Annotated in this window: 101 protein-coding genes, 4 pseudogenes and 1 riboswitch (2 of these 106 cut by a window edge); of the genes and pseudogenes, 52 read left to right on the top strand and 53 right to left on the bottom strand. The window is 71.8% G+C overall.

Annotation, left to right across the window (positions count from 1 at the left end; genetic code table 11):
* The 10 genes and pseudogenes from KUM40_RS21600 to KUM40_RS21555 all read left to right on the top strand — a co-directional run.
* Positions 1-93: the final stretch of an SRPBCC family protein gene (locus KUM40_RS21600; RefSeq protein WP_217167663.1), read on the top strand. The gene continues 387 nt to the left of window position 1, outside the view; the window shows 93 of its 480 coding nt (coding positions 388-480); its start codon lies off the left edge, out of view; its stop codon occupies positions 91-93.
* Positions 94-149: 56 nt separating this feature from the next.
* On the top strand, positions 150-485 hold the full coding sequence (locus tag KUM40_RS21595; protein WP_217167662.1) for a TcmI family type II polyketide cyclase: 336 nt from the start codon (positions 150-152) through the stop codon (positions 483-485).
* A 246-nt stretch (positions 486-731) separates the two neighbouring features.
* Positions 732-1,601: a DUF3152 domain-containing protein gene (locus tag KUM40_RS21590; protein WP_217167661.1), complete on the top strand. Its 870-nt coding sequence runs from the start codon at positions 732-734 to the stop codon at positions 1,599-1,601.
* Between the two features lie 70 nt (positions 1,602-1,671).
* A pseudogene (locus KUM40_RS42690) lies at positions 1,672-1,785 on the top strand (pyridoxamine 5'-phosphate oxidase family protein); the annotation flags it as partial.
* A gap of 165 nt (positions 1,786-1,950) precedes the next feature.
* Positions 1,951-2,271, top strand: a pseudogene (locus KUM40_RS21580) (PPOX class F420-dependent oxidoreductase); the annotation flags it as partial.
* Positions 2,272-2,418: 147 nt separating this feature from the next.
* On the top strand, positions 2,419-3,165 hold the full coding sequence (locus KUM40_RS21575) for a DUF4142 domain-containing protein (protein ID WP_217167660.1): 747 nt from the start codon (positions 2,419-2,421) through the stop codon (positions 3,163-3,165).
* A gap of 312 nt (positions 3,166-3,477) precedes the next feature.
* On the top strand, positions 3,478-4,110 hold the full coding sequence (locus KUM40_RS21570; RefSeq protein WP_217167659.1) for a hypothetical protein: 633 nt from the start codon (positions 3,478-3,480) through the stop codon (positions 4,108-4,110).
* Positions 4,111-4,132: 22 nt separating this feature from the next.
* Positions 4,133-4,777 (top strand): TetR/AcrR family transcriptional regulator, encoded by a 645-nt coding sequence (locus KUM40_RS21565; protein WP_217167658.1) that lies wholly within the window; start codon positions 4,133-4,135, stop codon positions 4,775-4,777.
* 56 nt (positions 4,778-4,833) lie between these two features.
* Complete coding sequence (locus KUM40_RS21560) at positions 4,834-5,502, top strand: ABC transporter ATP-binding protein (RefSeq protein ID WP_217167657.1); 669 nt, start codon at positions 4,834-4,836, stop codon at positions 5,500-5,502.
* Positions 5,489-6,283, top strand: coding sequence for a hypothetical protein (locus KUM40_RS21555; RefSeq protein ID WP_217167656.1), 795 nt, complete (start codon positions 5,489-5,491; stop codon positions 6,281-6,283). Before KUM40_RS21560 ends, KUM40_RS21555 begins: the two co-directional genes overlap by 14 nt.
* A gap of 19 nt (positions 6,284-6,302) precedes the next feature.
* On the opposite strand, the gene KUM40_RS21550 is transcribed toward KUM40_RS21555, so the two are convergent.
* Positions 6,303-7,436, bottom strand: coding sequence for a Ku protein (locus tag KUM40_RS21550; RefSeq protein WP_217167655.1), 1,134 nt, complete (start codon positions 7,434-7,436; stop codon positions 6,303-6,305).
* 55 nt (positions 7,437-7,491) lie between these two features.
* On the opposite strand from KUM40_RS21550, the gene ligD reads away from it, so the two are divergent.
* Complete coding sequence (gene ligD / locus KUM40_RS21545; protein ID WP_217167654.1) at positions 7,492-8,373, top strand: non-homologous end-joining DNA ligase; 882 nt, start codon at positions 7,492-7,494, stop codon at positions 8,371-8,373.
* Between the two features lie 47 nt (positions 8,374-8,420).
* Here ligD and KUM40_RS21540 read toward each other — a convergent pair whose 3' ends face one another.
* Positions 8,421-9,224, bottom strand: a complete 804-nt coding sequence (locus tag KUM40_RS21540; protein WP_217167653.1) for a nuclease-related domain-containing protein — start codon at positions 9,222-9,224, stop codon at positions 8,421-8,423.
* Between the two features lie 107 nt (positions 9,225-9,331).
* Here KUM40_RS21540 and KUM40_RS21535 point away from each other — a divergent pair, with 107 nt between their 5' ends.
* The 6 genes from KUM40_RS21535 (at position 9,332) to KUM40_RS21510 (ending at position 15,404) form a co-directional block, all read left to right on the top strand.
* On the top strand, positions 9,332-9,838 hold the full coding sequence (locus KUM40_RS21535; RefSeq protein WP_217167652.1) for a dual specificity protein phosphatase family protein: 507 nt from the start codon (positions 9,332-9,334) through the stop codon (positions 9,836-9,838).
* A gap of 109 nt (positions 9,839-9,947) precedes the next feature.
* Positions 9,948-10,757, top strand: coding sequence for a hypothetical protein (locus KUM40_RS21530; protein WP_217167651.1), 810 nt, complete (start codon positions 9,948-9,950; stop codon positions 10,755-10,757).
* Positions 10,754-11,998, top strand: coding sequence for an ATP-binding protein (locus KUM40_RS21525; RefSeq protein WP_217167650.1), 1,245 nt, complete (start codon positions 10,754-10,756; stop codon positions 11,996-11,998). Before KUM40_RS21530 ends, KUM40_RS21525 begins: the two co-directional genes overlap by 4 nt.
* A gap of 127 nt (positions 11,999-12,125) precedes the next feature.
* Positions 12,126-12,509: an SH3 domain-containing protein gene (locus KUM40_RS21520; RefSeq protein ID WP_217167682.1), complete on the top strand. Its 384-nt coding sequence runs from the start codon at positions 12,126-12,128 to the stop codon at positions 12,507-12,509.
* Positions 12,510-12,552: 43 nt separating this feature from the next.
* The gene (locus KUM40_RS21515) at positions 12,553-13,950 is read left to right on the top strand and encodes an FtsW/RodA/SpoVE family cell cycle protein (RefSeq protein ID WP_217167649.1); all 1,398 of its coding nucleotides are present in this window, start codon (positions 12,553-12,555) and stop codon (positions 13,948-13,950) included.
* Entirely contained in the window at positions 13,947-15,404 is a 1,458-nt protein-coding gene (locus tag KUM40_RS21510) for a penicillin-binding transpeptidase domain-containing protein (protein WP_217167648.1), read from the top strand. The genes KUM40_RS21515 and KUM40_RS21510 overlap by 4 nt, the downstream gene beginning before the upstream one ends.
* A 12-nt stretch (positions 15,405-15,416) precedes the next feature.
* On the opposite strand, the gene KUM40_RS21505 is transcribed toward KUM40_RS21510, so the two are convergent.
* Entirely contained in the window at positions 15,417-16,016 is a 600-nt protein-coding gene (locus KUM40_RS21505) for a Uma2 family endonuclease (RefSeq protein ID WP_217167681.1), read from the bottom strand.
* Positions 16,017-16,253: 237 nt separating this feature from the next.
* Between KUM40_RS21505 and KUM40_RS21500 the strand changes: the two genes are divergently transcribed.
* From KUM40_RS21500 to KUM40_RS21485, 4 genes are all read left to right on the top strand, one after another.
* Entirely contained in the window at positions 16,254-17,192 is a 939-nt protein-coding gene (locus tag KUM40_RS21500; protein ID WP_217167647.1) for a diiron oxygenase, read from the top strand.
* Positions 17,193-17,308: 116 nt separating this feature from the next.
* Complete coding sequence (locus KUM40_RS21495) at positions 17,309-17,962, top strand: TetR/AcrR family transcriptional regulator (protein ID WP_217167646.1); 654 nt, start codon at positions 17,309-17,311, stop codon at positions 17,960-17,962.
* 31 nt (positions 17,963-17,993) lie between these two features.
* Positions 17,994-18,293: a hypothetical protein gene (locus tag KUM40_RS21490; protein ID WP_217167645.1), complete on the top strand. Its 300-nt coding sequence runs from the start codon at positions 17,994-17,996 to the stop codon at positions 18,291-18,293.
* 103 nt (positions 18,294-18,396) lie between these two features.
* Complete coding sequence (locus KUM40_RS21485; RefSeq protein WP_217167644.1) at positions 18,397-19,572, top strand: C40 family peptidase; 1,176 nt, start codon at positions 18,397-18,399, stop codon at positions 19,570-19,572.
* Positions 19,573-19,642: 70 nt separating this feature from the next.
* Here KUM40_RS21485 and KUM40_RS21480 read toward each other — a convergent pair whose 3' ends face one another.
* Genes KUM40_RS21480 through KUM40_RS21460 form a run of 5 tightly spaced genes read right to left on the bottom strand, consistent with a single transcriptional unit; the run spans position 19,643 to position 25,475 of the window.
* A complete protein-coding gene (locus tag KUM40_RS21480) occupies positions 19,643-20,923 on the bottom strand; it encodes a styrene monooxygenase/indole monooxygenase family protein (protein ID WP_217167643.1) in 1,281 nt (426 codons plus the stop codon).
* Between the two features lie 14 nt (positions 20,924-20,937).
* Positions 20,938-21,579, bottom strand: a complete 642-nt coding sequence (locus KUM40_RS21475; protein ID WP_217167642.1) for an ATP/GTP-binding protein — start codon at positions 21,577-21,579, stop codon at positions 20,938-20,940.
* Positions 21,560-22,003: a DUF742 domain-containing protein gene (locus KUM40_RS21470; RefSeq protein ID WP_217167641.1), complete on the bottom strand. Its 444-nt coding sequence runs from the start codon at positions 22,001-22,003 to the stop codon at positions 21,560-21,562. The genes KUM40_RS21475 and KUM40_RS21470 overlap by 20 nt, the downstream gene beginning before the upstream one ends.
* On the bottom strand, positions 22,000-22,503 hold the full coding sequence (locus tag KUM40_RS21465; protein ID WP_217167640.1) for a roadblock/LC7 domain-containing protein: 504 nt from the start codon (positions 22,501-22,503) through the stop codon (positions 22,000-22,002). Before KUM40_RS21465 ends, KUM40_RS21470 begins: the two co-directional genes overlap by 4 nt.
* Positions 22,500-25,475: a nitrate- and nitrite sensing domain-containing protein gene (locus tag KUM40_RS21460; RefSeq protein ID WP_217167639.1), complete on the bottom strand. Its 2,976-nt coding sequence runs from the start codon at positions 25,473-25,475 to the stop codon at positions 22,500-22,502. The genes KUM40_RS21465 and KUM40_RS21460 overlap by 4 nt, the downstream gene beginning before the upstream one ends.
* Positions 25,476-25,918: 443 nt before the next feature.
* Here KUM40_RS21460 and KUM40_RS21455 point away from each other — a divergent pair, with 443 nt between their 5' ends.
* The gene (locus tag KUM40_RS21455) at positions 25,919-26,710 is read left to right on the top strand and encodes a protein phosphatase 2C domain-containing protein (protein WP_217167638.1); all 792 of its coding nucleotides are present in this window, start codon (positions 25,919-25,921) and stop codon (positions 26,708-26,710) included.
* A 57-nt stretch (positions 26,711-26,767) separates the two neighbouring features.
* Here KUM40_RS21455 and KUM40_RS21450 read toward each other — a convergent pair whose 3' ends face one another.
* The gene (locus KUM40_RS21450; RefSeq protein WP_217167637.1) at positions 26,768-27,274 is read right to left on the bottom strand and encodes a MarR family transcriptional regulator; all 507 of its coding nucleotides are present in this window, start codon (positions 27,272-27,274) and stop codon (positions 26,768-26,770) included.
* 248 nt (positions 27,275-27,522) lie between these two features.
* Here KUM40_RS21450 and KUM40_RS21445 point away from each other — a divergent pair, with 248 nt between their 5' ends.
* Positions 27,523-28,362, top strand: a complete 840-nt coding sequence (locus tag KUM40_RS21445; protein WP_217167636.1) for a lysozyme — start codon at positions 27,523-27,525, stop codon at positions 28,360-28,362.
* A gap of 90 nt (positions 28,363-28,452) precedes the next feature.
* On the opposite strand, the gene lon is transcribed toward KUM40_RS21445, so the two are convergent.
* The gene (gene lon, locus KUM40_RS21440) at positions 28,453-30,885 is read right to left on the bottom strand and encodes an endopeptidase La (RefSeq protein WP_217167635.1); all 2,433 of its coding nucleotides are present in this window, start codon (positions 30,883-30,885) and stop codon (positions 28,453-28,455) included.
* Positions 30,886-31,065: 180 nt separating this feature from the next.
* Here lon and KUM40_RS21435 point away from each other — a divergent pair, with 180 nt between their 5' ends.
* From KUM40_RS21435 to KUM40_RS21420, 4 genes are all read left to right on the top strand, one after another.
* Entirely contained in the window at positions 31,066-31,785 is a 720-nt protein-coding gene (locus KUM40_RS21435) for a spermidine synthase (RefSeq protein ID WP_217167634.1), read from the top strand.
* A gap of 113 nt (positions 31,786-31,898) precedes the next feature.
* On the top strand, positions 31,899-32,639 hold the full coding sequence (locus tag KUM40_RS21430) for a response regulator transcription factor (RefSeq protein ID WP_217167633.1): 741 nt from the start codon (positions 31,899-31,901) through the stop codon (positions 32,637-32,639).
* Positions 32,636-33,760: a cell wall metabolism sensor histidine kinase WalK gene (locus KUM40_RS21425; protein WP_217167632.1), complete on the top strand. Its 1,125-nt coding sequence runs from the start codon at positions 32,636-32,638 to the stop codon at positions 33,758-33,760. Before KUM40_RS21430 ends, KUM40_RS21425 begins: the two co-directional genes overlap by 4 nt.
* A gap of 294 nt (positions 33,761-34,054) precedes the next feature.
* Positions 34,055-37,861, top strand: a complete 3,807-nt coding sequence (locus KUM40_RS21420; RefSeq protein WP_217167631.1) for a multifunctional oxoglutarate decarboxylase/oxoglutarate dehydrogenase thiamine pyrophosphate-binding subunit/dihydrolipoyllysine-residue succinyltransferase subunit — start codon at positions 34,055-34,057, stop codon at positions 37,859-37,861.
* Positions 37,862-37,967: 106 nt separating this feature from the next.
* Here KUM40_RS21420 and fxsT (KUM40_RS21415) read toward each other — a convergent pair whose 3' ends face one another.
* The 13 genes and pseudogenes from fxsT (KUM40_RS21415) to KUM40_RS21355 all read right to left on the bottom strand — a co-directional run bounded on the left by fxsT (KUM40_RS21415) (position 37,968) and on the right by KUM40_RS21355 (position 60,146).
* Positions 37,968-41,396: an FxSxx-COOH system tetratricopeptide repeat protein gene (fxsT, locus tag KUM40_RS21415; protein ID WP_217167630.1), complete on the bottom strand. Its 3,429-nt coding sequence runs from the start codon at positions 41,394-41,396 to the stop codon at positions 37,968-37,970.
* Complete coding sequence (locus KUM40_RS21410) at positions 41,393-42,715, bottom strand: CHAT domain-containing protein (RefSeq protein ID WP_308401199.1); 1,323 nt, start codon at positions 42,713-42,715, stop codon at positions 41,393-41,395. The genes fxsT (KUM40_RS21415) and KUM40_RS21410 overlap by 4 nt, the downstream gene beginning before the upstream one ends.
* Complete coding sequence (locus KUM40_RS21405; protein ID WP_254395437.1) at positions 42,708-44,720, bottom strand: magnesium chelatase; 2,013 nt, start codon at positions 44,718-44,720, stop codon at positions 42,708-42,710. The genes KUM40_RS21410 and KUM40_RS21405 overlap by 8 nt, the downstream gene beginning before the upstream one ends.
* A 6-nt stretch (positions 44,721-44,726) precedes the next feature.
* On the bottom strand, positions 44,727-45,668 hold the full coding sequence (locus tag KUM40_RS21400; protein ID WP_217167629.1) for an AAA family ATPase: 942 nt from the start codon (positions 45,666-45,668) through the stop codon (positions 44,727-44,729).
* A complete protein-coding gene (locus KUM40_RS21395; RefSeq protein ID WP_217167628.1) occupies positions 45,665-46,096 on the bottom strand; it encodes a CU044_2847 family protein in 432 nt (143 codons plus the stop codon). The genes KUM40_RS21400 and KUM40_RS21395 overlap by 4 nt, the downstream gene beginning before the upstream one ends.
* Before the next feature lie 132 nt (positions 46,097-46,228).
* Positions 46,229-49,261, bottom strand: a complete 3,033-nt coding sequence (gene fxsT, locus KUM40_RS21390; protein ID WP_217167627.1) for an FxSxx-COOH system tetratricopeptide repeat protein — start codon at positions 49,259-49,261, stop codon at positions 46,229-46,231.
* 128 nt (positions 49,262-49,389) lie between these two features.
* Complete coding sequence (locus KUM40_RS21385; protein WP_217167678.1) at positions 49,390-51,018, bottom strand: HEXXH motif-containing putative peptide modification protein; 1,629 nt, start codon at positions 51,016-51,018, stop codon at positions 49,390-49,392.
* A gap of 314 nt (positions 51,019-51,332) precedes the next feature.
* A pseudogene (locus KUM40_RS21380) lies at positions 51,333-52,451 on the bottom strand (FxsB family cyclophane-forming radical SAM/SPASM peptide maturase); the annotation flags it as partial.
* A 245-nt stretch (positions 52,452-52,696) separates the two neighbouring features.
* A complete protein-coding gene (gene fxsA / locus KUM40_RS21375) occupies positions 52,697-52,891 on the bottom strand; it encodes an FxSxx-COOH cyclophane-containing RiPP peptide (RefSeq protein ID WP_217167626.1) in 195 nt (64 codons plus the stop codon).
* A gap of 60 nt (positions 52,892-52,951) precedes the next feature.
* A complete protein-coding gene (locus KUM40_RS21370) occupies positions 52,952-56,347 on the bottom strand; it encodes an SAV_2336 N-terminal domain-related protein (protein WP_374227404.1) in 3,396 nt (1,131 codons plus the stop codon).
* Positions 56,348-56,354: 7 nt separating this feature from the next.
* Positions 56,355-57,404: a MoxR family ATPase gene (locus KUM40_RS21365; RefSeq protein WP_217167625.1), complete on the bottom strand. Its 1,050-nt coding sequence runs from the start codon at positions 57,402-57,404 to the stop codon at positions 56,355-56,357.
* A gap of 133 nt (positions 57,405-57,537) precedes the next feature.
* Positions 57,538-59,679 carry a trypsin-like peptidase domain-containing protein gene (locus KUM40_RS21360; RefSeq protein WP_217167624.1) on the bottom strand — a complete coding sequence of 714 codons (2,142 nt, stop codon included), beginning with the start codon at positions 59,677-59,679 and terminating at the stop codon, positions 57,538-57,540.
* The gene (locus KUM40_RS21355) at positions 59,676-60,146 is read right to left on the bottom strand and encodes a CU044_2847 family protein (RefSeq protein ID WP_217167623.1); all 471 of its coding nucleotides are present in this window, start codon (positions 60,144-60,146) and stop codon (positions 59,676-59,678) included. The genes KUM40_RS21360 and KUM40_RS21355 overlap by 4 nt, the downstream gene beginning before the upstream one ends.
* 256 nt (positions 60,147-60,402) lie before the next feature.
* Here KUM40_RS21355 and KUM40_RS21350 point away from each other — a divergent pair, with 256 nt between their 5' ends.
* A complete protein-coding gene (locus tag KUM40_RS21350) occupies positions 60,403-60,585 on the top strand; it encodes a DUF6104 family protein (protein ID WP_217167622.1) in 183 nt (60 codons plus the stop codon).
* Between the two features lie 21 nt (positions 60,586-60,606).
* Here KUM40_RS21350 and KUM40_RS41510 read toward each other — a convergent pair.
* A pseudogene (locus KUM40_RS41510) lies at positions 60,607-61,214 on the bottom strand (hypothetical protein).
* Positions 61,215-61,351: 137 nt separating this feature from the next.
* On the opposite strand from KUM40_RS41510, the gene KUM40_RS21345 reads away from it, so the two are divergent.
* Positions 61,352-62,302 (top strand): DUF4097 family beta strand repeat-containing protein, encoded by a 951-nt coding sequence (locus tag KUM40_RS21345; RefSeq protein ID WP_217167676.1) that lies wholly within the window; start codon positions 61,352-61,354, stop codon positions 62,300-62,302.
* 1 nt (position 62,303) lies between these two features.
* Positions 62,304-63,389 carry a PadR family transcriptional regulator gene (locus tag KUM40_RS21340; protein ID WP_217167621.1) on the top strand — a complete coding sequence of 362 codons (1,086 nt, stop codon included), beginning with the start codon at positions 62,304-62,306 and terminating at the stop codon, positions 63,387-63,389.
* A gap of 157 nt (positions 63,390-63,546) precedes the next feature.
* Here KUM40_RS21340 and KUM40_RS21335 read toward each other — a convergent pair whose 3' ends face one another.
* The 4 genes from KUM40_RS21335 to KUM40_RS21320 form a co-directional block, all read right to left on the bottom strand.
* Positions 63,547-64,110 (bottom strand): Clp protease N-terminal domain-containing protein, encoded by a 564-nt coding sequence (locus KUM40_RS21335; RefSeq protein WP_217167620.1) that lies wholly within the window; start codon positions 64,108-64,110, stop codon positions 63,547-63,549.
* Positions 64,110-64,319, bottom strand: coding sequence for a helix-turn-helix domain-containing protein (locus KUM40_RS21330; protein WP_217167619.1), 210 nt, complete (start codon positions 64,317-64,319; stop codon positions 64,110-64,112). The genes KUM40_RS21335 and KUM40_RS21330 overlap by 1 nt, the downstream gene beginning before the upstream one ends.
* Before the next feature lie 121 nt (positions 64,320-64,440).
* Complete coding sequence (locus KUM40_RS21325) at positions 64,441-65,406, bottom strand: zinc-binding dehydrogenase (RefSeq protein ID WP_217167618.1); 966 nt, start codon at positions 65,404-65,406, stop codon at positions 64,441-64,443.
* Between the two features lie 162 nt (positions 65,407-65,568).
* Positions 65,569-66,798 carry an NADP-dependent malic enzyme gene (locus KUM40_RS21320; protein WP_217167617.1) on the bottom strand — a complete coding sequence of 410 codons (1,230 nt, stop codon included), beginning with the start codon at positions 66,796-66,798 and terminating at the stop codon, positions 65,569-65,571.
* 641 nt (positions 66,799-67,439) lie between these two features.
* Between KUM40_RS21320 and KUM40_RS21315 the strand changes: the two genes are divergently transcribed.
* The 3 genes from KUM40_RS21315 to KUM40_RS21305 are packed head-to-tail and all read left to right on the top strand — an operon-like array spanning position 67,440 to position 70,141.
* Positions 67,440-68,402, top strand: a complete 963-nt coding sequence (locus KUM40_RS21315) for an ABC transporter substrate-binding protein (protein WP_217167616.1) — start codon at positions 67,440-67,442, stop codon at positions 68,400-68,402.
* Positions 68,403-68,432: 30 nt separating this feature from the next.
* A complete protein-coding gene (locus tag KUM40_RS21310) occupies positions 68,433-69,383 on the top strand; it encodes an amino acid ABC transporter permease (protein WP_217167615.1) in 951 nt (316 codons plus the stop codon).
* Positions 69,380-70,141, top strand: a complete 762-nt coding sequence (locus tag KUM40_RS21305) for an amino acid ABC transporter ATP-binding protein (protein ID WP_302180884.1) — start codon at positions 69,380-69,382, stop codon at positions 70,139-70,141. The genes KUM40_RS21310 and KUM40_RS21305 overlap by 4 nt, the downstream gene beginning before the upstream one ends.
* Positions 70,142-70,234: 93 nt before the next feature.
* Here the strand turns inward: KUM40_RS21305 and KUM40_RS21300 are convergent, their stop codons facing one another.
* Positions 70,235-71,029, bottom strand: coding sequence for a trans-aconitate 2-methyltransferase (locus KUM40_RS21300; protein ID WP_217167614.1), 795 nt, complete (start codon positions 71,027-71,029; stop codon positions 70,235-70,237).
* A 98-nt stretch (positions 71,030-71,127) separates the two neighbouring features.
* On the opposite strand from KUM40_RS21300, the gene KUM40_RS21295 reads away from it, so the two are divergent.
* The gene (locus KUM40_RS21295; protein ID WP_217167613.1) at positions 71,128-71,757 is read left to right on the top strand and encodes an ABATE domain-containing protein; all 630 of its coding nucleotides are present in this window, start codon (positions 71,128-71,130) and stop codon (positions 71,755-71,757) included.
* On the opposite strand, the gene sodX is transcribed toward KUM40_RS21295, so the two are convergent.
* The gene (gene sodX / locus KUM40_RS21290) at positions 71,661-72,098 is read right to left on the bottom strand and encodes a nickel-type superoxide dismutase maturation protease (protein ID WP_217167612.1); all 438 of its coding nucleotides are present in this window, start codon (positions 72,096-72,098) and stop codon (positions 71,661-71,663) included. The genes KUM40_RS21295 and sodX overlap by 97 nt on opposite strands.
* A gap of 145 nt (positions 72,099-72,243) precedes the next feature.
* Here sodX and sodN point away from each other — a divergent pair, with 145 nt between their 5' ends.
* Positions 72,244-72,639: a superoxide dismutase, Ni gene (sodN, locus tag KUM40_RS21285; protein ID WP_217167611.1), complete on the top strand. Its 396-nt coding sequence runs from the start codon at positions 72,244-72,246 to the stop codon at positions 72,637-72,639.
* Between the two features lie 107 nt (positions 72,640-72,746).
* On the opposite strand, the gene KUM40_RS21280 is transcribed toward sodN, so the two are convergent.
* From KUM40_RS21280 to KUM40_RS21260, 5 genes are all read right to left on the bottom strand, one after another.
* Positions 72,747-72,968: a hypothetical protein gene (locus tag KUM40_RS21280; protein ID WP_217167610.1), complete on the bottom strand. Its 222-nt coding sequence runs from the start codon at positions 72,966-72,968 to the stop codon at positions 72,747-72,749.
* 26 nt (positions 72,969-72,994) lie between these two features.
* Positions 72,995-73,579, bottom strand: coding sequence for a dihydrofolate reductase family protein (locus KUM40_RS21275; protein WP_217167609.1), 585 nt, complete (start codon positions 73,577-73,579; stop codon positions 72,995-72,997).
* Positions 73,580-73,651: 72 nt separating this feature from the next.
* Complete coding sequence (locus tag KUM40_RS21270; protein ID WP_217167674.1) at positions 73,652-74,281, bottom strand: N-acetyltransferase; 630 nt, start codon at positions 74,279-74,281, stop codon at positions 73,652-73,654.
* A gap of 203 nt (positions 74,282-74,484) precedes the next feature.
* Positions 74,485-75,645 (bottom strand): family 2 encapsulin nanocompartment cargo protein polyprenyl transferase, encoded by a 1,161-nt coding sequence (locus KUM40_RS21265; protein WP_217167608.1) that lies wholly within the window; start codon positions 75,643-75,645, stop codon positions 74,485-74,487.
* Between the two features lie 85 nt (positions 75,646-75,730).
* A complete protein-coding gene (locus KUM40_RS21260; RefSeq protein WP_217167607.1) occupies positions 75,731-77,137 on the bottom strand; it encodes a family 2B encapsulin nanocompartment shell protein in 1,407 nt (468 codons plus the stop codon).
* 328 nt (positions 77,138-77,465) lie between these two features.
* On the opposite strand from KUM40_RS21260, the gene KUM40_RS21255 reads away from it, so the two are divergent.
* Both KUM40_RS21255 and KUM40_RS21250 read left to right on the top strand, forming a co-directional pair.
* Positions 77,466-78,044 (top strand): N-acetylmuramoyl-L-alanine amidase, encoded by a 579-nt coding sequence (locus tag KUM40_RS21255; protein ID WP_217167673.1) that lies wholly within the window; start codon positions 77,466-77,468, stop codon positions 78,042-78,044.
* A 36-nt stretch (positions 78,045-78,080) separates the two neighbouring features.
* Positions 78,081-79,025: a pyridoxal-phosphate dependent enzyme gene (locus KUM40_RS21250; protein WP_217167606.1), complete on the top strand. Its 945-nt coding sequence runs from the start codon at positions 78,081-78,083 to the stop codon at positions 79,023-79,025.
* 63 nt (positions 79,026-79,088) lie between these two features.
* Here KUM40_RS21250 and KUM40_RS21245 read toward each other — a convergent pair whose 3' ends face one another.
* Positions 79,089-80,681, bottom strand: a complete 1,593-nt coding sequence (locus tag KUM40_RS21245; protein ID WP_217167605.1) for a Na+/H+ antiporter — start codon at positions 80,679-80,681, stop codon at positions 79,089-79,091.
* A gap of 61 nt (positions 80,682-80,742) precedes the next feature.
* On the opposite strand from KUM40_RS21245, the gene KUM40_RS21240 reads away from it, so the two are divergent.
* The 3 genes from KUM40_RS21240 to KUM40_RS21230 all read left to right on the top strand — a co-directional run bounded on the left by KUM40_RS21240 (position 80,743) and on the right by KUM40_RS21230 (position 82,749).
* Entirely contained in the window at positions 80,743-81,003 is a 261-nt protein-coding gene (locus KUM40_RS21240; protein WP_217167604.1) for a UBP-type zinc finger domain-containing protein, read from the top strand.
* Between the two features lie 250 nt (positions 81,004-81,253).
* Complete coding sequence (locus KUM40_RS21235; RefSeq protein WP_217167603.1) at positions 81,254-81,667, top strand: anti-sigma regulatory factor; 414 nt, start codon at positions 81,254-81,256, stop codon at positions 81,665-81,667.
* A 17-nt stretch (positions 81,668-81,684) separates the two neighbouring features.
* Complete coding sequence (locus KUM40_RS21230; RefSeq protein ID WP_217167602.1) at positions 81,685-82,749, top strand: RNA polymerase sigma factor SigF; 1,065 nt, start codon at positions 81,685-81,687, stop codon at positions 82,747-82,749.
* A gap of 46 nt (positions 82,750-82,795) precedes the next feature.
* Here the strand turns inward: KUM40_RS21230 and KUM40_RS21225 are convergent, their stop codons facing one another.
* Positions 82,796-83,269, bottom strand: coding sequence for a hypothetical protein (locus tag KUM40_RS21225; RefSeq protein WP_217167601.1), 474 nt, complete (start codon positions 83,267-83,269; stop codon positions 82,796-82,798).
* A 127-nt stretch (positions 83,270-83,396) separates the two neighbouring features.
* Here KUM40_RS21225 and KUM40_RS21220 point away from each other — a divergent pair, with 127 nt between their 5' ends.
* The gene (locus tag KUM40_RS21220; RefSeq protein ID WP_217167600.1) at positions 83,397-84,365 is read left to right on the top strand and encodes a diacylglycerol kinase family protein; all 969 of its coding nucleotides are present in this window, start codon (positions 83,397-83,399) and stop codon (positions 84,363-84,365) included.
* Positions 84,366-84,685: 320 nt separating this feature from the next.
* The gene (locus KUM40_RS21215; RefSeq protein WP_003973730.1) at positions 84,686-84,943 is read left to right on the top strand and encodes a WhiB family transcriptional regulator; all 258 of its coding nucleotides are present in this window, start codon (positions 84,686-84,688) and stop codon (positions 84,941-84,943) included.
* Positions 84,944-85,112: 169 nt separating this feature from the next.
* On the opposite strand, the gene KUM40_RS21210 is transcribed toward KUM40_RS21215, so the two are convergent.
* Together KUM40_RS21210 and KUM40_RS21205 are read right to left on the bottom strand one after the other, a co-directional pair.
* Positions 85,113-86,588, bottom strand: a complete 1,476-nt coding sequence (locus tag KUM40_RS21210; RefSeq protein ID WP_217167599.1) for a sensor histidine kinase — start codon at positions 86,586-86,588, stop codon at positions 85,113-85,115.
* 427 nt (positions 86,589-87,015) lie between these two features.
* Positions 87,016-87,687, bottom strand: coding sequence for a TetR/AcrR family transcriptional regulator (locus KUM40_RS21205; RefSeq protein ID WP_217167598.1), 672 nt, complete (start codon positions 87,685-87,687; stop codon positions 87,016-87,018).
* A 96-nt stretch (positions 87,688-87,783) separates the two neighbouring features.
* Between KUM40_RS21205 and KUM40_RS21200 the strand changes: the two genes are divergently transcribed.
* Together KUM40_RS21200 and nagB are read left to right on the top strand one after the other, a co-directional pair.
* Positions 87,784-88,536 carry an SDR family oxidoreductase gene (locus KUM40_RS21200; RefSeq protein ID WP_217167597.1) on the top strand — a complete coding sequence of 251 codons (753 nt, stop codon included), beginning with the start codon at positions 87,784-87,786 and terminating at the stop codon, positions 88,534-88,536.
* Positions 88,537-88,682: 146 nt separating this feature from the next.
* Positions 88,683-89,468: a glucosamine-6-phosphate deaminase gene (gene nagB, locus KUM40_RS21195; protein ID WP_217167596.1), complete on the top strand. Its 786-nt coding sequence runs from the start codon at positions 88,683-88,685 to the stop codon at positions 89,466-89,468.
* 241 nt (positions 89,469-89,709) lie between these two features.
* Here nagB and KUM40_RS21190 read toward each other — a convergent pair whose 3' ends face one another.
* The 4 genes from KUM40_RS21190 to KUM40_RS21175 all read right to left on the bottom strand — a co-directional run bounded on the left by KUM40_RS21190 (position 89,710) and on the right by KUM40_RS21175 (position 94,424).
* A complete protein-coding gene (locus KUM40_RS21190; protein WP_217167595.1) occupies positions 89,710-91,227 on the bottom strand; it encodes a glycoside hydrolase family 3 protein in 1,518 nt (505 codons plus the stop codon).
* An 8-nt stretch (positions 91,228-91,235) separates the two neighbouring features.
* Complete coding sequence (locus KUM40_RS21185) at positions 91,236-92,066, bottom strand: carbohydrate ABC transporter permease (protein ID WP_217167594.1); 831 nt, start codon at positions 92,064-92,066, stop codon at positions 91,236-91,238.
* Positions 92,063-93,049: a carbohydrate ABC transporter permease gene (locus tag KUM40_RS21180; RefSeq protein ID WP_217167593.1), complete on the bottom strand. Its 987-nt coding sequence runs from the start codon at positions 93,047-93,049 to the stop codon at positions 92,063-92,065. The genes KUM40_RS21185 and KUM40_RS21180 overlap by 4 nt, the downstream gene beginning before the upstream one ends.
* Before the next feature lie 97 nt (positions 93,050-93,146).
* Positions 93,147-94,424 carry an extracellular solute-binding protein gene (locus tag KUM40_RS21175; protein WP_217167592.1) on the bottom strand — a complete coding sequence of 426 codons (1,278 nt, stop codon included), beginning with the start codon at positions 94,422-94,424 and terminating at the stop codon, positions 93,147-93,149.
* 461 nt (positions 94,425-94,885) lie between these two features.
* On the opposite strand from KUM40_RS21175, the gene KUM40_RS21170 reads away from it, so the two are divergent.
* The 7 genes from KUM40_RS21170 (at position 94,886) to KUM40_RS21140 (ending at position 103,291) form a co-directional block, all read left to right on the top strand.
* The gene (locus KUM40_RS21170) at positions 94,886-95,650 is read left to right on the top strand and encodes a GntR family transcriptional regulator (RefSeq protein WP_217167591.1); all 765 of its coding nucleotides are present in this window, start codon (positions 94,886-94,888) and stop codon (positions 95,648-95,650) included.
* Positions 95,651-95,841: 191 nt separating this feature from the next.
* Positions 95,842-96,132, top strand: coding sequence for a DUF3311 domain-containing protein (locus tag KUM40_RS21165; protein ID WP_217167590.1), 291 nt, complete (start codon positions 95,842-95,844; stop codon positions 96,130-96,132).
* On the top strand, positions 96,129-97,739 hold the full coding sequence (gene mctP / locus KUM40_RS21160) for a monocarboxylate uptake permease MctP (protein WP_217167589.1): 1,611 nt from the start codon (positions 96,129-96,131) through the stop codon (positions 97,737-97,739). The genes KUM40_RS21165 and mctP overlap by 4 nt, the downstream gene beginning before the upstream one ends.
* A gap of 79 nt (positions 97,740-97,818) precedes the next feature.
* Complete coding sequence (locus KUM40_RS21155) at positions 97,819-98,325, top strand: GNAT family N-acetyltransferase (RefSeq protein WP_217167588.1); 507 nt, start codon at positions 97,819-97,821, stop codon at positions 98,323-98,325.
* A gap of 114 nt (positions 98,326-98,439) precedes the next feature.
* Positions 98,440-98,543, top strand: a riboswitch (cobalamin riboswitch).
* A gap of 146 nt (positions 98,544-98,689) precedes the next feature.
* Positions 98,690-101,089 carry a ribonucleoside-diphosphate reductase subunit alpha gene (locus tag KUM40_RS21150; RefSeq protein ID WP_217167587.1) on the top strand — a complete coding sequence of 800 codons (2,400 nt, stop codon included), beginning with the start codon at positions 98,690-98,692 and terminating at the stop codon, positions 101,087-101,089.
* A complete protein-coding gene (locus KUM40_RS21145) occupies positions 101,089-102,102 on the top strand; it encodes a ribonucleotide-diphosphate reductase subunit beta (RefSeq protein ID WP_217167586.1) in 1,014 nt (337 codons plus the stop codon). Before KUM40_RS21150 ends, KUM40_RS21145 begins: the two co-directional genes overlap by 1 nt.
* 220 nt (positions 102,103-102,322) lie before the next feature.
* Positions 102,323-103,291, top strand: a complete 969-nt coding sequence (locus tag KUM40_RS21140; RefSeq protein ID WP_217167585.1) for a GlxA family transcriptional regulator — start codon at positions 102,323-102,325, stop codon at positions 103,289-103,291.
* Positions 103,292-103,294: 3 nt separating this feature from the next.
* Here the strand turns inward: KUM40_RS21140 and KUM40_RS21135 are convergent, their stop codons facing one another.
* From KUM40_RS21135 to KUM40_RS21090, 10 genes are all read right to left on the bottom strand, one after another.
* A complete protein-coding gene (locus KUM40_RS21135; protein ID WP_217167584.1) occupies positions 103,295-104,671 on the bottom strand; it encodes a cytochrome P450 in 1,377 nt (458 codons plus the stop codon).
* On the bottom strand, positions 104,668-105,753 hold the full coding sequence (cyc1, locus tag KUM40_RS21130; protein WP_217167583.1) for an epi-isozizaene synthase: 1,086 nt from the start codon (positions 105,751-105,753) through the stop codon (positions 104,668-104,670). The genes KUM40_RS21135 and cyc1 overlap by 4 nt, the downstream gene beginning before the upstream one ends.
* A 272-nt stretch (positions 105,754-106,025) precedes the next feature.
* Entirely contained in the window at positions 106,026-106,676 is a 651-nt protein-coding gene (gene def / locus KUM40_RS21125) for a peptide deformylase (RefSeq protein ID WP_217167582.1), read from the bottom strand.
* Between the two features lie 131 nt (positions 106,677-106,807).
* Entirely contained in the window at positions 106,808-107,788 is a 981-nt protein-coding gene (locus KUM40_RS21120) for a hypothetical protein (protein ID WP_217167581.1), read from the bottom strand.
* Positions 107,789-107,901: 113 nt separating this feature from the next.
* Positions 107,902-109,122 (bottom strand): metal-dependent phosphohydrolase, encoded by a 1,221-nt coding sequence (locus tag KUM40_RS21115; protein WP_217167672.1) that lies wholly within the window; start codon positions 109,120-109,122, stop codon positions 107,902-107,904.
* Between the two features lie 583 nt (positions 109,123-109,705).
* Entirely contained in the window at positions 109,706-111,034 is a 1,329-nt protein-coding gene (locus KUM40_RS21110) for an HD-GYP domain-containing protein (RefSeq protein ID WP_217167580.1), read from the bottom strand.
* Positions 111,035-111,161: 127 nt separating this feature from the next.
* Positions 111,162-111,473 carry a mycothiol system anti-sigma-R factor gene (gene rsrA / locus KUM40_RS21105; RefSeq protein ID WP_217167579.1) on the bottom strand — a complete coding sequence of 104 codons (312 nt, stop codon included), beginning with the start codon at positions 111,471-111,473 and terminating at the stop codon, positions 111,162-111,164.
* On the bottom strand, positions 111,470-112,153 hold the full coding sequence (sigR, locus tag KUM40_RS21100; RefSeq protein WP_087807317.1) for an RNA polymerase sigma factor SigR: 684 nt from the start codon (positions 112,151-112,153) through the stop codon (positions 111,470-111,472). The genes rsrA and sigR overlap by 4 nt, the downstream gene beginning before the upstream one ends.
* A gap of 291 nt (positions 112,154-112,444) precedes the next feature.
* Positions 112,445-113,083 carry an alpha/beta family hydrolase gene (locus tag KUM40_RS21095; RefSeq protein WP_217167671.1) on the bottom strand — a complete coding sequence of 213 codons (639 nt, stop codon included), beginning with the start codon at positions 113,081-113,083 and terminating at the stop codon, positions 112,445-112,447.
* A 67-nt stretch (positions 113,084-113,150) separates the two neighbouring features.
* A complete protein-coding gene (locus KUM40_RS21090; RefSeq protein WP_217167578.1) occupies positions 113,151-113,966 on the bottom strand; it encodes an SOS response-associated peptidase in 816 nt (271 codons plus the stop codon).
* Positions 113,967-114,016: 50 nt separating this feature from the next.
* Here KUM40_RS21090 and KUM40_RS21085 point away from each other — a divergent pair, with 50 nt between their 5' ends.
* Positions 114,017-114,285: the 5' portion of a M50 family metallopeptidase gene (locus tag KUM40_RS21085; RefSeq protein ID WP_217167577.1), read on the top strand. It continues 454 nt past the right edge of the window; 269 of the gene's 723 nt are visible here — the first part of the coding sequence; it begins with the start codon at positions 114,017-114,019; the stop codon falls past the right edge of the window.

The following is a 114,285-nucleotide window of genomic DNA, read 5'->3' as shown; positions in this document are numbered from 1 at the left end:
AACCGCAACTCCCGTACGCAGATGGCGCTGATCCGGGACCGGATCGAGCAGGCGGCGGGCGAGCGGCGGACCGCCTCGGTGCTCGCCGACTGACCCGGCCGACACTCATCACCCGTCAGCCGTCACCCGTAAGCGAAGGGCAGCACCCCATGCACCACACACTGATCGTCGCCCGGATGGCACCCGGCGCGGCACCGGACATCGCGAAGGTGTTCGCGGAGTCCGACGGCGGCGAGCTGCCGCACCTGGTGGGCGTCAACCGGCGCAGCCTCTTCGAGTTCGGTGACGGCGTGTACCTGCACCTCATCGAGAGCGACGAGGACCCGGCCCCCACCATCGGCAGGCTGACCGGGCACCCGGAGTTCCGCCAGGTCAGCGAGCGGCTCGAGCCGTACGTCTCGGCGTACGACCCGGCGACGTGGCGCGGTCCGAAGGACGCGATGGCGCGCTGCTTCTACCGCTGGGAGCGCACCGCGGCCGGCTGACGGCCGTCCACGCGCCACTTCGGGGTCGCCCGGCACCGGCCGGGCGGCCCCGAAGGCGTGCGGCATCGTTGTCCCCGATGCCCCCGGCCGCCGATCGGTTGCGCTCCGGGGGCCAACGCGGCTGTGAGAAGACCCACTTGGGGATCTGTGGGATTTCGCACAACTTTGCGCTTGGATCTTGCGGGGACAAGAGCACACGACACTCCGCTGTGCGCGCCCCGCCGACCAGCAGAGAGGACGCACGTCGTGGGCAGATCCCCCGCCCGCAGTACCCGCTCCCGCAGAGGCAGGCGCCGCGGACCCTCCCGCGTGCTCCTGGTCTGCGTCGCCCTCGGGGCGGTGCTGATCACGGCGGGCGCCGCCGTGGCGTACTGGCGGGACACCCGGCCCCCGGTGACGGACGACCAGGTGGCCGACGTGGCGGACGCCCTGGACGCCGCCGGGACGCGGTCGCCCTCGCCCTCCCCCTCGGCGTCACCGTCCACGAAGGCGTCCTCGTCGACCTCGCCCTCTGCCTCGGTCTCGTCCTCGGCCTCCACCATCGCCATTCCGGCGACCGGACCCGGCACCTTCGTCACCGCCCAGGCCGACGGCACGACCGTGGGCACCGGCAGCCGCGTACGCCGCTACAAGGTCCTGGTCGAGGAGGGCATCGACATCCGGCCGAGCGCCGCCGCCGCCGAGATATCCGACGTGCTCGCCGACAGCCGCGGCTGGACCCAGGACGGGACCAACTCCTTCCGGCTGGTCAGCACCGGCTCGTACGACTTCGTGGTGAAGATCGCCACACCGGGCACCGTCGACAAGATCTGCGGCGCGGCGGGCCTGCTCACCCGGGGGAAGGTGAACTGCAGCGTCGGCACGGACGTCGTGGTGAACCTCAAGCGCTGGGTGCTGGGCTCCCCGGAGTTCGACGGCCCGATCCACGAGTACCGGGCGCTGATCGTCAACCACGAGGTCGGCCACCGCATCGGCCACGGCCACGAGACCTGCCCCGGCGCCGGCCGGCCCGCCCCGGCGATGATGCAGCAGATCAAGGGCCTCAAGGGCTGCGTCGCCAACGCCTGGCCCTACGACGAGGACGGCGACTACCTGGGCGGCCCCTCGGTCCCCTGAGTCACCCCGCGGGAGCGTTCGGCGGGCGGTCCGCGGGACAGGCGGCGGGGCCCGGGGTGATGATCGGTCCATGACCACCACACCGCGTTTCGACCCCCGTGCCCTGCTGGCCGGGAGCCGGCTCGGCGTACTCGCGACGATCAAGTCCGACGGCCGCCCGCAGCTCTCGCCCGTCATGCCCGCCCAGTGCCCCGGCAGGCAACGTTTGCCCGTCAAGGAGCGGCGTCCGGTGCGTGCTCTCGGCGTGCTGGCCGGAAGTCCTCGTACTGGATGTACTTGGGCTTTCGGCCGGTGCGGCGAGAGTGCGTGCCGGGCGTCGCGACGGGGCGAACGTTGCCTGTTGGGGCGCTGAGACCCGGAGGCCGACGTCGTCCGGGTCTCGACCCGCGAGGGGCTGGCCAAGACGGCGAACCTGCGCCGGGACCCGCGGGCCACGCTGGAGGTGACCGCCCCGGACGGCAGGTCCTGGGCCACCGCCGAGGGCGTCGCCACCCTCACCGGGCCGGGCACCGACCCGCACGGACCGGAGGTCGAGGCGCTGGTGGAGTACTACCGCGCCGCCACCGGGGAGCACCCGGACTGGGACGAGTACCGCGCGACGATGGTGTCCGACCGCCGGGTGCTGCTCACCATCGCCGTCGAGCGCGTGTACGGGGCCGACATCGGGTGAACGGCTGAACCGGCCCGGGACCGGGGCCCTTTCAAGATTTGTGCCGGAACGGTGATAGATCCGCCCGCCGTTTGCGTACCTCCTGGCGTCACGAGCACGAGTGCGGCGAGTACGCGTGCGAGTCCCTCGCGTCGCCCTGGAGGCATCATGCGCCTGTCCCGCAGCAGGATCGGGGTCGTTGTCCTGTTCGGTGCGATGACCCTGACCCTCACCGCGCTGGCCTTCCCGGCCGTGCTCGGTCTGGACAAGCCCGACGGCAACCAGAGCCGGGTGGTGGCCAGCACGAAGTACGGGCCGCTCACCGAGGCCGACCGCAACTTCGTGGTCAAGGTCCGGGCCGCCGGGCTGTGGGAGTACCCGCTGGGCGAGATGGTGATGGAGCGCGGTACGACGAAGGCGATGAAGACGGCCGGCGAGCATCTGGTCGTCGGGCACGCCGGTCTTGACGCGATGTGCCGCGAGATCTCCCCCGAGCTGGGCGTCACGCTGCCCAACCGGGCCTCGCCGCAGCAGGAGGGCTTCGTGGAGACGGTGGGCGCCAAGACCGGCAAGGAGTTCGACTCGGCGGCGGTCAACGTCATGCGGGTGACCCACGGTCAGATCTTCCCGGCCATCGCCAAGATCCGGGCCTCCACCAAGAACACCCTCGTGCGGCAGTTGGCCGACCTGGCCAACGACACGGTCCTGGACCACATCACGGTGCTGGAGAAGACCGGCCTGGTCCAGTACGACGACGTCACCTTCAAGCAGACCGGCCCGGCGAAGCTGCCCGAGGAGAAGGTCACCCCGCCCCCGCCGCAGCCGGGTGAGCAGGTGCTGGTGCTCAAGCCGCGCCCCGACCTGGACGTGAACACCGCCTCCCCGACGCCCACTCCGTCACCGGCGGCCCCCTGACCTCGGAGCCGGGTCCGGACCCGGGTCGGCGGGCGCTCGCCGCCGGCCTCGCTGAAAGCGGCACCGATGCCGCCGCTGCCCCGCCCGGTCGTGACGGCGGCACCCCGATCACGGCCCGGTCACGTCCCGTGGCACCGGGAACGGGCCGACGCCCCGGCGCGTTCATGGGGTTGGCGGCCGACGGAGACCGCCGGCCATGACCACCCGGCGCCGGAAGGAGCGACACCGGCACGGTGCTGCGGCACGGGACGGGCTCCCCGCCCCGTGCGCCCGTGCCCGTCCGGGGCCGAACGAGAGAGGGAGAGCGGGACCATGACCGCTTCCGGGCCGGGCAGCGGCGCCACACCGGGCGAGCCGGACGGTACGCCGTCCGTGCCGGAGTACGTCTGGCGGCTGTTCCAGGAGGACGACGAGCGCGCCATCCGCGACTCCGCCCCAAGGGAACCCTCCGCGCGGGACCGGGCCCCCGGCTGGCGGCCGGAGCCGCCGGCTGGCCGGGAGCCGCGACCGGCAGGCCCGGACCCGGATGCGCACCCGACCGCGCACCCGGACACCCGCCCGGATACTCACCCGGGCACCCGTCCCGGCCGCCGGGGCCTCTCCTCCGGCACGGTCGGTGAGGCGTGGCGCCCGGAGGATCCGTTGACCGGCCCGGCCTGGCGCGAGCTGGACGGCCGCGGCCGGCTGCGGCGGGCCGGCCGGGTGCTGGGCACCGCCGCCGCGGTCGCCCTCGCGCTGACCGCGTGGTCGCAGCTCTCCACCGGCCCGGTCGCCCCGGGCGAGGAACCTGCCGAAACGATCGGACAGCGCCTGGAGGAGAGCCCGGTCCTGCCCACCCCCGCCTCCCGCGCGCCGACGGAGTCCGCCACCGCAAGCCCGGCGGTCTTCGAGCCCGCGCCGTCCGCGATACCCCGGGCGTCCGGCTCCCCCTGGACAATCGACTGAACATCTGTTTAACATGCTGTACATGCGTTCAATCCCGGAGGACCGGACCACCCGGGCCCTCATCCGCGACGAGGCCCTCGGCCTGTTCGCCGCCCACGGCCCGGACTCGGTGACCGTGCGGCAGATCGCTACGGCTGCCGGGGTGTCGCCCGGCCTCGTGGTGCACCACTTCGGCTCGAAGGACGGGCTGCGTCAGGAGGTCGACCAGTACGTCGTGGCCGTCTTCGAGGCCATGCTCGGCGAGCTGGCCGGCGAGGGCGGCACGGAGACCCTCGACTCCGGCGCCGAGGCGGCGTCGCTGAGCGCGGCGTTCACCCGCCACCTCCCGGCCGGTTCCCCCCTGCCGGGGTACCTCCGCCGTCTGCTGCTGACCGACACGGACGCCGGACGGCTGCTGTTCCGCCGCCTCTACGAGCTGAGCCGCACCGCCCTGGCCGAGCTGACCGCGGCCGGACTGGCCGCACCGGGCCGGGACCCGGCGGTCCGCGCGGCCGTGCTGCTCGCCAACGACCTGGCCGTGTTCCTGCTGCGCGACCGCATCGGCGAGGTCCTGGGCACCGACCCCCTGTCGGCGGACGGCATGGCCCGCTGGGCCCCCGAGGTGCTCGACATCTACGCGGGCGGGCTGACCGCCGTGCCTCCCCCGGAGGCGTCCCCCGGGACCTAGCGAGCCCGGAAGTCCAGGAGTGCCGGAAACGACCAGGAAGGCCACGGTGACCGCACATGCCGACCGAACCCGCACACGCACCCGCACCCGCACCCGTGCTCCGCGCCCGTGACCTGCACAAGTCGTACGGCGGCAACCACGTCCTGCGCGGCGCCGACCTCACCGTCGCCCCCGGGCAACTGGTCGCCGTCGTCGGTGAGAACGGCGCCGGGAAGTCCACCCTGCTCAAGGCCCTGGCCGGCACCCTGGCACTGGACCGCGGCGAGGTCTCCCTGTCCGGGACGCTCGGCTACTGTCCCCAGGACCCGGTGCTGAGCGGCAGCCTGACCGTCGAGCAGCACCTGCGCTACTTCGCCGCCGCGCACCGCCTGCCCGGCCTGGAGCGCGGCCGGGAGCTGGTCCGCGCCCTGGGTTACGAGCGCTACGAGCGGTCCCCCGCCGGTGAGCTGTCCGGCGGGACCCGGCAGAAGCTCAACCTGACCCTGGCCCTGCTGCACGACCCCGAGGTCCTGCTCCTCGACGAGCCGTACCAGGGCTTCGACTGGGAGACGTACCTGCGCTTCTGGGACCTGGTGGAGGAGCTGCGCACCCGCGGCAAGGCCGTCGTGGTCATCACCCATCTCGTCTTCGAGCAGGACCGTTTCGACCTGCTGGCCGACCTGGCCGACGGCCGCCTGACCGCACGCGCGGCGGCCGGAAGGGAGCACAGCCATGTCGACGCCTGACCCCGTCGCCCACCCCGGGGCGCTGTACGGGCAGTTCCCCACCGCGCTGCGCTTCTCGGTGCGCGACCAGACCCGCAACCGGCTCGCGGGGCTGCTGCTCCTCGTGTTCGTGCCCGTCTGGTACCTGGTGATGAACGCGATGGCCGCGGGCGAGGCGCTGGACTTCAAGCTGTACGCCACCGGCGAGACGCTGCACGTCGACGGCGGGCACCTCACCCTGATCACGGCCGGGCTCAACTGCGTGACGATGATCGCCGGGTTCGTCGTCTTCGACGCGGTGCGCAGGTCGCTCGCGTTCGACCGGAGGCTCGTCTTCGCCGGGTACCGGCAGTCCACCCTCATCGGCGCCAAGACCCTCGCCGTGACCGCGGTCGCCACCGGCATCGCTCTCTACACCGCGCTGGCGGTGCTGTTCTTCTGGCGGCCGACGGCGGGCGCCTGGTTCGGCGTACTGGCCGGGTTCACCGTCATCGCGCTCGCCTACGGCGCCCTCGGACTGCTCCTCGGTGTGCTGGTCAAGCGGGACCTGGAGGGCTTCTTCCTGATCATCATGGGCGGGCTGATGGACACGTTCCTGCAGAATCCGCTGGGCAACCCGCTCGCCAACGAGCCGATCCTGCAGTGGTTCCCGTCCTTCGGGCCCATGCAGTTCGCGGCGGGCGGCGCGTTCGGGGACACCGCCCTGTGGGGGCACCTCGGTCTGGGACTGGCCTGGGCGGCCGGGTTCAGCGTGGTGGGGCTGGTCATCTTCAGGTTCCGCACGCGCGACCGCACCCGCTGACCAACGGTGCGACGGGGGGTCAGGCGCTGCGCCTGCGGGAGGCCGTCTTCTTGGCGGTGCGCGTGCCGGTGGCGCTCCTGCCGGTGGCGCTCCTGTCCGTCGCGCTCTTGTCCGCCGCGCTCTTTCCCGCGGTCTTCTTGGCGGTGCCCTTGGCCGCCGCCTTCTTCGCGGACCCGCCGGACTTCGCCGTGGACTTCGCCGTGGACTTCTTCGGCTCCGCCTTCTTCGCCGCCGTCTTCTTCGCGGCCGTCGACGTGGACTTCTTGCCGCCGGTCTCCTTGGGTGCCCGCCGGGACGAGGTCTTGCGCTGCGGCAGGGTCCTGACCTCGGCCGCCCCGCCAGCCCCGCCAGCCCCGTCAGCCTCGGCCTCCTCGCCGCCCCGGGACTCCTGCGCCGCCCGCACGCTGCTCTCCAGCGCCGCCATCAGGTCGAGCACCTTCCCGGGCGCCGCCTCCTCACGGGTCTCCGGGGGCGTCTCACCGGCGGCCTTGGCGGCGATGACCTCCTCGACGGCCTCCTGGTACTCGTCGTGCAGGTCGTCCAGGTCGATCTCGCCGAGCGTGTCCATGAGGGCGTCCGCGAGGTCCAGTTCCTGGTCGCGGACGGTGACGCCGGCGTCCGGGGCGACGCCCTCGGGGGCGCGCACCTCGTCCGGCCACAGCAGGCCGTGCATCGCGATGGCGTCGCCGACCACCCGGAGCATGCCGAGGCGCTCCCGGCCGCGCAGCGCGAACTTGGCGATGGCCACCCGGTTGCTGCGTTTGAGCGCCTCGCGCAGCAGCGTGTACGGCTTGGCGGCGGGGGCGCCGCTCGCCGCGAGGTAGTACGCCGAGCCCATCTGGAGCGGGTCGATGCGCTCCTCGGGCACGAAGGCCACGATCTCGATCGTGCGCGCCGTCGGGATCGGCAGTTGGGAGAGGTCCTCGTCGGTTATCGGGATCATCGAGCCGTCGGCGTCCTCGTAGGCCTTGCCGATCTCGGCCTGGGTGACCTCGCGGTCCTCCAGCTCGCACACCTTGCGGTAGCGGATCCGGCCGCCGTCCTCCGTGTGGATCTGACGGAAGGAGACCGAGTGGCTCTCGGTCGCGTTCACCAGCTTGATCGGGATGCTTACCAGGCCGAAGGAGATGGCGCCGTTCCAGATGGATCGCACGTGCAGCACCTTTCCTGTCGGGCGGTTTGTGCGTGTTTCGTGAGATTCTCATGGTATGGCGCCTATCACGGAGGTGGAGGGGCGACGGGTGGCCCTCAGCAACCTGGACAAGGTGCTGTATCCCGCGACCGGCTTCACCAAGGGCGAGCTGCTGCACTACTACGCGACGACCGCGGAGGTGCTGCTGCCGCATCTGCGGGACCGCGCGGTCTCCTTCCTGCGGTATCCGGACGGCCCGGACGGTCAGGTGTTCTTCACCAAGAACGTGCCGCCGGGTACGCCCGACTGGGTCACCACGGCCGAGGTGCCCCGCTCGGAGGGGCCGGCCCGGATGGTGCTGGTGCAGGACCTGCCGAGCCTGATGTGGGCGGCGAACCTGGTGACCGAGTTCCACACGCACCAGTGGACCGCGGACGACCTCGGCGAGGCCGACCGGCTGGTGTTCGACCTCGACCCGGGGCCGCCCGCGACCGTGGTGCAGTGCTGCGAGGTCGCGCTGTGGCTGCGGGAGCGGCTGGCGGCGGACGGGATCGAGGCGTACGCCAAGACGTCCGGGGCCAAGGGGCTGCATCTGCTGGCCGGGGTGCGGGGCGCGTCCTCGGAGCGGGTGTCGGAGTACGCGAAGGAGCTGGCCGTGGAGGCGGAGCGGGCCCTGCCGCGGCTGGTGGTGCACCGGATGACGCGCAGCCTGCGGCCGGGGAAGGTGTTCGTGGACTGGAGCCAGAACGCCGCGCGCAAGACGACGGCCGCTCCGTACACGGTCCGGGCCCGCGCCGTGCCGGCCGTCTCCACCCCGGTGACGTGGGACGAGGTGGCCGGGTGCGGGCGTGCCGAGCAGTTCGTCTTCGCAGCGGCGGACGTCCCGCCCCGGGTGCAGGACCACGGTGACCTGCTGGCGCCGCTGTTGCAGCGGCGACGGTCGGCGCCACTGCCCTGATCCGCACTGCGGCATGATCGAATCGACCGGACAGGTCCTGGACGGTCCTAGACGCGCTTCCAGGTGCCGCGGTCCCGGGCCATGGCGTGCAGGGCCTCCACGTCCGCCGGTTTGAGCGTCCCGCCCGGGTGGGCCAGGTCCGGCAGCTCCCGGTCCGTGAGGACGCGCACGGTGCGGGGCGGGGCGGTGACGGACACGTGCGCCGGGTCGACGAGGACCAGGACGGGGCGGACCTCGGCCGTCAGGGCGTAGGAGGCCCGGTCGGCGTCGGCGCGAATCCGGCGCAGCAGGGGGCGCGGTTCGCGGCGGCCCAGCGCGACCAGGGGGTCGGCGACGTGCACCCGCTGTCTGCGGGCGGGCAGCACGTGCAGGGCGAAGAGGCCGCCGGGGCCGATCAGCAGGTGGTGGACGCGGTCGCCGCCGGGCAGCGGCACGGAGTGCAGGGTGTGCCAGCCGGCGCCGTCGAGGCGGTCGAGGGCCGCCCCCGCCGTCTGCTCGGCGGCCAGCGCCCGGCGGCGCGGGTCGGGACGCAGCCGGTGCGGCGGTCCCGGTGCGCGTTCCAGGGCGACCAGGAGCGCCTCGCCGGGCCGGTTGGGGGCGAGGTCGTCGTCCGGGTGGAGGGAGAGCCGGGCCAGCTCGGCCGGGGTGGGGACCGGGGGCGGGCCGACCGTGACCGGGCCGGTGAGGAAGGGGCCCAGGGCCGTGAGGACCTCGTCCTCGCGGTCGTCGCTCAGCAGGTTGACCCGGGCCGCCTCACGGTCGTACCAGGCGACGTTCCCGCCGTCCGGGAGGCAGACGTACAACCGTTCCTGACCGTGCCGCCAGGTCGGTATGACGCGCAGTCGGTCCATGCACCATCACCCCCGACCATGGGACCAGGCGGGGTGCTGCGGGGGCAAGAACCCGGCTACCTTTGGGAGGAGTTGGGCAGACCCTGGGCGGGACTGGGGAGGCGCCGTTGCGTACCCGTGGAAAAGGTCCGGACGCGCCGGCCCCCGGGCGGCCGTGGGACGAGATCGTGCCGGGGCTCTGGATGGGCGGGCACGAGTTCCAGCGGACCGCCGGGCGGCTGGAGTTCGCCGTGGTGCGGGACGAGTTCGACCTGGTGCAGACGCTGCTGCGACTGCCCGGACACGGGCCGGACGTCGGTGTCGAGCACCATGTGTGGCCGATCCCCGACGGCCCCCTGGACGGCACGCAGCTCGCCGGCGTGATCCGGCTGGCGGAGGCCGCAGGCGAGGCGCTGGACGAGAATCGCAAGGTCCTCGTCCGCTGCTATTACGGGTACAACCGCTCCGGTCTCGTCGTCGCGCACACACTGATGCGGCGGGGCAGCAGCGCCGAGGAGGCGGTCCGGCTGATCCGGGCCAGGCGCTCGCCGTGGGCGCTGCACAACGACCTCTTCGTGGCGTATCTGCGGGCCGGCCTGGCCACCGTGCGGCTGCTGGAGGAGTTGGCCGAGTAGCCCCGCGGGCCCGTGCGCACGCAAAATGGCCTTCCGTACGAAGCCGCGTACGGTGCCGCCCCCAGCCGTGCGGGGCCGCCGACGCCGATCACCGAACCCCAGGAGTGCAGTGCTCCCGAGCCGCCGCGGGCGTCCAGCCCGTGTCCCCGCCGCCCTCGCGCTGCTCCTGGCGATCACGGCGGCCGGGGCGCTGGCCGCCTGCGGTGACAGCGGCGGGCTGCGCGGTGCGGGGGCGACGCCGGCCGCGCGGAATCCGGCCCGGCTCTGGCCCGACCTGACGCCGGCGTCGAGTCCGGCCTACGACATCGGCGAGGTGGAGCACGCGCCGGTCAAGGGCGTCACCGTGCCCGGCGGCGACATCCGCAGGGCGGACCCGGTGGCCGCGGTGCGGGCCGAGATCGCCGCGCATCCGGACGACTACGCGGACGCGAAGGCCCGCTACCACGAGACGTCCGTGCGCATGGCGGACTGCGGCGCGGACGGATCCGGCGCCGACGACGCCGACGGCGGCGCCGGGCGCGACGGGTGCCCGGTGCTGCGGCCGTACTACCGCGACCTGACCGGTGACGGGCGCCCCGAGATGACGCTGGGTTTCCGGCTGCTGCCGGACAAGCTGACCGCGGTGCGCGTCTACACCGTCGAGGAGGGCCGCCTGGTACGGGTCATGTCGTACGACGACGCCGTGAGCGCGGTCGAGCTGGCCGGGCGGACGGTGATCGTCCGTTCGCCCTCGGAGGTCGCGGGCTACGAGTACCGCCTCCAGTGGACCTGGGACGCGGACCAGCGGGCCATGCTGCTGACCAGCGACGAGATGCTGCGCACCGACGACGGCGGGCAGCACACGAAACGTCCGTCCACATCACCGTCCCCCTCGTCCTCGGCGGCACCGTCCCCGTCGTCCACGGCGAGCGCCCGGTGAGGCTCGCTCTTCCCCGGTGGACGGGTCCGCTCGCGGTGAAGGCGGCCGTCTTCATCACCGTGATGTGCTGTGCGCTCGCCGCGCTGCTCGGCGTCCTGGTGCACGTCTCGGTGACCAACCAGACCGTCGGCCAGGCGCGCGACGTGGCCCTGTCCCGGCTGCGGGAGGCGACGGAGTCCTACGAGGCGGGGGACGCGCTGCGGCGGGACGCCGGCGTGGATCCGCCGGGGCTGCCGCGGCGGCTGCGCGAGCTGGCCGTCTCGGGGCGGCGCGGCACGATGGTCGCCGAGTACGCCGGTCGCCCCACGATGTGGGCGGCGGGCCCCGCCGACGGCGGCCGGGCGCTGGCGGTGCGGGTCGACCACTCCCAGGGCGAGCGCACCATCGAAGGTCTGGACGGCGCGATCGTGTGGTCGTCGGCGCTGGCGATCGGGGCGACGCTGCTGGTCGGCGCGTTCGCGGTGACGCGGGTGACGCGCCGGCTGCACACCACGGCGCGGGTGGCCCGGCGGATCAGCGGGGGCGACCTGGACGCGCGGGTCGGCGATCCGCGGGCGCGGCATCCGACCCGCCCGCAGGACGAGGTGGCCTCGGTCGCCGCCGCGCTGGACTCCATGGCGGCGTCGCTGCAGGGCAAGCTGCTCGCCGAGCAGCGGTTCACCGCGGACGTGGCGCACGAGCTGCGCACCCCGCTGACCGGCCTGCACGCGGCGGCCGAGCTGCTGCCGCCGGGCCGCCCGACCGAGCTGGTGCGGGACCGGGTGGCGGCGCTGCGCACCCTCACCGAGGACCTGCTGGAGATCTCCCGGCTGGAGAGCGGGCGGGAGCGGCCGGCGACGGAACCGGAGGAACTGGGCGCGCTGGCCCGGCGGGTCGTGCGGGGCTCGGGCACCGACACGCGCGTGGACGTCGCGGGGGACGCGTGGGTGGAGACCGACCGGCGGCGTCTCGAGCGGGTGCTGGGCAACCTGGTCGCGAACGCCCACCGGCACGGGCGGGCCCCGGTGGTGCTGACCGTGGACGGGCCGGTGATCACCGTACGGGACCGCGGGGAGGGCTATCCGGAGTACCTCCTCGCCCACGGGCCGCAGCGCTTTCGCACCGAGGGCGGGACCAAGGGGCACGGCCTCGGGCTGACGATCGCGCTGGGGCAGGCGGAGGTGCTCGGGGCGCGGCTGGAGTTCACCAACCCGGCGGACGGCGGGGCGCTGGCGAGGCTGACCCTGCCTCAGCAGCCCTGACCCCACCCCGACCGCGGTGCCTGCCCCGATGGCTCAGTGCGGCGGGCGGTGCGTACGGGGCGCTCGTAATGTGGCGGTCAGTCACCTGAAGACCCGTTCGCTCCCGGGAGGTACTCCCATGACTCCACTGTCCCTACTGTCCGCACCGGTCTCGCGCTCTCCCCTGGCCCGCGGCCTCGCCACCGTCCTCGCGGCAGGCGCGCTGGCCACCGCCGTCGCCGTCACTCCCGCCGCGGCGAACGACGAGTGGGGCGGGAGCGGCGGCCGCCAGGAGCAGGGCCGCTACCGGGGCGTCGTGACGGCCCAGCGGCTCGCGCTGCGCACCTCGCCGACCCGCGGCTCGGACGTCATCCGCTACGCCCGCCGGGGCGAGGTCGTCTCCATCTACTGCAAGACACCCGGCCGCAAGGTGAAGGGCAACCCGCTCTGGTACCTCCTCACGGACGGCACCTGGGCCTGGGGCGCGGCCCGCTACATCGACAACATCGGCCCGGCGCCGCGCTGGTGCTGATCCAGACGCCGCGCACACCGCACCATTTGGGTAAGTTCCGGACATGACCAAGGCCGGAACCGGAACCGGAATCACCGTGGCACAGGCGGACACGCCCACTCCCGTCGCCCGGCTCCCCCGGCGCCGGGGCATCGAACTCGCGCTCATCCTCATGGCCGTCCTGCTGTCGGTCTTCGGCTACTGCAACGTCGGCCTGGCCCAGCACGACGCCCTCCCGCCCGACGCCGCCGGTTACGGCGCCGGGCTCGGCGTGCTGGCGCTCCTCGCCCATCTGGCGGTACGGCTGCGCGCCCCGTACGCCGACCCGCTGCTGCTGCCGATCGGCGTGCTGCTCAACGGGCTCGGCCTGGTGCTGATCTACCGGCTGGACCTGGAGACGCCGGGCGACCGGGCGGCCCCGACCCAGTTGGTGTGGTCGACGCTGGGCGTGGCGCTGTTCATCGTGGTCGTCCTGCTCCTGCGCGACCACCGGGTCCTGCAGCGCTACGCGTACGTCTGTGTCGCCGCCGCGCTCGCCCTGCTCACCGTGCCGATCTTCTTCCCGGCGGTGAACGGCGCCCGCATCTGGATCCGGGTCGAGGGCTTCTCCATCCAGCCCGGGGAGTTCGCGAAGGTGCTGCTCGCGGTGTTCTTCGCCGCCTATCTGGCCGCCAACCGCAGCGCGCTGGCGTACGCGGGACGCCGGGTGTGGCGGCTCCAGTTGCCCACCGGCCGCGTTCTCGGCCCGATCCTCGCCGTGTGGCTGGTCAGCGTCGGCGTCCTGGTCCTGGAGCGTGACCTGGGCACCTCGCTGCTCTTCTTCGGCCTGTTCGTGGTCCTCCTCTACGTCGCCACGGGCCGCACCGGCTGGATCGCCGTCGGCCTGGTGCTGGCCTCGCTGGGCGCGTTCGCCGTGGGCTGGCTGGAGCCGCACGTGCACAGCAGGGTGGAGGACTGGCTGCACCCCTTCGCGTCCATCGAGGCGGGCGACGGGCCGGGCCAGCTTGCCCAGTCCCTGTTCGCGTTCGCGGCGGGCGGGGTGACCGGCACGGGCCTGGGCCTCGGGCACTCCGTCCTGATCGGCTTCGCCGTGAAGTCGGACTTCATCCTGGCGACGGCCGGGGAGGAGCTGGGCTTCCTCGGACTGACCGCCGTGTTCCTGCTGTACGGGCTGCTGGTGGAGCGCGGCTACCGGGCGGGGCTCGGCGCCCGCGACCCCTTCGGCCGGCTGCTCGCGGTCGGTCTCTCCTCGATCGTGGCGCTCCAGGTGTTCGTCATCGCGGGCGGGGTGACCGGGCTGATCCCGCTGACCGGCATGGCGATGCCGTTCCTGGCGCAGGGCGGCTCCTCGGTCGTCACCAACTGGGCCATCGTGGCGCTGCTGATCCGGGTCAGCCACGCGGCCCGCAGCCAGTCCGGCGGGCGGGCGGGCGGCGCCGTGAGCGGGGAGCGGCTCCGGTGACCCGGAACATCCGGCACGCGGCCGTCTTCTGCGCGCTGCTGCTGGTCGCCCTGGTGGTCAACGCGGCCCGGGTGCAGATCGTCCAGAAGCCGGAGTACGACGACAACCCCGCCAACCGCCGCCCCGACATCGCCCGCTACCAGCAGCCGCGCGGCGACATCCTGGTCGGCGGCAGGGCGGTCACCGGCTCCCGGGACACCGGCGAACACCTGCGCTTCGAGCGGACCTACGCGAACGGGCCGATGTACGCCCCGATCACCGGCTTCGCCTCCCAGGCGTACGGGACGACGCTGCTGGAGCACGCCGAGGACGGCCTGCTGTCCGGCGCCGACCCGATGCTCGCGCCGCTGCCGCTGTGGAACGACGTCACGGGGGCGCACAACCCGGGCGGCGACGTCGTGACGACGATCGACGGGGGCGCGCAGCGGGCGGCGTTCGAGGGTCTTGGCGGGCGCAAGGGGGCGGTGGCCGCGATCGAGCCGGCCACGGGCCGCATCCTGGCCCTCGTCTCCACCCCGTCCTACGACCCCCAACTGCTCTCCGGCAACAGCGCGGCCGCCACCCGGACCTGGAACCGGCTGAACGGCGACCCGGACAAGCCGATGCTCAACCGGGCGGTGAGCCGGACCTATCCGCCGGGTTCGACCTTCAAGGTGGTCACCGCGGCGGCGGCGCTGGACGCGGGCGTGATCCGCGACCTGGACGCGCCGACCCGCTCCCCCGACCCGTACACCCTGCCCGGGACGCGGACGAAGCTCACGAACGAGGCCGACGGCTGCCGGAACGCGTCGCTGCGGGAGGCGTTCGAGTGGTCGTGCAACACGGTGTTCGCCAAGCTCGGCGTGGACGTGGGTGTGACGGACATGGCCGCCATGGCGGAGGCGTTCGGCTTCAACGACGACGGGCTGCGGGTCCCCTTCCCCGTCTCGCGGAGCACCTTCGACACCTCGGTGGACCGGGCCCAGCTCGGGCTGTCGTCGATCGGGCAGTACAACACCCGGGCCACCCCGCTGCAGATGGCGATGGTGGCGGCGGCGGTGGCGGGCGGGGGTCGGGTGCGCTCGCCGTACCTGGTGGAACGGACGCTGCGGGCGGGCGGCAGCCTGGTGGCGGCGGCCGGGTCACGCCCCTCCCGGGAGGTGATGCGGCCCTCGACGGCGGCGCTGCTCAAGGAGCTGATGACCGGCGTGGTGGAGAACGGCACCGGCGCGAACGCCGCGATCCCGGGTGCCACCGTCGGCGGCAAGACCGGCACCGCCCAGCACGGCGTCGGCAACTCGGGCACGCCGTACGCCTGGTTCATCTCCTGGGCGCAGGGTGACGGGGACGTGGAACCGAAGGTCGCGGTGGCGGTGGTGGTCGAGGGCTCGGCCGCCGACCGCGAGGACATCAGCGGGGGCGGGCTGGCGGCGCCGATCGCGCGGGCGGTGATGGAGGCGGTTCTCGGGGGGTGAGGCAAAGAGCGCTCACCGGCGAGGTTCCAGACTGGTGAGGTCGATGTCGATCGGGAAAGGGACGGTGAGCTTGAGGCGATTGTGGAAGATGCCGACCAACCCATAGACCTTACTGGCCGGGTCGAGTTCGTACGCGTAGACCACCGGGAGGTCGTGGTTCTCCTCGACTCGCCAGTAGTGCGGGATACCCGCCTGCGCGTACTTCAAGGGCTTCACCTCCCGATCCCGTTCCATCGACTCCTTGGAAACGACCTCAACAGCGATCACGACGTCTTCCGGCCGGTACCAGGTCTGCTTCGTACCGGCGAATGCCTCCGCCCGGAACACCAGCACATCGGGCTCGGTCCGATTGCGTTCGTTGAGCTTGACGGTCATCTGCGTCATGACCTTCAGCGCGTCCGGCGTCTGGGCCAGCAGGGCGTGGTCCAGCAATCGGATGGCCAGAGAGTGGAAATTGGTCTGCGGACTCACGAAAACAAGGCTCCCGTCGATCAGCTCCGTGTGCGGAGGCAGGTTGGGAAGCTCGTCGAGGTCGTCCGCCGTCCAGCCGCCCTCCGGCGGACGGGGCCACTCGTAGTCGTCGTCCAGCCCGTAGTCACGTGCGGCGCTCATGATCGCTCCCATGTACCGGAGTCTGACGGACATGGCCAGCGTACCCAGCACGAACGCCGACGGAGCGCCCCATCGAGCGAACCCACGCCGGACGATTGACGGCCACCCCACCTTTACTCGCGGTCAACAAGTTCCGCGCAGGGGATTGACGACCTTACTGACACGCAGTCTCATAAGAACCGGCACGCTGGAGTGACCGCGGGTAACACGATCCGTTCGACGAGGTGGGACACAGCCATGACGACCCTGACGGAAGCCGACGCGCTCGATGGCCTGCGCGACGCGCTCGGCCTGCTCAAGGACCGGGAGCAGGTGGCCGAACGGCTACTCGACTCGTCCGCCAAGCACTCCTTCGACCCGGACAAGGAGCTGGACTGGGACGCGCCGTTCGAGGACGGCAAGTGGTTCTGGCCGCCCGAGCTGGTGTCGCTGTACGACACGCCGATGTGGCAGCGGATGAGCGAGGAGCAGCGCATCGTCCTCTCCCAGCACGAGGCCGCCGCGCTCGCCTCGCTCGGCATCTGGTTCGAGCTGATCCTCATGCAACTGCTGGTCCGGCACATCTACGACAAGGCGGCGACGAGCGCCCACGTGCGCTACGCGCTGACCGAGATCGAGGACGAGTGCCGGCACTCGAAGATGTTCGCCCGGCTGATATCGCGGGGCGAGACCCCGTGGTACCCGGTGAGCCCCGTCCACCAGCACCTCGGCCGCCTCTTCAAGACGATCTCCACCACGCCCGGCTCCTTCACCGCCACGCTGCTCGGCGAGGAGGTGCTGGACTGGATGCAGCGGCTGACCTTCCCCGACGAGCGGATCCAGCCGCTGGTCCGGGGCGTCACGCGCATCCACGTCGTGGAGGAGGCGCGGCACGTGCGCTACGCCCGTGAGGAATTGCGCCGGCAGATGGTGACGGCCCCGAAGTGGTCGCAGGAGTTCACCCGGATCACCTCCGGCGAGTTTGCCCGCGTCTTCTCCCTCGCCTTCATCAACCCCGAGGTGTACACGAACGTCGGCCTGGACAAGCGCGAGGCCCTGGCCCAGGTCAAGGCCAGCGGCCACCGCCGCGAGATCATGCAGACCGGCTCGAAACGCCTCACGGACTTCCTGGACGACATCGGGGTGCTGCGGGGCGTCGGCCGGAAGCTGTGGCGGTCGTCGGGGCTGCTGGCGTAACCCTCCCGCGCACGAAACCGAAACGCCTGCGGTCGTCGGAGCTGCTGGCGCAGTCCCGCCGGTACGGGCCCGCTCACCTGCGTGGCCGCGGGACCGTGCGGGTTACGCTGCGGTCCATGACCCCGCAGGCCTCCACCCCCGCGTACCGCCGGCTCAGCGTCGAGGAGCGCCGCGTCCAGTTGCTCGACGCGGCGCTCGCCCTCTTCGCGCACCGGCCACCGGAGGAGGTCTCCCTGGACGACGTGGCGGAGCAGGCCGGGGTCTCGAGGCCGCTGGTGTACCGGTACTTCCCCGGCGGCAAGCAGCAGCTCTACGAGGCCGCGCTCAGGTCGGCCGCCGACGAGCTGCGGCTGTGCTTCGACGAGCCCCGCGAGGGTCCGCTGCTGGCCCGGCTGTCCCGCGCCCTGGACCGCTATCTCACCTTCGTCGACGAGCACGACACCGGCTTCAGCGCCCTGCTGCGCGGCGGCAGCGTGGTCGAGACCTCGCAGACCTCGGGCATCGTGGACGGCGTACGCCGGGCCGCCGCCGATCACATCATGCGCCATCTCGATGTCAGCGTGCCGGGCCCGCGGCTGCGGATGACCGTCCGGATGTGGATCACTGCGGTGGAGGCGGCCTCGCTGATCTGGCTGGACGAGGACAAGCAGCCGCCCTTCGACGAGCTGCGGGACTGGCTGGTGGAGCAGTTCCTCGCCGTGCTGACGGTCACCGCCCGCCGCGACCCGCAGACCGAGGAGCTGGTCGCCGCGCTGGCGGCGGACCTCTGACACCGGTGCGGCGATCACCGACACTGGTCCAGTGAAGAGCGAAGACACCCCCTTCGAGGGCGGCCCCATGGACGGGCGGGTGCTGCCCGTCCTGGTCGGGATGACCGGGCACCCGCCGAAGACGTACCGCATCCCCGTACCGGATCCGGACGGCGGCCCGCCCACCGTGCTCGTGTACCGGCGCGTGCCCCGGGCCTCCCGGGGCGGGCTGCGGTTCGCCCGGTGGAAGTACGCGTACGCCCCCGAGGGCGGGAAGGGCGCGGGCCGGAAGTGGCCCTGGTCCAAGCCGGACGCCACGCCGGGTGGCAAGCCGGACGACGCCCACGGGTGACCCCGTTGCGCCGAACCGCGCACACTCGGCGCGCGCGGCCCCGGAACACGCCACATGCTCACCGTGCGGAGCGGACGTGCCGCCCCGCACCGGAGGTGATGGCGTGTCAGGAAGGCTTCTGCGTCTGGTGTGTACGGCTGCGGTCGCGGCCGGGATCGCCCTCGCGCCCGTGTCCGCCACGGCCGAGCCCGAACCCGGCGGGGTCGACAGTGCCGACGGGGGCGGCGGGGGCGGCGCGGCGGGCGGCGACCGGTCGGTGGCGGAGCTGCTGACGGATCTTCAGACCCTGTACCGGGAGGCGGAGAAGGCCACCGAGACCTACAACGGCACCGAGGAACGGCTGAAGAAGCAGCGCACCGAGGTGCGGCGCCTTGAGGCCGAACTGGCCCGCACCCGGCTGTCCCTGCGCGACAGCCGGGGCGCGGCCGGGCGGCTGGCCCGGCGGCAGTACCAGAACAGCAGCAACCTCTCCCCCTATCTGCGGCTGCTGCTGGCCCGCGACCCGCAGCACGCGCTCGACCAGGGCCATGTGATCGGCCGGCTGTCCCGGAAGCGGGCCGAGACGGTGGGGCGCCTGACCGGCGACACGAGGAAGGCCGACGAGGTGGCCGGACGGGCCCGTGCGGCCCTGGACGAACAGCTCGCCCTCGCGAAGCGCCAGGAGGAGGACCGGGACGGCGTACGCGAACGGCTGCGCGCCGTCGAGGAACTGCTCGCCTCACTCACCCCCGAGGAGCTGGCCGCGCTGGCGGAGCTGGAGAAGAGCGGGATCGCCGAGGAGCAGGAGCGGTTCCTGGCGTCGGGCGCGCTCGGCGACGACGACAAGCCGTCGGCCGAGGGCGACCGGGCGGTGCGCTTCGCGGTGGATCAGCTCGGCAAGCCGTACGAGTGGGGCGCCGAGGGCCCGGCGTCGTACGACTGCTCGGGGCTGACCTCCGTGGCCTGGGACCGGGCCGGGACGCCGATCCCGCGGACCAGCCAGGAGCAGTGGGCGCGGCTCGAGCACGTGCCGCTCGGCGAACTGCGGCCCGGTGACCTGGTCGTGTACTTCCCCGAGGCCACCCATGTGGCGATGTACCTCGGGGACGGCATGGTCGTCCAGGCACCCCGCCCCGGCGCCGACGTCAAGGTCTCGCCGATCGCCGCCAACCCGGTCCTGGGCGCCGTACGCCCCGACCCCGGCGGGCAGCCCGTACGGCGCTACACGCCACCGAGGCTCCCGGCGGGGGCGACGGCCGGGTCGGACGCGGGGTACTCGGCCGCGGGACCCGCCCGGTGACGCCATCCTCGACCGCCCGGCGGGACAGTCGCGTCCGGCAGTGGGATTGTCGCGCGTACCGCCGGAGGCTTTACTCGCCCGAGCCGCCCGAGCCGCCCGAGCCGCCGGAGATCTCCGCCAGGTAGCCCTCGGCCCTGGCCGGGTCGTAGAAGAAGTTCTCGAAGTCGGCCGGGTCGTTGAAGCCGTTGGCGAAGCGGTCGGCGGCCGGCTGGAGCCGTACCCCGGCGCCGATCAGCTTCAGGACGTGCTCCGGCGGCGGGGCGAGCATGGCGTTCGTCCACTTGGTGGGGTGCCGGGCCGTCTCCCAGTAGCGCTCGAAGGTCTGCCGCATCCAGGCCTCGTCGAACTCCTCCTCCCCCCGCTCCAGGATCGAGGCGAGGTAGGAGGCGGCGCACTTGGACGCGGAGTTGGAGCCCTGGCCGGTGATCGGGTCGTTGGCGACGACCACGTCGGCCACGCCGAGGACCAGGCCGCCGCCGGGGAGGCGGCCGACGGGGTTGCGGACGGTGGGGGCGTAGCGGCCGGCGAGGGTGCCGCCGGCGTCGGTCAGTTCGACCTTGGTGGCCCGCGCGTACTCCCACGGCACGAACTTCTCCATGAGTTCCAGGGTCAGGGAGAGGTGCTCCGCCGGGTCCTTGACGTCCTTGAAGGCGTCGAGCGGGCCGCCGGGTATGCCCTCCAGGAACAGGATGTCCGCGCGGCCGGAGGTCGTGAACGTCGGCATGACGAACAGCTCGCCGACGCCGGGGACCAGGTTGCAGCGGACGGCCTCCGTGTCCGGGTGCTCCGGGCGCGGGCCCATCCCGTGGACGTAGGCGACGGCGAGGGCCCGCTGGGGCTCGCCGTACGGGGAGCGGGAGGCGTCGCGGCCGAACATCTGGACCAGCTCGCCCTTGCCCGCCGAGACCAGGACCAGGTCGTAGGCGCGGGAGAAGTAGTCCAGGTCGCCGACGGCCGCGCCGTGGATGACGAGCTGTCCGCCGCGCTGTGCGAAGGTCTCCATCCAGCCTGCCATCTTCACCCGCTGGTCCACCGACTGCGCGAAGCCGTCGAGGTGCCCCAGCCAGTCGATCGCGCGCTGGGTCGGACCGGGGTCGTGCGAGCCGGGGGCGGCGACCGAGGCGCCGAGTCCCTCGATCTTCGGGGCCTGGGACTCCCAGAAGTTGAGCTGGAGATCGCGCTCGTGCTGGAGGGCCGTGTGGAACATGCACTGCGTCGACATGACCCGGCCGGTGCGGATCTCGTCGGCGGTCCGGTTGGACATCAGGGTGACCTCGTAGCCGTGCGACTGCAGGCCGAGGGCGAGCTGGAGGCCGGACTGGCCGGCTCCGACGACGAGTATCTTCCGCATGCGGTTTCCGTCTCCTACTCGGGTGTTTCGTCGAGCGCGTGGCCCACGAGGGACAGGAGGGTCTCGATGGCCGAGATCCGGCGCCGCGCGTCCATGATCATGACAGGTATGTGCGCGGGGATCGTCAACGCCTCCCGCACGTCCTCCGCCTCGAACAGCTCGCTGCCGTCGAAGTGGTTGACCGCGACGACGTACGGCAGTCCGCAGCTCTCGAAGTAGTCCAGTGCCGGCCAGCAGTCCTTCAGGCGCCGGGTGTCGGCCAGCACGACGGCGCCGATCGCGCCGCGCACCAGGTCGTCCCACATGAACCAGAAGCGCTGCTGGCCCGGCGTGCCGAACAGGTAGAGCACCAGGTCGTCGTCGAGCGTGATGCGCCCGAAGTCCATGGCGACGGTGGTGGTGAGCTTGCCCGGGGTGGCGGTGAGGTCGTCGGTCTCCTCGCTCGCCTCGGTCATCAGCGCCTCGGTCTGCAGGGGCGTGATCTCCGAGACGGCGGTGACCAGCGTGGTCTTGCCGACGCCGAACCCACCCGCGACGACGATCTTCGTGGCGACCGGCGCACGGGTGGGATCCGTCTGCCAGGGCTGGACGGGCCCGTCGGTGTCGACGAGCGGGGAGACGCCTGAGGCGGCGGCGTCAGAGACGACGGAGTCCACTGAGCACCCTTTCGAGCAGAGCGCGGTCCGGGCGGCCCGTGCCGTGGCCGGTCCCGGTGCCGTACACACGGATCTTTCCCTGGTCCGCGAGGTCGCTGAGGAGCACGCGGACCACGCCGAGCGGCATCTTCAGCAGCGCGGCGATCTCGGCCACCGTACGCATACGGCGGCACAGTTCGACGATGGCCCGCATCTCCGGCATCACGCGGGAGGTGAGGCTGCCGTTCGTCAGTTCCTTGCGCTCCTCGGCGGCTTCGAGCGCGGCGGTGCCCGCGGTGGCGCCGACGAACGTCTCGACGAGCAGGACGTGGCCGAAGCGGGTACGGCCGCCGGTGAGCGAGTAGGGGCGTACGCGGGCGGGTTTGCGGTCGGCGCCGCGTACGGGGAGGTGCCCGCGGCCGTTCCTCCCGGGACTGCTGCTCATCGGGTACTCCCCGTCGACTCGGACTCCAGGGATTTCCGCAGTTCGCTGCGGAGTTCGGGGGTCAGGACGTGGCCGGCGCGGCCGACGAACAGCGCCATGTGGTAGGCGACGACGCTCATGTCGCAGTCTGCGGAGCCGTGCACGCCGAGCAGCGAGCCGTCGCTGATCGACATGACGAACAGGCTGCCCTCGTCCATGGCGACCATCGTGTGCTTCACGGTGCCGAAGTCCATCAGCCGGGCGGCGCCGATGGTCAGGCTGCCCACGCCGGAGACGACGGTGGCGAGGTCGGCGGCGGAGCCTCGCGGGCCGGCCCGGGGCGTTTCGCGGGCCTGGCGGGCCTCCTCGTTGCGACCGGGGTCGGAGGAGAGCAGCAGGAGGCCGTCGGAGGAGACCACCGCGATCGATTCGATGCCGGGCACCTCCTCGACGAGGTTGGTCAGCAACCAGTGGAGATTGCGGGCTTCACTGCTCAGTCCGAAGGTGCTGGGCGCGGTCAACTGCTTGCCTCCTCGACGGTGCCCCCCGTGGCTTCTTCGGTTGTGCCCGCCGCGGTGGGCGGCGTCTCGTGTCGTTCCGTCCGGTCGGCGATCTCCGCCTCGACGTCCCGGCGGCCGGCCTCCGCACCCCGGCGGAATCCTCCCAGGCGACGGCGGAGTGCCTCGGCGTCGACGGAGCCCGACGTACGCGGGCGCGGCACCGCGGCGGGGGTGGTGAGCTTCGGGGTGCGCTTGGGCAGCCCCTTGCCGGTGACGGGTTCGTCGGGTTCGGGTCCGGGTTCAGGCTCGGGTTCAGTGCCGGCCGCGTCCGGCGTGCGGTCGTGGGCGTCGGGGCCGATGGCGTAGGGATCGGGTGCGGCGGCGGCTGTGGCCACGTCTGCGGCTGCGGCCTCCGGTTCCGGCTGGGGCGGGAGCAGGAGGGCCATCGTCTTGTCGTCGGGCAGGTCCCGGCCGGGAGCGGTCCCGGCCTCGGGAGCCGTCGCCTCCTGGGCGGGTTCGGGCGCGGCGGCGTCGTTGTCGGCGGCCGGGGAATCCTGCGGCGCGGTCTCACGTGCCTCGGGGCTTTCCTCCGACTCCGCAATGTCACCGGCCTCGGTGGACTCGCGCGACTCCGGCGCCTCACGCCCCTCCGGGCGGGAGCCCGCGTCCGAAGCCTCCGTGGCCGCGTCGGCCTCCGCTCGCGCCACGGCCCGTTCCGCCGAGGCGACCAGCGGGTCCGCGCCCTTCTCCGCCCGCCCGTGCAGGACGTTGGAGTTGGCCTCGGCGTCGGCGCCGGGCAGGGAGAAGGAACCCGTGCCGTCGGACCTCGGCACGCTCGGGGCGAGCGCGGCCGGCGGAGCGGGCGCGAGCAGGGGGCTCGGGAGCACCACGACGGCCGCGACACCGCCCTGCTGCTGCTCCCGCAGCCGCACGCGCGCCCCGTGCCGGTGGGCGAGGCGGGCGACGACGTAGAGACCGAGACCGAGACCGTCCTCGCCCTCCTCGCCCTCCCGCTGGTACGGCGCGTCGGGGTCGAAGTCGGTGAGGCGGCCGTTGAGCCGCTGGAGCCGCTCGGTGGCCATGCCGATGCCCTCGTCCTGGACGGAGAGCATCACCTCGCCGTTCTCAAGGAGCCAGCCGGAGACCTCGACGGGCAGGTCGGGCGGTGAGAAGGAGGTGGCGTTCTCCATCAGTTCGGCCAGCAGGTGGGAGAGGTCGTCGGCGGCGAACCCGGCCACGTGCGCGTGCGGCGGCAGCGCGGCGATGCGGACCCGCTCGTACCGCTCGATCTCGCTGACCGCGGCCCGGACCACGTCGACCAGGGGCACCGGCGAGGTGCTGTGCTGGACGTGCTCGGTGCCGGCGAGGACGAGGAGGTTCTCGCTGTGCCGGCGCATGACCGTGGCGAAGTGGTCGAGCTTGAAGAGGGTGGCGAGGCGGTCCGGGTCCTGCTCGCGCTCCTCCAGGCCCTCGATGACGGCCAGTTGCCGTTCGACCAGGCCGAGGGTGCGCAGCGCGAGGTTGACGAAGGTGGAGCCGATGCTCTTGCGCACCACCTCCAGCCGGGCGGCGGACTCGGCGAGTTCGGCGCGCAGTTCCTCGCGGGTGTCGGCCATCTTCTGTCGCTGGCCGACGAGGTGCTTGCGGTCGGACTCCAGCGTGTTGACGCGCCCGGCGAGGGTGGCGGCGTGCGTGTGCAGGGCGTTGACGGAGCGGACGACCTGCGCGAACTCGTCGTTGCGGCCGGTGAAGGCCACGAGCTCCTCGGCCGCCGGGTCCTCCGCGCCGGCCAGCCGGGCCGAGCCGCGGCGCAGCACCGACAGCGGGCGGGTGAGGGTACGGGCCAGGGCGGTGGCGACACCGACGGCGAGCAGGATCAGGGCGCCGAGGACGGCGATCCGGATCTCCAGCGCGGTGACGTCGTCGTCGCGGAGCTGCTCCAGCGCCGTGGTGCGCTTTTCGTACAGGGCGGACTCGGCGCCGCGCATCGCGTCGACGCGGGCGGAGAGCGCGGCCTCCAGCTTCTTGGTGCTGGTGTCGAGGTCGCCGTCGGAGAGCGTCGGCTCGTCCGTGAGGCCGGCGAGGTACTTCTCGGCGCTGTTGACCTCGGGTCCGGCCACGGTGGAGTCGAAGCTGCCGCGTGCCTCCTTGGGCGCGCCCTCGCGGAAGTCGGCGAGGGCGGCGTCGGAGCGCACCCGGGCCTGCTGGGCGGCGGCGGCGAGGGCGTCGCGCTGCTCGGTGTCGGAGTCCGAGGTCGTGGTCGTCTCGGTCGGCAGGCCGGTGATCGGGTCGATGACCGTCTCGGTGGTGCTCGGCACGTTCAGGGCGGCGAGCAGCAGGCCGCGGGTGGCGGCGGCCTGCTGGACGGCGGTGTCCAGTTCGGCGAGGGCGTACGCGCCGGCGCCCGCGCGGGGCGGCATCTCCTCGGCCAGCTTCTCGGCCAGGGCGTGAAGTTCGGTGATCGCGTCCGAGTACGCCTCGTGGGCTTCGAGGGCGGTGCTCTTGCCGGTGAGTGCGGCGCGACGCAGGGCCGCGACGGCGTCGAGGTCCTCGCGCAGGGAGGCGGGCGTGTCGGTGTCGGCGCGCAGTTCCTCCACCTGCCGGTCGACCCGTGCGCTGCGCTGTTCGGAGGGCGCCTTGGACTCGGGGCGGCCGGCCGCGATGTACGGGGTGACCTCGTCGCGCTCGTCGGCGAGGGAGTGGGCGAGGGTCAGCGCGCCCTGGGTCTGCTCGGCGAGGGTCACCAGTGCCTGGGAGTCGTGCAGTTGCCCCGAGGCGGCCACGACCGAGGGGGCTCCCGCCCCGGCGACGGCGGCTGCCACGACCGCCACGGCGACGATGAGGCGGTTGCGTACGTGGGTGGGACGGCCCTTGCCGACGGGGACCTCCGGCGGCGCCGGGGTGGAGGTTCCGGGGGTGTGCTCCGCGCTCCCCGCGGGGGCCGTCTGCTTGCCTGTGCGACGAGGCCGCGTCTTCTGCACCGGTGCTCGCATTCCTGACTCGTGTACCCGTGGGCCCGGGTGGCGCCCCGTCAACTGGCCGGTCGGGGGCTCGTGCACCCTTCGCCGGGCTCCGGGCCGTTCCCCGGCCGCCGGCAGCGCGTCGGGCGGGGAGACCGCGTGAGCGGGACAGGCCCCCCACCGGTTCCCGACCCTCCCAGTGCCGGTGGGTGGTGAGCGCGCATCATCCGACCCGCCACCCGAAGGAGTGAACCCCGGACGGGAGTTGGGGAGCAAGTTCCCCGGCCCCGTGCGGCGCGGTGGTGCGGCGCGCCGGTTGGACGTCTGCGACGGGCGGTGGCACTATGTGCCGCCACGCGTCGTCGGAGCATGGAATTCCGCCCCAAATTGGGCGCCTGACCTGCGCGGCTAGGTGGATCCGGGGGAAGTTGCCGGGCTCCTGCGGACCCTGTGAAGGGGTCGTGCAGACTTGCGTGATGCACACGGAACTCGTCTCGGAACCAGGCCTGGCCGACCACCCCAACGAGGACTTCGCGAGCGTCGGACTACCGGCCTCGGGACAGGGTGGTTCACTCGTCGTGCTGGACGGTGTGACGCCGCCACGCACCGCGACGGGCTGTCTGCATTCCGTGCCCTGGTTCACGGCGCGCCTCGGTGGGGCGCTGACCGAACTGACCGTTTCACTCCCGGATGTCCCCCTCGCCGAGGCCCTGTCCCGCGCCATCGCTCGTACCTCGGCGGCCCACGCGGAAACCTGTGACCTTTCTCACCCGCGCACGCCTCAGGCAACCGTGGTCCTCGCCCGCTGGTCCCCGGCCGCGGTCGAGTACCTGGTGCTGTCCGACTCGGCGCTGCTGGTGGAGGCCCCCGACGGCACCCTCACCCCCGTCCTGGACGACCGGCTGTCCCGGCTGCCGCGCTCGGCCCTCGCCACGGACGCGCTGGTGGATGCCGACCTGCGCAACAAGGAGGGCGGCTTCTTCACGGCCGCGGCCGACCCCGCGGTGTCGGCGCGGGCCGTGACGGGGGTACTGCCGCGCGGCGAGGTGCGGACGCTGACGGCGCTGACGGACGGGGCCGCGCGGTGGGTGGAGAAGTTCGGGGAGGGCGACTGGGCGGACTGCCTCGCGCTGGTGCGCAAGCAGGGCGCGCAGGCGCTGGTGGACCGGGTGCGCGAGCTGGAAAGCGCGGACGCGGCGGGCGCCCGGACCCACCTCGGACGCAGCAAGACGCACGACGACGCGACGGTGGTCTACGCGGAGCTGTGAGCGGAGCTGTGAGCCGAACTGTGAGGTGACCGGGACGGAGCCCTTGAGGCCATCGGGCTATTTCTCCATCCCCCGGTTGAGTTCGTGCAGCAGCCGGGCCAGCTCCGTCACCTCGCGCGGGTTCCAGCCGGACAGCCGGCGGGCGTACCGGGCGCGGCGGGCCTCCCGCACCCGGCCGACGCGTTCCTGGCCCTCCGGGGTCAGCGTGACCAGCCAGGCCCGGCCGTCGGCGGGGTCGGGCTCCCGGGCGACGAGCCCGAGCTCCTCCAGGGCGCGCAGTTGGCGGGACATCGTCGCCTTGCCGACGCCGATGTAGGCGGCGAGGTCGGTGGCGCGCTGGCCGCCGCATTCACCGAGCCGGACGAGCAGGCCGTACGCGGACGACTCGAGGTCGGGATGGACCTCGCGGGCCATCTCGCCCTGGTTGGCCCGGGCCCGCCGCAGCAGGACGGTCAACTCCCGCTCCAGCGCCAGGAACTCCGGTTGGTTCACACCACTGCCGGACACTCCCCCTTCACCCCCGGGTTCGCCTCCGCGTCCGCCGCCGTTCCCGTCTTCGTGCACGTCAGCCCCTGCCTCGATTTTCCCGGTCCTGAAAGTTTTCGCCACGAGCCGCCATCGCCGCAGCTCGCCAAGTATTTCGCAGGCTTAGACCAACGGCGGCTCCCGGCCCCTCTTCCCACCCCCGTTCTACGTGCGTAGCGTCTTCACCGGACCCCCTACTGGCATGCTCACGCCACTCACGGGTTCTCCCCACTCGCGCATCCCCCACCGAGTACCACCGAGCACCACCGAGCCATCGGAGGCACGTCATGCTCGTGCATAGACTCGTGCACAGATCCGGATCGGCCCGCGGCCGGCGCCTCGCCGTCAGCGGGATCCTGCTCGCCGCGTTCTCCCTCGTCTTCACTCTTCCGGCGCACGCCGCGTCGGCCGCCGACACCCCGGCTCGCGGCTCCGCCCACATGGGCATGGGCGTCCTGGAGCACGACGGCGAACACGGCACCCCCGTCCCGGGCCGCGCGGTCCAGACCGAGGGCGTCGACGTCTCCAGCCACCAGGGCAACGTCGCCTGGTCGACCCTGTGGAACAGCAGCGTCAAATGGGCCTACGCCAAGGCCACCGAGGGGACGTACTACACCAACCCGTACTTCGCCCAGCAGTACAACGGCTCCTACAACGTCGGCATGATCCGCGGCGCGTACCACTTCGCCACCCCGGACACCACGAGCGGCGCCACCCAGGCCAACTACTTCGTCGACCACGGCGGCGGCTGGTCCAAGGACGGCAAGACGCTGCCCGGCGCGCTCGACATCGAGTGGAACCCGTACGGCGCCACCTGCTACGGCAAGTCGCAGAGCCAGATGGTCTCCTGGATCCGCGACTTCCTGAACACGTACAAGGCCCGCACCGGCCGTCACGCCGTGATCTACACGGCCACTAGCTGGTGGACCCAGTGCACCGGCAACTACGGCGGCTTCGCCGTGAACAACCCGCTGTGGATCGCCCGGTACGCGTCCTCGGTGGGCACGCTACCCGCCGGGTGGGGCTTCTACACGATGTGGCAGTACACCTCGTCCGGGCCGACGGTCGGGGACCACAACAAGTTCAACGGCGCGCTGGACCGCGTCCGGGCGCTCGCCAACGGCTGACGGCCCCGCCAGGACGGAAGGACACAGCGAGGGCCCGGACTCCACGAACGGAGCCCGGGCCCTCCCCTTCTACTCATCCGGCCGCGTCCGTCACGCCGCGACCGGAACCTCCTGCCGCGCACCGTTCGTCGCCGGTGCGAGCGCCAGTTCCAGAACCTGGCGGACGTCGCTGACGGCGTGGACGTCGAGCTTGTCCAGCACCTCCGACGGGACGTCGTCCAGGTCGGGCTCGTTGCGCTTGGGGATGATCACCGTGGTGACCCCCGCCCGGTGCGCCGCGAGCAGCTTCTGCTTGACCCCGCCGATCGGCAGCACCCGTCCGGTCAGCGAGACCTCGCCGGTCATCGCCACGTCGGTGCGGACCAGCCGGCCCGAGAGGAGCGAGGCGAGGGCCGTCGTCATGGTGACGCCGGCGCTCGGGCCGTCCTTGGGCACCGCGCCCGCCGGGAAGTGGATGTGCGCTCCCCGGTCCTTCAGGTCGCCCACCGGCAGTTCCAGCTCGGCGCCGTGACTGCGCAGGAAGCTGAGCGCGATCTGCGCCGACTCCTTCATCACGTCCCCGAGCTGCCCGGTCAGGGTCAGACCCGCCGCGCCCGTCTCCGGGTCGGCCAGCGACGCCTCGACGTACAGGACGTCGCCGCCCGCGCCGGTGACCGCGAGCCCGGTGGCCACGCCCGGCACCGAGGTGCGCCGCTCCGCCGGGTCCTGGGCGGACTCGGGCACGTGGTGCGGCCGGCCGATCAGCGCGCGCAGGTCGGCGTCGGTCACGGTGAAGGGCAGCTCCCGCTCGCCCAGTTCGTGCTGGGCCGCCACCTTGCGCAGCAGCCGCGCGATGGACCGCTCCAGGGTGCGCACGCCCGCCTCGCGGGTGTACTCGCCGGCCAGCTTGCGCAGCGCGCCCTCGTCGACGGTGACCTCGTCCCGGTCCAGACCGGCCCGCTCCAGTTGGCGCGGGAGCAGGTGGTCACGGGCGATGACGACCTTCTCGTCCTCGGTGTAGCCGTCGAGGCGGACCAGCTCCATGCGGTCGAGCAGGGCCTCCGGGACGGCCTCCAGGACGTTGGCGGTGGCGAGGAAGACGACGTCGGACAGGTCCAGCTCGACCTCCAGGTAGTGGTCCCGGAAGGTGTGGTTCTGGGCCGGGTCGAGGACTTCGAGCAGGGCCGCGGCCGGGTCGCCCCGGAAGTCCGAGCCCACCTTGTCGATCTCGTCGAGCAGGACGACCGGGTTCATGGACCCCGCCTCCTTGATCGCCCGCACGATCCGGCCGGGCAGCGCCCCGACGTACGTACGCCGGTGGCCGCGGATCTCGGCCTCGTCGCGGACGCCGCCGAGGGCGACACGGACGAACTTGCGGCCCATCGCGTGAGCGACGGACTCGCCGAGCGAGGTCTTGCCGACGCCGGGCGGGCCCACCAGGGCCAGTACGGCACCGCCGCGCCGGCCGCCGACGACGCCCAGGCCCCGGTCACCGCGCCGCTTGCGCACCGCGAGGTACTCGGTGATGCGTTCCTTCACGTCCTGAAGGCCCGCGTGCTCGGCGTCGAGGACGGTCTGGGCGCCCTGGATGTCGTAGGCGTCCTCGGTGCGCTCGCTCCACGGCATCTCCAGCACCGTGTCGAGCCAGGTGCGGATCCAGGAGCCCTCGGGCGACTGGTCGGAGGACCGCTCCAGCTTGTCGACCTCCTTGAGCGCGGCCTCGCGGACCTTCTCGGGGAGGTCGGCGGCCTCGACGCGGGCGCGGTAGTCGTCGGACTCCTCGGCAGCGTCCTTGCCTGCCTCGCCGTTGATCTCGCGCAGCTCCTTGCGGACGGCCTCGAGCTGGCGGCGCAGCAGGAACTCCCGCTGCTGCTTGTCGACGCCCTCCTGAACGTCCTTGGCGATGGTCTCGGCGACATCCTGCTCGGCGAGGTGGTCGCGCAACTGCTGGGTGGCGAGCTTCAGACGGGCGACCGGGTCGGCGGTCTCGAGCAGCTCGACCTTCTGCTCGGTGCTGAGGAAGGGCGAGTAGCCGGAGTTGTCGGCGAGCGTGGACACGTCGTCGATGGCCTGGACCCGGTCGACGACCTGCCAGGCGCCGCGCTTGCGCAGCCATGCGGTGGCGAGCGCCTTGTATTCGGTCACCAGCTCGGTGACCTGGCCGGGCAGCGGCTCGGGCACGGTCTCGTCGACCCGGGTGCCCTCGACCCAGAGCGCGGCGCCCGGGCCGGAGGTACCGGCGCCGACGCGCACTCGGCCCCGGCCGCGGATCAGGGCGCCCGGGTCGCCGTCGGCCAGCCTGCCGACCTGCTCGACGGTGCCGAGGACGCCGGTGGCGGCGTGGGCGCCGTCGATGCGTGGCACGAGCAGGACCCTGGGCTTTCCGGGCTCGGACCGGGCGGCGGCCTGGGCGGCCTCCACCGCGGCCCGTACCTCGGCGTCGCTCAGGTCCAGGGGGACGACCATGCCGGGCAGGACCACTTCGTCGTCGAGCGGCAGCACGGGCAGGGTGAGCGGTGTGAAGGCGGCGGACTCAGCAGCCATGATCTCCCCTTCGGCAGTCAAGTTGAGTTACATCGACTCAATGAAAGGGAGTCCCGGATTGTTCCCCCGGGGATGTTCGCTGTGAGCGATCAAGCTCCGAGAGGGCACGTCCCGCCTCCGGGGACAGCACCGTCGTACCGGCGGGCATTCCTTCGCGAGGGCGGGTGCCAGGATGGGCCGATGCCCATCACTACCCACGACTCCCACGACATCCCCGAGGTGCTGGACCGTCGCGAGGGCCCGCACGGCGAGGTCGTCCTGCGCCGGCACGGGGCGCTGCTGCAGATCATCGCGAACGGCTGCTTCCTGATGGACACCTCCGACGGCCGCTCGGAGCGGCGCCTGGTCGACGTCGCGGCCGACGCGCTGGCCACCGCCGACGGCCCCGACCCCGCCGGCGGACGGGCCGCCCCGCACCTGCTCATCGGCGGTCTCGGCGTCGGCTTCTCCCTCGCGCACGCGGCCGCCGACCCGCGCTGGGGCCGGATCGCGGTCGTCGAGCGGGAGCGCGCCGTCATCGACTGGCACCGCGGCGGCGGACCGCTGTCGGTACTGTCCGCCGACGCCCTGGCCGATCCGCGCACGAAGATCGTCGAGGCGGACCTGGTGGGTTACGTCAATGAGACATCCGACACGTACGACGCGCTCTGCCTGGACATCGACAACGGCCCCGGCTGGACCGTCACCGAGGGCAACGACGGGCTGTACGCACCGTCCGGACTGGCGGGCTGCGCACGGCTGTTGAGGCCGGGTGGGGTGCTTGCCGTATGGTCTGCGCAGCCCTCTCCGGAATTCGAAGAAACCTTGCGTAATGCCGGTTTCCAGCAGGTGCGTACCGAAGAGATCCCCGTTGCCCGGGGCGTTCCGGACGTCGTGCACATCGGCGTCGGGCCTGGATAGCAAAGGCGCGGTGACTCCCCGTACGCTGCTGCTCTGACGCGGATCATTCAAGCGTCAAGCGCAGTCATGGGATCACCCCACGGATTCCGGAAAGCACACCTCAGGGGCGGGCGATGGAGCAGACACAGACCTCCCACAACGGCACGGCGACGGCCACCCAGGGCGCACAGCGCCGGGTGCTGGTGGTCGAGGACGATCAGACGATCGTGGACGCCATCGCGACCCGTCTGCGCGCCGAAGGGTTCCTGGTGCAAACGGCGGGCGACGGTCCGTCCGCCGTCGACACGGCCGAGGCATGGCAGCCCGACCTGCTGATCCTCGACATCATGCTGCCCGGCTTCGACGGTCTGGAGGTCTGCCGGCGCGTGCAGGCCCAGCGGCCGGTGCCGGTGCTGATGCTCACCGCGCGCGACGACGAGACGGACATGCTGGTCGGGCTCGGCGTGGGCGCCGACGACTACATGACCAAGCCGTTCTCGATGCGCGAGCTGGCCGCACGCGTGCACGTGCTGCTGCGCCGGGTGGAGCGGGCCGTCGTGGCCGCCTCGACGCCGCGCAGCGGCATCCTGCGCCTGGGCGAGCTGGAGATCGACCACGCGCAGCGCCGGGTGCGGGTGCGCAGCGAGGACGTCCACCTCACCCCCACCGAGTTCGACCTGCTGGTCTGCCTGGCGAACACCCCGCGCGCGGTGCTCTCCCGTGAGCAGTTGCTGGCCGAGGTGTGGGACTGGGCGGACGCCTCCGGCACCCGGACCGTGGACAGCCACATCAAGGCGCTGCGCCGGAAGATCGGCGCCGAGCGCATCCGCACCGTGCACGGCGTGGGCTACGCGCTGGAGACGCCGACGCCATGAGCCGGGGACGGGAGGCCGCACGGAGGAGCCCCGGCCCCCGGAATCCCGGGGAGCCCTGGGGCGGCGTACGCCCGTTCTCGATCAAGACCAAGCTGGGCGCGCTGGTCGTCACGTCGGTGCTGATCACCACCGGTCTCTCGGTGATCGCCGTGCACACCAAGACGGAGCTGCGCTTCATCACGGTCTTCTCCATGATCGCCACGCTGCTCATCACGCAGTTCGTGGCCCACTCGCTGACCGCGCCGCTGGACGAGATGAACGCCGTGGCCCGGTCCATCTCGCACGGCGACTACACGCGCCGGGTGCGCGAGAACCGCCGCGACGAGCTGGGCGACCTGGCCGTCACCATCAACCGTATGGCCGACGACCTGGAGGCCCAGGACCTCCAGCGCAAGGAACTGGTGGCGAACGTCTCGCACGAGCTGCGCACCCCGATCGCGGGCCTGCGCGCGGTGCTGGAGAACATTGTCGACGGGATCACCGAGGCCGACCCGGAGACCATGCGTACGGCGCTGGGGCAGACCGAGCGGCTCGGCCGGCTGGTGGAGACCCTCCTCGACCTCTCCCGCCTGGACAACGGCGTCATACCGCTGCGCAAGCGGCGCTTCGAGGTCTGGCCCTACCTGTCGGGCGTGCTCAAGGAGGCCAACATGGTCGCCTCGGCACGCGCGGGCATCGCCTCCGGGTCCGGCAGCCACAGCCGCACCGACGTGCATCTTGCCCTGGACGTCTTCCCGCCGGAGCTGACGGCGCACGCCGACCCCGAGCGCATCCACCAGGTCGTCGCCAACCTCATCGACAACGCCGTCAAGCACAGCCCGCCGCACGGCCGCGTGACGGTCAGGGCACGGTGCGGAGAGCTGCCCGAGTCCCTCGAGCTGGAGGTTCTGGACGAGGGTCCGGGCATTCCGCGTTCGGAGTGGCGCCGGGTGTTCGAGCGGTTCAACCGCGGTTCGGTGTCGCGCCCGCACGGTCCGGGCAGCGACGGCGGCACCGGTCTCGGCCTGGCGATCGCGCGCTGGGCGGTGGATCTGCACGGCGGGCGGATCGGGGTGGCCGAATCCGAGCGGGGATGCCGGATCCTCATCACTCTTCCGGGCCTTCCGTCGACGTCGGGTTGACGTCGGATTGACGTAGGGTTCGCAGCGGAGCATCAAGATCCACAGCATCCGCGCTGGCGGACACGTGTGATCAGGCAAAGGCCCGCGTTTCTGAGGCGCCGGGTCCCGGTCTCCCCATCCCTCACGCAGCAGAACCTCGCTTGTTTCCCGCCATTTCCAGCGCCGAAACGCGGTCTGCGATGTGACTTACACGACGATGGACGGGCCCGGTCTGACCTTCGGGGCCCGGTAGGCGTAGCCTTGATTCCCGCTGTCCACCATCTTGTGAAGAAGCGGAAGAGGGCGGTTCTCGCCGTGTCGCCACAGTCCCCCAGTAACTCGAGCATCTCGACCGACACCGACCAAGCGAACAACGCGGGCAAGAACCCCGCGGCCGCGTTCGGTGCCAATGAGTGGCTCGTCGACGAGATCTATCAGCAGTACCTCCAGGACCCGAACTCCGTGGACCGAGCCTGGTGGGACTTCTTCGCCGACTACAAGCCCGGAGCGCCCGCGCCCCAGGCCGCCTCCAGCACCACGGCCACGGACTCCGGCGGCAGCACGCCGCCGGCTGCCCCCGCCCCCCAGGCGCAGGCTCCCGCCCCGGCCCAGCCGAAGGCGGCGCCCGCGGCTCCCGCGCAGCCCGCCGCTGCCGCCCCGGCGGCTCCGGCCGCTCCGGCCAAGCCCGCCGCCCAGCCGCAGGCCAAGGCCGCCGCGCCCGCCGCGTCGTCGAAGGACGCCGGCACCGCGCCCGAGGGCCCCGAGCTGGTGACCCTGCGCGGCCCGGCCGCCGCGGTCGTGAAGAACATGAACGCCTCGCTGGAGCTGCCCACGGCCACGTCCGTGCGCGCGGTCCCGGTGAAGCTGCTGTTCGACAACCGCATCGTCATCAACAACCACCTCAAGCGGGCCCGCGGCGGGAAGATCTCCTTCACGCACCTGATCGGCTACGCGATGGTGCAGGCCATCAAGGCCATGCCGACGATGAACCACTCGTTCGGCGAGAAGGACGGCAAGCCGACCCTCGTCAAGCCGGCCCACATCAACCTCGGCCTCGCCATCGACCTGGTCAAGCCCAACGGCGACCGCCAGTTGGTCGTCGCGGCGATCAAGAAGGCCGAGACGCTGAACTTCTTCGAGTTCTGGCAGGCCTACGAGGACATCGTCCGTCGCGCCCGCGACAACAAGCTGACGATGGACGACTTCACCGGCGTCACCGTCTCCCTGACCAACCCCGGCGGCCTCGGCACCGTCCACTCCGTGCCGCGCCTGATGCCCGGCCAGTCGGTCATCCTGGGCGTCGGCTCCATGGACTACCCGGCGGAGTTCCAGGGCACCAGCCAGGACACCCTGAACAAGCTCGGCATCTCGAAGGTCATGACGCTCACGTCGACCTACGACCACCGGGTCATCCAGGGCGCCGCCTCCGGCGAGTTCCTGCGCCAGGTCGCCAACCTGCTCCTCGGCGAGAGCGGCTTCTACGACGAGATCTTCAAGGCGCTGCGCATCCCCTACGAGCCGGTCCGCTGGCTCAAGGACATCGACGCCTCGCACGACGACGACGTCACCAAGGCCGCCCGCGTCTTCGAGCTGATCCACTCCTACCGGGTCCGCGGCCACGTCATGGCCGACACCGACCCGCTGGAGTACCAGCAGCGCAAGCACCCCGACCTGGACATCACCGAGCACGGGCTCACCCTGTGGGACCTGGAGCGCGAGTTCGCGGTCGGCGGCTTCGCCGGCAAGTCCCTGATGAAGCTGCGCGACATCCTCGGCGTGCTGCGCGACTCGTACTGCCGCACCACCGGCGTCGAGTTCATGCACATCCAGGACCCGAAGCAGCGCAAGTGGATCCAGGACCGCATCGAGCGCTCGCACACCAAGCCGGAGCGCGAGGAGCAGCTTCGCATCCTGCGCCGGCTGAACGCGGCGGAGGCCTTCGAGACCTTCCTGCAGACCAAGTACGTCGGCCAGAAGCGGTTCTCCCTGGAGGGCGGCGAGTCCGTCATCCCGCTGCTCGACGCGGTCATCGACTCGGCGGCCGAGTCCCGCCTCGACGAGGTCGTCGTCGGCATGGCCCACCGCGGCCGGCTGAACGTGCTGGCCAACGTCGTCGGCAAGTCGTACGCGCAGATCTTCCGCGAGTTCGAGGGCAATCTCGACCCGAAGTCGATGCACGGCTCCGGCGACGTGAAGTACCACCTGGGCGCCGAGGGCACCTTCACCGGCCTGGACGGCGAGCAGATCAAGGTCTCGCTGGTCGCCAACCCCTCCCACCTGGAGGCGGTCGACCCGATCCTGGAGGGCGTCTCGCGCGCCAAGCAGGACATCATCAACAAGGGCGGCACGGACTTCACCGTCCTGCCGGTGGCGATCCACGGCGACGCGGCCTTCGCGGGCCAGGGCGTGGTGGCCGAGACCCTGAACATGTCGCAGCTTCGCGGCTACCGCACCGGCGGCACGGTCCACGTCGTCATCAACAACCAGGTCGGCTTCACCGCCGCCCCTGAGTCCTCGCGCTCGTCGATGTACGCGACGGACGTGGCGAGGATGATCGAGGCCCCGATCTTCCACGTGAACGGCGACGACCCGGAGGCCTGCGTCCGCGTGGCGCGGCTCGCCTTCGAGTTCCGTCAGGCGTTCAACAAGGACGTGGTCATCGACCTGCTCTGCTACCGCCGCCGCGGTCACAACGAGACGGACAACCCGGCCTTCACCCAGCCGCTGATGTACGACCTGATCGACAAGAAGCGCTCGGTGCGCAAGCTGTACACCGAGTCCCTCATCGGTCGCGGCGACATCACCCTGGAAGAGGCCGAGCAGGCGCTGCAGGACTACCAGGGCCAGTTGGAGAAGGTCTTCACCGAGGTCCGCGAGGCCGCCTCCCAGCCGGCCGCCGCGGAGCCCGCGGCCCCGCAGGCCGAGTTCCCGGTGTCCGTGAACACCGCGATCACCGCCGAGACCGTCAAGCGGATCGCCGAGTCCCAGGTCAACATCCCCGACCACATCACCGTGCACCCGCGGCTGCTGCCGCAACTGCAGCGCCGCGCGGCGATGGTCGAGGACGGCACGATCGACTGGGGCATGGGCGAGACCCTCGCCGTCGGCTCCCTCCTCCTGGACGGCGTGCCGGTCCGGCTGTCCGGCCAGGACTCGCAGCGCGGCACCTTCGGCCAGCGTCACGCGGTCGTCATCGACCGTGAGACGGGCGACGAGTTCACGCCGCTGCTGTACCTGTCCGAGGACCAGTCCCGGTACAACGTCTACAACTCGCTGCTCTCCGAGTACGCCGTGATGGGCTTCGAGTACGGCTACTCGCTGGCCCGCCCGGACGCGCTGGTGATGTGGGAGGCGCAGTTCGGCGACTTCGTCAACGGCGCGCAGACGGTCGTGGACGAGTTCATCTCGTCGGCCGAGCAGAAGTGGAACCAGACCTCCGGCGTGACCCTCCTGCTGCCGCACGGCTACGAGGGCCAGGGCCCGGACCACTCCTCGGCCCGCCCGGAGCGTTTCCTCCAGCTCTGCGCGCAGAACAACATGACGGTCGCGATGCCGACCCTGCCGTCGAACTACTTCCACCTCCTGCGGTGGCAGGTGCACAACCCGCACCACAAGCCGCTGGTGGTCTTCACCCCGAAGTCGATGCTGCGCCTGAAGGCCGCGGCCTCGAAGGCGGAGGAGTTCACGACGGGCCAGTTCCGCCCGGTCATCGGCGACGACTCGGTCGACCCGGCCGCCGTCAAGAAGGTCGTCTTCTGCTCCGGCAAGGTCTACTACGACCTTGACGCCGAGCGGAAGAAGCGCGGCGTGACGGACACGGCCATCCTCCGCATCGAGCGCCTGTACCCGCTGCCGGGTGCCGAGCTCCAGGCGGAGATCGCCAAGTACCCGAACGCCGAGAAGTACCTGTGGACGCAGGAGGAGCCGGCGAACCAGGGTTTCTGGCCGTTCATCGCGCTCAACCTGATCGACCACCTGGACCTGGCGGTCGGTGCCGACGTCCCGCACGGCGAGCGCCTGCGCCGCATCTCGCGGCCGCACGGCTCATCCCCTGCCGTCGGCTCCGCCAAGCGGCACCAGGCCGAGCAGGAGCAACTGGTGCGCGAGGTCTTCGAGGCGTGAACCACTGACGCGCCGACCACCGTCGCGCCGTGAAGGGCCCGGCTCCGGAGACTCTCCGGAGCCGGGCCCTTCGCCGTTCCGTGGGCCATCAGGTCCGTCAGGTCCGTCAGGTCCGCTGAGGTTCGAAGTCCCAGAACGGACGGTGCCGGGCACGGGCCGACACGGTGTGCGGATGCCGGGGGCCGAGGACGTCCGCCAGCCCCGCCAGGGCCCGTCGCTCGACACCGTCGGCCTGCCCGTGCGGCCCGTACACGCGTAGTTCGGCCGCGAGAGCCACCCCCGCGGCCAGGGTGAACGGATGGGCGGGGCCGAGGATGCGCGCCGCGGTGACGGCCGTCTCCCTGCTGAGGGTGAGGGCACGGCCCGTGTCCCCGGCGTGCGCGTGCAGCATCGCCGCGTTGAGCGCGCAGCCCAGCGTCCAGGGATGGTCCGGCCCCACGGCGGTCCTCATGTCGGCCAGGGCCGCCTCGGCGAGGACCGGGACACGTTCGCCCTCGCCGGCCCGGTGCAGCAGCAGGGCGTGGTTGGCCCGGGCCCCCACCGCGTAGGGATGGCCGGCGGTGAGGGTCGCCTCGTACTGGCCGACGACGCGCTCGCTCAGCTCACGGGCCAGGTCGAGGTCGCCGTGCTCCCGGGCGAAGCAGCTCCGGCTCGCGATGAGCATCAGCACCAGCGGATCACTGTCACCGAGCAGGCGCTCCCCTTGCTCCAGCGCCCGGCCGAAGAGGAGCGCCGCCTCGTCGGCGTCCCCCACGGCACAGCGGCACAGCGCGAGGTTGTGCGCGGCGAGCAGGGCCTGCCGGCTGTTGGCGCCCAGCGCCGCGCGGACCAACCGCAGGCCGGCGTCCTGCCTCGCGGTGGCCTCTTCGTAGCGTCCGAGCAGCCGGAGGTCCACGGCGTAGGTCGTCTCCGAACTCAGGGTCCACGGGTGCCGGTCCCCGAGCAGTCGGCGGCGGGCCCGAAGGGTGGGCAGGTCGACGTTCAGGGCGTCCTCGTAACGGCCCAGCAGCCGCAGCGAGACCGCCACGTTGTTCTGGGCGTTGAGGGTGCGGGTGTCCTGGTCGCCGAGGAGTTCGCGGTACGTGCCGTGCACCCGCTCCGAGATCTCCAGCGCCTCCGCGTAGCTCCCGAGGCCCCGCAGGTCCGCCGCCAGTCCGCCAAGGGCGCGCAGGAGGGCGGGGTCGCGTTCGCCACGCTGCTCGCGCAGGTGCTGGACGGCCGCCCGCTCGATCTCCATCGTCCGGTGGTAGTCGCCGGCCGCGCGCAGCAGGTTCGCGTAGTGGTAGGTCAGCTCCCAGATCAGGGGGTGCCGGTGGCCGAGGAGCGACCGCCAGATCCGCGTGGCGTGGCCGCCGAGCCGCACGCCCGCTCCGTACTCGCCCGACAGGTACAGGTAGCGCAGCGAGTCGAGGACCAGCGTCTGCACGGCGGAGTCGGTGGTCGCGAAAGCGTCGGCGTACTTGAGGTGCGGCACGATCTCTGCATACCTGGGCCACTGTTCGGGGACGGAAGGCCGGCCGCGGTCCGCCGCCGCGAGCGCCCGTCGTACGACGTCGACGAGCTCGCCCCGTACCGCTTCCGGCATGGCCCGGTCCACCATCCGGTGGACCACCCGATGCACGTACAGGTTCTCGCGCCCCGAGTCGGCCGGGTCCGGTTCGGCCCTGACGACGGAGTACCGGCGCAGTTGACCGACGGCCCGGTCCCACAGCCGCGGGTCGGTCAGCAGCCCGGCCACGGAGTCGGGCAGCCCATCGTGCGGCATGTTCCGGAGCAGATGCACGGGGACGAGGCCGGGGGCGAAGAACGCGCAGAGCCGGAGCAGGACGACGGACTCCGGGGCGGTCTCGCGGAGTTGGTCCAGCAGTATCGACCAGGCCGTACGGAAGGCGGGCGGGAAGTCCTCCGACATGGCCCGCGCATCGCCGTCGGTGCCGTCCGCCAGCAGGGCCAGGTACTCGTCCACCGATCGGTCCGAGTCGCTGAGCCAGCCCACCGTCTGGGCGAGCAGCAACGGCAGGTCCCCCAGGGCGTCGGCCAGTTGGTCGGCCTCCGCTTCCGTCAGCCGGGGTATGCGGCGGCGGATGAACGCGACCGACTCGTCGCGGGGATAGATCAGGACTTCGAGAAGCTTGCTGTTGTGCTCGCTCCACTCCGGATTCCGCGAGGTGACGAGGACGTGTCCCGGTCCCGTCGGCACCAGGTCCGCGATCGCGTCGGGCTCGTCGGCACCGTCCAGGATCAGCAGCCACCGGGAGTACGGTTCGCCGCGGCGCAGGGCGTCCCGCACCGCACGCAGCCGTTCCCCGTATTCCTGACCGGTCTGCAGGCCCAGTCTGGGGGCGAGTTCGGCCAGTTGGCGACGACAGTCGGCCCGGTCCTGCGCGTTGACCCACCAGACCACGTCGTACTCGGGGGCCAACCGGTGCGCGTACTCGACGGCGAGCTGCGTCTTGCCCACCCCGGACATGCCGTGCAGCGTCAGCACACCCGTGCCCGGCTCACCTTCTCGCAGCAGGTCGTGAGCCTCGCCCAGCAGTGCCTCGCGGCCGCTGAATCGGCGGTTGCGGCGCGGTACGCCACCCCACACCTCCGGCACCGCCGCCGGAAACCGCGGCCCGCCCCCGGACCCCGCCGTGCCCTCGGTCACCGGCTCGTCCGACAGGCCGAGCCGGTCCAGCAGGCGCCGCTCCGCCTCGTCGGCTTCCAGGCCGTGCAGGGCGACGGGGTCCAGCAGGGAGACGCCCGCCGGGACCGTGGCCGTGGTGACCGACACGGCCGCGAACCGGGACGGGTCGGGGGCGACGACCTCACGCAGGGCCGCGTTCCACTCCTCGTGGGTGTGTGTGCCGTCCCCGAAGTAGGGGGCGTTCAGGACGAGCAGGGCACGCCCGGTCCCGAGCGTCAGGTCGCGCAGCAGATCCGCCGGGGGGACCTCGGGCGGGCAGTCCCAGCGCAGCGGCACCACCCGCACCCCGCGCCGCTCCAGCCGGTCCCCGATCCAGGCCGCCCAGGCCCGGTCGAGACCGGCATGGCTGACCGTGACGGTCTGCCGGCTGGGCTCGGGGCGCGCGGCGGGCGGGGCCTTCGGCCGCACGGGCGCCCGCGGGACGGCCGGCGGCACAGTGCCGTCCGAACGCTCTGCCGCCGTGCGTACATCGGAGCGGAGTTCCGCCTTCCGGACGGGCACGCCCCACTGGTTGCTGACGGTCAGCCACAGCGAGGCCGGTCCGGTGCCGGTGCCCGTGGAGACCCGGAACCGAGCGGGACCGTAGGTGCCGCCGAAGCGGTGCAGGACGACGCTCGGTTCGCCCAGGGCGGAGCAGTCGAAGTGCGGGGCGCCGTCCAGGGTGACGGTGAAGGTGAACTCCTCCTCGGGGTAGGGCCACTCGGCGGGTGTGCCGTCCGGGGAGGGAAGGGGGCCGCGCAGGTCGACGGTGACGAGGTAGTCGCGCTCGGCCTCCGCCTGCCGGGGCCAGGCCACGACGGGCTCGATCAGCAGCGGGTGCCCGGACGGCCGCCCGGCGGCGCTCACCGGCCGCCTCCCCCCTCGGTGCCGAGCGCGTCCACCGCGGTGAGCCGCAGCGCGGTCCTCGGATGCCCGTAGTAGTGGAACATGTACGCGTACAGGAGCCGCAGCACCCGTTTCTGGCCCACGACGTCGACCTGTCCGTCATCATTGCGGACCCGCGGCACCTCCGCCAGGGACCCGAACTCCTCCAGCGCCCGCACCCGGAAGGCCCGCAGCGTCCGCACCACCGGACGACGGGGGTGTTCGGCCACCTCGCGCACCAGGCGCCGCGCCATCGCCCGGGCCTCCAGGTCACCGACCTTGCCGGAGCTGACGATGCAGCCGCCCGCGCCCTTGCGCAGGAAGAGTTCGGCGAATCCCCGCAGCGCCTCCTCGCCCTGTGCCCGGTTGTCGACGAACCGGCCGGAGTCGCAGGCGTTGAGGCAGACCAGCGAGCCGTCCCGGCGCAGCACCGACATCGGCTCACCGTTCAGCTCGGCCCAGGTACGGTCGCCGAGCGTGAGGCGCGGCACGGCGTCGCCGTAGGTGCCGTGGCAGCCCAGGTAGACCAGCCCGGTGCGGTCCACCTGGGTGTCGAGGTCGCTGAGGAAGGGCGTCATCCGCCCGTGCAACCGGTGGGCGTACGAGGTGAAGACGCGGCGGTCGTCCGCCATGTCCTGGTGGAGGTAGCCGAGCACACGGCCGTGGCAGTCGCCGGTCTCGGAGGGCAGGCCGCCCTGACTCGGATCGCGCACGGTGGTCCAGCGGGCCACGGCGATCAGCGCCCCCAGCGGGCCGCCCGCCAGGCCCAGCGCGGCGTTCTCGGGGAGCAGGAGCAGCTCCCAGGGAAGGTCGTATCCGGTGTCGTCCCACACGAGGAGGCGCAGGTTGTCGCGGTGCCGTGCGCGGATGCGGTTGATCCAGTGGGCGAGTTCGTACTGGTTGTCCGACCAGAGCCGGATGCCCCGCAGCACCTCGGAGGGGTAGTGCCCGTCGCCGTCCTGCCGCAGCCGGGCGAGGCTGACGGCGGGAGCGGGGCGGCGGGTGGGTCCGGCCGCGCAGTTCACCGTCAGGTCACCGCACCAGCCCTGCAGCCGGTAACCGCGCAGTCCGTCGGCCCCGTCCGCGCGTAGCACGCGGAGCACGGCGAAGCCGTCCTCCAGACGGGCGCCGGGCCGCGCGTCGGTTCCGCCGAGCCCGGCGGGCGGATCCTGCGTACGGCGCAGGTTCCGCACCGACACGGACGGCCGGCGTGCCACGGCCTTCAGCCCCGGCAGGGCCGCGCGGAGCCCGGCGGCGCCGGTGACCGGGAGTCTGCGCGGCCCACGCTGCGGATCACTCACCGCCGTCCCCCGCCCCTGGCCTGTGCCGGCCGTCGACGACGCCGGACCGGTGCCGGCCGTCGACGACGATCGCCCCGAGACGGTCGGCGAGGGCGTGCGGCAGGTCGCCGTACGGTTCCCGGCCCGGGTCGACGACCGCCACGTGCAGGCGGGTCCGGTCCATGGCTCCGATCCGGGACGCGGCCTCCACCGCGTCCTCGACGCCCGCCGCGGCCACCTCACCGGCATGCCGTCCGGTGTGGCTGACCCGCAGCGGGACGTTGCCGCGGCCGTCGGTCACGACCACCAGCCATGCCTCCGCCGGCCCGGTGCCCTGCCGCCGGAACAGACGGCGCAGCGTGTGCGCCGCGAGCTCGACGCCGTGGGCGAGCGGCGTCGCCCGGCCGCCCCGGCGCAGCAGCGCTCCGGGGACCCGGGGGTCCAGGACGCTGCGCGCCGCGAAGGACCCGGCCCGCAGTTCGTCGGCGGCGTCCGCCGCGCCGACCTCGATGACCTGGACCGTGGCCCGGCTCGTGTACGCCCACTGCAGGAAGGGGGCGAGGACCTCCTGCCAGTCTCCGTCCCCGCTCCCGTACCTGTCCCTGTCCCTGTCCCCGTCCCGGCAGGTGTGGTCCAGGAGCAGCACCAGGACCCGCTCGGGGGCGGCGGCGCGCACGTTGCTGTGCAGGTCGACGGGCGAGACGGTGAACCGTTCGGTGCGCCGGGCCCGTTGGTGCACGGCGGCCTCGCGCACGGAGCGGACGTGGGCGAGGTCCCGCAGGTCCGTGGCGCGCCGGGTGCCGATCACGGTGCCCCGGGTGGAGACGGGTCCGGTGGTGCGCCGCCGGGGTCCGCTCAGCGGCACGGCGTCGCGCGCCCCGGTCGTCTCGTCCTCCGGGTAGGGGCTTCCCGCGGCCGGGGAGGGCGCGGTGCCGAGCGCGGGCCCGATTCCTTGTGCGGGTCCGGTGTCCAGCAGCGCCTGGTCCCCGTCGCCTACCCCGGGCGGGCCGTCCCGGTCGGCGCCACCGCGTTCCGGGAGGGTGCCGGGCGGGCCCGCCGGTGCCGACGCCGGGTCGGGCGGCTCGGGGTCGCTCTCCAGGCGGTCCGGCGCCGTCGTCGGCACGCTCACGCCGATGAGCCGCGCCGCCGCGTCGCTGTGGTCGGCGGAGGCAGAGGGGCTGCCGTCCAGCGCCGCGAGCGTGCGTGCGAGCCGCACGAGCGCCAGCTCCCGGCGGATCCCCGCGTCGGGCCCGAGGAGCTGCTGTACGCGGGTGAGCGCCGCGTCGGTGACGGGCACGGGCGGGACGCCGCCGCCGGCTGCGGAGCGCCAGCGGGCCGGGAGGCCGGCGAGCAGTTCCCCGTGCGGCCCGGACGGCCCGGACGGCCCCGGCGGCCCCGGCGGCCCCGGCGGCCCGGGTAGCCGCAGGCCCGCGGCCGACAGCCGTACGGCGAACCGGTCCAGCAGGTGCCGACTGACGCGTCCGGCGTCGGCGCTGCGGCAGGTGGCCAGCCAGCGGGCCCGCGGCCGGACGGTCCGGTGCAGTCCGCTGCGTTCGACGGTCACGACGTCGGCGCCGAGCAGTTGCACCGCGGCACGCATCCCGGCGACGCTCAGGCGCGCGAGGTCGGGCACCACGACCAGCGGCGGCGCACCGTCGGCGTCGTCCGCCTCGACCAGGGGACCGGGCTCGGTGCGGACGGTGATGCCGTGCTCGCCGGCGCGGATGCCGGTGCGGGTCCACAGGTCCTCGTCCCGGGCGGCGGCGCCCAGCACGAGCGGCGGGCGCGCCGGTTCGCCGGCCCCGGCGAGGACGGCGCCGAACAGACGGGCGACCGGATCGAGCAGCCGGGGGTCCAGGTCGAGGAGCAGTACTCCGGAAAGGGCAGGCTCGGCCGCCGCGCAGACCAGGGCGAGGCCGAGCCGGTGCGCCAGGTCGTCGTGCGGGTCCTCGCCGGTGAAGGCGGCGCCTCCCCTCGGTGGAGGGGTGGGTGACGCGGGCGGCGGGAGGGGCGGGGTGGCTGCCATCGCGGTTCAGACCTCGAAGAGGTCCTGGAGGCGGGCCTCGTCCTCGGCACCCCAGTCGAAGGTGTCGCCGTGTGCCGCTTCCGGCCGCCGGTGCCGCAGGGCCATCGGCAGGGCCCGCAGCAGGTGCCCGGGGGTCACCCGGTCCGCGCCGTCCAGGGCCGCCAGTGCCCGGGCCGCGAGCATGGCCACGATCTCTCCCCGCTGGCCCACGGCGTCGGTCCGCTCCGCGGCACGCGCGCACAGCTCCAGGACCCGGTCGGGCACGTCGACGTCGCGGACCCGGCGCCGGGCGGCCGTCAGCCGGTCCCGGGTGCCCGTGTCGTCGCGCCGCGCGGCGGACAGCCACTCGGAGTCCTCGCGGGCGAGCTCCTCGTCGAAGTCGAGTACGGTGCGCAGCAGTTGGTGCCGGGTGCGCGCGTCCAGCGTCTCGGCGGTGACCATCAGGCCGAAGCGGTCGAGCAGTTGGGGTCGCAGTCCGCCCTCTTCGGGGTTCATGGTGCCGACCAGCCCGAACGAGAGGTACTTGGCGGTGGCCAGTCCCTCGCGCTGCACGGACAGGACGCCGGTGGCGACGACGTCCAGGATGATGTCGACGAGGTGGTCGTCGAGGAGGTTGACCTCGTCGACGTAGAGCAGCCCCTTGTCCGCCGCGTCCTCCAGCAGCCCGGGTTGCGGCCGGGGCTCGCCACGGATGAGCGCGTCTAGGTCCCAGCCGCCGACGACGCGGTCGTCGGTCGCGTTGATGGGCAGGGTGACCGGCAGCTCGCCGTGGGCCATCAGGGCGAAGGCCCGTACGAGTGTCGACTTGGCCGTGCCGCGCGGTCCGGCCATGAGCACGCCGCCGATGCGGGGCACGACGTGATTGAGCTCCAGTGCCAGCTTGAGCTGGTCCTGGGCCACGATCCGGGAGTACGGCAGGATGCGCGGGCCCTGCGCCACGCGGCTCACGAACCGGCTCCGTCCGCCGTACCCGGCGCCGTACCGGAGCCGTGGTCGCCAGGGGCGGGTGCGGGTGCGGGTGCGGTCTGCCAGCGGAGCGTGATCTGGAGTTGGGCCTCGGCTCCGCTCTTGACGAGAGTGGCCACCCCGGCGTCGATCTTGATGGCGAGCTGCATCTCGATCTCGTCCGGCCGAAGCCCCTCCTGGAGGTCGCCGAAGCGCCGTACGGCCTGGGCGGCGCACCTGCGGGCCAGGTCCAGGCCGTCGGTGTAGACGTCCCGCGCCACCCGGACGACCCGCTGCCCGGCACCGTCCCGGGTCTCCTCGTTGCCGTAGACGAGGCCGAGACCGTCGAAGGCGGACGGGTCGACTTCCGCGTCGACCTCGACCGGTATGGGCCCGTCCGCGCCTGCCGGGACGGGTCCCAATAGGATCACCACACGCTCCCCCTGGTCCAACTCATGTGTGTTACAAGTGTGTTGAGTGGAACCGTGTTCTTCCCCGGGGCGCGGGAGGTTATGCGCCCCGGGAGGGACGGGGGTGGCCGTCCTGTTTCGGCCTCCGGGCCGTCAGGTCGTCTGGGGCTCGAAGTCCCAGTACGGACGGTTGCGGGAGCGGGCCGAAACGGTGTGGGTGTGCTTGCTGCCCAGTGTCGCGTCGAGGTCGGACAGTGCCTCCTGCTCGACCTTCTCCGCCTGCCGACGGTCCCGCAGGCCGCGCAGGTCCGCCGCGTACGCGATGCGGGTCGACAGCGTGAGCGGGTGGGTACGCCCGAGCGACTCGATGGCCCGCGTCACCGTGTCCCGGCTGAGGTCGGCGGCACCCTCGATGTCGCCCACGAGATTCCGCAGCGCGGAGGCGTTCAGGGCGCAGCCGAGGGTCCAGGGGTGGCTCTCGCCGACCGCCTGCGCCATCTCGGCCAGTGCCTGCTCGACGAGGACATGGCCGTGCTCGCGTTCGCCGACGTTGCGCAGGATCAGGGCCTGGTTGGCGCGGGAACCGGCGATGAAGGGGTGCCCCCCGGGGAGCATCATCTCGTAGCGGGCGACGACGGCCTCGCTGAGCTCGCGTGCCTGGTCGATGTCGCCGTGTTCGCGGGCGTAGCAGCTCTGGCCCGTCGCGAAGATCAGCGTGAGCGGATGGGTCTCGCCCAGCACACGCTCACCGCGCTCCAGAACGCCGGTGAGCATCGGTCCCGGCTCCTCACCGCGAGGGGCCCGCTCGCCGAGCCGATACCGGCACAGCGCCAGGTTGTACTCGGCCTTCAGGGTCTGTGGATTGTCCGGGCCCATCACGATGCGGTTCTCACGCACGTTCTTCGCCTGGAGGGACTCGGCGTCGGCGTAGCGGCCGAGCAGGCGCAGATCGATGGCGTACGTGATCTCGGAGCTGAGCGCCCACGGGTGGCGGGCGCGCAGCAGTTGGCGGCGCGCTTCCATGGTGCGCCGGTCGGTTTCCAGCGTTTCCTCGAAACGGCCGAGCAGGCGCAGGGAGACGCCCATATTGTTCTGCGCGTTGAGAGTTCGGGAGTCCTGGTCGCCGAGGAGCTCGCGGTAGGCCACCAGAACCCATTGGGAGAGCTCCAGCGCCTCGTCGTAGCGGGCGAGGCCGCGCAGGTCGCCGCCCAGGCCCGCGGCCGCACGCAGATGGTCCAGGTCCTGCGGTCCGCGTTCCTCCTTGAGGTGCTCGACCGCGTCACGGCTGAGGGCCTCGGTGCGGGTGTAGTCGCCCATGGCGCGCAGCAGGTTGGTGTAGTGGTAGGTCAGCTCCCAGATCCGCGGATGGGTCGGACCGAGGAGGGTGCGCCAGGCGGTGAGGGCGCGCTCGCCGAGTTTGATGCCGGCACGGTACTCGCCGGAGAAGTACATGTAGCGCAGGCAGTTCAATACCAGGTGCTGGACCTGCGTGTCCCTGCTCTGGAGGACGTCCGCGTACTTCAGGTGCGGCACGATCTCGGCGTAGCCGGGCCACAGTCGGGTTTCGGTCGGTCGGCCCGGGTCGGCCGCGGCGAGGGCCCGCCGGACAACGTCGATGAAGTCGCTCCGGTCGGCGTCCGGCATGTCCTTGTGCACGATCTGGTGGACCATGCGGTGCAGGTAGAGCGACTCTCCGGCGGAGACCGGTTCGTCCAGGGGCGCCTCGTGGGACTCCAGTCGGACCACCGAGTAGGTGCGCAACTGGTTGATCGCCTTGTTCCACAGCAGCGGGTCGTTGAGCAGTCCGGCGAGTTGCTCGGGCAGCTCGTCGACGGGCATCTCCTTCAGCAGGCGTACCGGGATGAAACCCGGCGCGAAGAAGGTGCACAGGCGCAGGAGGTCGACGGACTCCGGGACGGTCTCGCGGAGTTTGTTCAGCAGTATCGACCATGCGGTCTGGAAGGCCAGCGGGAAGTCCGCCGACACCTTCACCACGTCACCGTCGATACCGCCCTCCAGCAGGGCGATGTACTCGTCGACCGACAGATCGGAGTCGTTCAGCCAGCCCGCCGTCTGGTCGAGCAGCAGGGGCAGGTCGCCCAGCGCGTCGGCCAGTTGGTCGGCGTCCGCCTCCGTCAGGCGGGGTGCGCGGCGGCGGATGAACGCGACCGACTCGTCGCGGGGATAGATCCGGACTTCGAGAAGCTTGCTGTTGTGCTCGCTCCACTCCGGGTTCCGCGAGGTGACGATGACGTGCCCGGGGCCGGTCGGGAGCAGGTCCCAGATCTGGTCCGGCTCGTCCGCCCCGTCGAGGATCAGCAGCCACCTCGAGTACGGCTCCCCGCGACGCAGCGCGTCGCGTACGGCACGCAGCCGCTCGCCGTACTCCTGACCGGTCCGCAGACCCAGTTTCGGGGCGAGCTCGGCCAACTGCCGCCGGTAGGTGACGCGTGTCTCCGCGTTCACCCACCAGACCACGTCGTACTCCGAACCGAACCGGTGCGCGTACTCGGCGGCGAACTGGGTCTTTCCCACCCCGGACATGCCGTGCAGCGTCAGCACACCGGCACCGGACTCGGCGCTCTGGAGCAGGTGGTAGGCCTCGTTGAACAACGGCTCGCGGCCGGTGAAACGGGTGTTGCGCCGCGGCACCACGCCCCACACGTCGGGCATCGCCGCCGGGAACCGCGGCCCGCGCCGGGACACCGCAGCGGTCTCGGCCGGCGGCTCGGGCGACAGGTCGAGCCGGTCCAGCAGGCGGCGCTCGGCCTCCTCGGCGCCCATGTTGGTCAGCGCGACCGGTGCCAGTACCGCCGCGGCCGCCGGGACCGCCGCCGTGGTGACCGACACGGCCGCGAACCGGGACGGGTCGGGGGCAACGACCTCGCGCAGAGCCGTGTTCCACTCCTCGTGGGTGCGCGGCCCGAGCTGGAAGTACCACTCGCTGACGATGATGAGGACCCGGCCCTCGGCCAGCGTCAGGTCGCGCAGCAGGTCCACCAGCGGGACCTCGGCCGGGGAGTCCCAGCGCAGCGGCACCACCCGTACCCCGCGCCGCTCCAGCCGGTCCCCGACCCAGGCCGCCCAGGCCCGGTTGAAGCCTGCGTAGTGGATTGTGACCGTCTGCCTGGCGGTCCCCCTCTTGGCCCTCTCGGCCGTCTCGACCGGCTTGCGAGCTCCAGACATGCAGTGGCCTCCAGCGCGTAGTACCGCAAAATCCTAGGTCCCCGGGGCGTCGCGCGTAAGTCCGCCGACCGACGGCAACACCCCCTGTGCGGACGATCTTTCCGTACCCGGCCGCCGTGTGCGGGCATTCATCCGTTAGAGGGCGGAAGCGCGGAAGCGTGACGCTGGGCCCACAGTGCGCGCGCGGACACCACGTACGCCTGCGCGCGTGCGATGTGGCCCCTGGGGGCGGGGTGTTCGGCCATCCGTTCGTAGAAGGCGGCCATTTCGTCGACGAACCGGCGCCCTCGCACCGTGAGGTCGGGCGAGCCGACGAGGGCGGGCAGGGCGGCCCCGACCTGGGCACGGTAGCGCGCGTGCTGGGCCCACGCCCAGTCCCGGTCCGGGAGCCTGCTGACGAGCGCCCGGCGCTGGTGGAACGCGGCCATCGCGAGATGGGAGTACGTGCCCTGGAGCAGGCCGTCGTAGGGCCTGGGGTCGGCGCGCCAGGGTGCGAAGTACCGCGCTTCTGGTCCGGCTCGGTGCAGCGTCACCAGGTCGCTCAGGGCGGCGAGTTTGGCGTGTTGCAGCTCGTGGACGAGGGTGGCGGCGAGGGTCACGGGGTCGGGCGGTGTGCTGCTGAGGAGGGCGCCGAACGCCTCGCGGCGGGTGGCGCTGCAACTGCCGCGGCCGGTGCCGATGTCGGGCGGCGTCTCCAGCGGGACCAGGCAACGCAGCAGCGCACCCGCTTCGGCGAGGCGCTGCGCGCCGCCCGAGCGGAGGGCGGCGGCCGTGCCGGACCAGGCCTGGAGCCACCGTTTGCGTTCCGCGTCGTCGAGTGCGAGCGGTGTGTTCAGGTTGCCGTGGCGGGGGCCGACGGGCAGTTCGCGGTACGGGTCGAGGTCGTCGAGCGGCATGGGCGGTGCGGTCGGCGTGAGGCCGGGGAGCGCGTGTGCGGGCGTCCAGGCGAGGGCGCCGGACCAGGCGCCGACGCCGCTCTCCAGGTGGACGGTCACGTCGGGGGCACCCGCCTGACGCAGGACCAGCCTGCCTTCGGCGCAGATGACATCGACGGGTACGTCCCCGGACTCTGCCGTGTGCAGGGCGCCGAGGGACGGGAGGGCGAGCACTCCGGCGCGGGCCGTGAGCCGGGTGGTGAAGGGGATGCCCGACCCGGCGGCGACGACAGCGGCGATCGCGCTGAAGTGGGCGAGGTCGCGCCGCAGCCGCCGGGCCGCCTCATCGCCCGCAGGACCGGGGGCGGCGTCGAGGCCGCGCAGGCAGGAGCGTGCCCAGGGGCCGGTGAGCGGATGGAAGACGCGGGCGCGGGCCGGGTTTGCGAACGGCGACGCCGTGACAGAGGCGGCGGCAACGACGGGGGGCGAGTTGGATGTCGCGTGGGTCGGGACGTCGTGAGCACTCCGCACGCCGGGCCGAGCGGCGTGGCCGTCGGGCGGGGCAGGGCGCTCTGCGGGCGCGCGGGGCGGGGCGTCGCGGTCGGCGGGCGTGCCCTCGGGGCCGGGCCGTTGCCCCGGGTTCCGCACGTCGGGTACCGGCATCCGATCCGCCTCGGTCAGCAGCGCCCAGTCCTCGCGCAGCCTCGCCTTCTGCGCGTCGGTGCAGACGGACCGCTCGGCCGCCTCGGCCGCGTCGAGCACGGCACGCAGGAGGAGCAGCCGCCGCGTGTCCTGGTCCCGCACGAGGAGCGCCAGGGTGTCGGGACCGCCCTCGCTCCGGGCCAGCTCAAGGAGGGCCCGGTCGGGGACCACGGGAAACATCACGAAGTACCCCCTTCAGCCGGGGCGGGGGGCACAGTCGGGGCCGCAGCCGGGCGGGTCGGGACCGGGCGGGTCGAGGCCAGGCCCGCTGAAGCCGAGCCCGACGAAGCCGAGCCGGTCGAAGCCGGGCCCGTCCGGGACGAGCCCGTCGCAGCCGGCCCCATCGAAGCCGAACCCGCCGAAGCCGGACGGGTCGAAGCCGAACCCGCCCCGGACGAACCCGTCACAGACGGACCGGCCCAGGTCAGCCCCGTCGCGGACGTCCCCGTCACAGACGGCCGCCCCGTCGCAGACGAACCCGTCACAGACGGCCGCCCCGGCGACGCCGGACCGGTCGCCGACGGCCCCGTCGCGGCGTCGGCAAGTCGTGCGGCCACATGCCGGATGAAGCGCTGGAGGTCGGCGCAGTACACGGAGGGGTTCCGGAAGCCGTGTCCGGCGCGGTAGCGGTGCGCGTAGTGCCCGCCGCCGCAGACCCGCAGCAGTGGGCAGGCCCGGCACTGCTCCGCGAGCGACTCCACGCCCGCCTGCCGGGCGGCCACCCCCGGGTGCCGCAGCGCCTCGTCGAAGGTGTTCCGGAACACGTCGAGGCCGGTCCGCGCGGCGCCGGGGTAGGCCGACTTGAGGGAGTCGACCTGCTCGATCGACCCGTCGGTCTCCACGACGACCGCGTCGAACGGCGTGAGCCCCAGCGCCTCGGTGGCCGCGGGCAGGCCCACCAGGAGCGCCAGGCACTCCTCGAAGAGCCGCACCCGGACCTCGCGCCGCCCGGCGGCCCACCAGCGGTCGAAGACGGCGCACAGCCAGTCGCCGTAACGGATGCCGGTCCGGCCCGGCGGAGGCGCGGACCAGTTGCCGTGGGGCAGCAGCAGATCCAGCACGGGCGGGCGCAGGTCGAGGAGCGACTCGTACGTCTCCACCGGGTCCAGCGTCGGATCGACGACGGTGAGGACGCCCGCGTACGACTGCGGGAAGCGCTCGGCGACCAGGCGGGCCCCCCGTGCCGCGGCGGGCCAGGACGGGCGGCCCGCGTGGTCCACCCGCCGTCGGTTGTGGGCGGCGGTGCCGCCGTCGAGGCTGATGCCGACGCGGACGTCGGCGTCGGCCAGTACGGCGAGGCGTTCCTCGGTGAGCAGCGTGGCGTTGGTCTGAATGGTGGCGTGGACCTGACATCCGTCCGGGACACGCTCCCGCACCCGTGCGGCGACCGCGGCGAGCGGACCGGCGCCCGCGAGCAGCGGTTCGCCGCCGTGCAGTACGAGGGCGAGGTCTCGCAGCCCGTGCCGGGTGGCGTGCTCGGCGATGCGGGTGGCGGTGCGGTCCAGGACGGCGGCCGAGGCAGCCGCGGGACGGTCGCGCCAACCGCTGTCGGGGCCTTCGTAGAGGTAGCAGTAGGTGCAGGCCAGATTGCAGCGGCCGTGCATCTTGACGATGAACTGACGGAAGGGGAAAGGGCCTTCAGGACCGGCCCGCCTGCCGGGGACGACGGGAACCGGTTCGGTAGTGGCCTGTTCCGACACTCCAGCACCCCCATGCCGTACGGTCCGGCCGCCGTTGCCGCGGGTCGGCGCCCACGGCCTCGTGCCGCACGGAGCCGCATTCCCGGTGCGGCACGTGCCCAAAACTCGGCGCCGTGAAAGTTGTCCTATTCACACATCTTCACCGGGTCACCCTCGGCTCAGAAGGAGTTGTCGAAGCCCCACAGCATCTCGCTCGGCTCCGCGGCCCGTGCCCGCAGCTCCCCCAGTACCTCGCGCAGCACCGGATGCTCGATGGTGCCCAGCTCCGCGAGGTCCAGTTCCAGCAGGTCCGGCAGTGGCTCCTCGCCGCCCGGAAGCACTGGCTCCGGCCCGGCTCCGACCTCTACATCCATTCCCCGTCCCTCTCCTCTGCCCTCTTCAGGCCTCTGGTCTCCGGCCTCTGGTCGCCTCTCTCACTCCAGGTCGGCGAGCCGGCGCGCCGTCTGCCGTGCGGTCGGTTCACCCGTGCCCAGACGGTCGTCCGGCAACCGGTCCCACTCCGCCCGTGCCGCCCGGTAGGCGTCCCGGGCCGCGCGGGGCCGTGCCGCCGCCTCGAAGGACATACCCCGCCAGTGGTGGGCCTGCGCGGCGAGTTCCACGGCCTCCTGGCGCCGGCGCTCTGTTTCGGCCTCCTCCTCCGCCCGGCGGGCCGACTCGGCGGCCGCCCGGAAGGCGTCGACCGCCACGTCCAGCCGGGCCGCGCGGCCCAGACTCTGGAACGCCTCGAACTGGGCCTGCCCGAGCTCCAGTCGGCAGCGCGCCGCCAGCAACGGGTCCGCCGCGTCGGCCGCCGCGAGCCCGAAGAGATGCTCGGCCTCCCTGAGGTCGACCCGGTCGCCACGCGCCTGGTACCGGAGCATGAGCGCCTGCCCGAGCAGCAGCAGCCGGTGGGCGACTCGGCGACTGCCCGCCGGGGTCTCCATGCGGCAGTCGCGCAGCACCCGGATCGCCCGTGAGAGCTGTTCCTGGCGCCTGGGGGCGGGCTCCAGCGTGGCGAGCCGGAGCAGTACGCCGCCCCACTCCGCGAGCACGTCGGCGTGCGCGGGCGCGTCCCGAGGCATCCAGTGCGCCGCCTGCGCGAACCGGTCGGCGGCCCGCCGCAGTTCGGTGGGCTCTCCCGACTCGGCGTAGTGCGCGACGGCGACGCGTCCGGCGCGGACCAGCAGCGCCGCGCGCTGCGCCTGCTCCCGTACGCGGCCGAGGGCTTCGTCGGTACGGGCCTGGGCCTCGTCGAGCGGGCCGCCCGACGACAGCAGCGCGTCGACCAGGTCGATCAGCACCCGGACCCGGTCACGGACGGACTCGGCGGTGTCCTGCGCCGGGCCGGACTCCAGCACCCGGCGCAACGACCGCGCCGACTGCTCCGCGTACAGCCGGACCTGGACCGGGTCCGCCGTCACCTCCGACAGCCGCAGCAGGGTGCGGCCGTGGGCCAGCAGAAGCTCCGGGGGGCGGTCGCGCCGGTCGGGCCAGGCGTCGGCGAACGCCTCCAGCATGCCCACGGCGCTCTGCAGGAGGGCACTGTCGCCGCCCAGGCGCCACTGGGTCTCCAGGGAGGCGACCCGTTCCAGGGTGAGCCGCAGCGCCTCCTCCTCGTCCAGGCCGGGTGCCGCGCAGGCGACCGCGTACTCCCGGTCGGCGCGGCGCAGCAGTTCCAGCGCGCCGGACCGGTCGCCGCGCCGTCGCGCGTCGGTGGCGGCGGCGTGCAGCACGCGCGCGAGGACGGCGCGTTCCCGCAGGGCGTGCGGGTGCGCGGCGGCCCGCTCGGCGGCCCGCGTGGCCTCGTTCAGCAGCGCGGCACCGCCCTGCACCTCCCACAGCCGCAGCGTGCAGCGCGCGTACTCGCCCCACAGCTCGGGGTCCGCGCCGGCCGGCCGTTCGTGCTCGGCGGCGCCGCGCAGCAACTGCACGGCGTCGATGACGTCCTGGATCATGCCCTCGCCGTCGAACCGGGAGAGCAGGGCGCGGGCCCGGACCACCGCCTGGTGCGTGGGCCGCTCCGCGGAGAGCCGCGGCCCGCTCCCGCCGTCGTACGTCGCGAACTGCTCGGGCAGTGGCATGAACCGCTCCAGGATCCGCGCCGCGATCTCCGCGAAGGGCTGCGGGACCGGATCGGCCTCGCCGTTGCCGCCGTTCTCGCCCGGGTAGCCGTCTCCGGCGCCGGCGCCGGAGGCGTGCGGGTGGGGGCGCCCCAGGCCGCCGTCGCCGAGCTGGGCCAGGGCGAGGGCCGGGAAGTTGGGCCCGCCCTTGCCGAAGTGCTGATCGATGTACTCCGAGCAGTGCTTGAGGACCAGCATGGCCTCGTCCCGCCCGAGCCGGGACAGCAGGGCCTCGCGCACGTCCGGGTCGATGTCGTACCACTGGGAGCCGTCCCCACCGTGGTCCGCGCGGGCCCGGGTGACCAGGCCGCCGACCAGTACCTCGGCGAGTTCGGACGGGCCGGAACCGGGCAGCATGGTCCGCTGGACCAGTTGCATCACCGGGAGGCAGAGCGGGGTCGCCGCGAGATAGACCGCCAGGCGCGCGGCGGCCGGAGAGGCTCCGGCGCTGAACCGGCTGACCCGCTCCAACGGCGTGCGGCCGCGGTCGGGGCGGGCGGTCGGGGCGGCCGGCTGGTCGGCACGCACCCAGCCCACGGCGCCCGGGACCGGACCGGCACCGGACAGCAGCCGCGCCCAGGAGCCGAGGGCCACCGGCTCCGGCGGCAGTACGGGCACGGCCAGCGCGCCCCGACGGGGCTCGCCGGACGTGCCGGAGGCCGTGCGCACCCGAAGCACGGCGCCGCCGCCCAGGGTGTCACCACGCGAGAGGGAGCCGAAGGTGACGGGCAGCCGGGTGCGGTTCCACATGCGCTGCGGCAGCGGCTGGAGTACGGCGACGGGGCCCTGCCGGGACAGGTGGTGCAGCAGCCGGTGGGCGTGGCCGCTGTGCCACAGCGGGCCGGCGCAGTCGCTGATCAGGACGACGATCCGGCGTCCGGTCGGATCGCTGAGCCGGTCGGCGGAATGCAGCGGCGCACCGTGCGCGTCGGGGCTGCGGCTGACGGCCGGGCCCCCGTCGGGGCCCTGGTGCAGGTGACTGACCTGGACGTCGGAGAAGGCTCCCAGCCGGCTGAATATCTGCGCCAGTTCGTCGAACAGCCGGCCCCACACGCGCATCGAGGAGGAGGTGTCCATCACCAGTTGCAGACGGGCGTCGCCGCGGGACACGTACCTGCGGACGGGGAGGATCAGTCCCCCGGCCCGGGCACTCGTCTCCGCGGTCGCGACCTCGTCCAGCTCGGTGCGCAGCGGTGTGGCGGGGCTCCGGTAGCCCTGCAAGGGGCGTAAGGCACGCTGCAGTTCGAGCGGCGCGGGCAGCACGGGGGCGGCGGGTACGCCCACCGGCAGCGCGCGGGCCCGGCCGGATCCGCGCACCCCGGGCCCGTCGTCGGGGGGCAGCGGGTAGAGGGCCACGCGCCGGTCGGCCGGGCCGTCGGGCGGCTCGGGCGCGGGGGGCCGGGTCTCGTCCGGTGGCGGCACCGGGGTCCGGGCGGGGGACGACCCCGCCACCGGGAGCTTGCCTCGACCGCTCGGGGCGGGCGGACCGTCCGTGGCGTCGGCGGGGCGGGTCCACCGGGCCAGCCAGAGCGCGTCGCACAACTGCTCGGCATCCGGGTCCAGGCCGGTCTCCCGCATCCGCAGGACGAGTTGGGCGAGCGGGTCGTCGGCGGGCACGGCGGGACTTCCGGCGGGCGTGGCGGAGTGCCCCGCATCGGATCCGCCGTCGCCGGGTGTGCCGGGACCGTGCCGCGCCGTCGCGTCGGGCATCAGCGCGTCACCTCGGGCGGTCGAGCCGCTGAATGAGCAGGTCGGCCAGGCGGTCGCGGCTGGGCGTGGCGGCGGCGTCGGTGAGGTAGATCGCGTTGAGCAACTGGTCCGTCGCCAGCAGCTCGCTGCGGGACCGCTCCAGGAACCGGGTGACGAGATCGTCGCCCGCGCGTGCCGCCTCGTCGCCCAGGTGGGCCCGTACGAAGGTGGCGAGCCTGCTGTGATCGGGGCGGCCGAGCTCCAGGTGGATGCAGCGGCGCATCAACGGGGCCGGGAAGTCCCGTTCGCCGTTGCTGGTGAGCACCACGAACGGGAAAGCACGGCAGCGCACCCGGCCGTCGCGCACCGGCACCTTCTCCCCGTCCGCGGTGAGCACCTCGGCCGTGCGGTCCGGCAGCCGGTCCGCGATGCGTTCCAGCTCGGGGATGGCGAACTCGCCCTCCTCCAGCACGTTCAGCAGGTCGTTGGGCAGGTCTATGTCGCTCTTGTCCAGCTCGTCGATGAGCAGTACGCGCGGCGTGTCGGAGGGCAGCAGGGCGGTGCCGAGGGGGCCCAGGCGGATGTAACCGCCGATGCCCTCAACCGCGCCCGGAGCGCCGGAACCCGAACCGGGGCCACCGGGGTCAGCGGGGTCACTGGGGCCTCCCTGCGCGGCGATCTGCACGTCCTGCAGCCGGGCGATGGCGTCGTAGTGGTAGAGGCCGTCCTGGAGTTCGGAGCGGCTGACGATGGACCAGCGCAGTACGTTGCCCAGGCCGAGTTCGTACGCCACCGAGTGGGCCAGCGTGCTCTTGCCCGCGCCGGGGCTGCCGGTGACGAGGAGCGGCCGGCGCAGATACAGCGCGGCGTTGATCATCTCGAGTTCCTCGGCGCCCGGCCGGTGCAGTTCGGCCAGGTGCCGGTGGGCGCCGAGTCTGCGGTCCTGCGACCCGTCACCGGCGCCCGCGGCGTCCCGGCTGGTGAAGTCCCGCCAGGGCGGCGGGTCGGGAAGCCGGTCGATGCCGTCGTGGGGTTCGCCGGCGCCCCGGTAGATGAGCCACTCGCTGGATTCGGTCATGATCCAATCCTCGTCGTCACTCGTCCGGGGGGCGCGCTGTCGTCGTGGGGGCGTCCATCACGGTATCGATCCTGAACGGGACTGATAAGAGGCCCATCATCAATGGGATTTGGAACATGCGGGTGGGCCGGAGTCACGGTGCCTCCAGCAGGTCACCCGAACCGGGCAGGGGCTGGTGCGGGTCGTCGTACAGCAGGACTATGCCGTTGGCCCAGAAGGTCTCGGGCCGTCCCGAATGCAGCCTGGAGCGCAGGTCGCGCACAGCCTCCGGCAGACGGTGCGCGCTGGGCGGGCCCGCGATCTCGTCCAGGGTGCCGCGGTGGAACTCACCGCATACCGCTTCCGGCAGTCCTCGCCGACGCCGCCACAGAGCCACGCCGAAACCGCCGCGCACGAGCTGGGCGAGGCCGTCCGCGTCACCGTCGTAGCTGTGGCCGTCGTAGGTGTGGCCGTCGTAGGTGTGACCTTCGATACGGCACAGGACCGGGACCGTGCCGTGCGCCATGCCCCGCAATTCCTCCACGGACGGTACCGGTTTACGCAGCCCGTCGTCGCAGTCGAGGACCGCGGCCGTCACCGGATGCGCGTGCAGCCAGCGCCAGCGGGCTCTGCGCTCCTCCTCGATGTCCAGCCGGTAGTCACCGTCCGGAACCGCCGCGAACCGCTCGCCGGCCCCGCCACCCCTGCCGTTCTCGGTCAACTGGTCGCGGTCGGAGCAGCGCAGAACGACCGGGCGCTGAGTGCCGAGCCGCTCCTCCTCGGGGCCGAGCCGCCAGTCCTCCACTTCGAGTGCCAGCAGCGAGTGCTCCGTCGCCACCTGCAGCACCGCCGGCCGACCCGGGGTGTCGCACTGGCGGAACGCCTCCCCGAGCGGTGCCGACAGATGGGTGGCAAGGTCACCGAGCGGAACACGCTCGACCTCCTTGAGGCGCTTCGTCTCGCCGCCGGACCGCACGACGAAGACCGACCAGTCGCAGCGGTCCGGCTCCCAGCCCCGCCGCACGATCTCGACCAGCACGGACGACTGGACGGACGCTCCGCTCCGCCCGGTGCCCACCACCGGGGCGGGTCTGCGGGCCGCCATCCTGTTGACCCGTCGTTCGACGAGCGCGCTCCGGCGGCCGGGGCCGAGCCGCTGCGCGGCCTGCCAGACCCGGGACCACAGGGCTTCCTCGGCCGCCGGCGTGCTGGGCGCGAGGAACGGGCGGTCGGCGGTCATGGCATGCACCGCGTAGTCGAGCACCAGGTAGAGGGCTCCGTCGTCGCGCGCGTACTCGTACAGGGCACCGAGCCCGTCACGCCAGCCGCGCGGGGCGGGCAGCGGGGACGGAGCCTCGAAGTCCGGCAGCGAGTCGAGCAGGTCCAGCAGGGAACGGGTGCTGGCAGGGGGCGGCAGGTCCGCGAGACGGCCGAGCAACTGGACGCGCTCGTCCGGGCTCAGGGTCTGACCGGGCCGGGCGCCGAGCTGACCCTGCACATCGGCCCAGGTGTGGCTGCGCGCGCCCGGATGGCGCTGCCGGTCCCGGTGGTAGCGGTCGTGGGCCTGCACGACCGCCTGGTACAGATCGTCCTGTTCGGTCGTCAGCTCTCCGGAGGGCACGGGGAGCGTCCGCAGTTGCTCGAGTCCGGTGGAGGTGCCCCCGCGCGCGTGGTCGGAGCGCGACTTCAGTACGCCGATGACCTCGCCGCGCTCCGGATCGATCACGGGGCCGCCGGAGACACCGTCCGGCAGGTCGTTGTCCCCCAGCCGCATCTGGACGTCCGTGGTCCAGCCGCCGATGGTGCCCTGCACGGTCAGGGTGCCGTCCAGCATCCTCAGTCGCCCGTCGATCACCGTCCAGCCCGCGTACAGGACCTTGCCCTCGCCGTAGTAGGCCGCCGGACGCTCGGAGAGGTACACGCACTCGTGGTCGACCGGCTCGTTCAACTGCACCAGCGCGAGGTCGGGGGCGGGCCAGTTGCCGGGCACGGATCCGACGCCCTCGGGAAGCGCCGCCGCCACGTGGCCCGAGACCGCGGACATACCGCGGCCCGGTGCGGGCTCGTACATCACCACCACCTCGCCCCCCTCCCCGCCGCAGGCCACGTGTGCGCAGGTCAGAACCCAGCTCGGCGCGACGAAGTAGCCGCTGCCGAGGAACGTCCCGGGCTCGTCCGAGGCATACCCGGCGTCCGGGCGATGAATGCGCACGGTCGCCTCCATGACGAGGCCACGCAGCGCACGGCGCGCCGCGTCGTGGGCGCCCGATGCGCCGGGGGCGCGTCCGGGCGTCATGCCCCGCCCCCGGAGGGCGCGTCACCCGTCCCGCCGTGCCCCGGAGCGCGGGCGGACGCGTCCGCTGGAGTGTCGGCGGGCTCACCGCCCGGAGCGCGGGTGTCGGGCGCGGCCGGATCCGGCGGTCCGCCGTTCCAGGTGAGGGTGACCGTGATCCCGGCCTTGGCCTCGCCGTCGGCAAGGAGACCCACGACTTTGCCGGCCTTCGCCGTCAGCTCGATGCCGAACTGGACGCTCACCTCGTCCGGCCGCACCGCGCGCAACGGTTCCGACAGTGACCTCGCGACGCCGGTCACCAGCGAGTTCAGGCTCTCCACGCTCGCCTCGACCCGCTCGGCGAAGCCGGTGTCGCTGAACGACAGTTGCCCCGACGGGGCCGGCAGCTCCGCCGCGCCGGAGATCCGGGCCCAGACCGGTGTCCCGTCCGGCAACACGATGCGCGTGACGCGCGTCATTTCCTGTGCCATGCAATTCCCCCGTCCCCGTCCCCGCGCCCCCTAGACGCCGGTCGCCGGTCGCCGGTCGCCGGTGCGACGCCAACCGCAGGCTTCCGTCGACGCGAGGGCCTCGACGACCCCAGGAGGCGCACCCTTGTGCGCGCCTATCCTTGGTGCTGTCTTCTTCACACCTGACGGAAAGACCCCATCTCTCCACCCTGCAGGCACAGGGTTCTTCCCGCACGGGAGACTCCCAACCCTGCAAAGACCCGACGGAGCACGATCCATGTACTTCACCGACCGCGGCATCGAGGAGCTGGAGAAGCGGCGCGGCGAGGAGGAGGTCACCTTCGAGTGGCTCGCCGAGCAGCTTCGGGCCTTCGTCGACCTGAACCCCGACTTCGAGGTGCCGGTGGAGCGGCTGGCGACGTGGCTGGCGCGACTGGACGACGAGGACGAGGACGAGTAGGCACGCGCGGACCCCTCGGGCTCAGGGGCGTCCTTCGGACCGGAACTGAGCCGTGCCGAGTGCGCCGTGCGCAATCAGCAGTGCCCCCTCCGCAGACCCCAGGCGATGAGCGGCAGGCCCGCCGCCAACTGGGCCGGCCCCAGGGCGCGGGCCCCGGACCGCCCACCCAGGACAGCCAGGCGGCCGGCCGGCTCTCGCGGGCGGTCGGGCGGCGTCCGAGGGTCTCGGTCCGGCGAGTGCCGGGGAGGACGCGGGCGACCGTCCCAAGGCGGTCGGCGCCCTCGCCGGGGTCGAGCCCGACTGGTGTCCGGATCGGCGGCGTCCGGATCGGGAAGGGTCAGCCGGTCCAGGGACTGGACGTCCAGGACCGGATCCAGACCGAGCCGGGTGGCGAAGGTGCGCATCGCCTCGTCCTCGCCGGGCGACGGAAGCCGGACGCGAGGTTGAATGCGGCCCGGTCGGCGTCCCACCACAGGGCGAGTACGGGCCACGGGCCCCGACGGCGAAGGCCACGGCCCAGCCGGTGACCACGCGGTCGACCGGTTCGCCGCCGTGCCGCCCGCCCGGACCAACTGCATACCTTCGCCCAGCAGCGGGGCAACGGCGGCGACGGACTCTTCCGTCGACATATCCACAAGCCAGGACAGTTCAGTCCACCCGGCCGGTCCTTGTTCACCGGAACGGGTGTCTTGACTTTCCGTGTCCGCGATATATCGTGAATTGCGGAGGACGCGATATGGCGCGTTCGGTCGAGGAGGTCTGCACCATGTCCGAGTGGTCCGTCGCGGAGCCCAGGAAACTCACCTTCGACGAGTCCGTGGACCGTCTCCACGTACGCATCGTCAGCGGAACAGTGAACGTGGTGGGCACCGACGAAGGTTCCGCCCGCCTTGAGGTCTCCGAGATCGAGGGGCCGCCCCTGATCGTGACCCACCGGGACGGTGTGCTCACAGTGGCCTATGAGGACCTGCCCTGGAAGGGCTTCCTCAAGTGGCTGGACCGCAAGGGCTGGCGTCGCAGCGCGGTCGTCTCCCTGGCCGTGCCGACCGGCACCCGTGTGGAGGTGGGCGCGGTCAGCGCCGCGGCAGTCGTCTCCGGTCTCGACGGGCCCACCGAGGTGAAGGGCGTGTCCGGGGACACCACACTGGTGAGCCTCACCGGCCCCGTCCGCGCCGACACCGTCTCGGGGAACGTGGAGGCGCAGGCCCTCGGCGGAGACCTGCGCTTCAACTCCGTCTCGGGCGACCTGACGGTGGTGGAGGCGGGCTCCTCCGTGCGGGCCGACTCGGTGAGCGGGTCGATGATCGTCGACCTGGACCCGTCCGGCGGCCCCACCGACATCGGCCTGAACAGCGTCTCGGGCGAGATCGCCATCCGGCTGCCCCAGCCGGCCGACGCCCGGATCGAGGCGAACACGGCCAGCGGCACGGTCTCCAGCGCCTTCGAGGACCTCCGCGTGGGCGGGCAGTGGGGCGCCAAGCGCATCACCGGCCGGCTCGGCGCGGGCAACGGCCGGCTGAAGGCCACCACGGTCTCCGGCTCGATCGCCCTGCTCCGTCGTCCGACGAGGGGTGACGCGCCGTGGGAGCGGGAGCCGCAGGACACCGGCCCGGCGGACCAGGCGCCGGACGACTCGGGGGACAATTCCGCTGCCGTCCGGGACCACGGCGACACCGCCGCCCCGTCGGACGGCACGACCGACAAGAAGGTGCTCTGACATGCCCCCCGTCTTCGCCCACGGCCGCCTGCGCCTCTACCTCCTCAAGCTCCTGGACGAGGCGCCGCGCCACGGCTACGAGGTGATCCGCCTCCTCGAAGAGCGCTTCCAGGGCCTCTACGCCCCGTCGGCGGGCACGGTGTATCCGCGCCTGGCCAAGCTGGAGGCGGAGGGCCTGGTCACCCACACCACCGAGGGCGGCCGCAAGGTGTACGCCATCACGGACGCCGGCCGCGCCGAGCTGTCGGACCGCAGCGGTGAGCTGGCCGACCTGGAGCTGGAGATCCGGGAGTCGGTCGCCGAGCTGGCCGCCGAGATCCGGGCCGACGTGCGGGGCGCGGCCGGGGATCTGCGGCGGGAGATGCGGGCCGCGGCCACCGCGGCCCGCCGGGGCACCGGCTCCGGGGCGCACGGCGAGGGGAGCGGCTCCGCCGACGGTGCCGGGGACACCGACGAGAAGGAGGCCTGGCGGGCCGCCAAGGAGGAGATGCGGCGGGTCAAGCAGGAGTGGAAGGAGCAGGCCCGCCGTGCCAAGGACGAGAGCCGCCGCGCCCGCGACGAGGCCCAGCGCGCCCGGCGCCAGGCCAAGGAGGCCCAGGAGCGGGCCCGGGCCCAGGCACAGGAAGAGGTCCAGCGCATCACCCAGCGCGTGCAGGAACAGGTGCAGGACCACTTCTCGCGGGGCGACTGGCCGACGGGCCTGCGCGAGGGCCTGAGCGAGCTGGCCAAGGAGGTCGGCGACTTCGGAAAGGACTTCGGGAAGGAGTTCGGCAAGGACTGGGGCTTCGGCCGCACCGATACCGGCAGCACCACCCACCGGCCCGAGCACTCCGCCGCCCCCGAGTACTCCACCACCCCGGAGGACTTCCCCGCCGCGTACGCCCCGGCCTGGGCCCATGAGGACGCCGCCGATTCCACCGGCGACCCGGCCCGCGACCTGGACCGGCTGCTCGACCGCTTCCGGGACGACATCCGGGACGCCGCCCGGGACCACGGCGTCACGGCCGAACAGCTCCGCGACGCCCGCCGCCACCTGTCGACGGCCGCGGCGCACATCGGGGTGACCCTGCGGGCACCGAAGGCCTGAGACCGACTGAGGGCGCGGCGCACCCAGCCTCCACCGGGACACCGCGCCCGCCACGGGGCACCACCGCCCGTCACCGGGGCGCCGCCGCCCGTCACCGGGGCACCCGCTCGCCACGAGGGCATCCCCACCCGCCACCGGGGCACCCTCGCCCGTCCGGTCAGGCGCAGGCCTCCCCGGTGCCCTCGCCCAGCACCCTGGTCAGCGACTCGTGGGTCACCCCGTGGTCGGCGAGCACCTCGGCGGGCACACCCGGTCGGAGGGTCAGGGCGAGGAGGAGGTGCTCGTCGCCGATGTGCCGGTCGCGTCGGGCGACGGCGACCCGCAGCGCCTTCTCCAGGATCTCCTTGGCGCCCCGGCCGAAGCCGCGGTGCCCGGACCACCGGCGCCTGCCCTTCTCGTCGCCGGACATCGCGCCGACGCCATGGGCCTCCTCCACGCGGGCGACGATCTCCCCGACGTCGATCCCCAGACCGGCGAGGGCCTCGGTGTCGGCCTGCGACAGTCCGGCACGCCGCCGTGCCTCCCGCAGCGCCCGGCGTACCGCGTCCCGCTGCTCGCCGACACCCAGCGCCGCCAGTGCGAAGGAGGCGCGGCTGCCCTCCCGGTCCAACAGGGCGAGCAGCAGATGCTCGGCCTCGACGGTCTGCGCCCGCGCCTCTTCGGCGTGTTCGACCGCGCCCTGCACCACCGCCCGGGCGTCCTTCGTGAATCGCTCGAACATCAATGCCTCCCGTACTTCTTGTGCACGGCCTGCCTGCTGACCCCGAGTTCCGTGGCGATCTCCTGCCACGACCACCCCTGTTGGCGCGCGCCGCGCACCTGCACCGCCTCCAACTGCTCCACCAGCCTCCGCAGTGCGGCGACGGCCCGCAGCCCGATCCGGGGGTCGCGGTCACCCGCCCGCGTGGCGAGATCCGTTGCTTCACTCATACTGTCAACTTAGGTTGACAGTCCCTTCATGTCAACCCCAGTTGACGCGACGAATGACGTGACGAACGCGAACGGCGGGCCCGGAGACCCGGACCCGCCGTACCTGGAGCAGAGGAAGGTGTCAGGAGTTGCTGAGCACGATCTTGCCGAACTGCCCGCCGGAGGCCATCCGCTCGAAGCCCTCACGGGCCCGGTCCATCGGCAGCACCTCGTCGATGACGGGACGCACCCCGGTGGCGGCGCAGAAGGACAGCAGATCCTCCAGCTCGTCCTTGGTGCCCATGGTGGAGCCGACGACCTTGAGCTCCAGGAAGAAGATCCGGGTCAGCTCGGCGTGGGAGGGCCGGTCGCCGCTGGTGGCGCCGGAGATGACGAGCGTGCCGCCCGGCCGCAGCGACTTCACCGAGTGGGACCAGGTGGCGGCGCCCACGGTCTCGATGACGGCGTCCACCCGCTGCGGCAGCCGCGCGCCCGGCTCGACGGCCTCGACAGCCCCCAGCTCCAGGGCCCGCTTCCGCTTCGCCTCGTCCCGGCTGGTCGCGAAGACCCGCAGCCCCGCCGCCCTGCCGAGCACGATCGCCGCCGTCGCGACCCCGCCGCCGGCGCCCTGCACCAGTACGGAGTCACCGGGACGCACCCCGGCGTTGGTGAACAGCATCCGGTACGCCGTCAGCCAGGCGGTCGGCAGACAGGCGGCCTCCTCGAAGGAGAGCTCCTTCGGCTTGGGCAGGATGTTCCAGGTCGGCACGGCGACCTGCCCGGCGAACGTCCCCGGGTAGCGCTCGGTGAGGATGGAGCGGGGCTCCTTCGGGCCGACCCCGTGGCCGGTCTGGCCGATCACGGAGTGCAGGACGACCTCGTTGCCGTCCGCGTCGACCCCGGCGGCGTCGCAGCCGAGGATCATCGGCAGCCGGTCCTCGGGCAGGCCGACGCCGCGCAGGGACCACAGGTCGTGGTGGTTGAGGGAGGCGGCCCTGACGTCGACGACACTCCAGCCGGGGCGGGCCTCGGGAGCCGGAAGCTCTCCCGACTCCAGGCCGGTCAGCGGCTGGTCGCGGTCGATTCGGGCGGCGTAGACAGCGAACATGACCTTGACGATAGGTTCCACGCCCGCCGTCCGAAACCGGGCGGCCGTGTGACACACGCCCTCTTGCCACCCCGCCTCAAGTACCGCGGACGGCGAACGGCCCCGTCCACCACGTGAGTTCGCCTCAGGGACGGGGCCGTTCGCCGTACACGCGTCACACCGTCACCGGCGGGCGACGCCCTCCGCCCGGGCCGCGGCCGCCACCGCCGCCGTCACGGCCGGCGCCACGCGCTCGTCGAAGGGCGAGGGGATGACGTAGTCCGCGGCGAGGTCGTCGCCCACCACGGAGGCCAGCGCCTCGGCCGCCGCGAGCTTCATGCCCTCGGTGATCCGCGACGCCCGCACCTGGAGCGCGCCCGCGAAGATGCCCGGGAACGCCAGGACGTTGTTGATCTGGTTCGGGAAGTCCGAGCGCCCCGTCGCGACGACCGCCGCGTACTTGTGGGCGACCTCCGGGTGCACCTCGGGGTTCGGGTTGGCCATGGCGAAGACGAACGCGCCCTCGGCCATCGAGGCCACCGCCGGCTCCGGCACCGTACCGCCGGAGACGCCGATGAAGACGTCGGCGCCCGACAGGGCCGCCTCCAGCGAGCCGGACAGTCCGCCCTTGTTGGTGAAGCCGGCCAGCTCCCGCTTGACCGGGGTCAGGTCGTCCCGGTCGGCGGAGACGACGCCCTTGCGGTCGGCGACCGCGACGTCCCCGATGCCGGCCTCCACCAGCATCCTGGCGATCGCGACCCCGGCCGCGCCGGCGCCCGAGATCACCGCGCGCAGCTCACCGAGCGTGCGTCCGCTCAGCCGCGCCGCGTTGCGCAGCGCCGCGAGCGTCACGACCGCCGTGCCGTGCTGGTCGTCGTGGAAGACCGGGATGTCCAGGCGCTCCTGGAGCTTGCGCTCGATCTCGAAGCACCGCGGCGCCGAGATGTCCTCCAGGTTGACGCCGCCGAAGGAGGGCGCGAGCCGGACCACGGTCTCGACGATGTCGTCGGCGTCCGTGCAGTCCAGGGCGATCGGGACCGCGTCCACGCCGCCGAACTGCTTGAAGAGGATCGCCTTCCCCTCCATCACCGGAAGGGAGGCCTCGGGCCCGATGTCACCGAGTCCCAGCACCGCCGTACCGTCCGTCACGACCGCGACGACCGACGACTTCCAGGTGTAGTCGTGGACGAGGTCGGGCTGCTCGGCGATCGCGCTGCACACTTTCGCGACGCCGGGCGTGTACGCCAGGGACAGGTCGTCCTTGTCGCGGACCGGCACGGTGGCCTGCACGGCCATCTTGCCGCCGCGGTGCAGCGCGAACGCGGGGTCGAAGGAGTCGAGGGGCTCGGCGCCCGCCTCCTGCTCCGCACCGGCGTCGCTGTCGCTGCGAGGATTGACGATCTCCGCTGCCACTTTGTCTTACCCCTTAAGAGTTCATGGTTTGAGGGTTGTCCACTCCTGGTGAGGAATGGGCGGGCACCGCGCAGGAAGATGGCTGTACGGGCCACATGGGCCCCCGCGCGACGGGCGCGCCGCACACGCGCCCTGAGCCCCTGATGAGGGGTGTAAAGAACCTTCTTACCCGACGGACGCCCCCCACGACGAGTCCGATAAGCGCAAGCTCACATGTCGGACCCCGAACGCCGCATGTCGGTGACATGGCTCATAGCCAGGGTTCCGGACAACCTTCCGGCGCCTCTTGACAGACCTGGGGGCGGCACCTTCGACAGCCCCGCTCACCCGCGATCCATGCTCGGATAACGAGAAATTCCGCAGATCTTCCGGCTGGAAGGGCAGATTCCCGTAAAGGTTCGGTCGTGATGTACCGACCTGGTGCGGTTCGGGGGGTGACCCGTTATCCGATTTTGACATGACGGCCCCACTGAATGGCCGAGTCCGAATGGCAAGATGCCGTAATCGCACGAGGTCGCGGCACTCGAAGGTGTGTGCTCTCGTCGACCCACGGCGCCTGCCGGTCCCCCGGCCGGCGCCGCGTCCCACCGGAACTCCACCGTCCCCATCGGCAACTCCCTCATCCGCCGGAGGAACCCACCATGACCGCAAGCTCCACCCGTCGTACGACCGCCGCGCACTCCCGGCTAGCAGCGGTCGGTGCGATCGCGGTCGCAGGCGCCCTGCTGCTCACCGGATGCGGCGACCAGACCGAGGGCAGCGACTCCGGCAGCAGCGACAACCAGTCCTCGAGCGGTGCTCCGCTGGCCGACAAGCTGCCGCAGTCCATCCGCGACAGGGGCACCATCAAGGTCGGCTCCGACATCGCGTACGCCCCGGTCGAGTTCAAGGACAAGTCCGGCAAGACGGTCGGCATCGACCCCGACCTCGCGGACGCGCTGGGCAAGCAGCTCGGCGTGACGTTCGAGTTCGAGAACGGCACCTTCGACACCCTGATCACCGGTCTGCGCTCCAAGCGGTACGACATCGCCATGTCCGCGATGACCGACACGAAGAACCGCCAGGAGGGCATCGACGCCGACACCGGCAAGAAGGTCGGCCAGGGCGTCGACTTCGTCGACTACTTCACCGCCGGTGTCTCGATCTACACCAAGAAGGGTGACGACCAGGGCATCAAGACCTGGAAGGACCTCTGCGGCAAGAAGCTCGTGCTCCAGCGCGGCACGGTCTCCGAAGACCTCGCCAAGGCCGAGAACGAGAAGTGTCCGGCCGGCAAGAAGATCTCCATGGAGGCCTTCGACAACGACCAGCAGGCCCAGACCCGCCTGCGCGCGGGCGGCGCGGACGCCGGTTCCTCCGACTTCCCGGTCGCGGCGTACGCGGTGAAGACCTCCGGCGGCGGCAAGGACTTCCAGATCGTCGGCGAGCAGGTCGAGGCCGCCCCGTACGGCATCGCGGTCGCCAAGGACAACACGCAACTGCGGGACGCCCTGAAGGCGGCGGTGGACGCGGTGATCGCGAACGGCGAGTACAAGAAGATCATGGAGAAGTGGGGCGTGGCGGAAGGCGCCGTCACGGAGGCCACCATCAACGGCGGCAAGTGACCGCGCGGCGGGCACTGAAAGGCAACATCCGTGACTGTTGACATAGACAAGACGACGGGCGGCCCCGACGGCACCCCGCCGGCCGGGCCGGAGGCCATCAAGGCCATCCCGGTCCGGCACTACGGACGGTACGTCTCCGCGGTCGTCGCGATCGCGCTGCTGGCCACGGTCGTCTACGCGTTCTCCCAGGGCAAGATCAACTGGGGTGCGATCCCGGACTACTTCTTCGACGACCGCATTCTGACGGGCATGGGCAAGACGCTCCTGATCACCGTCCTGGCGATGCTGATCGGCGTCGTCGGCGGCATCCTGCTCGCCGTGATGCGGCTGTCGAAGAACCCGGTGACCTCGTCCATCTCGTGGTTCTACATCTGGTTCTTCCGCGGCACGCCCGTCCTGGTGCAGCTTGTCGTCTGGTTCAACCTCGGCCTGGTCTTCGAGTACATCAACCTCGGCCCGTTCTACCGCGACGAGTGGTCGGACTTCATGACGCCGTTCCTGACGGCGCTGCTGGGTCTGGGTCTGAACGAGGCCGCGTACATGGCGGAGATCTGCCGTGCCGGTCTGCTCGCGGTCGACGAGGGCCAGACCGAGGCGGCGCACGCGCTCGGCATGAGCCACGCCAAGACGCTGCGCCGGATCGTGGTTCCGCAGGCGATGCGCGTGATCGTGCCGCCGACGGGCAACGAGGTCATCAACATGCTGAAGACGACCTCGCTGGTGTCGGTCGTCCAGTACGCCGAGTTGTTCCGGGTCGCCCAGAACATCGGCCAGACCTCCGGCGCCCCGGCCGAGATGCTGTTCCTGGCGGCGGCCTGGTACCTGCTGCTGACCTCGCTCTTCAGCGTGGGGCAGTACTACCTGGAGCGTTACTACGCGCGCGGCTCCAGCCGCAGCCTGCCGGCGACTCCGATGCAGAAGATCAGGGCGAACCTGCTGTCCCTGTCGAACCGCTCCCGCACGACAGGAGGTGCCGCATGACCGCCATGGTCAAGGCCGAGGGCGTCCACAAGTCCTTCGGTCCCTTGGAGGTGCTCAAGGGCATCGACCTGGAGGTGAAGTCCGGCGAGGTGTTCTGCCTCATCGGCCCCTCGGGCTCCGGCAAGTCGACCTTCCTGCGCTGCATCAACCACCTGGAGAAGATCAACGCCGGGCGGCTCTACGTCGACGGCGAGCTGGTCGGCTACCGCCAGAAGGGTGACAAGCTCTACGAGCTGAAGGACAGCGAGGTCGCCGTCAAGCGCCGGGACATCGGCATGGTCTTCCAGCGCTTCAACCTGTTCCCGCACATGACCGCGCTGGAGAACGTCATGGAGGCGCCGATCCAGGTCAAGGGCATGAGCAGGGCCCAGTCCAGGGACCGGGCACGCGGGCTCATGGAGCGCGTGGGCCTGGGCGACAAGGCCGTCAACTACCCCTCGCAGCTCTCCGGCGGCCAGCAGCAGCGGGTCGCGATCGCGCGGGCCCTGGCGATGGACCCGAAGCTGATGCTGTTCGACGAGCCGACCTCGGCGCTGGACCCGGAGCTGGTCGGCGACGTCCTCGACGTCATGCGCGACCTCGCCGAGTCCGGCATGACGATGGTCGTCGTCACCCACGAGATGGGCTTCGCCCGCGAGGTCGGCGACAGCCTGGTCTTCATGGACGACGGCGCGGTCGTCGAGTCGGGCAGGCCGCGCGACGTCCTGACCGACCCGCAGCACGAACGGACGAAGGCGTTCCTGTCCAAGGTGCTCTGAAGGTGCTCTGAAGGTGCTCTGACGGCGCCCTGACGGTACGAAACGCCGAGGGGGGTGGTGCGGGATTCCCGCACCACCCCCCTCGGCGTTCGCCTACTTCAGTGCGAGCAGCAACGTGTCCGACGGCGAGCACCACACCGGCCGCGCCTCGCCGAAGCCCTTCTCGCGCAGCACGCGCGCGTGCCACGCCGCCGAGGGCATCTCACCGTCGGCGTGCTCGCCGTAGATCTCGAAGCGGCGGGCGGTGGGCCCGGCGAGCACGGGGTCCTTGGCGGCGAGCTGCCACCACTCGGACCAGTCGAGCGCGCCCTCGCCCCTGGCGGCGTCCATCCGCGCGTGCCGTTGCGCGCGCTCCGCCGCGTTGATCCGGGGCGTCGTGTCGTCGATCATGTGGTCCGCGTTCATGAAGACACCACCGTCGCGGACCAGCCCCGCGACCCGACCGTAGAGATCCGCGAGGGGTTCGGCGTGGAACCAGTGCAGGGCCGTGGCGGTCAGGACGGCGTCGTACGAGTCGTACGGCAGCTTCGCCGGCCAGTCGGGGTCCTTGAGGTCGGCGGTGACGAAGGAGACCCGCTCGTCGCCCGCGAAGGTGCCCTCGGCGATGGCGAGGAGCGCGGGGTCGAGGTCCACGCCCGTGCTGGTGGCCTCCGGGAACCGGGCGAGCAGCCGGGCCGAGATGGTGCCGGTGCCGCAGGCCAGGTCGAGCACGCGCGGTGCGGGGCCGACGAGTGCCTCGACCATGTCGAGCATGATCCGGAAACGGTCCTCGCGGTCCGGCATGTACCACTCCTGCTGCCGGTCCCAGCTCTGCTGCCACGCCTGCCAGTCGGCACCGGGCGTGGTGGTAGTGGTGGTAGTCGTGGTGGTGGTGTCCGCGTCCGTCATCGGGTCCCTCCGTGCCTGCGTGACGTAATACCCTAGAAGCACGATCAGCCATTACTGACCGCAGGCACGACCCTAGAGCCCCTTCGTAAGGACTACAAGTGGAACTGGCCTATTACTCGGATTACGCCGTGCGTCTCGTCAACACCGAGGAACCGGCCCGGGGGCAGGACTCCCTGACCTCGGTGGAGGCCGTCCGTGAGCTCTTCGGCGCCAACCAGTCGGCGGCCCGGCGCGCGACCGACACCGACGTGACGCGGTTCCGCTCGGTCCGGGGACGGCTGCGCTCGGTCTTCGAGGCGGCCGACGGAGGCGACGAGACCCTGGCCGTGGACCTGCTGAACTCGCTGCTCCTGGAGTTCCCGGTGAGCCCGCAGATCTCCGGCCACGACCACCGCGCCGACGACGGCAGCCCGCTGTGGCACATGCACCTGGCGGACCACCCGTCCAACGCGACCGCCGGATTCGCGGCCATCGCGGCGATGGGCCTGGCCTTCCACCTCACCGAGTACGGCGTGGACCGGCTGGGTCTGTGCGAGGCGGCCCCCTGCCGCAACGCCTACCTGGACACCTCCACCAACCGCTCCCGGCGCTACTGCTCCGACCGCTGCGCCACCCGCGCCAACGTGGCGGCCTACCGCGCCCGCAAGCGCCTGGAGGCGGACCGGTCGGCCGGCACCGGCCTGACCGCCGACAGCACCCAGCGGACCACGGCGAACGGCGAGCGCTGACCCGCCCGCGGCGGCCGGTACCGCAGCCGCACCCTGCCGAGCACGAGGTCCTGCGGCACGACCCCGTAGTCGGTGCTGTCCCCGCCCGCGAACGCGTTGTCCCCGAGCACCCACCAGCCGGCCCCGCGCCGTTCGGCCGCCCGCTTGACCACGAGCAGGTCCTGCTGGAAGGGATGCCGCAGCACGACCACGTCACCCGGCCGGACCCGCGCCCCCCAGTGCACGAGCAGCACGTCCCCGTGGTGCAACGTGGGCACCATCGACGGGCCGGTCACCTCGGCCGGCCCGAAGGGCAGCGCCCCTCTGGCGCGCTCGGTCTCCTGCGACAGTTGCTCCGGCATCACCCGGCACCTCCCCGGTCTTTCCTCCACCAGTCTCAGTCTCACCCCGGACTTTTGTCCTAAGCCCACGGGGGCACTCGCGAAATCGGGTCTCCCAGGGAGTAATGTCCCCCCTGAGAAGACGATCACGAGGAAGGAACGCTTCATGCTTTCCCGCCTGTTTGCCCCCAAGGTCACGGTCAGCGCCCACTGCGACCTGCCCTGCGGCGTGTACGACCCGGCCCAGGCCCGCATCGAGGCGGAGTCGGTGAAGGCCGTCCAGGAGAAGATGGCCGGCAACGACGACCCGCACTTCCAGACGCGTGCCACGGTCATCAAGGAGCAGCGCGCCGAGCTCGCGAAGCACCACGTCTCCGTGCTGTGGAGCGACTACTTCAAGCCCCCGCACTTCGAGAAGTACCCGGAGCTGCACCAGTTGGTCAACGACACCCTCAAGGCTCTGTCGACCGCCAAGGGCTCGAAGGACCCGGCGACCGGCCAGAAGGCCCTGGACTACATCGCCCAGATCGACAAGATCTTCTGGGAGACGAAGAAGGCCTGACGACCCGTCAGCGTTCAGGCCCGCGATCGGTGCACCATCGCAGGCCGCAGGACAGCCCGAAGGGGCCCGGCCGCCACCCTGGCCGGGCCCCTTCGGCGTTGTCGTGGTCAGGGGTGGTCCGTGACCGTCTCCGGGGAGGGTTCCGCGGTCCTGGGCCGCGCCTCGGGGTCGGCGCCCCGGGCGTCCTGCTCGGGGCCTTCCCCGCACTTCGGGTTGCGGCACGGGCCGGGCACCCATGTCGGGACCCACGCGCCCAGCGTCTTGTGGCGCCGGACGACCGATTCGACTGGCTGTCCGCAAACGGGACAGGCGTACGTGTCGCTGTCCATACCTCCAGGTTAGAACGGCCGACCGCTCAGCGCTTCCTGTGGTACGTCCGCACCACGACACCGTTGCCGAAGGTACGCACCGAGTCCGGCACGAACTCGGAGACCTCGAAGCCGGAACGGAACATGGGCATGCCGGTCCCGAGGATCACCGGGTAGGTCTTGACGACCAGCTCGTCGACCTCGTCGACCAGCTCGCCTGCGACGGCCGCTCCACCGCACAGATAGATGCCGAGGGCGCTGCCCTCGGCCTTCAGCTCGCGGACCCTGCCGACCAGGTCCGTCGAGATGATCTCGACGTTCGGATCGGGCGACGTGGTGAGCGTGCGCGAGGCGACGTACTCGCGCAGGTGTGCGTAGGGGCTGGTGATGCCCTCCTTGAGCGCCAGGTCGTAGCTGGCCCGGCCCTGAACGATCGTGTCGAACCGCCTGTTCGGCAGATCGTCGATGCCCAGCGGCCGACGGCCGTGCGTCGGCAGCGTCTCCGGATACTCCGACTTCAGGAACCCGAAGAACTCGTCGTCGACGAACGGGACCATGAACGACGCGTCGCCGTCCGGGCCGCCGATGAAGCCGTCGATCGAGCAGGCGATGAAGTACGTGAGTTTGCGCAAGCCGGTCTCCTTCGTCTTGACCTCTTGACCACTACATCCACAGTACTCCACGTGTAGTTGTTCGGACATCGATTACCGAGTCCGCGGCTCGCGCCACATCGGCCACATCCGGGGGCCGTCCGGCAGGTCCAGCGCCCGGCCGGTGAACTCGAAGCCGAGGCGTTCGTACAGCACCCTGCCGCGGGCACTGCTCGCCTCCAGGTAAGCGGGCAGCCCTTCGCGGTCGCAGCGGTCGAGGACGCTCCCGATCAGCGCGGTGCCCAGCCCCTCGCCCTGCCGTCCGGGGGCCACGCCGATCATCCACAGGTACGCGTGGGCCCGGCCGGAGGGGTGGATGCCGGCGGTCAGCCGGGCTATCCGCTCGACGCGCTCGTTCTCCGGGTCGACGGCCTCGCGCACCTGTGCGGGGCCGTCCTCGGCGTCCTCCTCGGACCCGTCGTCGTTCGGCTCGGCGTCGGCGTGCTCGTCCGCGGGGACGGGCAGCCACAGCGCGCAGGCCGCGCCGTCCTCGGTGAGATCGATCCACCCGTCGGCGAACACGGCGTCGGCGAAAGCGGCCATGAGCCGGTGGTGGGTCCGGCGGCGGTACTCCTCGCCCGGAAAGACCCAACTGCTCACCGGATCGTCCTGGAAGGCCTCGTCCAGCAGCCGGACGACCCGTTCCCGGTCGTCCTCCCCCGCCGTCCGGATCACCACACCCATGCCCAGCCCCTTCGACTCAACATCGCTCACACGTACGGCGGTTGAGCCTAAGGGCGAGGGGCGGGCCCCGCACACCGTGGGGAAGTGCGGGACCCGCCGGACCGGAGCCGTCGGCGGTGCGGCCGTACGTCGGTCAGGTACCGTACGGCCCTGCACGGGCTCCGGGGTCTTGCGCGGCCGCGGTGGCCGTCAGCCATCAGCCGTCAGGTGCTGCGCCGGGTCACGAACTCGGCCAGCGCGAGCAGGCCGCCCGCCGCCTCCGGCTCGGGCACGGCACGGGCCAGTTCCTGCATGGCTCTCGCCATCCGGTCGGCCGCCTGAACCTGCGCCCAGTCCCGGCCACCGGCCCGCTCCACCGCCAGAGCGGTGTGCTCCAGGTCCTCCTTGTCCTCGTCGTACGGTGCCGCGTACAGCTCGGCGAGTTCGACGGCGGCCGGGGTGCCCGAGGTGAGGGCGGCGACCACCGGCAGGGACTTCTTGCGGGCGGCCAGGTCCGCACCGGCCGGCTTGCCGGTGTGGCGCGGGTCGCCCCATATGCCGATGACGTCGTCGATGAGCTGGAAGGCCAGCCCGGCCTCACGGCCGAAGGCGTCCAGGGCCTCGACGTCCTCCACGGCGGCACCGGCGTACAGCGCGCCGAGGGCACAGGCGCACCCCAGCAGGGCGCCCGTCTTGGCCTCGGCCATGGCGAGCGTCTCGTCGAGGGTGACCTCGCCCGGCGGGCGCCGTTCCATGGCCGTGTCCGCGTGCTGGCCCTCGCACAACTCCATGACGCAGTCGGCGAGCCGGGCGGCCGCCGCCGCGGACGCCGGGTGCGGGTCCGCGGCGAGCAGCCGCAGGGCGAGCGCCTGGAGGGCGTCCCCGGCGAGGATCGCGTCGGCGTCGCCGAACACGGTCCACGCGGTCGGCCGATGACGCCTGGTGGCGTCCCGGTCCATCACGTCGTCGTGCAGCAGGGTGAAGTTGTGGACCAGCTCCACCGCCGCCGCGGCCCGCCCGGCCGCAGCCCGTGCCCCGGGCCCGCCGAGCGCGGTCGCCGCCGTGAGGACCAGCGCGGGACGGATCGCCTTGCCCGCGTTTCCCGCCGCGGGCGTGCCGTCAGCGTGCTGCCAGCCGAAGTGGTAGAGCGCGACGCGGCGCATCGAGTCGGGCAGCGACGCGATGGCGGAGCGCAGTTCGGGGTCGACCGACGCCCGGGACTCCCTCAGGAGCACCGCCGCCTCCTGCCCTTCGGACACCGCCTGCCCCTGCCCGGCGGGCGGCGCTCCCGGCTCTTCGTCCCGCTGCGTGCCGATGGGCCCGTGCCCTTCCGGCGTTCCGGTGGAGCGACGCGTCGCGGTGGCGCCGCGCCGTGTCTCCGTCATGGACTCACCTTCCCCCTGGGCCCGTCCGCACCCCCGGGGTGTACCCGCCCGGGAGGGCGGGAACACGACGTTCGGGAGACTGGCGTCACCGCCAGCGGCCGATCTCGACGTTCTCCAGGACGCCGAGCGCGTCCGGTACGAGGACCGCGGCCGAGTAGTAGGCCGTGACCAGGTACTTGATGACGGCCTGTTCGTTGATGCCCATGAAGCGCACCGACAGACTCGGCTCGATCTCGTCGGGGATACCGGTGGCCCGCAGCCCGATGACGCCCTGGTCCTGCTCGCCGGTACGCATCGCGATGATCGAGGTCGTACGGGCGTCGGTGACCGGGATCTTGTTGCAGGGGTAGATGGGCACCCCGCGCCAGGTCGGGATGCGGTTGCCGGCGATGTCGATCGTCTCGGGGACGAGTCCGCGCTTGTTCAGCTCGCGGCCGATCGCGGCGATGGCGCGGGGGTGGGCGAGGAGCAGCTTGGTGCCGCGCCGGCGGCTCAGCAGTTCGTCCAGGTCGTCCGGTCCCGGCACTCCGTCGTGGGGCTGGATGCGCTGGTCGTACTCGCAGTTGTGCAGCAGGCCGAACTCGCGGTTGTTGACGAGCTCGTGCTCCTGACGCTCCTTCAGTGCCTCGACCGTCAGCCGGATCTGCTGCTCGGTCTGGTTCATCGGCTGGTTGTACAGGTCGGCCACGCGCGAGTGGATGCGCAGCACGGTCTGGGCGACGCTCAGTTCGTACTCACGGGGCCGGGCCTCGTAGTCGACGAAGGTGTGCGGGATGTCCGGCTCGCCGCTGTGGCCGGCCGCGAGGTCGATCGCCTTCTCGCCGTGCTTGTTGGTGTCCTGCTCCGGGAGCGAGCGCCGCTCCTCCAGGTGCGCGCGCAGGGACTCCGCGCGCTCCGCGACCTGCTCCACCTCCTGGCGGGGCAGCACGAGCACCGTGCAGGCGGTGACCGCGCGGGCGGTGTACTCCCAGATGGCGTCCCCGTCGAGCAGCGCCTGGTCGCCGAAGTACGCGCCGTCGGCGAGGACGCCGAGCACCGCGTCGTCGCCGTACGGACCGGTGCCGATCTTCTCGACCTTGCCGTGCGCCAGCAGGTGGACCTCGTCGGCCCGGCCGCCGAACGAGGCGATGACCTCCCCGGGGCCGTACTCACGCTGCTCACAGCGTTGCGCGAGCTCCGAGAGGACCTCGTCGTCCTCGTACGACCGCAGGGCCGGCAGCTCGCCCAGCTCCGCGGGGATGACCTCGACGCGGTCGCCGGTCTTCACGAACGTCACGCGGCCGTCGCCGACGGCGAAGGTCAGACGCCGGTTCACCCGGTACGTGCCGCCCTGGACGTCCATCCAGGGGAGCGAGCGCAGCAGCCAGCGCGAGCTGATCTCCTGCATCTGGGGAACCGACTTGGTGGTGGTGGCCAGGTTCCGCGCGGCCGCCGTGCCGAGGCTCTGCTGCGGCCTGGTCTGCTCGGTGCGGACCTCTTCGCCTACCGACATAAGGAATTGCCCTCCCGGTCATGCCGGACGATTGCGCCCGGCATCGATGTGCGTGGACCAGCTTTCCTCACGGAGCGTGCCGGTGCTATTACACGAAAGAGCGGGAATGGATCACGTGCGGGCGGGGCAGATATGGGGGCTTGTTCGGCGTCTCGGCGACTTGTCCGGCCCTGGTCGGGGCAGTCGACCGGGATGAGATTGTCCGAAACGGATCGCACACGGACCGAACAAGTAATGGACGGCGCTCCGTTTCGGTACAAGCACCGTACGAGGCGGTCGCGTCCGGCGGCCGTCGCGCAGCGTGAAGGAGCCGACCGTGGCCTCACCCATGTCCGCGAGCAGTTTCCTCAAGGCCCTGAAGGCCGAGGGCGTCACCGTCGTCGAGGTCGGCGACTGGCGGGACCACAACCGCAACCACAAGGGCGCCTGGGGTCCCGTGCACGGTGTGATGATCCACCACACGGTGACCAAGGGCAGCGCGCGGACCGTGGAGATCTGCCGCAAGGGCTACGAGGGTCTGCCGGGCCCTCTGTGCCACGGGGTCATCACCAAGGACGGCAAGGTCCATCTGGTCGGGTACGGCAGGGCCAACCACGCCGGGCTCGGCGACGACGACGTCCTGCGCGCGGTGATCGCCGAGAAGGCGCTGCCCCGGGACAACGAGGCGAACACCGACGGCAACCGGCACTTCTACGGCTTCGAGTGCGAGAACCTGGGCGACGGCGACGATCCCTGGCCGGCGGCCCAGCTCGAGGCGATCGAGCGGGTCTCCGCCGCGGTGTGCCGCCACCACGGGTGGAACGAACGGTCGGTCATCGGGCACCTGGAATGGCAGCCGGGGAAGGTCGATCCGCGGGGGTTCACGATGGCGTCGATGCGCGAGCGGATCCGGGACCGGCTGAAGTGACGTGGCCGCTGCGGGTGGCGGCGTGACAATGGCGGGGTGACCGCCACCGACCCCCGCGACCTAGCCGACCTCGCTGATCCCGCTGGTCCCGCTGATCTCGCCGACCTGCGGCCCCGTCTGCCCTCGCCCTTGCAGGAGGTGGTCGACGGACGGTTCGAGCGGCACGGTGTCCGGTTGCTGCTCAAGCGGGACGACCTGATCCACCCCGCGCTGGTCGGCAACAAATGGCGCAAACTCGCGCCGAATCTCGCCACGGTCGGCGCCCGTACCGTCGTCACGTTCGGCGGCGCCTACTCCAACCACCTGCGGGCCACGGCCGCCGCCGGCCGCCTGCTCGGGCTGTCCACGGTGGGCGTGGTGCGCGGTCAGGAACTGGCCGGCCTGCCGCTCAACCCCTCTCTGGCCCGGTGCGCCGCCGACGGCATGCGGCTCCACTTCGTCGACCGCTCGACGTATCGCCGCAAGGCCGAGCCGGAGACCCTGGCCGCCCTCCTGCGCGCGGTGGACGCCGGGGAGGCGGTCGTCGTCCCCGAGGGCGGCAGCAACGCGGAGGCCGTCCGCGGCTGCCGTGCCCTGGGCGAGGAGCTGGGCGAGCACGCCGACGTGGCCGCCCTCGCCTGCGGGACCGGTGGCACGCTCGCCGGGCTGGCCGCCGGACTGCCCCGGGGGCGGCGGACGCTCGGGATACCCGTGCTCAAGGGCGGCTTCCTCAGCGCGGACATACGGCGGCTCCAGGAGCGTGCGTTCGGCGGGCCGCGCGGCACCTGGAGCCTCGACGACCGCTTCCACTTCGGCGGCTACGCCCGGACCGGCCCCCGCCTTGACGCCTTCGCCGAGGACTTCGAACGCCGCCACGGCCTGCCCGTGGAGCGCGTCTACGTCGCCAAGATGCTGTACGCCCTGCTCGCTCTCGCCCAGGAGGGCGCCTTCCCGCGCGGGACCACCCTGGCGGCGGTCGTCACCGGCCGGCCGTTTCCCTGAACGGGAAGACCGGTCGTCGGGCGGAACGGGGCCGCCGCCGCGACGTGCGCACGCGCGCCCCGCTCACGTCGTCTCCCGGTACGCCGCCGCCTCCTCCAGGTCCAGTCGGCGCAGCAGCGTCCGGAGCATCTCGTCGTCGATGTAGCGGCCGTCCCGCAGCCGGACGAAGACGTCGCGCTCGGCGCTGATCATCTCCCGGGAGAGCCGCCGGTAGGTGTCGTCGACGGTCTCGCCGGTGACGGGATTGACCTGCCCGAGCCGTTCCCACACGGCGTTGCGGCGGCGCTCCAGGACCGTGCGGAGGCGGTCGGCGAGCGGACCCGGCAGGGCGTTGCGCTCGTCGGTGAGCAGGTCGTCCAGGCGCTGCTCCGCCGCCCGCGAGGCCTGCGCCTGGGCGTTGGCCTCCGCCAGCGTCTCGGCCTGTACGTCGTGCGCGGGGAACTTCAGCAGGCGGATCAGCGGCGGCAGGCTGACGCCCTGGACGACCAGCGTGCCGATGACCGTGGTGAAGGTGAGGAACAGGATGAGGTTGCGCTCGGGAAAGGGCGCACCGCCGTGCACGGTGAGCGGGATGGAGAAGGCGATGGCCAGTGAGACCACGCCCCGCATCCCGGCCCAGCCGATCACGAACGGCCCCTTCCAGGAGAGGTCGCCCTCGCGCGCGCGGACGCGTGCCGACAGCCGGGGCAGGAAGGTCGCCGGGTACACCCACACGAACCTCGTCACGGCGACGACCAGGAAGAGGGCGAGGGCGTACCGGGCGGCCTCGACACCCTCGTACTCCCCCAGTCCCTTGAGGACGACGGGCAACTGGAGTCCGATGAGGGCGAACACGGCCGACTCCAGGACGAACGCGACCATCTTCCACACCGCCTCCTCCTGGAGCCGGGTGGCGAAATCGACCTCCCACGCGCGGTGGCCGAGGTAGAGCGCGACGACGACCACCGCGAGCACCCCGGAGGCGTACACCTGCTCGGCGACCGCGTAGGCGACGAACGGGATCAGCAGGGAGAGCGTGTTCTGCAGCAGTGCCTCTCTCAGGTGGGTGCGCAGCCAGTGGAGCGGCACCATCAGCACCAGCCCGACGCCGACGCCGCCCACCGCCGCGATCAGGAACTCGCCGATCCCGCCGGCCCAGGTCGCGCCCTCGCCGACGGCCGCGGCGAGCGCCACCTTGAACGCGGTGATCGCGGTGGCGTCGTTCACCAGGGACTCGCCCTGGAGGATCGTGGTGATCCGGGAGGGCAGCCCCACGCGGCGTGCGACCGCGGTGGCGGCGACGGCGTCCGGGGGCGCGACCACCGCGCCGAGCACCAGGGCCGCGGTCAGCGGCAGACCCGGCACGATGAGGTACGCGGCGCAGCCGACGATGAAGGTGGCGAAGAGCACGTAGCCCACGGACAGCAGCGCCACCGGGCGGGTCTGCGCCCGCAGGTCCAGGTAGGAGCTGTCGGAGGCGGCCGTGTACAGCAGCGGGGGCAGCAGCAGCGGCAGCACGATGTGCGGGTCGAGGGTGTAGTCGGGCACGCCGGGGAGATAGCTCACCACCAGGCCCACCGCGACCAGCAGCAGCGGGACCGGCACCGGCACGCGCCGTCCCGCCGCGGCGACCGCGGCACTGCCCGCCACCAGCAACAGCAGCGGCATCACGTCCATCGTCCTCGCCCGCCCTCGTTTTCCGCGCGGTCATCCGCACAGCCGTCGTAACCTGGCAATCATGAAACAGTGCACGCACGCCGACGCGCTGCCGCACCCGGAACCCGAGCCGTGCGGCGAGACCTGTCCGGAGTGTCTGGCCGGGGGCACGGACCCGGTGCAGCTAAGGCTGTGTCTCGTCTGCGGTCACGTCGGCTGCTGCGACTCCTCGCCGGGACAGCACGCGACAGCGCATCACAAGGAGACCGGTCATCCGGTGATGCGCACCTTCGAGCCCGGGGAGAGCTGGCGCTGGTGCTTCGTCGATCATGTCCTCGTGTGACCTCTGCCCGGGACGGTTCGACCGTCTGACGTCTGGGTACGTCAACCCGGCGCGCGCTCTTCCGATTTGAGCCCGCCGACCCCCTAGCCACTGTGCGTGTTCGTGTGTTTACTATGAGTGACAGCACGGGGTTGGGGTCTCGGGGACAGGAAAGTTCGGAGCGCGATAACGTCACCGCTGAACCACGTATCGCGTTACCCCGAGGGGCGACCCTCGGCCCTGTAATGCTTGTACCACCTTGGAGGTGAGGGTGTCCCAGATCGCAGGCGAGCCCGCGACCCAGGACTTCGTCGAAGTCCGGCTGCCGGCCGCGGGTGCCTACCTGTCGGTGCTGCGTACGGCGACGGCCGGCCTCGCAGCCCGTTTGGACTTCACCCTCGACGAGATCGAGGACCTGCGCATCGCAGTCGACGAGGCCTGCGCGATCCTGCTTCAGCAGGCCGTGCCCGGCTCGGTGCTCAGTTGTGTCTTCCGCCTCGTCGACGACTCGCTCGAGGTCACCGTCTCGGCGCCGACCACGGACGGCCACGCCCCCGCGCGGGACACCTTCGCCTGGACGGTGCTCTCCGCCCTCGCGGGCAAGGTCTCCTCCGCCGTGGACGAGGACAAAACCGTTTCGATCAGCCTCTACAAACAGCGCGGCGCGGGACCCGGGCCGACGTGAGGGACGGGGACGGGCCGGTGCGGGACGAAGAGCACGGCACACGGGAGCTGCCGGCCGAGGGCACACGCTCTCCTGACGAGGCGCGACGCATGGCGGACGGCATCGACGGCATCCCCGAGCAGGCCCGGCCGCATCCGGAGGACGAGGCCTCGCCCGAGGCCGTCGTCCCGGGCGACGGGCAGCAGGGCGGGGACACCCCCGTCCGGCCCGGCCGAGCGGAGGCGAGGGCTCGGGAAAGGGCAACGGGCGGGACGATGAGCGAGCACGAGCGACACTCCGAGGGCCACGCGCCGGGTGCACGGGGCACGCAGGGCACACGGCACGACCCGCAGGACCGCAGTGGGGCACGCCTCCTGTTCGCCGAACTGCGCACGCTGACGAAGGAGAGCCCGGAGTACGCGGAGCTGCGCAATCGGCTGGTCCGCATGCACCTGCCGCTCGTCGAGCACCTCGCGCGCCGCTTCCGCAACCGCGGGGAGCCCCTGGACGACCTCACCCAGGTCGCCACCATCGGGCTGATCAAGTCGGTCGACCGTTTCGACCCGGACCGCGGGGTGGAGTTCTCCACGTACGCGACCCCCACGGTCGTCGGCGAGATCAAGCGGCACTTCCGGGACAAGGGCTGGGCGGTGCGCGTCCCGCGCCGGCTCCAGGAGCTGCGGCTGGCCCTGACGACGGCCACGGCGGAGCTCTCCCAGTTGCACGGCCGCTCCCCCACGGTCCACGAGCTGGCCGAGAAGCTGGCGATCTCGGAGGAGGAGGTCCTCGAGGGCCTGGAGTCGGCCAACGCGTACTCCACGCTGTCGCTGGACGTCCCGGACACGGACGACGAGTCCCCGGCGGTCGCCGACACCCTCGGCGCCGAGGACGAGGCCCTGGAGGGCGTCGAGTACCGGGAGTCGCTCAAGCCGCTCCTTGAGGACCTGCCGCCGCGGGAGAAGCGGATCCTGCTGCTGCGCTTCTTCGGCAACATGACCCAGTCGCAGATCGCGCAGGAGGTCGGCATCTCGCAGATGCACGTGTCACGGCTGCTGGCCCGCACCCTGGCGCAACTGCGGGAGAAGCTGCTGGTCGAGGAGTAGCCGCCGGTCCGGTGACCCACAGTGCCGGGCAGCGGTCGCCCGTCGGCTATTTCCCGGCGTTGCCGGGCCCCCGAATGCCGAGGGCATGGGTGGTCGCGGGGTTGACGAGCAACGCCAGTGCCGTCACGGCCACGACACCGAGCACGATGCCGGTCGGAACGGCCAGGCTGTCGGCCCGCACCATGTTGAAGGCCACGGGCAGCGCCATGATCTGCGTGATCACGGCGGGCCCCCTGCTCCAGCCCCGTCGGGCGAGCAGTCCGCGGGCGGCGAGCAGCGGCAGCAGGGCGAGAACGATCAGCGTGACGCCGCCGGTGACGGCCGAGGTCCGGTCGTCGGGGTGGCCGGTGAGGCCCCCCACCAGCATCCAGGCGCCGCCGACGACGAGCGCCAGCCCTTCCAGCGCGGCGAGCGCGGCGGCGGCGGTCAGCCGGCCGGGACGAGGGCCCGTCTCTTCGGTGGATCCGGCGGATTCGGTGGCTTCGGCGGCCTCGGGGGTGGGGGTCTGCTCACTGCTCACCCCTGCAGGGTAGCCGTCGGCGCACCGGCGCCCACCAGGGTGTCGGGCGTATCACGCGCGCCGGGTGCCGGGGGCGATCTCCACCTCGGTCTGGGCCGAATACCACCCAGTAGGTACCCTGCAAACCATGCGTGCACTTCTCGTGGTCAATCCGGCGGCAACCACCACGAGTGCGCGTACACGCGACGTGCTCATCCACGCGCTCGCGAGCGAGATGAAGCTGGAGGCGGTCACCACCGGGTACCGCGGCCACGCGCGCGACCTCGGCCGGCAGGCCGCGCAGAGCGACGACATCGACCTGGTGGTGGCCCTCGGCGGCGACGGCACGGTGAACGAGGTCGTCAACGGTCTGCTGCACGCGGGCCCCGACCCGGAGCACCTGCCCGGACTCGCGGTGGTCCCCGGAGGTTCCACCAACGTCTTCGCCCGTGCCCTCGGTCTGCCCAACCACGCGGTGGAGGCCACCGGCGCCCTGCTGGACGCGCTGCGCGAGGGCAGCGAGCGGACCGTCGGACTCGGCCTGGCCTCGGGTACGCCGGGCTCGGAGGACGAAGGGGTTCCGGCCCGCTGGTTCACCTTCAACGCCGGACTGGGATTCGACGCCGGCGTGGTCGGCCGGGTCGAGCAGCACCGCGAGCGCGGCAAGAAGTCGACCCACGCCCTGTACGTCCGCCAGGTGGTGCGCCAGCTCATCGGCGAGCCGCACCGCCGCAGCGGGACGATCACCCTGGAGCGTGCGGGCGAGGACCCGATCACGGATCTGGTGCTGTCCATAGTCTCGAACACGTGTCCCTGGACGTTTCTCGGCAACCGCCCGATCTACGCGTCGCCCGAGGCCTCGTTCGACACCGCGCTCGACGTATTCGGACTCAGCAGGCTGTCGACGGCCGCGGTTGCCCGGTATGGCACCCAGTTGCTCACTTCGTCCCCCGAGCGCGGACCGCGGGGCCGGCACGCGGTCTCCCTGCACGATCTGACCGAGTTCACCTTGCATTCGAAGGTGCCTCTGCCCCTCCAGATGGACGGTGACCACCTGGGGCTGCGGACCAGCGTGACGTTCACAGGCGTACGCCGTGCACTGCGTGTGATTGTGTGAGCAGAAAGGGCGAAAGTCCTTTCACTCGAACGTTTAGGCCAGGGTCCACCCCATGGAAGTACGGCTGTGATGTAGTCGACACCGAAGAATCAAAAAAAACTTTCCGGAAGGGGTTGTATCCGCCGCCGAGGTTTGCGAGTCTCTTCTTGGCGATCGGGACAGCCCGCAGGACCGGCATCCACAGATCACCGGAACCCCTCTTCAAACCACAGGACCACGCCAGGGAACCTGGCGCTAGGCCCTTCCCTTGTTGAGGGATTCGTGAAAGCGTTCACATTCACAAGCATCCCAGCATGTAATACCAAGGAGAGGTAGCAGCCATGGACTGGCGTCACCGCGCCGTTTGCCGCGAGGAAGACCCCGAGCTCTTCTTCCCCATCGGCAACACCGGTCCCGCGCTGCTGCAGATCGAGGAAGCCAAGGCCGTCTGCCGTCGCTGCCCTGTCATGGAGCAGTGCCTGCAGTGGGCGCTCGAGTCCGGCCAGGACTCCGGCGTCTGGGGTGGTCTCAGCGAGGACGAGCGCCGCGCAATGAAGCGCCGTGCCGCCCGCAACCGGGCTCGTCAGGCCTCCGCCTGACAACCCACCCCTACTGACAGCCTCAGCTTGGCGGCGCGTACAGCGAGTACGCAACCCCCGCTCCCGAGCCGCAGCGCGCAGTACCCCCGATGCGCATCGGACGATGCATCGCACGAGCACTGGCCTCGGACCTTCACCGGTCCGGGGCTTTTTGCTGTCCGGGGACGGGCTACTTCGCCGCGGGCACCGGGATGTCGAGGATCACCCGGCAACCGCGCTCCGGGGCCGGGACCATGTCGAAGGTGCCGCCCAACTCGCCCTCCACCAGGGTGCGGACGATCTGCAGGCCGAGGTTGCCGGACCGGTGCGGGTCGAAGTGCGGCGGCAGACCGACGCCGTCGTCCTGGACGGTGACCAGGAGCCGGGCCTCCTTGGTCGTCCCGCCACGGACCGCCGAGACCTCGACCGTGCCGGTGTCGCCGTCCCGGAATCCGTGCTCCAGGGCGTTCTGCAGTACCTCGGTCAGCACCATCGACAGCGGCGTCGCCACCTCGGCGTCGAGGATGCCGAAGCGGCCGGTGCGCCGGCCGGTGACCTTGCCCGGCGAGATCTCCGCCACCATCGCCAGCACGCGGTCGGCGATCTCGTCGAACTCCACACGCTCGTCCAGGTTCTGGGAGAGCGTCTCGTGCACGATCGCGATCGAGCCGACCCGGCGCACGGCCTCTTCCAGCGCCTCGCGGCCCCGGTCGGACTCGATGCGCCGGGCCTGCAGGCGCAACAGGGCCGCCACCGTCTGGAGGTTGTTCTTCACCCGGTGGTGGATCTCCCGGATGGTGGCGTCCTTGGTGATCAACTCGCGCTCGCGCCGGCGCAGTTCCGTGACGTCACGCAGGAGCACCAGTGAACCGATGCGCGTGCCCTTGGGCTTGAGGGGGATCGCACGGAACTGGATCACTCCGTCGTGCGCCTCGATCTCGAACTCGCGCGGCGCCCAGCCGCTGGCCACCTTGGCGAGTGCCTCGTCCACCGGGCCCCGGGAGGGGGCGAGTTCCGCGGTGGTCCGGCCCAGGTGGTGGCCCACCAGGTCGGCGGCGAGGCCCATGCGGTGGTAGGCCGACAGGGCGTTCGGGGAGGCGTACTGGACGGTGCCGTCGGCGTCGAGGCGGATCAGGCCGTCGCCGACGCGGGGCGAGGCGTCCATGTCGACCTGCTGGTTCTCGAACGGGAAGGCGCCGGCCGCGATCATCTGGGCGAGGTCCGAGGCGCTCTGCAGGTAGGTCAGCTCCAGGCGGCTCGGTGTACGCACGGTGAGCAGGTTCGTGTTGCGGGCGATGACTCCCAGGACGCGGCCCTGGCGCCGTACCGGGATGGACTCGACGCGGACCGGGACCTCCTCGCGCCACTCGGGGTCGCCCTCGCGCACGATCCGGCCCTCGTCCAGGGCGACGTCCAGCATGGGGCGCCGGCCGCGCGGGACGAGGTGGCCGACCATGTCGTCCTGGTACGAGGTGGGGCCGGTGTTGGGCCGCATCTGGGCGACGGAGACATACCGCGCGCCGTCGCGGGTGGGCACCCACAGGACCAGGTCGGCGAAGGAGAGGTCGGACAGAAGCTGCCACTCCGAGACCAGCAGATGGAGCCACTCGAGGTCGGAGTCGTCGAGCGCGGTGTGCTGGCGTACGAGTTCGTTCATGGAGGGCACGGGGCTGAGCGTACCTGGCGGTACGGACAGCGATCGAAACCAGCCAGTCTGCACCGCTCCCCCGCCCCGAAACGGCCCGACCGGCCCCCGGAAACACCCGCGGGCCGCGGCGCCTGAGAGGGACCCTCAGCCCTCCCGGCACCGCAGCCCGGAGCAACATCGGCCGTGGGGTGTGCGGTCCCGGTCGGCCGAAGGATGAGGAGCCGGGGCAGTCAGGGCAGAGAGCTCCGGTTCCTCGGTCCGCCCTCCTGTGCGGGGAGGACGGAAGCCTGACGGTCACTTTGCGTCACCGACGCGATCAGTGCCTCAGTGACCATTCTGGACTAGACCACTAACCGTGTCCATGCGGTGGACGGTGTTTGTTGCTGGTGGCTTCTGGCGGCCCCACGGACGTCGAGGCGGCCGCCAGCAGCCTAACCCTGTTGGCTCACACGCGGGGCCAGAGCGCCAGGGCGATTTCCGCGAGTGCCTCCAGCTCCGTCCGGCTCGCGCCGTCGCGCGCCTGCTGGGACATGCCCTGGATCACCGCGCCGGCGCACCGGGCGAGGCCGGCGGCGTCGGTGTCCGGCGGCAGTACGCCCTCGGCCACGTCGGTTCCGATCCGGCTCTCGATCGCGGCGATGTTGGCGTTGCGCCGCTCCCGCAGGGACTCCGCGACCTCGGCGGTCGAGCAGTTGGCGGCCGCGTGGATCACGAGGCAGCCGTGCGGCCGGCCGGGGGCCGTGTACTCGGCGGCGGCCTCGCGCAGCATCCTCTCTATACCCGCGCGCGCGGTCGGCTCCTCGGCGAGGGCCCGATCGCCGAAGGCGCCGTACCGCACGCCGTACTCCTGGACGACCTCCTCGAAGAGCGAGCGCTTGTCCCCGAAGGCGGCATAGAGGCTCGGGGCGCCGATGTCCATGACCCGTGTCAGGTCCGAGACGGACGTGGCCTCGTAGCCGTGCTCCCAGAAGGCCAGCAGCGCCGCCTCCAGTGCCGTCGCCCGGTCGAAGGACCGCGGGCGGCCCCGGGTCCGGCCCGCGCCGCCACGAGCGGGCGCCGCGGCGGACCGTTCGTTCACCCCACCACTCTTCTGATCGCTCTTCTCGCCGCTCACCATGGAGTGCATTTTATAGGGGGCACTAGAGAAATGTCGCGGGACTGCTGTACGGTCATTTCTGTAGCGACCACTAGCGATTTCGAAAGGGGCGTCGGGATGGGCGTGCTTGCGGGCAGGACGGCACTCGTCACGGGGGCGAGCAGGGGCATCGGGCGAGGGATCGCCGAGCGGCTCGGACGCGACGGCGCACGGGTCGCCGTGCACTACGGGAGGAACGAGGCGGCGGCGAAGGAGACGGCCGCCGCGATCGAGGCCGCGGGCGGCTCGGCGTTCACGATCGGGGCGGACCTCCGCGCCCCCGGGGCCGCGGAGACACTGTGGGAGGAGTTCGACAGGCACGCCGACGGGCTGGACATCCTGGTGAACAACGCCGGGATCGGCAGCACACGCCCCATCGGCGAGATGGGGGAGGAAGAGTACGACGCGGTCTTCACGGTCAATGTGAAGGCGCCGTTCTTCATCCTCAAGCACGGCTTGGGGCGACTGCGCGACGGCGGCCGGGTCATCAACATCTCCTCGGGACTGGCCCGCACGGCGGTCATGCCGGACAAGATGGCGTACGCGATGACGAAGGGCGCGCTGGACGTGTTCTCGCGCGACCTCTCCAAGGTGCTGGGCGCCCGCGGCATCACGGTGAACTCGGTGGCACCCGGCATCATCGACACGGACAACACGGCCGCGATGCTGCACGGGAGCGCGGACGGCTGGGACCGGGCGGCGGGGTTCTCCGCGCTGGGCGGGGTGGGGGCGCCGGCCGAAGTGGCCGACGTGGTCGCGTTCCTCGCCTCGCACGGGGGCCGGTGGGTCACGGGAAGCTGGGTGGACGCGACGGGAGGTTCACTGACGTGACACCGCCGGCGTGACACCGGCGCCGTGCCCCCCATTCGCCTGACCGTTTCGCCGCGCCCGCGGGGCCCTGCTCTGTTAGATTGGTCTAAACCACATAGCCAGTCCCGGGCCCCGGGTGAGTCCTCTCTTCGAAACGGCAGGCCAGCGTGGAAGTTGTCATCGTTCCCGATGCCAAGGCGGGCGGCGAACTCATAGCCGAGGCCATGGCACAGTTGCTCCGGCGCAAGCCCGACGCCCTGCTCGGGGTGGCCACCGGCTCCACGCCGCTGCCCGTGTACGAGGCGCTGGCGGCCAAGGTGCGCTCGGGTGCCGTGGACACCGCGCGGGCACGGATCGCCCAGCTCGACGAGTACGTGGGGCTGCCCGCGGAACATCCGGAGTCCTACCGCTCCGTGCTGCGGCGCGAGGTGCTCGAACCGCTGGGAATCGACATGGACGCGTTCACGGGCCCCGACGGGACGGCCGCGGACGTGCAGGGCGCGTGCGAGGCCTACGACCGGGCGCTCGGCGGAGCCGGCGGGGTCGACCTCCAGCTACTGGGCATCGGCACCGACGGTCACATCGGCTTCAACGAGCCGTGCTCCTCGCTGGCCTCGCGGACGCGGATCAAGACGCTGATCGAGCAGACCCGCGTCGACAACGCGCGCTTCTTCGACGGCGACATCGAGCAGGTGCCGCACCACGTGATCACGCAGGGCATCGGCACCATCCTGGAGGCCCGGCACGTGGTGCTGCTCGCCACCGGCGAGGGCAAGGCGGACGCGGTCGCCGCGAGCGTCGAGGGTCCGGTCGCGGCCGTGTGCCCGGCCTCCGCGCTGCAGTTGCACCCGCACGCCACGGTCGTCGTCGACGAGGCGGCCGCCTCCAAGCTGAAGCTCGCCGAGTACTTCCGGCACACCTACGCCCACAAGCCGGACTGGCAGGGGATCTGACCCGTCCCGTTCGGGACCCAGGGCCGTCGGGACCCCGGGCCGTCCCCGGGCCCGGACAGACACGCGCGAAGGCGCCGGACCCGTCACGCGGACCCGGCGCCTTTGCCGTACGGGCACCAGCCCTCGTGCCCAACCGGCGGCCCGGCCGTGCGCGACGGCCCCTGCACCTGCCCGCCCACGCCGAAGGCGCCGACCCCGCTGTGGGACCGGCGCCTTCGGTGTGTCGTCGGGGTGTTGTTCGTCAGGCGCCCGCGATGGCCTCGGCCGCCGCTCGGCCGCAGACGCGGGCCGCGCCGTGGGTGGCCAGGTGGACGGCGCCGCGGGGCTCGGCGCGCGGGACGCCCATCTCGACGACGATCGTGTCGGGTCGGGCCGCCAGCAGGACGTCGAGGGCCGCCGCCATCCAGGGGTGGCGGTGCTCGTCGCGGACGACGGCGACGATCCGGCGTGGGCCCGCCGCGGCCAGCGCCTCGTTCCCGGCGTCGGGTCCGCTGAAGCTGCCGGTCTCGGTGCCCGGGAGTAGGCGGAAGAGTTCGGCGGCGATGCCCCAGGGGGTCTCGTCGCCGACCGCGATGTTCGCCACCGGGGTGAGGGCGGCGACGTACGGCGGGTCGGTGAGCGGGGTGAACTCCTCGGCGACGGTGACGCGCAGGGCGCGGCGGGCCGCGCGCAGGCCCACGTCGCCGTCGACGGTGTCCTCGGCCCGGGTGTCCTGCCGGTCCTGCCCGTCCTGTCGGCCTTGCGGGTGCGCCGCGGTCCAGCGGGCCAGGGCCCGGACCCGTTCCGCCGCGTCGGCCAGGCGCTCCTCGGGCAGGTCGCCCGCGCGGACGGCCTCGACCAGCGCGTCGCTCAGCCGCCGTACGGTGCCCTCGTCGGACAGCCCGCCGCCCACGCAGATCGCGTCGGCACCGGCCGCGATGGCCAGGACGGTGCCGCGTTCGATGCCGTAGGTGCCGGCGATGGCCTTCATCTCGATGCCGTCGGTGACGATGAGCCCGTCGTAGCCCAGCTCGCCCCTGAGCAGGTCGGTCAGGATGCGTCGGGACAACGTTGCCGGGTGGTCCGGGTCCAGGGCCGGGGCCAGGATGTGGGCGCTCATCACCGCGCGGCTGCCGGCCGCGATGGCCGCGCGGAACGGGACGAGGTCGCGGGCGGCCAGCACGTCGGCGTCCACGTCGATGAGCGGCACGGCGTGGTGGGAGTCGATGCCCGTGTCGCCGTGGCCCGGGAAGTGCTTGGTGCAGGTGGCCACGCCCGCGGACTGCATGCCGGTGACGTAGGCGGCGGTGTGCCGGGCGACCAGGTCGGTGCCGGCGCCGAACGAGCGCACGCCGATGACCGGGTTGTCCGGGTTGGAGTTCACGTCGGCGGACGGGCCCCAGTTGAAGTTGACGCCCGCGGCGGCGAGCCGGCGGCCCAGTTCCGCGGCCACTGCCCGGGTGAGGCCGACGTCGTCCACGGCGCCCAGGGCGTGGTTGCCGGGGAAGGAGGAGCCGGTGCGCACCTCGAGCCGGGTGACGTCGCCGCCCTCCTCGTCGATCGCGACCAGCACGTCCTCGCGCTCGGCGCGCAGTTGCGCGGTCAGGGCCGCCACCTGCTCGGGCGAGGTGACGTTGCGCCCGAACAGGGCGACGGACGCCAGTCCCTCGCCGAGCCGGCGCAGCAGCCAGTCGGGGGCGGTGGTGCCGGTGAAGCCGGGCTGGAGGACGGTGAGCGCGTCACGCGTGAGGGTGTCGGTGGCCCTGGCGATGGTCGTCATGGGTGGCGTTATCCCTTCACTGCGCCGTCGGTCAGGCCACTGACGGCCCTGCGCTGGAGGTAGACGAAGAGGATCAGGATCGGGATGGCGAACAGGGAGGAAGCGGCCATGGTCGCACCCCAGTCGTCGCCGAACTGGGTTTGGAAGCTGGACAGCCACAGAGGCAGCGTCTGGGACTCGGCGTCCTTGTTGAGCACCAGGACCAGGGCGAACTCGTTCCACGCGGTGATGAAGCCGAACAGCGAGGTGGACATCAGACCGGGCGCGAGCAGCGGCAGGATGACGAGGCGGAAGGCCTGGCCGCGGGTGCAGCCGTCGACCATCGCCGACTCCTCCAGCTCCTTCGGCACCGCGGCGACGAAGCCGCGCAGCGTCAGGATGGTGAAGGGCAGGATCATCATCATGTAGAAGAGCGTCAGCGGCACCAGGCTGTTCAGCATCGACGCGTCGCGCACGATCATGTACATCGCGATGATCATGACTTCCCAGGGTGCCATCTGGGCCAGCATGAAGCCGATGACGAAGCCGCGCCGCCCCTTGAAGCGCATCCGCGCCAGGGCGAAGGACCCGGCCAGCGCGATCACCAGCGAGAAGACCACGGCCAGGACGGTGACCGTCAGCGAGTTGGTGACGTACGTCCAGAAGTGATCGACGTCGGTCGCGGTCGTGAAGTTCTCGAAGGTGATGTCGGTCGGGAACCAGACCGGGGTCTCCGAGAGGATGTCGCCCCTCGGCTTGAGGGCCGTGGAGAACATCCAGTACACGGGGAAGACGAAACCGATGAACAGGACGACGGCCGTGACGTTGGGCCACAGGCGGCCGAAGAGCGAGCGCTTCACAGCTCGTCCTCCCCTTGCTTGAGCACGATCCTGAGGTAGTAGGAAGTCAGGCCGAGCAGGATCAGGATGGTCAGGACGGCGATCGCCGCGCCCATGCCGTAGTGCTGGTTGCCGACGCCCTCGACGTAGGCGTAGACGGGCAGGATCTCGGTGAGACGGTTGGGTCCGCCTTCATTGATGAGGTAGACCTGCGTGAAGGCCTTGAAGACCCAGATGATCTCGAGGAAGGTCGTGGCGAAGAGGAACGGCCGCAGGAACGGCATGGTGACCGTGGTGAAGCTCCGCCAGGCGCCGGCGCCGTCGAGGGACGCGGCCTCGTAGAGCTCTTTCGAGATGGTGGTGGTCGCCGCGTAGAGGTTGATCGCGACGAACGGGATGGACATCCACACGATCAGCAGGGTGACGACGAAGAACGTCGACATCTGGCTGCTGGTCCAACTGTAGTCGGCCATGGAGTGCCAGCCGAGCTTGTCCAGGACCCAGTTGACGACGCCGAAGCGCTGGGCGAACAGCCACTTGTAGACGGTGGTGGCGGCCACGATCGGCATGGCCCAGGCCAGAATCAGGCCCAGCAGCAGGGTGAACCGCATCCGCTTGCCGAGGCGGGCGAGCAGGAGGCCGATCAGCGTACCCAGAACCATGATCAGGACGACGTTGACCGCCGCGAACAGGATCGAGCGGACGGTGACCCGCCAGAAGTCCTCGTTGGTGAGGGTCTCCTTGTAGTTGTCGACCCCGTTCCACTCGGTGACATGCTGGATGAGCTGCCCCATGTTGAGGTTCTGGAAGGACAGCAACACGTCCTTCACCAGCGGCCAGCCGAGCAGCAGCACGGTGGCCGCGCAGGCGGGCAGCAGCAACAGGTACGGGGTGAGCCCGCCGGCACGGGCCGCGGCTCTCTTCGCCGCCCCGCCGGATGCCCCGCCGTCCGTCTTGCGGACGTCCGCCGGGCCCGAGGGCGGCCGTTCGGTCTGCACGGTCATGCTCGCGTTCTCTCTTCTCGCCCTGTGTACGTCGACCCGCGTACGGTCGCCGGGGCGGGGGCCGTCGTACGGCTGCCCCGCCCCGGCCGACCCGGTGTTACTGCTGCTGCGACAGGCGCTTGTTGAACTCGTCCTCGACCTGCTTGGCCGCCTCGGCCGGGGACTTCCCCTTCAGCACGGCGGTCATGTAGGTCTTGATCGGGTTGGGCGCGTTCTCGACCGCGGCCCACTCCGGGATCAGGGGCGTGGTGCCACCGCCGGCGGCGGCGGGCGCGGCGGCCTCCGCGGCGGCGTTGCCCTTCAGGTTGCTCTGCAGCGCGTCCTTGTTGGGGATGACGCCGTTGGCCTTGGCCAGCGCACCCTCGTTCTTGTCGGACAGCGCGATCTTCAGGAACTCCTTGGCGAGGTCCTGCTTCTTGCTGCCCGCCGCGACGGCGAGGTTGGAGCCGCCGAGGAAGACGCCCTCGGGCTTGTCGGCGGTCTCACCCGGGATGGTGAAGTAGCCGATGTCCTTCTCGATCTTCGGGTTGGCCTCGATCGCGATGCCGGCTTCCCAGCCCATGCCGATGAAGGCACCGGTCTTGCCGTTGGCGAAGACCTCACCCTGCTGCGGGGTGGCCTCGTCCTTGTCCTTGGGCGCCTTGGACAGCGACTGGAACTTCTTGTAGGTCTCCATCGCGGCGGCGATCTTCGGGTCGTCGAGGTTGGAGACGTACTTGTCGCCGTCCTTCTTGACCAGTTCGGCACCCTCGCCGATCGCGAGGCCCACGAAGTGGTACCAGTTCTGACCCGGCAGGTAGATCGGCTCGGCCTCGGTCTTCTCGCCGATCGTCTTGAGGTCGTTGTAGAACTCGTCGCGGGTCTTGGGCGTCTCCTTGATGCCCGCGTCCGCCCAGATCTTCTTGTTGTAGACGACCACGCGGTTGACCACGAACCACGGCGCCGCGTACTGCTTGCCCTCGAACACGGACGACTCGTTGAGGGTCTCGGACCAGTCCGCGCCGATCGAGCTCTTCAGGTCGGCCAGCTCCGCGAGGCCGCCGGTCTTGGCGTACGCCGGGGTCTGGGTGTTGCCGATCTCGAAGACGTCCGGCGGGTTCTCCTCGGACAGGGCAGTGGTCAGCTTCTGCTGGATGCCGTTCCACTGCTGGACCTCGAACTTGACCTTGGCCTTGGTCTTCTTCTCGAACTCCGCGGCGACGTCCTTCTGCCACTGGTCCGGCGAGGACCCGTCCATCACCCACACGGTGAGCGTCTCGCCGGCGTAGCCGTCGGCCCCGGCCTTCTTGCCGTCGTCGTCGCTGTCGCCCCCACATGCCGCGATCGAGACCATCATGCCCGCGATACCGATCGCGGCTATCAGCTTGCGCTTCACGCCATCCTCCTCAGGGATGCCACAAACCCCCCTGCCTCCCCGCGGTTGCTCGTCGACGCGGACCGCCCATGGGGCCGGGACCTGGACCAATGGTGTAGACCAGTACGGGGAGCTTGGCCCAGACCAATAGGCCTGTCAAGGGTGTTCAAACTCAGTCCGGCCGTCCGTGATGGGACCGAGATATGCAGGGACCTTTCATTGCGCAAGCCACAGATCGGGCGGACCGGGACGGGTGTACCACCACCCGCCGAACGACATGCCCGAACGACTCCGAGCGGCCCCGAACGCGCGTACCAGCGACGTCGAACCCACCTGTGGACTAGACCAAGGGGGGCCTCGGAGGTATACAGAGGGGATCACGGAGCGTGCGGGGTCATCCCGGCACGAAGCCGTGCCACGATGTGAGCCGTGGCCGACAGGGATAGCGGTCGCTTCGGCACCCGGAGCCGGGAAGGCAGAGCATGAGCACCGACGTCAGCAGTGCGGAGAACGAGGGTGGGGCGACCGTCCGTACCGCGCGCGTGCCCAAGTACTACCGTCTGAAGAAGCATCTGCTCGACATGACCCGGACACAGACACCGGGCACGCCGGTCCCGCCGGAGCGCACCCTGGCCGCCGAGTTCGACACCTCGCGCACGACCGTGCGCCAGGCCCTTCAGGAACTGGTCGTCGAGGGCCGTCTGGAGCGCATCCAGGGCAAGGGCACCTTCGTCGCCAAGCCCAAGGTGTCACAGGCGCTGCAACTCACCTCGTACACCGAGGACATGCGGGCGCAGGGGCTCGAACCCACCTCACAGCTCCTGGACATCGGCTACATCACCGCCGACGACCGGCTCGCCGGACTGCTGGACATCACGGCCGGCGGCAGGGTGCTGCGCATCGAGCGGCTGCGCATGGCCAACGCCGAGCCGATGGCCATCGAGACCACTCACCTCAGCGCGAAGCGCTTTCCGGCCCTGCGCCGTTCCCTGGTGAAGTACACCTCCCTCTACACCGCGCTCGCCGAGGTGTACGACGTCCATCTCGCCGAGGCCGAGGAGACCATCGAGACCTCCCTGGCGACCCCGCGCGAGGCCGGCCTGCTCGGCACCGACGTGGGCCTGCCCATGCTGATGCTCTCCCGGCACTCGCAGGACCGCACCGGCCAGCCGGTGGAGTGGGTGCGCTCGGTGTACCGGGGCGACCGCTACAAGTTCGTGGCCCGCCTCAAGCGCCCCCAGGACTAGGACTAGGACTCAGGACCAGGGCCCAGGACTGGGACATATCCGGCATATCTCCGGCCGTACCACCACGCTCGCGGGCGTGAAGTTGCAGTTGAGGACCGATATACGGACGAGGTCTTCCGCTGTCTCGACGCCGTCACCTACATTTTCGTGCGCACTGCACGAGGTGATCAGCGAGGGAACGGAGCCGCCGCATGTCAGAAGACACAGAAGTGAGCAGAGAGCCGGTGGTGACGCCGGTGCGCGTCGTCATCGGCCTCTGTCTCGTCGCACCGTTCGTCGCCATGCTGTGGGTCGGCTCGTACACGAAGACGGACCCGGCCTTCATCGGCATCCCGTTCTTCTACTGGTACCAGATGGCATGGGTGCTGATCTCCACCGTGCTGACGGTGACCGCGTACAAGCTGTGGCAGCGCGACCAGCGCGGGCGTGCCGCCCACTCCGCCGCCGCCCACTCCACCCCGAAGGGCGGTGACTCGCGATGAACGACGGCGTGAACGGCGTCGCACTCGCCGTCTTCATCTTCTTCTTCGTGATCGTCACCGCCATGGGCTTCCTGGCCGCCCGCTGGCGCCGGGCCGCGGACGAGCAGAGCCTCGACGAGTGGGGCCTCGGCGGCCGCTCGTTCGGCACCTGGGTCACCTGGTTCCTGCTGGGCGGCGACCTGTACACGGCGTACACCTTCGTGGCCGTCCCGGCGGCGATCTACGCGGCGGGCGCGGCCGGCTTCTTCGCGGTGCCGTACACGATCCTGGTCTACCCCCTGATCTTCACCTTCCTGCCCCGCCTGTGGTCGGTCTCGCACAAGCACGGGTACGTGACGACCTCGGACTTCGTGCGCGGCCGGTTCGGCTCGAAGGGCCTGTCGCTGGCGGTCGCCATCACCGGCATCCTGGCGACCATGCCGTACATCGCGCTCCAGCTCGTCGGCATCCAGGCCGTCCTTGACGTGATGGGCCTCGGCGGCGGCGACGACACCAACTGGTTCGTCAAGGACCTGCCCCTGCTGATCGCCTTCGCCGTGCTGGCGGCGTACACCTACTCGTCGGGGCTGCGCGCGCCCGCGCTGATCGCGTTCGTGAAGGACACGCTGATCTACATCGTGATCGCGGTGGCGATCATCTACATCCCGATCAAGCTGGGCGGCTTCGACGACATCTTCGCGTCGGCGAGCGACAAGTTCGCCGAGTCGGGCAAGGGCGGCGTGGTGCCGGACGCGGGGGGCCAGTGGACGTACGCGACCCTCGCGCTCGGCTCGGCGCTGGCCCTGTTCATGTACCCGCACTCGATCACCGCGACGCTGTCCTCGCGCAGCCGTAACGTGATCCGGCGCAACACCACGATCCTGCCGCTGTACTCGCTGATGCTGGGTCTGCTCGCGCTGCTGGGCTTCATGGCGATCGCGGCCGGGGTCAAGGTGGACAACGGACAACTGGCGATTCCGCAGCTCTTCGAGAACATGTTCCCGGACTGGTTCGCCGGCGTGGCCTTCGCGGCGATCGGCATCGGTGCCCTGGTCCCGGCGGCGATCATGTCGATCGCGGCCGCGAACCTCTTCACCCGCAACATCTACAAGGACTTCATCAAGCCGGACGCCACGCCGCAGCAGGAGACGAAGGTCTCCAAGCTGGTGTCGCTGCTGGTGAAGGTGGGCGCGCTGATCTTCGTCCTGGGCATGGACAAGACGGTCGCGATCAACTTCCAGTTGCTCGGCGGCATCTGGATCCTGCAGACCTTCCCGGCCCTGGTCGGCGGCCTGTTCACCCGCTGGTTCCACCGCTGGGCGCTGCTCGGCGGCTGGGCGGTCGGCATGGTCTACGGCACGGTCGCGGCCTACGGGGTGGCCTCGCCGACGCAGGCGCACTTCGGCGGCTCCTCCGACGAGATCCCCGGCATCGGCGAGATCGGCTACATCGGTCTCACCGCCTTCGTGCTGAACGTCCTGGTCACCGTGGTCCTGACCTTCGTCCTGCGGGCGGCCAAGGCGCCCGACGGCATCGACGAGACCAAGCCGGGCGACTACACGGCCGACGCCGGCGACCCGGGCGTCCAGGTGGAACTGCCGCCGGCCACGGCGGGCAGCTCGCACTGACCACCGACGCCGGTCGCGAGGCGGGCCGCCGGAGAAATCCGGCGGCCCGTTGTCGTACCCGTGGGGCACACTCGACGTCATGGACTTCGTGATCCGGCAGGCGACGGCCCAGGAGTACGACCCGGTCGGCGAGATCACCGCGCAGGCCTATCTGCGCGACGGCCTCCTCGACTTCGGCGAGAGCGACGCCTATCTCGGCGAGTTGCGCGACGTGGCCAAGCGGGCGGCGGCCGCCGAGGTGCTGGTCGCCGCGGCGGACGGCCGGGTGCTCGGCGGGGTGACCTTCGTGCCGTCCGGCGGCCCCATGGCGGACATCGCCCGGTCAGGCGAGGCCGAGATACGCATGCTCGCCGTCGCCCACGACGCACGCGGACGCGGGGCCGGCGAGGCCCTCGTACGGGCCTGCGTCGACCGGGCGCGGGCGGTCGAGGGCTGTACCGGCATCGTGCTGTCGACCCAGCGCGCCATGCGCACCGCCCACCGCCTCTACGAGCGTCTGGGCTTCACCCGCGCGCCCGGCCGCGACTGGAACCCGCTGCCGGAGCTGGACGGCGTCACTCTCCTCGCCTACCGACTGACACTCTGACGCGCCGACGCTCTGACGCGCCGACGCAGGCTCGACGCGCCCTCGGGACACAACATCTGGGGGTGCTGGCGGAGCCCGGCACAAGATGTATGCTCATGCTCGCTGTCGCCGCAGGGGAATCCGGTGCGAATCCGGAACTGTCCCGCAACGGTGTAGTTGTGCGTGTTCGCGTATCCGTGTCTCCCACGTGAGCGCGCACTGGCTTGAGTCCGAGGACCTGCCGACAGTGTGCCCGGCCGTCCCGGTCCGGGTGCCATGACGTCCGGGCCTCGTGGAGTGGGCCGGTGGACGCGACGCCGCGTGCGCTCGTGTGCTGCCCCCTGCCCTCCGCCAGGCCCCGTGCCGAGCGAGGGAGTGCCCCCACGTGACCATCGCGCCAGCCGACCCGGCTTCCATGCCCCCGGTGACGACTTCAGCGACGCCGGTGACCGAGGAACCCGACGGACCCGGTGCCGCCCTGCTGCGGACCCTGACCGGACTGACCGCCGACCTCCCCGGCACCGACCCGGGGCGGGTCGCCGGCGCCGCGCTGCGCGGCCGGTCCGCCCACGCGGACGAGTCCGAACTGCGCGAGCTGGCGACAGAGGCGGCGGCCGGGCTCATCTCGGAGGACCCGGTCTACTCGAAGCTGGCCGCCAGGCTGCTGACCATCGCCATCCGCGCCGAGGCCGCCTCCCAGGGCGTCGTCACCTTCACCGAAGCGGTCGCCACCGGCCACCGCGAGGGCCTGATCGCCGACCGCACCGCCGCGTTCGTACGGCTGCACGCCGACCGGCTGGACGCGCTGATCGACACGGCCGCCGACGACCGTTTCGGCTACTTCGGGCTGCGCACCCTGTACAGCCGCTACCTGCTCCGGCACCCGATCACCCGCAAGGCGATCGAGACGCCCCAGCACTTCCTGCTGCGCGTCGCCGCCGGACTCGCCGAGGACGACACGCCCCGCTCGGTGGACGAGGTCGCCGCGCTCTACGGCCTGATGAGCCGCCTCGACTACCTGCCCTCCTCCCCCACCCTGTTCAACTCCGGCACCCGGCACGCCCAGATGTCGTCCTGCTACCTCCTGGACTCCCCCAAGGACGAGCTGGACTCCCTCTACGACCGGCTCCACCAGGTCGCCCGCCTGTCCAAGCACGCCGGCGGCATCGGCATCGCCTACTCCCGCGTCCGCGCCCGCGGTTCACTGATCCGCGGTACCAACGGGCACTCCAACGGCATCGTCCCGTTCCTGAAGACGCTCGACGCCTCGGTCGCCGCCGTGAACCAGGGCGGCAGGCGCAAGGGCGCGGCGGCGGTCTACCTGGAGACCTGGCACGCGGACATCGAGGAGTTCCTGGAGCTGCGGGACAACACCGGCGAGGACGCCCGCCGTACGCACAACCTGAACCTCGCGCACTGGATCCCGGACGAGTTCATGCGCCGGGTGGACGCCGACGGGCCCTGGTCGCTGTTCTCCCCCGCCGACGTGCCGGAGCTGACCGACCTGTGGGGCGAGGAGTTCGACGCGGCCTACCGCGCCGCCGAGGCGAGGGGCCTGGCCCGCAGGACACTCCCGGCCCGGGAGCTGTACGGCCGCATGATGCGCACCCTCGCGCAGACCGGCAACGGCTGGATGACCTTCAAGGACACCGCCAACCGCACGGCGAACCAGACGGCGACCCCCGGTCACGTCGTCCACTCCTCCAACCTCTGCACGGAGATCCTGGAGGTCACCGACGACGGCGAGACGGCGGTCTGCAACCTGGGCTCGGTCAACCTCGGCGCGTTCGTCGACCGCGCGAGGGGTGACATCGACTGGGAGCGGCTGGACGCCACCGTCCGCACCGCCGTCACCTTCCTGGACCGGGTCGTCGACAACAACTTCTACCCGACCGAGCAGGCGGGCCGCTCCAACGCCCGCTGGCGCCCGGTCGGCCTGGGCGCGATGGGCCTCCAGGACGTCTTCTTCCAGCTCCGCCTGCCCTTCGACTCGCCCGAGGCGAAGGTGCTCTCCACCCGCATCGCCGAGCGGATCATGCTCGCGGCGTACGAGACGTCCGCCGACCTCGCCGAGCGGGCCGGCCCCGCGCCCGCCTGGGACAAGACCCGTACGGCCGGGGGCGTGCTGCACCCCGACCACTACGGCGTCGAGTTCACCTGGCCGGAGCGCTGGGCCGCGCTGCGCGCGCGCATGGCCACCACCGGGCTGCGCAACTCCCTGCTCCTGGCCATCGCGCCGACCGCCACCATCGCCTCCATCGCCGGTGTCTACGAGTGCATCGAGCCGCAGGTGTCCAACCTCTTCAAACGCGAGACGCTGTCCGGGGAGTTCCTCCAGGTCAACTCGTACCTGGTGGACGACCTCAAGCGGCTCGGCGTGTGGGACGCCCGCACCAGGGAGGCGCTGCGCGAGGCGAACGGCTCGGTGCAGGGCTTCTCCTGGATCCCCGAGGACGTGCGCGCGCTGTACCGCACCGCCTGGGAGATCCCGCAGCGCGGCCTGATCGACATGGCCGCCGCCCGCACCCCGTACCTCGACCAGGCGCAGTCGCTGAACCTGTTCCTGGAGACGCCGACCATCGGGAAGCTCTCCTCGATGTACGCCTACGCCTGGAAGCAGGGCCTGAAGACCACGTACTACCTGCGCTCGCGCCCGGCGACCCGGATCGCCCGCGCGGCCGCCCGAGCCACCACCCCCGTCCCCGTCCCCGCCCAGCAGCCGGCGCCCGAAGACGCCGTCGCCTGCTCCCTGGAAAACCCCGAGTCCTGCGAGGCCTGCCAGTAATGACCGACACCACGAAGAACCTGCTCGACCCCGGCTTCGAGCTGACTCTCCGCCCCATGCGCTACCCGGACTTCTACGAGCGCTACCGGGACGCCATCAAGAACACCTGGCACGTCGAGGAGGTCGACCTCCACTCGGACGTCACCGACCTGGCGAAGCTCAGCCCCGAGGAGCAGCACCTGATCGGCCGGCTGGTGGCCTTCTTCGCCACCGGCGACTCGATCGTCGCGAACAACCTGGTGCTGACGCTCTACAAGCACATCAACTCCCCGGAGGCGCGGCTGTACCTGTCGCGGCAGCTCTTCGAGGAGGCCGTCCACGTCCAGTTCTATCTGACGCTCCTTGACACCTATCTGCCCGACCCTCAGGACCGCAACGCGGCCTTCGCGGCCGTGGAGAACATCCCCTCGATCCGTGAGAAGGCCGGGTTCTGCTTCAAGTGGATGGACTCGGTCGAGTCGATCGACCGCCTGGAGAGCAAGGCCGACCGGCGTCGATTCCTGCTGAACCTCATCTGCTTCGCCGCGTGCATCGAGGGTCTGTTCTTCTACGGCGCCTTCGCCTACGTCTACTGGTTCCGCAGCCGGGGCCTGCTGCACGGCCTGGCCACCGGCACCAACTGGGTGTTCCGGGACGAGACGATGCACATGTCCTTCGCCTTCGACGTCGTCGACACCGTGCGCAAGGAGGAGCCGGAGCTGTTCGACGACGCGCTCAATGAGCAGGTCACCGACATGCTGCGGGAGGCCGTCGAGGCCGAGCTGCAGTTCGCGCGCGACCTGTGCGGTGACGGCCTCCCGGGCATGAACACCGACTCGATGCGGCAGTACCTGGAGTGCGTGGCCGATCAGCGTCTGACGCGTCTCGGCTTCGCCCCGGTGTACGGCTCCGAGAACCCCTTCTCGTTCATGGAGCTGCAGGGCGTTCAGGAGCTGACCAACTTCTTCGAGCGGCGCCCCTCTGCGTACCAGGTGGCGGTGGAGGGCACCGTGGACCTGTCCGAGGACTTCTGAACCTGCCTGATCTGCCGGTCGATGCGCCTCTCGCGCACGATGCCGATCATCGAGGGGAGGACCATGAGGACGAGGAGTCCGAAGGTCGCGAGCATTCCGACAAGGGCTTCGATCTGGTTTCCAGTCATGACACCACTGTCACGCCGGATGACCCTTACCGGGAGTGGCAGGACTGCCGTAAGGCCTCGATTTCCTGCCACTTCCGAGGCACACTGGCGGCATGCTGCAGAACGTGGCCGCCGTCCTGCTGGACGGCGCGCATCCCTTTGAACTCGGCGTGCTCTGCGAGGTCTTCGGCATCGACCGGAGCGACGAGGGCCTTCCCGGGTACGACTTCGCGGTCGTCTCCGCGGAGGGCCCCGAGCTGAGTACCCACGTCGGCGGGCTGACCGTCTCCACGCCGTACGGTCTCGAGCGGCTGGACGAGGCCGACCTGATCGCCGTGCCGGCCGGCAGCGAGTTCGTCCGCCGGGAGTACCCGCCCGAGCTGCTGGACGCCCTGCGCAGGGCAATGGACCGGGGCGCGCGCGTACTGAGCGTGTGCTCCGGGGTCTTCGTGCTGGGCGCCGCCGGGCTCCTGGACGGGCGGCGGTGCGCGGTGCACTGGCACCACGCGGCCGAGCTGAGCCGGCAGTACCCGCGGGCCCGGGTCGCGCCGGACGTGCTCTACGTCGACGAGGACCCGGTGATCACCTCCGCCGGGACCGCCTCCGGCATCGACGCCTGTCTGCACATCGTGCGCAAGGAGCAGGGCCCGGAGGTCGCCAACAAGATCGCCCGGCGCATGGTCGTACCGCCGCACCGGGACGGCGGGCAGGCGCAGTTCATCGAACGCCCGCTGCCGCGCTCCTCCTGCGACACGGTCGGCGAGGTGCTGGCCTGGATGGAGCAGCACCTCGACGAGGAGGTCACCGTCGAGCAGCTCGCGGCCCGGGCGCACATGTCCCCGCGCACCTTCGCCCGCCGCTTCCAGCAGGAGACCGGCACGACGCCCTACCGCTGGATCCTGCGCCAGCGCGTCCTGCTGGCCCAACACCTCCTCGAGGCGACGGACGAGACGATGGACACGATCGCCTGGCGCGCCGGTTTCGGTACGGCGGCGGCCCTGAGGCACCAGTTCGTCAGGACCCTGGGCACCACCCCGCACACCTACCGGCGCACCTTCCGCGGTCCTCGGGCCGCCGCCTGAACGTCACCTGGCCACGGGCCTGACCAGCAGGTCGTGCGGACGCAGGGTGATGCCGACCCGGACCGCGTCGTTCGAGCCCGCCACCTGCTCGAAGCGGTACTTCGTGGCGAGCGCGGCCGTGATCAGCGTGAGCTGCGCCATCGAGAAGTGGTCACTGGGGCACTTCCGATTGCCCACACTGAACGGCTTCATGGCGTATTTCGGCACATTCTTCGCGCGTTCCGGGAGCCACCGGTCCGGGTCGAACTCCAGGTTGTCGGCGTACGACTTCGCATCGCGTTGGATTGCGTACGGACTGTAGATGATGTCCGCCCCGGCCGGAATGCGATAGCCACCGAGTTCGGTCTCGGCCACCGCGCGCCGCGTCAATACCCATACGGCGGGGCGCAAACGCATGGCCTCCACGATGACATTGCCGGTGTGCGTGAGCCCCCGGACATCCTCGAATGCCACGGGGCGACCGCCGGTGGCCGCTTCGACTTCGTCGCGTATGCGGTCGGCATGTTCCGGGTGAGCGGCAAGTGCCTGCAGCAACCACATGATCGTGGACGCGATGGTTTCACTGCCGGGGGTGAGTATCGCGACGACCTGGTCGTGGATCTCCTGTTCCCCGATCGGGTCGCCATTGTCGTCCTTCGCCTCCAGCAATGCCGTGAGCAAATCGTCCGGCTTTTGACCGGATGCCCGGCGCTCGGCGATGATCTCGTCGACCAGCAGATGCAGATCGGCCAACGCGCTGTTGAATTTTCGGTTGGCCGGAAGCGGCAGCCGGTAGAGCGGTCCGAGCGGGACCACCATGCGCCGGTACATGCCCCGGAAGACGGTGGCGAGCGCGACGCACAGCCGCTCGGCCCGCTCGTCCATGTACTGCCCGCGCAGCAGGCAGCGGGCCGCGACGCGCACGGCGACCCGGAAGGACTCCGAGGTGGCGTCGACGGTCCGCCCCGGCTGCCAGCGCTCGGTGAGCGCGTGCGCCTCCTCCTCCATGATCGGCCCGTAGGCGGGGATGGCGTCGAGCTTGAACGCGGGCTGGATGGTGCGTCGCTGACGGCGGTGGAGCGGGCCGTTGGCCGTCGCCACGCCCTCCTTGCCGAGCAGGCCCTCCAGCGACTCCCAGAGCGGGCCGGCTATGTGGTAGTCGGGGCTCAGGGCCAGGGCGCCGGTGAGCTCCGGGTTCGTGACCGCGTAGACGGTCTTCGGGCCGAGCTTGATGCGCACGACGTCGCCGTGCTCGCGCAACTGGGACATGTAGGCCAGCGGGTCGCGGGCCAGCCTCCAGCCGTGACCGAGCAGCGGCACGCCGCCACCCGCCACGGGCGGCTCGCGCAGCTCCTGTGCCACTTGGGTGCGGGTCTCGGGGTTGACGGACTCGACGGTCATTTCTCACCTGCCGCTTCGTTGTTGACGTACGGGGGCGTGGACCGGTCGTCCCAACTGTCGACCATGTACCGGCCGGACTCGTGGTGGAACCAGTAGACGGAACTGAACCAGTTCCGCATATTGCCGACGTTGGCCCGCACGGCGCCGCTCAGTTCCTTTCCGCGTACGGTTCCGTCGGCGAGTTCGTCGGCGAACCGTAAGGCATCCTGCTCGACGGCGAGGAATTCGGTGATGCATTCCTCGACGCGTCGCCTGACTTCTCCTATGGCTTCTTCCAGGGTGAGTGAATGATGGGTGATGAGACTGATTCCGAGATTGTGGACCTCGTCTCCCGCTATTTCCTTTGGCAGCGAGCAGAGGTCGTTGTACCAGGCGGCGAATTCCTGGCTCAACAGCGCCGCCCGGTGATATGCCGGGTGTTTCCGGACGGCGTCCGGAAGCGCGCAGCCCGAACTCGGCTCCAGCAGGTCGGTCCAGATCCAGTGCGCGAAGGTGAGCCGGCGCAGTTCGAGGTACTCCTCGACGCCGGGCACGATTCCGCGGGTGCGGTTGTGGAATTCCCGGTCGTACGCCTCGATCACCGCGTGGAAGTGCCGGGCGAACCGGGCGTTCCAGGTCGCCGGCAGGAAGGCGTAGAGCCGGCGCACACTGTCGGCGAACCCCGCCACCAGTGTGTCCTCGTGGTACAGGTGGTCCCCGGGTGAGTCGAGTGCCGTGTGCAGCCGGCCGCGCAGTCGCCGCCAGGCGGTGGAACGGCCGTGGACGATGTCGCGGTCGTGCCGGTCGTCCCAGACGAAGAACCACGCGCTGTAGTCGGCTATCGCCTGCATGACCTCGTCGGGGGCGCCCAGGTAGTAGCCCGCCATGAGGTCCGTGTAGCACAGGCCGTCGGCATATTCCTCGACCTTGTCCGCCGGCATGAGCCGTTTTTCCAGCAGCCAGGTACGCGTCTTCTCCTGGAGCTTCGGCCAATACGGGTGCAGTTGCCGGGGGAATGCCGCCTCGATCACCGGAAGACGGAGCGATGGCGGTACTGCGATCGCGGTCGGTGTCGCTGTGGTGCCGTGTGAGAAAGCATGCACGAACAAACCCCTCTCAGCCGCCGGTGGCGCACTCCTCTCGCTGAGCGGGGCGTGCGCCGTTGCGTATCCCCGCACTTCCCATTCAGCACCACAACTGACCGTTCTGGGAACGGATTTGCTTCATTCACTACCCCCCGATGCCTGAATTCTCCTGTTGTGTGGCAGCTTTCGGCAGACGACGCACACAGATGAGCACAGACGCACGGCGCCCGTTCGGGGAAGACCCGAACGGGCGCCGTGCGCAAGGGAGATGGGTGACCGGTGATGCGGTGTCAGTCGTTCGGGACCACGGGGTAACGCGGCTCGTTCTCGGCCATCTGCCGCAGCGCGTCCTTGCGCTCGCGCTTGGAGAGCCGGTCGATGTACAAGTACCCGTACAGGTGATCCGTCTCGTGCTGCAAACACCGTGCGAAGTAACCGGTGCCCCGGACCTTGACCGGGTTGCCCTTCTCGTCCTGCCCGGTCACCTCGGCGTAGTCGGGGCGGGCGAGCGGCGCGTAGGCGGTCGGCACGGACAGGCAGCCCTCGTTGCTGTCGTCCAGGCGGCGCCGGTCGGCGGGCAGTTCGACGAGGACCGGGTTGCAGACCACGCCGGCGTGACGGGCGCCCTCGTCGTCGGGGCAGTCGTAGACGAAGACCTTCTTGGAGACGCCGATCTGGTTGGCGGCCAGGCCCACGCCCTCGGCGGCGCGCTGGCTGGCGAACATGTCCGCCACCAACTGCTGGAACTCCTCGCCGAAGTCGGTGACGTCCTCGCACTCCTTGTGCAGCACCGGGTTGCCGACCACCGTGATCGGACGCGCGGTGCCGCGCCCGCGCCAGTCGGCCTCGCGCTCCTCGCAGTCCTCGGTGTCGACGACGAAGCCGTCGTCGTCCACGGGGAGCACGCCCGTGCGCTGCTGATCGGTGTCCTGCTGGGCCATGACCGACGTATGCCTTCCTCGTACAACCAGGGGTGATGCTGATGGTGACTGCTGCTGGAACGTCCTGACAAAGACTGTCCGGACGAAGAGTGTCCCGACAAAGACTGTCCTGACAAAGACTACGGGGCCGCTCAGCAGACCTCTTCCAGGTCCCGCCAATCACGGGAGTCCGGACTGTCCGCGACCCACCCGTCCAGCAGCCCCCGTACCAGCGCGGCCGGCGCGGCCACCCCGCACTCCCGCTCGGGCACCCATAGCTGGCCGTCGGTGCGGTGGCCCAGGGGACCCGGGTGACCCGGTTCGCTGTGGTCGTGCGGGTCGAGGTGCTCGCCCTCGCCCTCGTCGGACGGCATCCGGGACTCCGAGCACATCCGGCACAGCAGCCGGACCGAGGACGACCAGTCCTCGGCGGCGAACCCGGCGTCGGCGGCCAACTGCTCCAGGGCGTCCCGGTCGGACTCGGTGGCGGCCTCCAGGAGGACCACCCAGGTGGGCACGGGCGACGGCGCCCACAGCTCGATCTCGTCGAAGACGGGGTAGGAGTGCCCCGCACCGGTCGTCCGCTCCCCGTGCGGCACCCCGTCGTGCAGGACGACCTCGCCCCAGCGCCGCCCCGAGGAGGGCAGCGGGATGGACAGCACCTCGACACGGGCGGGGTCGAGCCGCCGCCCCCACACGACCTCGGCCTCGCCCTCCGGGGACAGCCGTACGGCCGCGCTGCCGAGGTCCATGCCGAGCGGCTCACCGGCGTCCGTGGCACCCCCGGGGGTGCGCAGCCCGTAGGCCTGCCAGGCCCGGCGGGCCAGCGGCCAGTCCTGGAGGGCGGTGGCGGCGATGCCGACGTTCCACCAGTCGGGCGCGCCGGTGTCCCGGTCGAGCAGTGCCACGGCCCGCAGACCGGCGGCCCTCGCCTGCTCCCAGTCGTGCCGGAACTTGTGCAGCAGGGCCAGGTTGAACCAGGACTCCGACAGCCAGGGCTCCAGGTCGGCCGCCCGCGTCAGCAGCGCGCCCGCGTCCTCGTAGCGACCGTCGCCGATCAGCGTGAACGCCCGGTCGGTGGCCTGCCGCCAGGAGGCGGAGGGCCGGTGCCGTGCCTTGCCGAAGATCCTCACGATTCCCGCCTGCCAGTTCCGTTCTGTGGGCTGGCTGTGCCTTTCGCGCCCCCGGACACCCTCTCCTGGGCATCAAACCACGTACGGCTGTAAGGGCGCTCATTACCCATGGGTTACCCAGCCGCGGGCGCGGTAAGACTGCCTCGCGAAAGCACTCGGGCCAGCGCTTCGACGACGTCGGGAGCGTAGTCGCCCCCGGTGGCCAGGCGCAGTTCCTCGAGCGCCGCGAGGCCGCCGCCGGCTCCGGCGTCCCGCGTCTTCTCCTCGTACGCGTTCACGGCACGGACGATCCGCGCCGCGACCGGCTGCTCCCGGCAGGGGTCGGCCTGCCGCTCCACCACCACCGCGACCGCCGCGTCGACGCCGGTCTGGCGGACGACGGCCCCGCCGAGCAGCGCGATCCGCCGCTGTTCGGCGACGGGCAGGGCGGCGGTGGCTCCCGCCGGTACCGGGTCGACCAGGCTCAACTGGCCGATGTCGTGCATGAGGGCCGCGTACTCCAGCACGGTCAGCTCGGCCCCGGACAGTCCCAGGTCCCGCCCGACTGCCACGCCGAGTTCGGCGACGCGGCGGGCGTGCCCGGCCGGGGTGTACCCGGCGATCTCGGTGGCGCGGGCCAGGGAGGCGATGGTCTGCCGGTAGGTGGCCCGGACGGCCGCGTACCGGCGGTAGGAGAGCTGGGCGAGCAGCAGGGGGACGGAGAAGACGGGGAGCGCCCACAGTCCCGCGACGCTCACCGCGAGCGCCATCACCGCGCCGGTCGCGCACACCGCGGACGTGATGCCGACCATGCCCCGCAGTTCCTCGCGCAATAGCGGGCCGAAGGGCCATCCGGTGCGCGCGTGCGCGGGTGCCGCGGCGAGCACGGCGTCGCACAGCGTGGTCAGGGCGAGCAGCGCGATCAGCAGCAGCGCGTAGGCGGGGCCGCTCCAGTCGTGGAAGACGCCCTGGTTGAACAGCGGCTGGAAGCACACGGCGGCGAAGGCGACGGTGAGCACGCGCCGCGCCAGGTGGTCGAGGACGGGTCCGCTGCCGCGGGCGACGTAGGGCACGCTGCCGAGCAGTGAGGCGGCGAGCACGACGGTGACGGTCTGGGCGACGCCGTGCTGCGTGGGCTGCCCGGCGACGTCCCCGAGCAGCGCGTACGCCAGCGCTCCGGCGGCCCCGAGCGGAGCCGCCTCCCGGGCCTCGGTACCGGTCCGCCGGGTCAGCTCGCCGAGGACGACGAGGGCCCCGAAGGCGAGCGCGACGGACCGCTGCACGGACCCCGACCACAGCACCGAGGCGAGGCAGCCGAGCGCGAGGAGCCCGGCGCAGGCGGGTACGAGAGGCAGGGCCGCCGACGGCCCCCACCGGGACCGGGGCCTTCCCCGGAAGGGGGGCGAGGACGGGGGCGGTGCCCCGACCCGAAAGGGAGACCGCACCGCTGACGGGGACGGCAAGAGGAACCGGGACGGGGACTGAGACTGGGACTGGGACTGGGCCCGAGAATGGAAGGGCGTCATGATGCGCACCCACCCACACGACCACGTACGCGTCCGGGGCACGGCTGCCACCAGGCTCGGGCGTCTGCGGATGCGTGCCGGACAGACTGGTGCCGGACGGATGAGGGCCGGACGGACTGGTGCCGATGGGGTGCGGCGGTGGGATGGGGTGCGGCGACGGGACGGGGCACGGCGACACGGTGGACGACGGGACGGGATACCGCGACGCGGCGACGTGCGACGACCGGGCAGGCCACGGCGACACGGCGACACGCGACGACCGGACAGGGCACCGCGACACGGCGACATGCGACGGCGGGACGGGGTACGGGGTGGCGAACGATGCCCCGCACCGCAGCCGCCGTCCCCGGCCCCGGCATCCCGCCGCGCCCCGGGCGCGGGTGTTGCCGGCGCGCCGGTGGCTCCGCCCGTGTCATGGTGCCCCCTTGGCGACGCCGTCCCGCGCGTGCTCGTCCCGGCCCGGGATCGTCGGGTCGGCCGGGTGGGCGACGTTGCCGTCCGCCGTCACCGACGGGCGCCAGCCCTGGCGTCCGAGGGCGCGGACCAGCGCCCGCACCATCCGTGGGTCGAACTGTCCCCCGGCGCACCGCCGGAGTTCCTCCAGCGCCGTCGCGACGGGACGGGCCCTGCTGTAGGAGCGCGTGGACGTCATCGCGTCGAAGGCGTCGGCTACGGCCACCACCCGCGCCGACTCGGGGATGCGGTCGCCGACCAGTCCGTAGGGGTAGCCGCTGCCGTCCAGCCGTTCGTGGTGATGGAGGACGGCGGCGCGGGCCTCGCCGAGGAAGCGGATGCCGCGCACCATCTCGTGCCCGTACTCGGGGTGCAGTTCGATCACCCGCCGCTCCTCGGGTGTCAGTGGCCCGTCCTTGCGCAGCAGCCGGGTGGGTACGCCGAGCTTGCCCACGTCGTGCAGGATCCCGGCGAAGCGGAGGGTCTCGACGCGCTCGTCGTCCATGCCCAGTTCGCGGGCGATCATCATCGAGGCCTGGCCGACGCGTTCACTGTGGCCGCGTGTGTAGCCGTCCTTGATGTCGACGGCCTGCACCAGCGCGCGGATGGTGGCCTGGTGCGCGGCGCGCTCCCGGTGGTACTGGGCGAACGCCCACCACGCCACGCACATCGGCAGCAGGACGAGCAGCGCGGCCACCGGACCGTACGGGCTGCGCCACAGGACCGCCATCATCAGCCCGGCGAGCCCGTGCACGGCGATCGGCGCGAGCGACCGCGAGAACAGCCCCCGCCACGCCCTGCGCGCCGGCACGTGGTCGGCGAGGGTCAGGATGCCGCCGTCCAGCAGGGTGAGCACCAGGCAGAACGCCAGGACCGCGGCCCCGGCCGGCAGGAGCGCGTACGGGAAGTCGGGCTCGACGACCGCGTCCCGCCCGCCGAGCCGCCAGTGCACGCACGCGGCGGCCCAGACGGCGAGCGTCAGCTCGGCAGCCCGCCATACGCGCCGCAGGGCGAAGGGCCGCCGCGGCACCGGGGACAGCAGGGCCCCCGGCAGCGCCACGAGCGCCGCGGCGGGCGGCGGAAGGAGGAAGGCGCCGGCGAGCAGTACGGGGTAGCAGGTCCCGACGAAACGGGACCGCGCGACCAGCTCGGAGCCCGCGTACAGCCCCGCGAGCAGCAGCACCGCCCACCAGGGCGCGTGCACCGCGGGCAGCGGCCGCAGGCAGAGCAGCGCGGCGACGCCGACAGCGGCGACGTACACACGAGCCCGCGCCGGTACCGCGTCCATGAGTCCCTCCCCCGGCCACGCCTGTCAGGCTCAGGAGCCTAGGGCGGCGGCGGGGAGGCCGCGGGCAGATAACCCGCGGATTAGCACGTACGAGTGACTCGGAGGGTTGCGGAGCGCTTCGGAGGGCTCAGGACTCCTGCGGAGCCGTTGGTCCGGCCGTGACGTCGTGGTCGGGCACGGACTGTCCGGAACGGATCAGGTCCAACCGGCCCATGACCTTGTCGCGCAGGTCACCGGGCACGTCGTCCTGTCCGCAGCACCGCTTGACCAGCTTCTTCACGGCCTGCTCGAGACCGTACTTCTCCAGGCAGGGCGAGCACTCCTCGAAGTGGTGCTCGAACTTCACGCAGTCCGAGTCCGGCATCTCCTTGTCGAGAAACTCGTAGAGATGATCGAGGATTTCGCTGCAATCCGTCTCGTGCGACTCTCCGCAGCTCATGACCCCGAGCCTTTCGCTTCGTTCGACTCTCCGGCGCCGGCGGGGACCAGGCCGCGGTCGCGGGCGTAGTCCTCCAGCATGCCGCGTAGCTGACGGCGTCCACGGTGCAGCCGGGACATCACCGTACCGATGGGTGTCCCCATGATGTCGGCGATCTCCTTGTAGGCAAAGCCCTCGACGTCCGCCAGATACACGGCGATACGGAATTCCTCGGGGATCGCCTGGAGCGCCTGCTTCACGTCCGAGTCGGGCAGGTGGTCGAGCGCCTGCGACTCGGCGGAGCGCAGACCCGTCGACATGTGCGACTCGGCACGCGCGAGCTGCCAGTCCTCGATCTCCTCGGCCGCGCTGCGCTGGGGTTCGCGCTGCTTCTTGCGGTACGAGTTGATGAAGGTGTTGGTGAGGATGCGGTACAGCCACGCCTTGAGGTTGGTGCCCTCGCGGAACTGGTGGAAGGACGCGTACGCCTTGGCGTAGGTCTCCTGCACCAGGTCCTCGGCGTCGGCCGGATTACGTGTCATGCGCAGCGCGGCCGAGTACATCTGGTCGAGGAACTCGAGCGCGTCCCGCTCGAAGCGCGCGCTGCGCTCCGCGGTCGACTCCGCGTCGGTACCCCGGCCCTCGGGCTGCTCCGCCTGGCCGTGTTCGGTCCCTGCGTCGGTCCCAGTGACCGGACCCACCTCCTCCAGTGACGTCGTGAAACCGAGACCGGTCCCACTCGAATCGGAGGATAGACGACCCGCGGTCGGAGATGCTTGACGATTCGGTCCGCCCGCCGGTCGAACAGGAGCGGTCTTCGCCGCGTGCAGCACCGTCCAGTCCAGGTCGGCGCGGCTGCTGCGACTCGGGCAGAAGGCTGAACCCATGCGGCGGACTTCCTCTCCTACGGGGGCGTCGGTGCTGATTCCCAGCAACGTACGTCCCGCACAACAGTGGCCGCCCCCCGGTCATTCCCGGCCGTTCCCCGGCGTTCAGCCGAGTGGGCCGGCCCACCGCGCGACCCCGTCGGTGAGCAGCTCCAGCGCCCTGTCCTGGGTGATCTCCGCCCGCTTGGGCACCGCGAAGCCGTGATCGCCGTACGGCACCTCGGTCAGGTCGTAGGTCCCCTCGGGGGCGTCGGGGAACTCCTCGGGCCTGCCGAAGGGGTCGTTGCCGCCCTGTACGACGAGGGTGGGCACGCCGGCCCCGAGCAGCTCGGCGGCGCGGGACTTCTCGGGCCTGCCCGGCGGGTGCAGGGGGAAGCTGAGCGCGAGGACGGCGTGGGCACCCAGTTCGGTGGCGGTGCGGCAGGCGACGCGGGCACCCGCGCTGCGGCCGCCCGAGATCACCGGCAGTCCGGGCGCGGCGAGCGCGGGCCAGACGCCCCGCCAGCCGGTGTCCAGCGTCTTCGGGGCGGGCGCCAGTTTCTTGCCGGCCACCCGCCAGGGCTGCTCGACGAGGGCGACGCTCACCCCGTGTGCGGGCAGTGCGGCCGCCAGCGCCTTCAGGTCTCGCGCCTCGATGCCGCCGCCGGCGCCGTGACTCAGGGCGAGGACGAGGCGCGGCTTCTTCGCCGGGTGCCAGGTGATGCGGGCGGGGCCCGCTTCGGTGTCGATGCCCTCGGTGTTGATGTTCCTGGTGTTGATGTTCTTGGTGGCGTCGCTGGTGTCGCTGGCGTCGTTTGTGTCTCTTGTCACGTCAGAAGAGTGTGCCCTCTTCCGGCGCCTCAAGCTCCTTGAGCAGCTCGGGACCGTTGTTGCGCACGCTGCTGACGGCCGTGGAGACGGGGAAGGCGCGCATCAGCCCGGCGAGCGGGGGCGCCAGCAGGGAGGTCAGCTCGTCGGGGTCGGTGTGCGCCGGGTCGAGCCAGTCGTCCCAGCGGTCCGGCGTCAGCATCAGCGGCATCCGCGGGTGGATGTCGGCGAGGGCGTGCGGCCCGTCGGCCGGGGCGACGGCGAGCGGCGTGGTCTCGGCCTCGGTGGTGATCACCGAGCACGTCACCCACCAGGCCTGCGGGTGGTCGTCCGGCAGCGTCCTGTCCCGCCAGAACTCGTACAGCCCGGCCATGGCGAACACGGAGCCGTCGGCCGGCGTGACGAAGTACGGCTGCTTGCGGGGCCGCTTCTTGCGCCCCTCCACCTCCAGGTCCCGCTCCTGCGTGCCGGTGACCCACTCGTAGTAGCCGTCGGCGGGCAGGATGCAGCGCCGGGTGGTGAAGGCGCGGCGGTAGGACGGCTTCTCGTGGACGGTCTCCGCGCGGGCGTTGATCATCCGGGCGCCGCCCTCGGGCGTCTTGGACCAGGAGGGGACGAGGCCCCACTTCAGCTTCCGCAGTTGGCGAACCGGCTTCGGGTCCTCGGCGTCTTTCAGGGGACGGTCCAGGACGGCGTAGACCTCCTTGGTGGGGGCCACGTTGTAGTCGGGCTCCAAGGTCTCCTTGGGCTCCCACTTCTCGATTTCAAAGATTCCCGCGAGATCCTCGGGTCGACGACTCGCCGCATACCGTCCGCACATACGTGCCACACTGCCAGACCCCGCGCTGACACGAGGAGCCCTCACCGAACATGGACCACCTCGCAACGGCCTCGCTCACCTCACTGTGGGACGAGGTCTCCGGCACCCAGCCCGATCCCGACCTGTGGGTGGTGATCGCGACCCTGGTGGCCGCGCTCGCCGTCGTGGCGACGCGCGGGTCGTGGCGGATAGCGCGCAACGCGATCACCATCGCCCACGAGGGCGGCCACGGGCTCGTGGCCCTGGTCACCGGGCGCACCCTGACGGGCATCACGCTGCACTCGGACACCAGCGGCCTGACCGTCAGCCGGGGCAAGCC

Source organism: Streptomyces sp. AC512_CC834, from assembly GCF_019049325.1.
In the GTDB taxonomy this organism is placed as follows: domain Bacteria; phylum Actinomycetota; class Actinomycetes; order Streptomycetales; family Streptomycetaceae; genus Streptomyces.
This window is presented reverse-complemented; position numbering and strand designations above follow the sequence as displayed.

Excerpts from the sequence above, each read along its gene's own strand:
- KUM40_RS21595 (WP_217167662.1), top strand. The coding sequence starts at position 150 with ATGCACCACACACTGATCGTCGCCCGGATGGCACCCGGCGCGGCACCG.
- KUM40_RS21575 (WP_217167660.1), top strand. The coding sequence starts at position 2,419 with ATGCGCCTGTCCCGCAGCAGGATCGGGGTCGTTGTCCTGTTCGGTGCG.
- KUM40_RS21570 (WP_217167659.1), top strand. The coding sequence starts at position 3,478 with ATGACCGCTTCCGGGCCGGGCAGCGGCGCCACACCGGGCGAGCCGGAC.
- KUM40_RS21565 (WP_217167658.1), top strand. The coding sequence starts at position 4,133 with ATGCGTTCAATCCCGGAGGACCGGACCACCCGGGCCCTCATCCGCGAC.
- KUM40_RS21560 (WP_217167657.1), top strand. The coding sequence starts at position 4,834 with ATGCCGACCGAACCCGCACACGCACCCGCACCCGCACCCGTGCTCCGC.
- KUM40_RS21555 (WP_217167656.1), top strand. The coding sequence starts at position 5,489 with ATGTCGACGCCTGACCCCGTCGCCCACCCCGGGGCGCTGTACGGGCAG.
- ligD (WP_217167654.1), top strand. The coding sequence starts at position 7,492 with ATGGCGCCTATCACGGAGGTGGAGGGGCGACGGGTGGCCCTCAGCAAC.
- KUM40_RS21540 (WP_217167653.1), bottom strand. The coding sequence starts at position 9,224 with ATGGACCGACTGCGCGTCATACCGACCTGGCGGCACGGTCAGGAACGG.
- KUM40_RS21515 (WP_217167649.1), top strand. The coding sequence starts at position 12,553 with ATGACCAAGGCCGGAACCGGAACCGGAATCACCGTGGCACAGGCGGAC.
- KUM40_RS21505 (WP_217167681.1), bottom strand. The coding sequence starts at position 16,016 with ATGAGCGCCGCACGTGACTACGGGCTGGACGACGACTACGAGTGGCCC.
- KUM40_RS21500 (WP_217167647.1), top strand. The coding sequence starts at position 16,254 with ATGACGACCCTGACGGAAGCCGACGCGCTCGATGGCCTGCGCGACGCG.
- KUM40_RS21495 (WP_217167646.1), top strand. The coding sequence starts at position 17,309 with ATGACCCCGCAGGCCTCCACCCCCGCGTACCGCCGGCTCAGCGTCGAG.
- KUM40_RS21480 (WP_217167643.1), bottom strand. The coding sequence starts at position 20,923 with ATGCGGAAGATACTCGTCGTCGGAGCCGGCCAGTCCGGCCTCCAGCTC.
- KUM40_RS21470 (WP_217167641.1), bottom strand. The coding sequence starts at position 22,003 with ATGAGCAGCAGTCCCGGGAGGAACGGCCGCGGGCACCTCCCCGTACGC.
- KUM40_RS21460 (WP_217167639.1), bottom strand. The coding sequence starts at position 25,475 with ATGCGAGCACCGGTGCAGAAGACGCGGCCTCGTCGCACAGGCAAGCAG.
- KUM40_RS21455 (WP_217167638.1), top strand. The coding sequence starts at position 25,919 with ATGCACACGGAACTCGTCTCGGAACCAGGCCTGGCCGACCACCCCAAC.
- KUM40_RS21445 (WP_217167636.1), top strand. The coding sequence starts at position 27,523 with ATGCTCGTGCATAGACTCGTGCACAGATCCGGATCGGCCCGCGGCCGG.
- lon (WP_217167635.1), bottom strand. The coding sequence starts at position 30,885 with ATGGCTGCTGAGTCCGCCGCCTTCACACCGCTCACCCTGCCCGTGCTG.
- KUM40_RS21435 (WP_217167634.1), top strand. The coding sequence starts at position 31,066 with ATGCCCATCACTACCCACGACTCCCACGACATCCCCGAGGTGCTGGAC.
- KUM40_RS21430 (WP_217167633.1), top strand. The coding sequence starts at position 31,899 with ATGGAGCAGACACAGACCTCCCACAACGGCACGGCGACGGCCACCCAG.
- KUM40_RS21425 (WP_217167632.1), top strand. The coding sequence starts at position 32,636 with ATGAGCCGGGGACGGGAGGCCGCACGGAGGAGCCCCGGCCCCCGGAAT.
- KUM40_RS21405 (WP_254395437.1), bottom strand. The coding sequence starts at position 44,720 with ATGGCAGCCACCCCGCCCCTCCCGCCGCCCGCGTCACCCACCCCTCCA.
- fxsT (WP_217167627.1), bottom strand. The coding sequence starts at position 49,261 with ATGTCTGGAGCTCGCAAGCCGGTCGAGACGGCCGAGAGGGCCAAGAGG.
- KUM40_RS21385 (WP_217167678.1), bottom strand. The coding sequence starts at position 51,018 with ATGTTTCCCGTGGTCCCCGACCGGGCCCTCCTTGAGCTGGCCCGGAGC.
- fxsA (WP_217167626.1), bottom strand. The coding sequence starts at position 52,891 with ATGGATGTAGAGGTCGGAGCCGGGCCGGAGCCAGTGCTTCCGGGCGGC.
- KUM40_RS21370 (WP_374227404.1), bottom strand. The coding sequence starts at position 56,347 with ATGCCCGACGCGACGGCGCGGCACGGTCCCGGCACACCCGGCGACGGC.
- KUM40_RS21365 (WP_217167625.1), bottom strand. The coding sequence starts at position 57,404 with ATGACCGAATCCAGCGAGTGGCTCATCTACCGGGGCGCCGGCGAACCC.
- KUM40_RS21360 (WP_217167624.1), bottom strand. The coding sequence starts at position 59,679 with ATGACGCCCGGACGCGCCCCCGGCGCATCGGGCGCCCACGACGCGGCG.
- KUM40_RS21355 (WP_217167623.1), bottom strand. The coding sequence starts at position 60,146 with ATGGCACAGGAAATGACGCGCGTCACGCGCATCGTGTTGCCGGACGGG.
- KUM40_RS21350 (WP_217167622.1), top strand. The coding sequence starts at position 60,403 with ATGTACTTCACCGACCGCGGCATCGAGGAGCTGGAGAAGCGGCGCGGC.
- KUM40_RS21345 (WP_217167676.1), top strand. The coding sequence starts at position 61,352 with ATGTCCGAGTGGTCCGTCGCGGAGCCCAGGAAACTCACCTTCGACGAG.
- KUM40_RS21340 (WP_217167621.1), top strand. The coding sequence starts at position 62,304 with ATGCCCCCCGTCTTCGCCCACGGCCGCCTGCGCCTCTACCTCCTCAAG.
- KUM40_RS21335 (WP_217167620.1), bottom strand. The coding sequence starts at position 64,110 with ATGTTCGAGCGATTCACGAAGGACGCCCGGGCGGTGGTGCAGGGCGCG.
- KUM40_RS21330 (WP_217167619.1), bottom strand. The coding sequence starts at position 64,319 with ATGAGTGAAGCAACGGATCTCGCCACGCGGGCGGGTGACCGCGACCCC.
- KUM40_RS21325 (WP_217167618.1), bottom strand. The coding sequence starts at position 65,406 with ATGTTCGCTGTCTACGCCGCCCGAATCGACCGCGACCAGCCGCTGACC.
- KUM40_RS21315 (WP_217167616.1), top strand. The coding sequence starts at position 67,440 with ATGACCGCAAGCTCCACCCGTCGTACGACCGCCGCGCACTCCCGGCTA.
- KUM40_RS21305 (WP_302180884.1), top strand. The coding sequence starts at position 69,380 with ATGACCGCCATGGTCAAGGCCGAGGGCGTCCACAAGTCCTTCGGTCCC.
- KUM40_RS21300 (WP_217167614.1), bottom strand. The coding sequence starts at position 71,029 with ATGACGGACGCGGACACCACCACCACGACTACCACCACTACCACCACG.
- sodX (WP_217167612.1), bottom strand. The coding sequence starts at position 72,098 with ATGCCGGAGCAACTGTCGCAGGAGACCGAGCGCGCCAGAGGGGCGCTG.
- sodN (WP_217167611.1), top strand. The coding sequence starts at position 72,244 with ATGCTTTCCCGCCTGTTTGCCCCCAAGGTCACGGTCAGCGCCCACTGC.
- KUM40_RS21280 (WP_217167610.1), bottom strand. The coding sequence starts at position 72,968 with ATGGACAGCGACACGTACGCCTGTCCCGTTTGCGGACAGCCAGTCGAA.
- KUM40_RS21270 (WP_217167674.1), bottom strand. The coding sequence starts at position 74,281 with ATGGGTGTGGTGATCCGGACGGCGGGGGAGGACGACCGGGAACGGGTC.
- KUM40_RS21265 (WP_217167608.1), bottom strand. The coding sequence starts at position 75,645 with ATGACGGAGACACGGCGCGGCGCCACCGCGACGCGTCGCTCCACCGGA.
- KUM40_RS21260 (WP_217167607.1), bottom strand. The coding sequence starts at position 77,137 with ATGTCGGTAGGCGAAGAGGTCCGCACCGAGCAGACCAGGCCGCAGCAG.
- KUM40_RS21255 (WP_217167673.1), top strand. The coding sequence starts at position 77,466 with ATGTCCGCGAGCAGTTTCCTCAAGGCCCTGAAGGCCGAGGGCGTCACC.
- KUM40_RS21245 (WP_217167605.1), bottom strand. The coding sequence starts at position 80,681 with ATGGACGTGATGCCGCTGCTGTTGCTGGTGGCGGGCAGTGCCGCGGTC.
- KUM40_RS21240 (WP_217167604.1), top strand. The coding sequence starts at position 80,743 with ATGAAACAGTGCACGCACGCCGACGCGCTGCCGCACCCGGAACCCGAG.
- KUM40_RS21220 (WP_217167600.1), top strand. The coding sequence starts at position 83,397 with ATGCGTGCACTTCTCGTGGTCAATCCGGCGGCAACCACCACGAGTGCG.
- KUM40_RS21215 (WP_003973730.1), top strand. The coding sequence starts at position 84,686 with ATGGACTGGCGTCACCGCGCCGTTTGCCGCGAGGAAGACCCCGAGCTC.
- KUM40_RS21205 (WP_217167598.1), bottom strand. The coding sequence starts at position 87,687 with ATGGTGAGCGGCGAGAAGAGCGATCAGAAGAGTGGTGGGGTGAACGAA.
- KUM40_RS21200 (WP_217167597.1), top strand. The coding sequence starts at position 87,784 with ATGGGCGTGCTTGCGGGCAGGACGGCACTCGTCACGGGGGCGAGCAGG.
- KUM40_RS21190 (WP_217167595.1), bottom strand. The coding sequence starts at position 91,227 with ATGACGACCATCGCCAGGGCCACCGACACCCTCACGCGTGACGCGCTC.
- KUM40_RS21180 (WP_217167593.1), bottom strand. The coding sequence starts at position 93,049 with ATGACCGTGCAGACCGAACGGCCGCCCTCGGGCCCGGCGGACGTCCGC.
- KUM40_RS21170 (WP_217167591.1), top strand. The coding sequence starts at position 94,886 with ATGAGCACCGACGTCAGCAGTGCGGAGAACGAGGGTGGGGCGACCGTC.
- KUM40_RS21165 (WP_217167590.1), top strand. The coding sequence starts at position 95,842 with ATGTCAGAAGACACAGAAGTGAGCAGAGAGCCGGTGGTGACGCCGGTG.
- mctP (WP_217167589.1), top strand. The coding sequence starts at position 96,129 with ATGAACGACGGCGTGAACGGCGTCGCACTCGCCGTCTTCATCTTCTTC.
- KUM40_RS21155 (WP_217167588.1), top strand. The coding sequence starts at position 97,819 with ATGGACTTCGTGATCCGGCAGGCGACGGCCCAGGAGTACGACCCGGTC.
- KUM40_RS21145 (WP_217167586.1), top strand. The coding sequence starts at position 101,089 with ATGACCGACACCACGAAGAACCTGCTCGACCCCGGCTTCGAGCTGACT.
- KUM40_RS21140 (WP_217167585.1), top strand. The coding sequence starts at position 102,323 with ATGCTGCAGAACGTGGCCGCCGTCCTGCTGGACGGCGCGCATCCCTTT.
- KUM40_RS21135 (WP_217167584.1), bottom strand. The coding sequence starts at position 104,671 with ATGACCGTCGAGTCCGTCAACCCCGAGACCCGCACCCAAGTGGCACAG.
- def (WP_217167582.1), bottom strand. The coding sequence starts at position 106,676 with ATGGCCCAGCAGGACACCGATCAGCAGCGCACGGGCGTGCTCCCCGTG.
- KUM40_RS21110 (WP_217167580.1), bottom strand. The coding sequence starts at position 111,034 with ATGGACGCGGTACCGGCGCGGGCTCGTGTGTACGTCGCCGCTGTCGGC.
- rsrA (WP_217167579.1), bottom strand. The coding sequence starts at position 111,473 with ATGAGCTGCGGAGAGTCGCACGAGACGGATTGCAGCGAAATCCTCGAT.
- KUM40_RS21090 (WP_217167578.1), bottom strand. The coding sequence starts at position 113,966 with ATGTGCGGACGGTATGCGGCGAGTCGTCGACCCGAGGATCTCGCGGGA.